General features: G+C 44.2%; 106 protein-coding genes, 1 tRNA gene and 1 pseudogene (1 of these 108 running past the window's edge). 31 read left to right on the top strand and 77 right to left on the bottom strand.

Annotated features, from left to right (window positions below; translation table 11 throughout):
* The 18 genes from ACFQ4A_RS10780 to ACFQ4A_RS10695 all read right to left on the bottom strand — a co-directional run.
* Positions 1 to 808, bottom strand: the 5' portion of a protein-coding gene (locus tag ACFQ4A_RS10780; RefSeq protein ID WP_382400429.1) for a TIGR02678 family protein. Its footprint begins 365 nt before the window's first position; 808 of the gene's 1,173 nt are visible here — the first part of the coding sequence; the start codon lies at positions 806 to 808; the stop codon falls past the left edge of the window.
* A gap of 54 nt (positions 809 to 862) precedes the next feature.
* A complete protein-coding gene (locus ACFQ4A_RS10775; protein WP_382400427.1) occupies positions 863 to 1,300 on the bottom strand; it encodes a hypothetical protein in 438 nt (145 codons plus the stop codon).
* Positions 1,301 to 1,328: 28 nt separating this feature from the next.
* Positions 1,329 to 2,813, bottom strand: a complete 1,485-nt coding sequence (locus ACFQ4A_RS10770; protein WP_382400425.1) for a TIGR02677 family protein — start codon at positions 2,811 to 2,813, stop codon at positions 1,329 to 1,331.
* A gap of 192 nt (positions 2,814 to 3,005) precedes the next feature.
* Positions 3,006 to 3,944, bottom strand: coding sequence for a DMT family transporter (locus tag ACFQ4A_RS10765; protein WP_382400423.1), 939 nt, complete (start codon positions 3,942 to 3,944; stop codon positions 3,006 to 3,008).
* Positions 3,945 to 4,197: 253 nt separating this feature from the next.
* Positions 4,198 to 5,040, bottom strand: a complete 843-nt coding sequence (locus ACFQ4A_RS10760; protein WP_382400421.1) for a carbohydrate ABC transporter permease — start codon at positions 5,038 to 5,040, stop codon at positions 4,198 to 4,200.
* 19 nt (positions 5,041 to 5,059) lie between these two features.
* On the bottom strand, positions 5,060 to 5,953 hold the full coding sequence (locus ACFQ4A_RS10755) for a carbohydrate ABC transporter permease (protein WP_382400419.1): 894 nt from the start codon (positions 5,951 to 5,953) through the stop codon (positions 5,060 to 5,062).
* A gap of 78 nt (positions 5,954 to 6,031) precedes the next feature.
* Complete coding sequence (locus ACFQ4A_RS10750; protein ID WP_382400417.1) at positions 6,032 to 7,405, bottom strand: ABC transporter substrate-binding protein; 1,374 nt, start codon at positions 7,403 to 7,405, stop codon at positions 6,032 to 6,034.
* A 194-nt stretch (positions 7,406 to 7,599) separates the two neighbouring features.
* A complete protein-coding gene (gene murQ / locus ACFQ4A_RS10745) occupies positions 7,600 to 8,508 on the bottom strand; it encodes an N-acetylmuramic acid 6-phosphate etherase (protein ID WP_382400415.1) in 909 nt (302 codons plus the stop codon).
* Between the two features lie 96 nt (positions 8,509 to 8,604).
* Positions 8,605 to 9,777: an exo-beta-N-acetylmuramidase NamZ family protein gene (locus ACFQ4A_RS10740; RefSeq protein ID WP_382400413.1), complete on the bottom strand. Its 1,173-nt coding sequence runs from the start codon at positions 9,775 to 9,777 to the stop codon at positions 8,605 to 8,607.
* A 42-nt stretch (positions 9,778 to 9,819) separates the two neighbouring features.
* A complete protein-coding gene (locus tag ACFQ4A_RS10735) occupies positions 9,820 to 11,133 on the bottom strand; it encodes a 6-phospho-beta-glucosidase (RefSeq protein ID WP_382400411.1) in 1,314 nt (437 codons plus the stop codon).
* Positions 11,130 to 12,110, bottom strand: a complete 981-nt coding sequence (locus ACFQ4A_RS10730) for an N-acetylglucosamine kinase (protein WP_382400409.1) — start codon at positions 12,108 to 12,110, stop codon at positions 11,130 to 11,132. The genes ACFQ4A_RS10735 and ACFQ4A_RS10730 overlap by 4 nt, the downstream gene beginning before the upstream one ends.
* 38 nt (positions 12,111 to 12,148) lie before the next feature.
* The gene (locus ACFQ4A_RS10725; protein ID WP_382400407.1) at positions 12,149 to 13,018 is read right to left on the bottom strand and encodes a carbohydrate ABC transporter permease; all 870 of its coding nucleotides are present in this window, start codon (positions 13,016 to 13,018) and stop codon (positions 12,149 to 12,151) included.
* A 13-nt stretch (positions 13,019 to 13,031) separates the two neighbouring features.
* Complete coding sequence (locus ACFQ4A_RS10720; RefSeq protein ID WP_382400405.1) at positions 13,032 to 13,901, bottom strand: carbohydrate ABC transporter permease; 870 nt, start codon at positions 13,899 to 13,901, stop codon at positions 13,032 to 13,034.
* A 134-nt stretch (positions 13,902 to 14,035) separates the two neighbouring features.
* The gene (locus tag ACFQ4A_RS10715; protein ID WP_382400403.1) at positions 14,036 to 15,340 is read right to left on the bottom strand and encodes an ABC transporter substrate-binding protein; all 1,305 of its coding nucleotides are present in this window, start codon (positions 15,338 to 15,340) and stop codon (positions 14,036 to 14,038) included.
* 75 nt (positions 15,341 to 15,415) lie between these two features.
* Positions 15,416 to 16,564, bottom strand: a complete 1,149-nt coding sequence (locus tag ACFQ4A_RS10710) for an exo-beta-N-acetylmuramidase NamZ family protein (RefSeq protein WP_382400401.1) — start codon at positions 16,562 to 16,564, stop codon at positions 15,416 to 15,418.
* A gap of 27 nt (positions 16,565 to 16,591) precedes the next feature.
* On the bottom strand, positions 16,592 to 17,704 hold the full coding sequence (locus ACFQ4A_RS10705) for a serine hydrolase domain-containing protein (protein WP_382400399.1): 1,113 nt from the start codon (positions 17,702 to 17,704) through the stop codon (positions 16,592 to 16,594).
* A 255-nt stretch (positions 17,705 to 17,959) separates the two neighbouring features.
* Positions 17,960 to 18,820 carry a MurR/RpiR family transcriptional regulator gene (locus ACFQ4A_RS10700; protein WP_382400397.1) on the bottom strand — a complete coding sequence of 287 codons (861 nt, stop codon included), beginning with the start codon at positions 18,818 to 18,820 and terminating at the stop codon, positions 17,960 to 17,962.
* 16 nt (positions 18,821 to 18,836) lie between these two features.
* Positions 18,837 to 19,802, bottom strand: coding sequence for an N-acetylglucosamine kinase (locus tag ACFQ4A_RS10695; protein WP_382400395.1), 966 nt, complete (start codon positions 19,800 to 19,802; stop codon positions 18,837 to 18,839).
* Between the two features lie 283 nt (positions 19,803 to 20,085).
* Here ACFQ4A_RS10695 and ACFQ4A_RS10690 point away from each other — a divergent pair, with 283 nt between their 5' ends.
* On the top strand, positions 20,086 to 20,664 hold the full coding sequence (locus ACFQ4A_RS10690) for a Uma2 family endonuclease (protein WP_382400393.1): 579 nt from the start codon (positions 20,086 to 20,088) through the stop codon (positions 20,662 to 20,664).
* Between the two features lie 188 nt (positions 20,665 to 20,852).
* Positions 20,853 to 21,092 carry a thioredoxin family protein gene (locus ACFQ4A_RS10685; protein WP_382400391.1) on the top strand — a complete coding sequence of 80 codons (240 nt, stop codon included), beginning with the start codon at positions 20,853 to 20,855 and terminating at the stop codon, positions 21,090 to 21,092.
* Between the two features lie 42 nt (positions 21,093 to 21,134).
* Here the strand turns inward: ACFQ4A_RS10685 and ACFQ4A_RS10680 are convergent, their stop codons facing one another.
* Positions 21,135 to 22,028 (bottom strand): LysR family transcriptional regulator, encoded by an 894-nt coding sequence (locus tag ACFQ4A_RS10680; protein ID WP_382400389.1) that lies wholly within the window; start codon positions 22,026 to 22,028, stop codon positions 21,135 to 21,137.
* A gap of 172 nt (positions 22,029 to 22,200) precedes the next feature.
* Here ACFQ4A_RS10680 and ACFQ4A_RS10675 point away from each other — a divergent pair, with 172 nt between their 5' ends.
* From ACFQ4A_RS10675 to ACFQ4A_RS10665, 3 genes are all read left to right on the top strand, one after another.
* Complete coding sequence (locus tag ACFQ4A_RS10675; RefSeq protein WP_382400387.1) at positions 22,201 to 24,249, top strand: thioredoxin domain-containing protein; 2,049 nt, start codon at positions 22,201 to 22,203, stop codon at positions 24,247 to 24,249.
* Between the two features lie 101 nt (positions 24,250 to 24,350).
* Positions 24,351 to 24,488 (top strand): hypothetical protein, encoded by a 138-nt coding sequence (locus ACFQ4A_RS10670; protein WP_382400385.1) that lies wholly within the window; start codon positions 24,351 to 24,353, stop codon positions 24,486 to 24,488.
* A gap of 59 nt (positions 24,489 to 24,547) precedes the next feature.
* Complete coding sequence (locus ACFQ4A_RS10665) at positions 24,548 to 25,174, top strand: hypothetical protein (protein WP_382400383.1); 627 nt, start codon at positions 24,548 to 24,550, stop codon at positions 25,172 to 25,174.
* Between the two features lie 105 nt (positions 25,175 to 25,279).
* Here the strand turns inward: ACFQ4A_RS10665 and ACFQ4A_RS10660 are convergent, their stop codons facing one another.
* The 5 genes from ACFQ4A_RS10660 to ACFQ4A_RS10640 all read right to left on the bottom strand — a co-directional run bounded on the left by ACFQ4A_RS10660 (position 25,280) and on the right by ACFQ4A_RS10640 (position 31,487).
* The gene (locus ACFQ4A_RS10660; protein WP_382400381.1) at positions 25,280 to 25,519 is read right to left on the bottom strand and encodes an indolepyruvate ferredoxin oxidoreductase subunit alpha; all 240 of its coding nucleotides are present in this window, start codon (positions 25,517 to 25,519) and stop codon (positions 25,280 to 25,282) included.
* A gap of 75 nt (positions 25,520 to 25,594) precedes the next feature.
* On the bottom strand, positions 25,595 to 25,909 hold the full coding sequence (locus ACFQ4A_RS10655) for a CHY zinc finger protein (RefSeq protein ID WP_382400379.1): 315 nt from the start codon (positions 25,907 to 25,909) through the stop codon (positions 25,595 to 25,597).
* Positions 25,910 to 26,029: 120 nt separating this feature from the next.
* A complete protein-coding gene (locus tag ACFQ4A_RS10650) occupies positions 26,030 to 27,502 on the bottom strand; it encodes a Na+/H+ antiporter NhaC family protein (RefSeq protein ID WP_382400377.1) in 1,473 nt (490 codons plus the stop codon).
* Between the two features lie 118 nt (positions 27,503 to 27,620).
* Entirely contained in the window at positions 27,621 to 29,144 is a 1,524-nt protein-coding gene (locus ACFQ4A_RS10645) for an AbgT family transporter (protein ID WP_382400375.1), read from the bottom strand.
* A 186-nt stretch (positions 29,145 to 29,330) separates the two neighbouring features.
* Complete coding sequence (locus ACFQ4A_RS10640) at positions 29,331 to 31,487, bottom strand: DNA topoisomerase III (protein WP_382400373.1); 2,157 nt, start codon at positions 31,485 to 31,487, stop codon at positions 29,331 to 29,333.
* A gap of 122 nt (positions 31,488 to 31,609) precedes the next feature.
* On the opposite strand from ACFQ4A_RS10640, the gene ytaF reads away from it, so the two are divergent.
* Entirely contained in the window at positions 31,610 to 32,239 is a 630-nt protein-coding gene (gene ytaF / locus ACFQ4A_RS10635) for a sporulation membrane protein YtaF (RefSeq protein ID WP_382400371.1), read from the top strand.
* Positions 32,240 to 32,430: 191 nt separating this feature from the next.
* Here ytaF and ACFQ4A_RS10630 read toward each other — a convergent pair whose 3' ends face one another.
* Both ACFQ4A_RS10630 and ACFQ4A_RS10625 read right to left on the bottom strand, forming a co-directional pair.
* A complete protein-coding gene (locus ACFQ4A_RS10630) occupies positions 32,431 to 33,327 on the bottom strand; it encodes an AEC family transporter (protein ID WP_382400369.1) in 897 nt (298 codons plus the stop codon).
* Positions 33,328 to 34,083: 756 nt separating this feature from the next.
* Positions 34,084 to 34,359: a hypothetical protein gene (locus ACFQ4A_RS10625; RefSeq protein WP_382400367.1), complete on the bottom strand. Its 276-nt coding sequence runs from the start codon at positions 34,357 to 34,359 to the stop codon at positions 34,084 to 34,086.
* 137 nt (positions 34,360 to 34,496) lie between these two features.
* Here ACFQ4A_RS10625 and ACFQ4A_RS10620 point away from each other — a divergent pair, with 137 nt between their 5' ends.
* Entirely contained in the window at positions 34,497 to 36,182 is a 1,686-nt protein-coding gene (locus ACFQ4A_RS10620; RefSeq protein WP_382400365.1) for a M3 family oligoendopeptidase, read from the top strand.
* 65 nt (positions 36,183 to 36,247) lie between these two features.
* Here the strand turns inward: ACFQ4A_RS10620 and ACFQ4A_RS10615 are convergent, their stop codons facing one another.
* Together ACFQ4A_RS10615 and ACFQ4A_RS10610 are read right to left on the bottom strand one after the other, a co-directional pair.
* The gene (locus ACFQ4A_RS10615) at positions 36,248 to 37,804 is read right to left on the bottom strand and encodes a Na+/H+ antiporter NhaC family protein (protein WP_382400363.1); all 1,557 of its coding nucleotides are present in this window, start codon (positions 37,802 to 37,804) and stop codon (positions 36,248 to 36,250) included.
* Between the two features lie 211 nt (positions 37,805 to 38,015).
* Positions 38,016 to 38,213, bottom strand: a complete 198-nt coding sequence (locus ACFQ4A_RS10610) for a small, acid-soluble spore protein, alpha/beta type (protein WP_382400361.1) — start codon at positions 38,211 to 38,213, stop codon at positions 38,016 to 38,018.
* Positions 38,214 to 38,422: 209 nt separating this feature from the next.
* Between ACFQ4A_RS10610 and ACFQ4A_RS10605 the strand changes: the two genes are divergently transcribed.
* Complete coding sequence (locus tag ACFQ4A_RS10605) at positions 38,423 to 39,205, top strand: HAD family hydrolase (RefSeq protein WP_382400359.1); 783 nt, start codon at positions 38,423 to 38,425, stop codon at positions 39,203 to 39,205.
* A gap of 731 nt (positions 39,206 to 39,936) precedes the next feature.
* Here the strand turns inward: ACFQ4A_RS10605 and ACFQ4A_RS10600 are convergent.
* The 11 genes from ACFQ4A_RS10600 to rpiA form a co-directional block, all read right to left on the bottom strand.
* The gene (locus ACFQ4A_RS10600) at positions 39,937 to 41,298 is read right to left on the bottom strand and encodes a GntP family permease (protein ID WP_382400357.1); all 1,362 of its coding nucleotides are present in this window, start codon (positions 41,296 to 41,298) and stop codon (positions 39,937 to 39,939) included.
* A gap of 15 nt (positions 41,299 to 41,313) precedes the next feature.
* Positions 41,314 to 42,435, bottom strand: coding sequence for a glycerate kinase (locus ACFQ4A_RS10595; protein WP_382400355.1), 1,122 nt, complete (start codon positions 42,433 to 42,435; stop codon positions 41,314 to 41,316).
* A gap of 117 nt (positions 42,436 to 42,552) precedes the next feature.
* Positions 42,553 to 43,629 (bottom strand): CdaR family transcriptional regulator, encoded by a 1,077-nt coding sequence (locus tag ACFQ4A_RS10590; RefSeq protein WP_382400353.1) that lies wholly within the window; start codon positions 43,627 to 43,629, stop codon positions 42,553 to 42,555.
* 162 nt (positions 43,630 to 43,791) lie between these two features.
* Complete coding sequence (locus ACFQ4A_RS10585; RefSeq protein ID WP_382400351.1) at positions 43,792 to 44,040, bottom strand: hypothetical protein; 249 nt, start codon at positions 44,038 to 44,040, stop codon at positions 43,792 to 43,794.
* Positions 44,041 to 44,094: 54 nt separating this feature from the next.
* Entirely contained in the window at positions 44,095 to 44,778 is a 684-nt protein-coding gene (locus ACFQ4A_RS10580; protein ID WP_382400349.1) for a Gfo/Idh/MocA family protein, read from the bottom strand.
* A gap of 192 nt (positions 44,779 to 44,970) precedes the next feature.
* Positions 44,971 to 45,300: a PTS lactose/cellobiose transporter subunit IIA gene (locus ACFQ4A_RS10575; RefSeq protein WP_382400347.1), complete on the bottom strand. Its 330-nt coding sequence runs from the start codon at positions 45,298 to 45,300 to the stop codon at positions 44,971 to 44,973.
* Between the two features lie 32 nt (positions 45,301 to 45,332).
* The gene (locus ACFQ4A_RS10570) at positions 45,333 to 46,631 is read right to left on the bottom strand and encodes a PTS sugar transporter subunit IIC (RefSeq protein WP_382400345.1); all 1,299 of its coding nucleotides are present in this window, start codon (positions 46,629 to 46,631) and stop codon (positions 45,333 to 45,335) included.
* Between the two features lie 76 nt (positions 46,632 to 46,707).
* Positions 46,708 to 47,025 (bottom strand): PTS sugar transporter subunit IIB, encoded by a 318-nt coding sequence (locus ACFQ4A_RS10565; protein ID WP_382400343.1) that lies wholly within the window; start codon positions 47,023 to 47,025, stop codon positions 46,708 to 46,710.
* A gap of 25 nt (positions 47,026 to 47,050) precedes the next feature.
* Positions 47,051 to 47,281: a hypothetical protein gene (locus tag ACFQ4A_RS10560; RefSeq protein ID WP_382400341.1), complete on the bottom strand. Its 231-nt coding sequence runs from the start codon at positions 47,279 to 47,281 to the stop codon at positions 47,051 to 47,053.
* A gap of 233 nt (positions 47,282 to 47,514) precedes the next feature.
* Positions 47,515 to 50,157: a sigma 54-interacting transcriptional regulator gene (locus ACFQ4A_RS10555; protein WP_382400339.1), complete on the bottom strand. Its 2,643-nt coding sequence runs from the start codon at positions 50,155 to 50,157 to the stop codon at positions 47,515 to 47,517.
* Between the two features lie 105 nt (positions 50,158 to 50,262).
* Positions 50,263 to 51,057, bottom strand: a complete 795-nt coding sequence (rpiA, locus tag ACFQ4A_RS10550; RefSeq protein WP_382400337.1) for a ribose-5-phosphate isomerase RpiA — start codon at positions 51,055 to 51,057, stop codon at positions 50,263 to 50,265.
* A gap of 187 nt (positions 51,058 to 51,244) precedes the next feature.
* Here rpiA and rfbA point away from each other — a divergent pair, with 187 nt between their 5' ends.
* From rfbA to ACFQ4A_RS10515, 7 genes are read left to right on the top strand one after another with little or no spacing between them, the layout of a single operon-like run.
* Positions 51,245 to 52,177 carry a glucose-1-phosphate thymidylyltransferase RfbA gene (gene rfbA / locus ACFQ4A_RS10545; protein WP_382400335.1) on the top strand — a complete coding sequence of 311 codons (933 nt, stop codon included), beginning with the start codon at positions 51,245 to 51,247 and terminating at the stop codon, positions 52,175 to 52,177.
* Entirely contained in the window at positions 52,170 to 53,183 is a 1,014-nt protein-coding gene (gene rfbB, locus ACFQ4A_RS10540; protein ID WP_382400333.1) for a dTDP-glucose 4,6-dehydratase, read from the top strand. The genes rfbA and rfbB overlap by 8 nt, the downstream gene beginning before the upstream one ends.
* Positions 53,162 to 54,112: a glycosyltransferase family 2 protein gene (locus ACFQ4A_RS10535; RefSeq protein ID WP_382400331.1), complete on the top strand. Its 951-nt coding sequence runs from the start codon at positions 53,162 to 53,164 to the stop codon at positions 54,110 to 54,112. The genes rfbB and ACFQ4A_RS10535 overlap by 22 nt, the downstream gene beginning before the upstream one ends.
* Before the next feature lie 4 nt (positions 54,113 to 54,116).
* A complete protein-coding gene (locus ACFQ4A_RS10530) occupies positions 54,117 to 54,794 on the top strand; it encodes a GNAT family N-acetyltransferase (protein WP_382400329.1) in 678 nt (225 codons plus the stop codon).
* Positions 54,794 to 55,159, top strand: coding sequence for an EamA family transporter (locus ACFQ4A_RS10525; protein ID WP_382400327.1), 366 nt, complete (start codon positions 54,794 to 54,796; stop codon positions 55,157 to 55,159). Before ACFQ4A_RS10530 ends, ACFQ4A_RS10525 begins: the two co-directional genes overlap by 1 nt.
* An 11-nt stretch (positions 55,160 to 55,170) precedes the next feature.
* Positions 55,171 to 56,283 carry a dTDP-4-amino-4,6-dideoxygalactose transaminase gene (gene rffA, locus ACFQ4A_RS10520; protein ID WP_382400325.1) on the top strand — a complete coding sequence of 371 codons (1,113 nt, stop codon included), beginning with the start codon at positions 55,171 to 55,173 and terminating at the stop codon, positions 56,281 to 56,283.
* Positions 56,246 to 57,931, top strand: a complete 1,686-nt coding sequence (locus tag ACFQ4A_RS10515; protein ID WP_382400323.1) for a DUF6044 family protein — start codon at positions 56,246 to 56,248, stop codon at positions 57,929 to 57,931. The genes rffA and ACFQ4A_RS10515 overlap by 38 nt, the downstream gene beginning before the upstream one ends.
* Before the next feature lie 60 nt (positions 57,932 to 57,991).
* Here ACFQ4A_RS10515 and ACFQ4A_RS10510 read toward each other — a convergent pair whose 3' ends face one another.
* Together ACFQ4A_RS10510 and ACFQ4A_RS10505 are read right to left on the bottom strand one after the other, a co-directional pair.
* Positions 57,992 to 58,438 (bottom strand): hypothetical protein, encoded by a 447-nt coding sequence (locus tag ACFQ4A_RS10510; protein ID WP_382400321.1) that lies wholly within the window; start codon positions 58,436 to 58,438, stop codon positions 57,992 to 57,994.
* Positions 58,439 to 58,625: 187 nt separating this feature from the next.
* Positions 58,626 to 58,817 carry a hypothetical protein gene (locus ACFQ4A_RS10505; protein WP_382400461.1) on the bottom strand — a complete coding sequence of 64 codons (192 nt, stop codon included), beginning with the start codon at positions 58,815 to 58,817 and terminating at the stop codon, positions 58,626 to 58,628.
* Positions 58,818 to 59,252: 435 nt separating this feature from the next.
* Here ACFQ4A_RS10505 and ACFQ4A_RS10500 point away from each other — a divergent pair, with 435 nt between their 5' ends.
* Positions 59,253 to 60,086: a YitT family protein gene (locus tag ACFQ4A_RS10500; RefSeq protein ID WP_382400319.1), complete on the top strand. Its 834-nt coding sequence runs from the start codon at positions 59,253 to 59,255 to the stop codon at positions 60,084 to 60,086.
* Positions 60,087 to 60,504: 418 nt separating this feature from the next.
* Here ACFQ4A_RS10500 and ACFQ4A_RS10495 read toward each other — a convergent pair whose 3' ends face one another.
* Positions 60,505 to 61,335: an aldo/keto reductase gene (locus ACFQ4A_RS10495; protein ID WP_382400317.1), complete on the bottom strand. Its 831-nt coding sequence runs from the start codon at positions 61,333 to 61,335 to the stop codon at positions 60,505 to 60,507.
* 133 nt (positions 61,336 to 61,468) lie between these two features.
* Here ACFQ4A_RS10495 and ACFQ4A_RS10490 point away from each other — a divergent pair, with 133 nt between their 5' ends.
* Entirely contained in the window at positions 61,469 to 62,857 is a 1,389-nt protein-coding gene (locus tag ACFQ4A_RS10490; protein ID WP_382400315.1) for a plasmid pRiA4b ORF-3 family protein, read from the top strand.
* Positions 62,858 to 62,901: 44 nt separating this feature from the next.
* Here ACFQ4A_RS10490 and ACFQ4A_RS10485 read toward each other — a convergent pair whose 3' ends face one another.
* From ACFQ4A_RS10485 to ACFQ4A_RS10445, 9 genes are all read right to left on the bottom strand, one after another.
* Entirely contained in the window at positions 62,902 to 63,231 is a 330-nt protein-coding gene (locus tag ACFQ4A_RS10485; RefSeq protein WP_382400313.1) for a hypothetical protein, read from the bottom strand.
* A gap of 387 nt (positions 63,232 to 63,618) precedes the next feature.
* Positions 63,619 to 64,752, bottom strand: a complete 1,134-nt coding sequence (alr, locus tag ACFQ4A_RS10480) for an alanine racemase (protein WP_382400311.1) — start codon at positions 64,750 to 64,752, stop codon at positions 63,619 to 63,621.
* Positions 64,753 to 64,816: 64 nt separating this feature from the next.
* Positions 64,817 to 65,671, bottom strand: coding sequence for a D-amino-acid transaminase (gene dat, locus ACFQ4A_RS10475; protein WP_382400309.1), 855 nt, complete (start codon positions 65,669 to 65,671; stop codon positions 64,817 to 64,819).
* A gap of 43 nt (positions 65,672 to 65,714) precedes the next feature.
* Positions 65,715 to 66,683 carry a pyridoxal-phosphate dependent enzyme gene (locus tag ACFQ4A_RS10470; RefSeq protein WP_382400307.1) on the bottom strand — a complete coding sequence of 323 codons (969 nt, stop codon included), beginning with the start codon at positions 66,681 to 66,683 and terminating at the stop codon, positions 65,715 to 65,717.
* 364 nt (positions 66,684 to 67,047) lie between these two features.
* A complete protein-coding gene (locus tag ACFQ4A_RS10465) occupies positions 67,048 to 68,256 on the bottom strand; it encodes a M20 metallopeptidase family protein (RefSeq protein ID WP_382400305.1) in 1,209 nt (402 codons plus the stop codon).
* A gap of 160 nt (positions 68,257 to 68,416) precedes the next feature.
* The gene (locus ACFQ4A_RS10460) at positions 68,417 to 68,800 is read right to left on the bottom strand and encodes a Rid family hydrolase (protein WP_382400303.1); all 384 of its coding nucleotides are present in this window, start codon (positions 68,798 to 68,800) and stop codon (positions 68,417 to 68,419) included.
* A gap of 24 nt (positions 68,801 to 68,824) precedes the next feature.
* Positions 68,825 to 70,267 carry an NAD-dependent succinate-semialdehyde dehydrogenase gene (locus ACFQ4A_RS10455; RefSeq protein ID WP_382400301.1) on the bottom strand — a complete coding sequence of 481 codons (1,443 nt, stop codon included), beginning with the start codon at positions 70,265 to 70,267 and terminating at the stop codon, positions 68,825 to 68,827.
* A gap of 32 nt (positions 70,268 to 70,299) precedes the next feature.
* Entirely contained in the window at positions 70,300 to 71,658 is a 1,359-nt protein-coding gene (gene gabT / locus ACFQ4A_RS10450; RefSeq protein ID WP_382400459.1) for a 4-aminobutyrate--2-oxoglutarate transaminase, read from the bottom strand.
* On the bottom strand, positions 71,658 to 72,341 hold the full coding sequence (locus ACFQ4A_RS10445) for a GntR family transcriptional regulator (RefSeq protein WP_382400299.1): 684 nt from the start codon (positions 72,339 to 72,341) through the stop codon (positions 71,658 to 71,660). The genes gabT and ACFQ4A_RS10445 overlap by 1 nt, the downstream gene beginning before the upstream one ends.
* 199 nt (positions 72,342 to 72,540) lie before the next feature.
* On the opposite strand from ACFQ4A_RS10445, the gene ACFQ4A_RS10440 reads away from it, so the two are divergent.
* Positions 72,541 to 73,527 (top strand): 2-hydroxyacid dehydrogenase, encoded by a 987-nt coding sequence (locus tag ACFQ4A_RS10440; RefSeq protein WP_382400297.1) that lies wholly within the window; start codon positions 72,541 to 72,543, stop codon positions 73,525 to 73,527.
* A gap of 57 nt (positions 73,528 to 73,584) precedes the next feature.
* On the opposite strand, the gene ACFQ4A_RS10435 is transcribed toward ACFQ4A_RS10440, so the two are convergent.
* Positions 73,585 to 74,772: a M24 family metallopeptidase gene (locus ACFQ4A_RS10435; protein ID WP_382400295.1), complete on the bottom strand. Its 1,188-nt coding sequence runs from the start codon at positions 74,770 to 74,772 to the stop codon at positions 73,585 to 73,587.
* A gap of 624 nt (positions 74,773 to 75,396) precedes the next feature.
* Between ACFQ4A_RS10435 and ACFQ4A_RS10430 the strand changes: the two genes are divergently transcribed.
* Entirely contained in the window at positions 75,397 to 75,843 is a 447-nt protein-coding gene (locus tag ACFQ4A_RS10430) for a flavodoxin domain-containing protein (RefSeq protein ID WP_382400293.1), read from the top strand.
* A 111-nt stretch (positions 75,844 to 75,954) separates the two neighbouring features.
* Here ACFQ4A_RS10430 and ACFQ4A_RS10425 read toward each other — a convergent pair whose 3' ends face one another.
* On the bottom strand, positions 75,955 to 76,947 hold the full coding sequence (locus ACFQ4A_RS10425) for a sodium:calcium antiporter (RefSeq protein WP_382400291.1): 993 nt from the start codon (positions 76,945 to 76,947) through the stop codon (positions 75,955 to 75,957).
* Positions 76,948 to 77,258: 311 nt separating this feature from the next.
* Here ACFQ4A_RS10425 and ACFQ4A_RS10420 point away from each other — a divergent pair, with 311 nt between their 5' ends.
* The 4 genes from ACFQ4A_RS10420 (at position 77,259) to ACFQ4A_RS10405 (ending at position 81,231) form a co-directional block, all read left to right on the top strand.
* Positions 77,259 to 78,308, top strand: coding sequence for a dipeptidase (locus ACFQ4A_RS10420; RefSeq protein ID WP_382400289.1), 1,050 nt, complete (start codon positions 77,259 to 77,261; stop codon positions 78,306 to 78,308).
* A 280-nt stretch (positions 78,309 to 78,588) separates the two neighbouring features.
* Entirely contained in the window at positions 78,589 to 79,371 is a 783-nt protein-coding gene (locus ACFQ4A_RS10415) for an ABC transporter ATP-binding protein (protein WP_382400287.1), read from the top strand.
* Positions 79,355 to 80,116, top strand: coding sequence for an ABC transporter permease (locus ACFQ4A_RS10410; RefSeq protein ID WP_382400285.1), 762 nt, complete (start codon positions 79,355 to 79,357; stop codon positions 80,114 to 80,116). The genes ACFQ4A_RS10415 and ACFQ4A_RS10410 overlap by 17 nt, the downstream gene beginning before the upstream one ends.
* A 119-nt stretch (positions 80,117 to 80,235) precedes the next feature.
* Positions 80,236 to 81,231 (top strand): aliphatic sulfonate ABC transporter substrate-binding protein, encoded by a 996-nt coding sequence (locus ACFQ4A_RS10405; RefSeq protein ID WP_382400283.1) that lies wholly within the window; start codon positions 80,236 to 80,238, stop codon positions 81,229 to 81,231.
* A gap of 50 nt (positions 81,232 to 81,281) precedes the next feature.
* Here ACFQ4A_RS10405 and gntK read toward each other — a convergent pair whose 3' ends face one another.
* The 17 genes and pseudogenes from gntK to ACFQ4A_RS10320 all read right to left on the bottom strand — a co-directional run bounded on the left by gntK (position 81,282) and on the right by ACFQ4A_RS10320 (position 98,306).
* On the bottom strand, positions 81,282 to 82,841 hold the full coding sequence (gntK, locus tag ACFQ4A_RS10400; RefSeq protein ID WP_382400281.1) for a gluconokinase: 1,560 nt from the start codon (positions 82,839 to 82,841) through the stop codon (positions 81,282 to 81,284).
* A gap of 70 nt (positions 82,842 to 82,911) precedes the next feature.
* Complete coding sequence (gnd, locus tag ACFQ4A_RS10395; RefSeq protein WP_382400279.1) at positions 82,912 to 83,802, bottom strand: phosphogluconate dehydrogenase (NAD(+)-dependent, decarboxylating); 891 nt, start codon at positions 83,800 to 83,802, stop codon at positions 82,912 to 82,914.
* Positions 83,803 to 83,867: 65 nt separating this feature from the next.
* Complete coding sequence (locus ACFQ4A_RS10390; RefSeq protein WP_382400277.1) at positions 83,868 to 84,836, bottom strand: sugar phosphate isomerase/epimerase family protein; 969 nt, start codon at positions 84,834 to 84,836, stop codon at positions 83,868 to 83,870.
* Positions 84,833 to 85,879 (bottom strand): Gfo/Idh/MocA family protein, encoded by a 1,047-nt coding sequence (locus ACFQ4A_RS10385; protein ID WP_382400275.1) that lies wholly within the window; start codon positions 85,877 to 85,879, stop codon positions 84,833 to 84,835. Before ACFQ4A_RS10385 ends, ACFQ4A_RS10390 begins: the two co-directional genes overlap by 4 nt.
* A 1-nt stretch (position 85,880) precedes the next feature.
* The gene (locus ACFQ4A_RS10380) at positions 85,881 to 86,897 is read right to left on the bottom strand and encodes a Gfo/Idh/MocA family protein (RefSeq protein ID WP_382400273.1); all 1,017 of its coding nucleotides are present in this window, start codon (positions 86,895 to 86,897) and stop codon (positions 85,881 to 85,883) included.
* 14 nt (positions 86,898 to 86,911) lie between these two features.
* Complete coding sequence (locus ACFQ4A_RS10375; RefSeq protein ID WP_382400271.1) at positions 86,912 to 87,628, bottom strand: ThuA domain-containing protein; 717 nt, start codon at positions 87,626 to 87,628, stop codon at positions 86,912 to 86,914.
* Positions 87,629 to 87,743: 115 nt separating this feature from the next.
* A complete protein-coding gene (locus ACFQ4A_RS10370) occupies positions 87,744 to 88,565 on the bottom strand; it encodes a carbohydrate ABC transporter permease (protein ID WP_382400269.1) in 822 nt (273 codons plus the stop codon).
* Positions 88,566 to 88,577: 12 nt separating this feature from the next.
* Positions 88,578 to 89,909 carry a carbohydrate ABC transporter permease gene (locus ACFQ4A_RS10365; RefSeq protein WP_382400267.1) on the bottom strand — a complete coding sequence of 444 codons (1,332 nt, stop codon included), beginning with the start codon at positions 89,907 to 89,909 and terminating at the stop codon, positions 88,578 to 88,580.
* A 97-nt stretch (positions 89,910 to 90,006) separates the two neighbouring features.
* Positions 90,007 to 91,356 carry an ABC transporter substrate-binding protein gene (locus ACFQ4A_RS10360; RefSeq protein WP_382400265.1) on the bottom strand — a complete coding sequence of 450 codons (1,350 nt, stop codon included), beginning with the start codon at positions 91,354 to 91,356 and terminating at the stop codon, positions 90,007 to 90,009.
* A gap of 544 nt (positions 91,357 to 91,900) precedes the next feature.
* Positions 91,901 to 92,647, bottom strand: a complete 747-nt coding sequence (locus ACFQ4A_RS10355; protein WP_382400263.1) for an SDR family oxidoreductase — start codon at positions 92,645 to 92,647, stop codon at positions 91,901 to 91,903.
* Between the two features lie 9 nt (positions 92,648 to 92,656).
* Positions 92,657 to 93,640 carry a LacI family DNA-binding transcriptional regulator gene (locus ACFQ4A_RS10350; RefSeq protein ID WP_382400457.1) on the bottom strand — a complete coding sequence of 328 codons (984 nt, stop codon included), beginning with the start codon at positions 93,638 to 93,640 and terminating at the stop codon, positions 92,657 to 92,659.
* 601 nt (positions 93,641 to 94,241) lie between these two features.
* Positions 94,242 to 95,248 (bottom strand): annotated as a pseudogene (locus ACFQ4A_RS10345) (pyridoxal-phosphate dependent enzyme).
* Positions 95,220 to 95,678: a M20/M25/M40 family metallo-hydrolase gene (locus ACFQ4A_RS10340; protein WP_382400261.1), complete on the bottom strand. Its 459-nt coding sequence runs from the start codon at positions 95,676 to 95,678 to the stop codon at positions 95,220 to 95,222. Before ACFQ4A_RS10340 ends, ACFQ4A_RS10345 begins: the two are co-directional and overlap by 29 nt.
* On the bottom strand, positions 95,675 to 95,974 hold the full coding sequence (locus ACFQ4A_RS10335; RefSeq protein ID WP_382400259.1) for a peptidase dimerization domain-containing protein: 300 nt from the start codon (positions 95,972 to 95,974) through the stop codon (positions 95,675 to 95,677). Before ACFQ4A_RS10335 ends, ACFQ4A_RS10340 begins: the two co-directional genes overlap by 4 nt.
* A complete protein-coding gene (locus tag ACFQ4A_RS10330) occupies positions 95,955 to 96,221 on the bottom strand; it encodes a M20/M25/M40 family metallo-hydrolase (protein ID WP_382400257.1) in 267 nt (88 codons plus the stop codon). Before ACFQ4A_RS10330 ends, ACFQ4A_RS10335 begins: the two co-directional genes overlap by 20 nt.
* 25 nt (positions 96,222 to 96,246) lie before the next feature.
* Positions 96,247 to 97,794, bottom strand: coding sequence for an L-glutamate gamma-semialdehyde dehydrogenase (gene pruA, locus ACFQ4A_RS10325; protein WP_382400255.1), 1,548 nt, complete (start codon positions 97,792 to 97,794; stop codon positions 96,247 to 96,249).
* A 197-nt stretch (positions 97,795 to 97,991) separates the two neighbouring features.
* On the bottom strand, positions 97,992 to 98,306 hold the full coding sequence (locus tag ACFQ4A_RS10320; protein WP_382400253.1) for a hypothetical protein: 315 nt from the start codon (positions 98,304 to 98,306) through the stop codon (positions 97,992 to 97,994).
* Positions 98,307 to 98,509: 203 nt separating this feature from the next.
* Here ACFQ4A_RS10320 and ACFQ4A_RS10315 point away from each other — a divergent pair, with 203 nt between their 5' ends.
* The 3 genes from ACFQ4A_RS10315 to ACFQ4A_RS10305 are packed head-to-tail and all read left to right on the top strand — an operon-like array spanning position 98,510 to position 102,148.
* A complete protein-coding gene (locus tag ACFQ4A_RS10315) occupies positions 98,510 to 99,073 on the top strand; it encodes a nucleotide exchange factor GrpE (RefSeq protein WP_382400251.1) in 564 nt (187 codons plus the stop codon).
* Positions 99,070 to 100,890 carry an Hsp70 family protein gene (locus ACFQ4A_RS10310; RefSeq protein ID WP_382400249.1) on the top strand — a complete coding sequence of 607 codons (1,821 nt, stop codon included), beginning with the start codon at positions 99,070 to 99,072 and terminating at the stop codon, positions 100,888 to 100,890. The genes ACFQ4A_RS10315 and ACFQ4A_RS10310 overlap by 4 nt, the downstream gene beginning before the upstream one ends.
* A 16-nt stretch (positions 100,891 to 100,906) precedes the next feature.
* Positions 100,907 to 102,148: a tetratricopeptide repeat protein gene (locus tag ACFQ4A_RS10305; protein ID WP_382400247.1), complete on the top strand. Its 1,242-nt coding sequence runs from the start codon at positions 100,907 to 100,909 to the stop codon at positions 102,146 to 102,148.
* 378 nt (positions 102,149 to 102,526) lie between these two features.
* Here the strand turns inward: ACFQ4A_RS10305 and ACFQ4A_RS10300 are convergent, their stop codons facing one another.
* Complete coding sequence (locus ACFQ4A_RS10300; protein ID WP_382400245.1) at positions 102,527 to 102,886, bottom strand: hypothetical protein; 360 nt, start codon at positions 102,884 to 102,886, stop codon at positions 102,527 to 102,529.
* A gap of 445 nt (positions 102,887 to 103,331) precedes the next feature.
* On the opposite strand from ACFQ4A_RS10300, the gene ACFQ4A_RS10295 reads away from it, so the two are divergent.
* The 4 genes from ACFQ4A_RS10295 to ACFQ4A_RS10280 all read left to right on the top strand — a co-directional run bounded on the left by ACFQ4A_RS10295 (position 103,332) and on the right by ACFQ4A_RS10280 (position 107,916).
* Positions 103,332 to 104,081 carry a DeoR/GlpR family DNA-binding transcription regulator gene (locus tag ACFQ4A_RS10295; RefSeq protein WP_382400243.1) on the top strand — a complete coding sequence of 250 codons (750 nt, stop codon included), beginning with the start codon at positions 103,332 to 103,334 and terminating at the stop codon, positions 104,079 to 104,081.
* Positions 104,082 to 104,101: 20 nt separating this feature from the next.
* On the top strand, positions 104,102 to 105,409 hold the full coding sequence (locus ACFQ4A_RS10290; protein ID WP_382400241.1) for a four-carbon acid sugar kinase family protein: 1,308 nt from the start codon (positions 104,102 to 104,104) through the stop codon (positions 105,407 to 105,409).
* Positions 105,406 to 106,422 carry a 4-hydroxythreonine-4-phosphate dehydrogenase PdxA gene (pdxA, locus tag ACFQ4A_RS10285; protein ID WP_382400239.1) on the top strand — a complete coding sequence of 339 codons (1,017 nt, stop codon included), beginning with the start codon at positions 105,406 to 105,408 and terminating at the stop codon, positions 106,420 to 106,422. Before ACFQ4A_RS10290 ends, pdxA begins: the two co-directional genes overlap by 4 nt.
* Positions 106,423 to 106,509: 87 nt before the next feature.
* Positions 106,510 to 107,916, top strand: a complete 1,407-nt coding sequence (locus ACFQ4A_RS10280; protein WP_382400233.1) for a GntP family permease — start codon at positions 106,510 to 106,512, stop codon at positions 107,914 to 107,916.
* A 148-nt stretch (positions 107,917 to 108,064) separates the two neighbouring features.
* Here the strand turns inward: ACFQ4A_RS10280 and rbsK are convergent, their stop codons facing one another.
* From rbsK to ACFQ4A_RS10250, 6 genes are all read right to left on the bottom strand, one after another.
* Complete coding sequence (gene rbsK / locus ACFQ4A_RS10275; protein WP_382400231.1) at positions 108,065 to 108,961, bottom strand: ribokinase; 897 nt, start codon at positions 108,959 to 108,961, stop codon at positions 108,065 to 108,067.
* Complete coding sequence (locus ACFQ4A_RS10270; RefSeq protein WP_382400229.1) at positions 108,951 to 109,952, bottom strand: LacI family DNA-binding transcriptional regulator; 1,002 nt, start codon at positions 109,950 to 109,952, stop codon at positions 108,951 to 108,953. The genes rbsK and ACFQ4A_RS10270 overlap by 11 nt, the downstream gene beginning before the upstream one ends.
* 612 nt (positions 109,953 to 110,564) lie before the next feature.
* Positions 110,565 to 111,461, bottom strand: coding sequence for a glycine betaine ABC transporter substrate-binding protein (locus ACFQ4A_RS10265; RefSeq protein ID WP_382400227.1), 897 nt, complete (start codon positions 111,459 to 111,461; stop codon positions 110,565 to 110,567).
* 620 nt (positions 111,462 to 112,081) lie between these two features.
* Positions 112,082 to 112,873: an SDR family oxidoreductase gene (locus ACFQ4A_RS10260; RefSeq protein WP_382400225.1), complete on the bottom strand. Its 792-nt coding sequence runs from the start codon at positions 112,871 to 112,873 to the stop codon at positions 112,082 to 112,084.
* Positions 112,874 to 113,014: 141 nt separating this feature from the next.
* Positions 113,015 to 113,956, bottom strand: coding sequence for an MBL fold metallo-hydrolase (locus ACFQ4A_RS10255; protein WP_382400223.1), 942 nt, complete (start codon positions 113,954 to 113,956; stop codon positions 113,015 to 113,017).
* 40 nt (positions 113,957 to 113,996) lie between these two features.
* Positions 113,997 to 114,761, bottom strand: a complete 765-nt coding sequence (locus ACFQ4A_RS10250; RefSeq protein ID WP_382400221.1) for an alpha/beta hydrolase — start codon at positions 114,759 to 114,761, stop codon at positions 113,997 to 113,999.
* 300 nt (positions 114,762 to 115,061) lie between these two features.
* Here ACFQ4A_RS10250 and ACFQ4A_RS10245 point away from each other — a divergent pair.
* Positions 115,062 to 115,134, top strand: a tRNA-Ala gene (locus ACFQ4A_RS10245).
* Positions 115,135 to 115,343: the final 209 nt, after the last annotated feature.

Below are 115,343 nucleotides of genomic sequence, written 5' to 3'. Positions count from 1 at the left end.
GCTCCTGCTTTTTTTCGTCAGCTACCAGCATGGCAGCATTTTTAAACACTTCCAGACGGAATTGGGTATGGGCTTCGATATCTTCCCGCAATCGGTTGCGGAAATTGCGGATATAGGCAAAATCAGGGTCATCCTCAGCTTCCCGGTGCACAACCGGTGAAATGAACAACTTGCGATACACCCGCTTACGCCGTTCATCTGCCTCATGCCGTTCCCATTCACTTGCCAAAATGTCATCGGTGGTATCATATTCGAACAGATCTCTAGGGTAGGAACGCATGAAATAACGCGCATAAATCGTCGTTTCATAGAGCACTTCCTGTTCGGCATCCATGGCAAACCGGTCAATTTCCCCTTCAACAGATTTGAGGATCGATAACCGTTCCAGAACCTTAATCACCCTGACAAGCGAACGGCGGTGGTTGTAATTCGTCCAGTCAAGCGGAAATTCACCGGGGTACAGATCTTTGATTTCCTCACAAACATCCGACAGCAAAAACTGTTCATCGACTGAACGGTTTTCCGTGAATGCCAGGGCACAGCAAAACATCGCATAATCCCGCGGTTCCTGGAATGACTGAATCCCCATCCAGCTTTTCGGTTCAACCGGGATTTTTTCCAACTTAATGAAGTGCTGGTGGACGATGAGTTCAAACCCGAGCTTATCATCAACATAGCGTTTCAGGACTTTCTCCCGCTCGCGGATCATTTGATACAGTTCTGGTTCTTCAAGACGCAGCACCCAGAATTTTTCCAGCAGCTGTGCCAACGCCTTCTCCGCTTTTTCATCAAACTGTTTCGTTTCCATTTATGCGGTCACCCCATTTTTGAAAAAATCTGCTGACGCCTCCTTTACAGAGGCCTACCGGAAGCCGGAATCAATTCTTCTGTTGATTCCTTTTGCTCTTCTGTTGATTCCCTTCGCTCTTCTGTCGATTCTCGCGTTCTTCTGTCGATTCTCGCGTTCTTCTGTCGATTCCCGCGTTCTTCTGTTGATTCCCTGCGTTCTTCTGTTGATTCCCTGCGCTCTTCTGTTGATTCTCGCGCTCTTCTGTTGATTCCCTGCGTTCTTCTGTTGATTCTCGCCCTCTTCTGTTGATTCCTGCGCTCTTCTGTTGATTCTCGCGCTCTTCTGTTGATTCCCGCGCTCTTCTGTCGATTCTCGCGCTCTTCTGTTGATTCTCGTGCTCTTCTGTTGATTCCCGCGCTCTTCTGTTGATTTCCTTCGCTCTTCTGTCGATTCCCGCGCTCTTCTGTTGATTCTCGTGCTCTGGAAAAACGGAGAAGGAGCCAATTTCAATTTTTAAAACCTGACCGAAAATCATTTATTAAGGAAGAAACTGAAATGTCACATTCGGCATGTCGATAGCGCCGTCTTCTGCGTGTAAAACAACCCGTTCGTTCTGCTGCATGATGATTTTTACTTGGCGGCCGTATTCCGTCTTAAATGTCCGATCCTGTTGTGCCATCGCCTTACCTACCCAGCTCAAGAGCATTTTCCTGACATACGGCTCAACCGTCGGCAATGTTTCCAGCCTGATTTCGTTTCCGGTCATATATTTTTCAAGCGTTTTCTGTTCGAGCTGTTTACGGTGCAAATGCGCAGCCCGTGCTGCTTCTTTCCGCTTTTGCTGGCTGACAATCGCACCGGGGCGCGTCTTTTCACGGTAATGCCGGATGCGCGGTTTGGTTTCATGCGTCATCGGGGCATCATCCCAAATATCGGTGTAAATATCATCGGTTGGAACGTGATCACTGAACAAGTGCCGTGTATGGAAAACACCGAAAGCAACCGATGACAATTCATGTGCGTTGGTGACATTATCCAGTGCGTCAAACCACGCCGCCAGATGCAGGTAGTCCTTTTTACGGCTGCGGAAATAATGGTGGCGTTCACCAAGGCGCTGAACGATCCGAGTGATACGTCGGATTTGCTCATTCGTGCGTGACTGCAGCATGTCAAGGTTACTTTCACCGTGTGCGTTGCCCAGGAACCATTCGCATAAACTGTGCCATTTTTCCTGTTGCTCCTCGATTAATCCCTCTTCATCCAGTCCGGCATCCTCGAAGCGCGGGACCTGCTGCTGATGGATAACGACCTGTTTGATGAGCGGCTTTAATTGCTCTATAGGCATCGAGTGCAGCAGCTGTTGAATTTTTAGGGCTGTCTGCTGAAGACCGATGATAAAATCCCGCAAATACGTCGTAAACTGATCCTTGTAGGCAAGGAATGCTTCTGCCTGCATCCGCTCTTCGGCTTCTTCACTATTGATATGTGCCATATAATCGGACGTGTTTCGGTTAATCGTGCGGAAATAGCTGAAAATATCATTCCACAATTGAGAACATTCATCAGCTGGCGGCAGTTCCTGATCATCAATCATTTTCTCCATTTTTAACAATTCCTGGTAAAGGCGCTCAAATTCTTTCCGTTCCAGCGATCCCCCGAAAACATTGCCACCCCGTTCCATTTGCTCCAGCATCCGTTCAAACTCAACTGTATACGGCGTACATTGATAGCGATAGCGTTTTTTCTTGAATTCCTCGATCGTGCTGGCACGACTCACTTCCTGCCTGGCAATCAAATTGTTCCATTTCACCAGCTGGTCAAGGTCCTGGTGCAGCTGATCTTCCGTGTAATCCTGAAAACCGTCCAAATCCTTCAGATGCGCAAAAATCTCTTCCGGAAACAGAAATTCCCGCATCCGTTCATGCTGGACGTAAAAGTAGCGGAGAACCGCCCGGTAGCTCCACGCTTTATCGGCGGTTAAATAGGAAGCTTCCTGTACTTTTTTGAACGATTGTATCTGCATGATCATCACTCGCAAAATTCGACTTTCTTTTATTGTACGTTGATGGCTATGATATGTCCATGGTTGGGGTATCGGAAATTCGTGTAAACATTAAAAATACCCCAGCGCAAACTTGGCGGAGGGGCATTTTTTACAAGCGACGTATGAACGTTAGCTTTTTCATTGTGAACGTTAGTGTTTTTGCCATTAACGTTAGTGATTTGCCGGTAATTTGGCTTCCAACCTATTCCCCAGCGCTTTCCCTTTCCCAAACACCTGCGCGATTCCGATCCCCGCAATGATCATCGCGGATCCGATCAGAATGCTATTCGTCAGCTCTTCGCCTAAAATCAGCCAGCCAAAAAACAGGCCAAACACCGGCACAAGCAATGTGGATAAGGTTGCTGAGATCATATCAATAACGCTCAACAGTAGAAACCAGACGGTAAAACATAATGCCGAAGCCAGTACACCAGTAAACAATATGTAACTAATACTCTCACTCGTTAACAGTACAGGATCGCCCCATTCTGCAAGCATCGCAGCTATGACAATACCGATTGTCCCAAATAGCATTTGATAGGCTGACACCTGCAGCTGCGTCATCCCCTCAAGTTTAAGCCGATAGTACACGTTTGCTGCGGCCCAGGACACAGCTGCGACAATAATCAACAGCTCTCCAAATATGACCCCGGGATTCTGCACAAAAAAGATATCCCAGCCAAGAATCGTTACTAGACCTAACATCCCAACCATAAGGCCAAGAGCCTTTCCCGTTGTGATTTTTTCACCCAAAAGCTTGACAGCAAAAATACTGCTCCAGAGCGGCATAGAATAAAGCAATACAGACGACTTGCCGGCATCGACAAACTGCATACCATACATCACAAACGTAAACACGATTGTTGTTTGCAACAGGCCGACGACAATCAAGTGTTTCCACATATTCCTTGGTGGTTTGGCTGCTTTCAAGAGCCAGACAGCGATAAGCAGTGTAGCAGCTCCGGTTCCAAATCGAAACGCCGAAAACGTAAACGGTCCCATAAAATTGAGTGAAGCTTTCATGAAGACCCAAGCATAGCCCCAAATGAGTGTCATGAGAAGAACGAGCGCCCATACAATCCATCTATTTTTCAGCAGTGAATGACTCATAAATGAAAACCTTCCTTGCTTTGCATAATAATACCAGTATAGTCATTTCACTTGAGACTGACAACCAATTGACAGTATGAATCGTTTTACCTGAGTCATTCGACATCGTTTGATCGACTTGCCCAATATTTTTAATGCTTATGTCGCATAGACACACGAACGCTAGCAAGCTATGATAACTATATGTAGAAATTTCCCCCTTCAAAATCGTTTGGGTGCCCCGATTCAACAATCGGGGCACCCTTTTTCAAGCTTATCCTTTGATCGCGCCCTCGGTCATACCTTTGGCAATCCGCTGCTGGAAAATCGCGTACAAAATGATGACCGGCACAATCGCGATCACGAGACTGGCAAATAGTGTTCCCCACGCATTGGTATATTGGGCTTCACTGCTGATAAAATCAATCGCCAATGCCAGCGTGTAATTTTCCTCCGACTGCAGGAAAATCAGGGCCATGAAATATTCATTCCAGAACTGAATGGCGTTCATAATCGTTACGGTAATGATGCCCGACATGGAAAGCGGCGTGATAATTTTCCACAGTACACCATAAGGGGACATCCCATCCATTGCCGCTGATTCTTCCAATGATTTCGGAATCGTACTGATGAAACTTGTCAGTACAAAAATGGAAAATGGCAGCTGGCTGATCGCATACACAATGGCAAGTCCAAAAATATTATCCAATAAATTGAATTGTGCCAGCAGGAAAAACAGTGGAATCCAGCCAAGTACCATCGGAATCATCATGGCTGAAATATATAACGTGAACAGGAAGTGGCTGCCTTTAAAGCGAATGCGTTCAAGCGCATAGGCAGTCGGGATCGCCAGAACGAGTGTCAGCAATGCACCGACAACCGTCACGATCAAACTGTTAAAAACACTCGTATCAATATTATACTCCGTCCAAGCCGTTACAAAATTGTGGAAATTCCACGTTTCTGGGAACCCCCATGGATTAGCATAAATTTCCGCGTTTGATTTAAACGAGCCAATAAACATCCATAAGATCGGATACAACACGGCAATGGACCACAAAATCAGCGGCACTCGTATTCCCATCCGGGATATCATTTCGCCGACACTTCGTTTCATGCTAGTGTCCCCCTCTCCATCAGTATTCCACCTTATCCCGCTTCAGCAATAATTGCAGGATTAATACCGTCATTAACGAAATGGCTAAAATCATGACCCCGATTGTTGCGCCGTAGCCAAAATTATACTGCTGGAAAGCCTGCTGATAGAGATAGGATCCCATCACATGTGTGGCGTTATTCGGTCCGCCTCCAGTCATAACCTGAACAATGATAAACGACCCATTCAGGGTTGTAATCACAATATACAGGATGGAAATTTTTATCTGTGGCCAGACTAGCGGCAGCGTGACTTTCCAAAATTGCTGCCATTCATTGGCCCCATCAATCCGTGCCGCTTCATAATAGCTTTTCGAGATATTGGCAATCCCGCCCATTAACAAAAGCATGAATAGGCCAATACCAGCCCATATGGACGGCAATACAAGACTGGTGAGCGCCCAATCCTCATTTCCCAGCCATGCCCGCTGCCAATCCTCCAGTCCGAGAAATGCAAAAGCCGAATTGACCAGGCCTAAATCCGGATTGTAAATGAACGCCCACAAAATGCCGATGACAACGACAGACATGATATTTGGGAAGAAAAAGATAACCCGATAAAATGGTGCTTCCTTGATTTTCAGCTGTGTCAGCGCAACGGCAATAAACATCGCCATAATCATAATACCGATCACTTTTGTCATCACAAGAAAATAATCATGCCAGATGGTGGCAGGAATGATGTCATCATTAAACAGTTTTATATAATTATCAATCCCGATAAATTCCTTTGCCTGTGAGGAGCCCGACATGTCAAAGAAAGAATAATACAATCCGCTGAATAAAGGATATAGCGTAAAAATGCTAAACATAATGAATGTCGGAACTAGGCAGAAGGCCAAAAACAGGTATCTTTGTTTTTTTGATTGTACCATTCAACCACTCTTTTCGATGAAATAAGGGTATGGAATGCTCGACACAGGTGCCGTCACATTCCATACCATCCTTATGACTTATTGACTGTTGCGATACTCAGCAGCCGCTTCTTCCGCTTCCTCGACAAACGCTTCTGCAGTGATGTTACCAAGCATAAGCGAAACAAGCGAATCACTGATTGGTGTCTCCAAATCCGCGCTCATCGGATGCGGTTTATGATAGATTTCTGCCTGTTCCGGATCATTGATCATGTCATTCGCATCAATCAAATATTGTGGCACGTTTTCGTTTGATGCCAAATCAACGCCTTCCAGGTTCATGATAGCACCTGTATGCTCAGAAAATAATTTGGCATATTCTTTCGTGAAAACAAACTCAACGAATGCTTTCGCTGCTTCAGGATTTTCGGCGTCTTCGGCAATCGCCAATGGACGCAAATCCGGAACAACGGCCATTGGTTCACCTGCATCATTCATTGGCGATGGAATGAAACCATACTGCAAGTCTTCAGGTTTGTCACCTTCCATTTCGTTCGGAAGCCAGAATCCGACTGGAATATATGCGTTGTCATGGAGTAGGAAATTCATTTGTGACTGCGTATGGTTAATGGCGGCAAATCCTTCGTCAATATAACCTTCCTGCTGCATTTCCTCGACTTTTTTCATGACCTCAAGGACAGGCTCACGCGTCCATGCACCTTCTGCACCGGTAATGACATCTTCCAACAGCTCATTTCCTCCAGCTGCCCCAAATGCCGGATACAACATACCGCGTAGGAAATAATATGGATGCTGGCCTGTTGTGACAAATGGCGCGATATCCGCCGTCTCCTGAATATCACCCATCGAACGCATGAAACTGTCAAAATCCTTCGGTACGTCATATCCCTCTTCTTCAAACCATGTAATGTCATACCATGTTCCCCAAGTGTCGAATACCAGTGGCAAACTGTGGATTTCATCATCATAGGTCGCCGGTTCAACGATGAAACTATCAAGCAGTGGTGAGCCATCTTCCAATTCGATAGCCTGTACCCAGTCAGACAGATTCATCAGCTGACCATCTTCAACCATTTGTGTTTCACTGGATCCTGCCCCATCGATATAAACAACATCAGGTGGATCGCCGGAAACCCAGCGTGATCGCATTTCTTCATTAATATTTGGACCCGCATGCTCGACAATTTCCAGGTCGGGATGTTCTTCCTGAAAATCACCAATCACGTCTTTCCACCATGAATCACCATACCCCCCGACAAAATACTGAATCTCCAGTGTACCGCTTAGTCCTTCACCATCGCTTGAACCGTCACTGGTTTCTTCCCCTGAGCTGTCACCGCTGTCGTCCGGTGACTCATCCGTGGCACTGTCATCGGAGCAGGCTGCCAGCAACACCAGTAACACAGCTGTAAACAATACTAGCCATAAACGGCCTTTGAACAGCTTGTTCATGTCTTTTCCCCCTTTAATTTTAACGATAAAAAACAACATGACAACGCTTCCCAAAAAAGACTTTTGTGTACATTAGCACATATTCTTGTCTTGTCTAAAATATATGTGCAAGATAAATGAAACATTCCTGCTGGTAACATAAAAAAGCCCTACCACTTTAAGTGATAAGGACTTTTTTTGAATGATTCATTTTGTTATCTGTCAATGTAATTAATGGCTTCTCTGACAAACCCTTTCGTACAAACGATAGCCTCTTCCGCTTTTTTATAACTAACAGCCGCTTCGATCATTACAATGGCTGGCTTTACCCGATAGTTTGTCTGTTCAAGTACATTTTCAGCTTCCTCATATGAAACGTTCGTTGCCTCTATGACCGTTCGTTTTGCCCGTTCTTTTAGTTTATAATTGCTTGCATGCACATCTACCATCAGATTCTCATGGACTTTCCCTAGTTTAACCATCGTCGTTGTACTTATCATATTTAAAATCATTTTATGTGCTGTAGCTGCTTTCATACGTGTGGATCCCGTCAAAATTTCCGGCCCAACAATCGCCTCAATTGCACAATCTGCAAAATTGCTGATCAATGAATTTTTGTTACACGCTAAAGCAATTGTATAAGCGCCTAGTTGGTTTGCATATTTTAAAGCGCCAACCGGATAAGGGGTTCTCCCGCTGGCTGTTATGCCGACAACAACGTCATGGTCGGTAACGTTTCTTGCTTTAAGATCGATTTCTCCTTGTACTTCTTGGTCCTCAGTGCCTTCAACTGCATTGAAGAAGGCATCGTTTCCACCCGCCATAACCGTTTGGACCAGATCTGACGGTGTCATAAAAGTCGGCGGACACTCTGAAGCATCGATGACCCCCAGTCTTCCACTGGTACCCGCACCTACATAAAATAGTCTACCACCATTACGCAGTGCCGCACTGATTTGTTCAACAGCCGTTTCAATTTGGGGCAACACCGTTTCAACGGCAAGCGCCACTTTTTTATCTTCATTATTTATCGTTTGCAAGATTTCCATAGGACTCATCTCATCCAGATTCATGCTGTCCGGGTTCCTTTTTTCAGTCGTCAGTTCAGACAATTCCATTTTCATGTTGGTCTCCTTGTCTATCAGTATATTAAAAACTATACTTAACTATTGACTATCACGAACCGTTGCCACGTTCAGAGATTTACGCACCATTTGACGTTAACTATATAGCAAATACTGATTCCGTACCTCTGTCACCCATTGGTTTAATTCATCTGTCCATGAATCAATAATCTTCTCAACCGGTTGATTATCCATTATCATCTCAGGCACTTTCCGGTTACCGATAATGTTCACATAGCCGTCTTCCAATTCAAATTCATCCGGACACTGATGTCTAATAGCATCTACTAAATTCAACCCCAGCGATACTAACTCGAGTTTGGATGGGTCTTTAATATGCACTTGAACACCGCCGATTAATTTACCTTCGTATCGCCCATGCATTGGTGTATAGTAAGCTGACCTGAACACAACTCCGGGGAGATCACGATCATTCATTTCTTTTTCCAACTTTTCCCCATCGGCCCAGGGGGCGCCGACCAGTTCGAAAGGCCTCGTCGTACCAATACCTGTTGATAAAGTTGTATCAGCAAGTAACTCGGTCCCTGCATATAAATAGGCACTTTCTTCCGTTGGTATGTTAGGTGAGGTCATGACCCAGGGGAGACCTGTATGTTCAAAATACATTGAGCGTTTCCACCCTTGCATTTCAGATACTTTTAATGTCACACCGAGATTATGTTCATGATTCCACATGGTGGCCAGCTCACCGATCGTTAACCCGTGACGTACAGGCAATAAAAATCTTCCCATGAAACTGACTGCATCAGCAGACCGAAGTGGTCCTTCAACCTTGGTACCACCGATCGGATTTGGGCGATCCAGGACAATGACTTCTTTATGAAATTCGGCTGCTGCTTCCATAACAAACCCGAGCGTGTAAACATAGGTGTATACATTGGATCCGATATCTTGAATATCAAATAATAATACATCGACATCCGCCAACATTTCCTTAGTTGGCTTCCAGGTCGCCCCATATAAACTGTATACAGGTAAACCGCTCCGATGATCGATATAGAATTCCACGTGTTCTCCCCCTTCCTGGTTACCTCGTATACCATGCTCAGGACCATATAAAGCAGTCAAATGGATATCGGGATGTTGGTGCAATAGATCAATAGCACTTGTTAAACAACGATCCACTCCTGTGGGATTCGTTATGAGCCCAACTTTTTTATCTTTCACCCAATCCAAATGCTCATTCAAAAAGACTTCAATACCTGGGACAACATGCTCATTACGACGCCCGCTATTTTTTTCCATCATTCCTGCTACCACCCAAAACACTCCCAGTAAATTGATGAATAACTATGCAAATTGCGGTAAAAATTCACGATTTTCACGCAGGATGTCATCAAGAAGCGGTTTTGCTGTATCAGCCGACGTCACCAGCGGATGAATCGTTAATGCTTGTAATGCTGCATCGTAATCGCCATTAACGGCAGCTTCAACTGTCAACTCTTCATATGCCTTCACAACTTGTAATAATCCGCGTATAGATGCTTTAGGCTGCGATGCAATCTGGACGGGGTGTGCACCATCCGAGTCAATGACACAGTTAACCTCAACCGAAACATCATCATTCAAACAGGTCAATACGCCATTATTCTGAACATTTACAGTCTGAATATCCTTTTTGTTATTATAAATTGAGGTGATTAAATTAACGGCCGCCAGGGAATAGTAAGCACCGCCGCGTTGTTCCAATTGCTCCGGTTTATGAGATAAATCAGCATCCTTATATAACTCAAATAGTTCCCTTTCAAGCTGTTTAACGACTTCCGCCCGAGTTCCCTTCGTTTTCAAGGAATGTCGTTCATCATCAAGCATCTTGTCGGTCATATAGTAATAACGGAGATACCCACAGGGAAGTGCCCCAAGTGAACGTAGAAAATCACGATCCCAGCCAAAATCCGGTATATTTTTAACACTTAACCCTTTCGTTCCGGGTAATTTATAAAGAATTTCATCAAGGATGTCGTGGTCATCCACTTGAATTTTTGTTGTCCAATTTAAGTGATTGATACCGACCCACTCTAAATTCACGTGCGAAATATCTGAATTGGTCATGTTAGCGATTTTCATTTTTGTTCCAATAGGAAGGTTGCATAATCCAATACTTTTAACATTTGTATGCTTGACAACAGCCTCTGTCACAATGCCGGCAGGGTTTGTAAAGTTGATTAAAAATGCATTTGGTGCCAATTCCTCAATTTCCCTGCAAATTTCCAGAATAACAGGGATTGTCCGTAAAGCTTTGGCAAATCCGCCTGCCCCCGTTGTCTCCTGACCGATACAGTTATAGTTTAAAGGTATTTTCTCATCCCGGGCGCGTGCGTCCAGCTGGCCTACTCTCATTTGGGTCGTTACAAAATCAGCATTCTGAATGGCCGCTTTCCGATCTGTTGTTAAATGAATCCGGATGGGAACGCCCGCTTTTTCAACCATACGATTTGCAAATGCACCAACAATGTCAAGTTTCGCCCATCCCGCTTCAACATCCACCAAAAAAAGATCCCCGACAGGCAGTTCATCATATTGTTGAATAAATCCTTCGATTAACTCGGGTGTATAGGACGATCCGCCACCTATTACAGCAATTTTTAGTTGTTTATTCGTCATGCATCATAACCCCCATACGAACTGAATTTATTCAGAATGTCATCATCAGGTTCTATATTGAGATTGTCCATACCCAGCAGTATTGAGCCATATACCGGTTCCATTGGCAAATTGATCATGTCACATGTTGGATTTTCATCTTTTATTGTTTCCTCGAGCATATGCAAAAGATATCGATTCTTGCCTTCCTGAAGAACTGAGCCGACAAGGATAACTGGAATTGGTTCATTATCAAAGCCACCTAACCGCTTAACAACTGAGTTAGCCGCTATTCCTAATTCCCAGCCTACCTTTTTTAAGATATCAATGGCTGCTGCATCTCCCCGTTCAGCTGCCTGATGAAGCGTAAGCGTAAATGACAGGGGAAATTCTTCATGCAAATTGTCCAGAAAATAATGGTACATATCTCCCATGTCTTCAAAGCCTACACTTTTTGGCAGCATTTCTGTCAGGCGTGTTTGAGGCCCCCGGGATTCCCAGGCACGCACTGCTGCCCGAAACGCTTCCAGGGCTATAAAGCCACCCCCTGCGCCATCACCAAACCGGTAACCAAAGCCTCCTGTTTGGATTGTATCCCCAGCATTATTTCTGCCCGCAGCATTCGTACCTGCCCCACACACCAGGACCACGCCTGTATTTGTACGGCTCCCTGCTCGGAGACCTTCTAATGTATCCGGTACGAGATCCCAATTTTTGAATGGTAATGTTTGTAAAGCTCTGCGCAAAATATGAATATCTTTCTCTCTATCAGCACCGGCCAGTCCAAATTGTGCAAAACTGATCTCGCCCGGGTGAAGTTCAGCTTGATTAAGTGCCTGGTTTACTGCAGAGTGGATATTTTCCAGAAATCCATCGACTCCGATCCCCTGATGATTGCCGTTACCAGATATTCCTTGCCCCAATCGATTCCCTTCACTGTCGACAATAACGGCGTACGTTTTACTATTGCCTCCATCTACACCAAGTATATATTCCAATAAGCCATTCTCCTTACCTGTTGTTAAATATCATTCGTTTATCCCTTGACAGCACCCCGCATAACACCCGAAATGAAGTGCCTTTGGAGAATCAAAAAGAAAATGATGATCGGTGCCATCGATATAATGGCCCCAGCTGCAATTAAACGCCAATCTGACGTGAATGTACCAGAAAGCATGTTTAATCCAAGTGGAAGTGTGAACATCTCCTGATCACTGACAATAATCAATGGCCAGAGGAAGTCACCCCATGCCGAAATAAACGTAAAGATAACCAGTGTAATGATCGAAGGCTTCACAAGCGGCATCAGTATCCTTAACCAAATTTGGAAACTGTTCGCGCCATCCATTCTTGCTGACTCATCCAATTCTTTCGGGATGACCGTAAATGCCTGTCGCATTAAAAATACACCAAACGCTGTTGTAATATGCGGCAAAATCATACCAGCATATGTATTGCTTAGTCCAAGATTCAACGACATGATATAGATTGGTATCATTAAGAGCTGGAATGGTATCATCATGGTGCTCAAGATTAATATAAAGATCACATTTTTACCCTTGAAATTCATTCGCGCCAATGGGTATGCGGCAAGTGAACAAAATAACACATTAAAAAACACAGTGAATACTGTAACAACAACACTATTAAACAAATAACGCCAAAACGGGAAGGTATCCATCACTTTAACAAAGTTCGTAAACGTCAGTTGTTCGGGTATCAATTTAGGCGGGTACTGAAATATATTTTCACCACCGGATTTAAGCGCTGTGGATACGAGCCACAAGAAAGGCCCAAGCATAAACAAAGTGAGTAGAATCAAAAGAATATAGGTTAATATTTTTTTAGTGATACCAATCAGCCTGTTACGTAATGTTTTGGGATCATTCACAGATGTTAAAGCCACTTATTTTACCTCCTCACGTAAGATTTCCACTTTTACCCATAAACTTAATGTTGATAATTGATAGGACCAAAGTCAAAAGGAACAGTATCACTCCGGATGCACTGGCATATCCCATATTCAGATTGGCGAAAGCCTCGTTATAAATGAAAAAGACCAGAGTTTCGGAGCTGTGGAGGGGGCCACCACCTGTCATCACGTATATCTCCTCGAAGACTTTCATCGCAGAGATTGATGACATTATTGAAACCAGTAATATAAATGGCATTAACATTGGGATTGTTATACGTGTTATTTGCTGCCACCAGTTTGCACCATCAATTCTCGCTGCCTCATAAAGGTCAGAAGGGATGGACTGCAAACCAGCCAGGTAAATAATCATATAGTATCCTAAACCTTTCCAAACTGTCACAACCATCACAGCCAGTAAAGCTGTGCTTGTTGATGTTAACCAGCCAACCGGTTCACTGATAATGCCTGCGAGTTCCAACGCATAATTCAACAAGCCATGTTCTTTATACACCCAGTCCCATGCGATACCTGCCACAACCAATGATGTCACAACAGGCACAAAGAAGGCAGAACGGAAAAAACCTATACCCTTTATTTTCTGGTTCACCAAAACAGCCAGAAAAATCGGTAAAATAACAAGAGCGGGCACAACACCAATTAAATATATAAACGTGTTCATCAGCGTTTGCCAAAATAAATCATCCTTAAATAAGGCTTCATAATTTTCAAAACCAATGAATTCAGCATCCTGAATCATGTTATATTCAGTAAGACTTAACCATATCGCCTGTATCATAGGATAAAAAATAAATGCTCCCAGGATGATGGAACCGGGGATTAAAAACAAGTAAGGTGTTAATTTCTGTCTGTTCATCCAATATCCTCCTATTTTCAGGAGATCCAATATATGTCGCTTCTTCTCCGGTAATCGTTTAAACGTTAAATAATGACTGTTTTTCAAATGAAAGGAAAGGGGTAAACACCCCTTATCCTTTTGCCTTACGATCACTATTCAGCTGCGATAGCGTTCCATTCTTCTTCAGCCTGTGTCAGCGCCTCTTCAGGCGTCATTTCACCCATCATTGCGCGCGAAAATGCATCGTGCATGACTGTTTGCAAATCATTGAAATTGTCCATTGGTGGAACTAACAGCTCCGCATCCGGCAATTGCTCTGCAGAGGTAATTCTGACCTGATCAATTGGATCTGCATCATCAGGCAGCTCTGTAAAGTAAGGGTCTTCCAACGCTTCTTTTGAAGAAGGCAAAATAGGCGTCAGCTTAGCAAATTCAACCTGATTTTCTGCGTTTGTAATGAATAGCGCAAAATCAACTGCAGCTTCCTGGTATTCACTCTGTTCAGGCACAACCAAATTTTGTACTGTCATGTTTTTCTTACCGGAGTCACCTGTAATCGCTGTTGAAGGCACAGTGTTTTCATAAATCTCGGGCGCATTTTCCTCAATCTCAGCTATGAAAAAGTTAACGCCAAATGCGACTTCTCCTGACTGATAAAAATTCGTACCTTCCCGCTGATCGCCTGTTAAAGACTCATCAGGAATCAAATCATTTTCATACAACTCAGTGAAATATTCCAATACTTCAACGCCATCCTCTGTATTAAAAGCGGCTGTTCCATCTTCGTTCATCAATGATACACCCATCAATTCCATATGCTGTAATGGAAGTGAAAGGTCCAACGATGGGAAGTAACCATATTTACCGGTTTCTTCTTTAATGGTTTCGGCATACTCTTTTGCTTCTTCATATGTTTCCGGCGGCTGTTCCACATCTAATCCAGCTTCATCATAAATCTCAGCATTGTTCAATGTGACGGCTGTATCCAAATACCAAGGAACACCAAACGTTTCCCCTTCCAATTGATTCGCTTCCCAGGCCCCATCGAGATAACGGCCTCTTTCCTCATCTGTAACCGCCTCATCCATGTTTACTGTCGCATCCAACTCTGCCAGACTGCCCCCAAATGCCGGATTTAAGTTCACAACATCCGGTGCGTTATCAGCACTTACATCTGCCAGGATTTTCTGCTCCAGATCAGCTGCCGGTACATCCAGCCAATTAATCGTTATGTTTGGGTTTTCTTCCTCGAAATCAGATATCATGCCTTCAATATAATCCGTGAATGTTGGCTGTAATTGCATCGTCCAGAATTCAAGTGTTATTTCTTCGTCTTCTCCACCTTCTCCGCCTTCATCTCCTTCAGCTTCTGACGTATCAGAAGAATCACTGCAAGCGGATACAACCATCATAATCATGACCAAAAAAGCCACGAAAAGCAGTTTTTTTCTGTTCATTATACTCTCCCCCAATGAATGATTTTTGTGAGCCAAAACCGGAAAAACCCTTAGTTTATACCATCACCACCCCCTTTATGGATAGAGTAAATACGGTTTTCTGCGTTCAATGAATTCTGCCGCATACGCCCCCCATTCCGCGCTGATTTCTGAAACTGGCCGGCCCCTGGTTAAATCATGACGGTATTTTGCACTCCCCCACAGCAAATCAATAAAAAGATTGCTTTCAGACTCAATCCATTCAAAGTGGTCCGGATACAAAGCCCATGTTTGATTGATGATGTGGAGGCCTGTTGTTGTGGGAATAAAACGTTTGTGATCCGTTATATGGACTTCAACGCCTTCAATCACCTCACCCTGATATTTTGAGAGCGCAGGTTTAAACATAATCGGCCGGAACATCACACCAGGGAGATCCAATTCATTCAACACATCAGCCCACTTCTCACCGTTAATCCATGGCGCACCAATCCAGCTAAAAGGCATCGTGGTCCCTCTTCCTTCCGACATATTGGTTCCTTCGATAAACGCTGTACCAGGATAAAGAAGGGACGTTTTAAAATCGGGAATATTTGGTGATGGCGGCACCCAATTAAGATCTGTATCTAAAAAAAGGCAGTCTCTGTTCCATCCCTCTAACTTAACAATGTGAATGATCACATTAAGATCCCTTTCATGTTTATATAAAACAGCAAGCTCACCGATTGTCATGCCATGCCGGATAGGCAAATCATATGCACCGACAAATGAACGATAGCGACTTTCAACGCCCGACCCTTCTACTACTGTTCCACCGAGCGGATTGGGACGATCTAATATAACAAGCGGGATACCTGCCTGTCCGGCAGCTTCCATTACACGGAACATCGTCGAAATATATGTGTAAAACCTGACACCAACGTCCTGAATTTCGAGGATTAAAACGTCGATACCTTCTAATAAACTTGGATTCATATACGTCGTTTGGCCATATAAGCTTACGATTTCGATACCAGTTTTTCGGTCCACTTCGTCTGTCATAGACTCTCCGGCTTTACCAACGCCGTAAAAACCGTGCTCGGGTGCAAACAATTTTTTCACGTTTACACCCTTTTCAATTAATCGGTCGATTGTTCTTTCAAACGATGTATTTATGCCAGTATAATTGGTCACCATTCCAACCCGGGCATTCTGTAACAATGAATGATATGGTTCAGTGAATAAGTTTTCATTTCCCAGTCTCATGATTGGTATATCTCTCCTCCCAGAGGCTTAATCGATGGCGCTTGCCATAACAGCATTATGAAACACCCTTCTTAACCTGAAAATAGAATGATCCCTCCCCAGGTGAACCCTGTTCGTCAATAAAACAACAAACAAATCTTTTTCAGGGTCTATCCATAAACTTGTTCCTGTAAATCCGGTGTGACCGTACGAGTATTGGGAAAAAAGATCCCCGGATGCATCTAATGTGTCGCCTTTTAAAACCCACCCAAGACCTCTGTTTCCGTTCAGTAATAGTGTATAATTTCTAATCGAATTCTCAACGGTTACAGGTGAGAAAATTAACGCATCTCCCAATTCACCTTGATTGAGCCACATTTGTGCGTATCGGGCTAAATCACCAACTGTGGAGAATAGACCGGCATGGCCGCTTATACCTCCAAAAGCATACGCTTTTTCATCATGAACCTCTCCCCATTGATAGCGCTTAAGATCCCTGCGATACTCTGTAGCAGCGATTCGGCTTTTCAAATGGTCAGGGGGATTAAAATAGGTATCTACCATTCCTAATGGATGCAAAATATAGGCTTCCGCAGCTTTATCCAATGGCTGGTTTAAAATACGCTCAATAATGTCGCCTAATATAATAAAACCTAGATCACTATACACGACCCATTTCCCGGGATAATGATCCAATTCCTGTGAATAAATATATGCTTTAGCTTCCTCGGGCTTCCAGTTTGTAAAATCGTTACGGATATGCGGTTTCAAACCAGATGTATGCGTTAACAAATGTCTTATTGTAACGTGCGATTTAGCTCCCTTATGAAAGGCAGGAACATAAGTAGAGACAGGTTCATCCAGTTCGATTAAGCCTTGTTCCATAAGCCGCAAAACCAATGGCAGGGTTATAACCACTTTCGTTAAGGATGCGCAATCAAAGATCGTATCTTGATTTACCGGGGTGTTCACAGTTTCATCAATCATAATGCTTCCACCTGCAAAACTGCCGGCAATCAGGTCTTTTTTGCCAACAACAGCTGCAGCTCCAGGAATCCTTTTCGCCTCTATTTCACGTGATAAAATAGTGAAAGCGTTCTTCAGTCTTTCTTCATCCATACCCGCTTTATGTGATGAGATCCGGATTTCCTGCTGCTTCATAAGAACACCCTTCTTCATAACAATACGCTTTTCCATTTCAGCTGGCTAATCGTTGACGCCTATGAAACTATTAGGGAGAGGTCCAGTTTTAATGGGTCATCAGTCGTTACCAATCCCATGCATCATTAATGCCGTATTAACGCTATATAAAAAAGCGCTTTCAATTAGTTTTATTATAGGCCGATTGAACTAATTTGTCAATCATATTTTAAAAGCTCGTAATATAATTTCAATCAAAGCAAAAAAAGTAAAACCTTATGAATCCACATTTAATAAAGCGATCGCTTTCCGGGTTTCATCCAAGTATTGAATGGTTTCATCATACTCCACCGAGGCCAGACACATGAATAAAATATCGATGACATGCAGCTGTGCAATTCTTGAAGATGTAGCTCCACTTCGAAAGGTTGCCTCTTTAGCAGCAGATGTATGCAGCTGAATATCAGAGAATTGACTCAAAAGCGCGCTTCCATATTTCGTAATACTAATTGTCGTTACTTCTTTTTGTTTGGCTATCTTTAATAACTTACTCGTTTCCTCCGTACTACCTGAAAAAGAGATCCCGACTACTACATCACCCTGCCCCTTATTCGCGATTGAAGTGGCAGCCATATGTGCATCTGAAAATGAATATGCATTCTTATTGATCCGGATGAACTTTTGCTCAGCATCACTGGCAGCAATATACGATGCACCAACCCCAAAGAAGATAATTGATTTAGCATTTGATAAAGCAGTCACTGCGTTTTCCAGCTGCTTTTCACTCATAATATCAACCGTTTCCTTTAATGTTTGAATCGTATTTGATGTCACTTTATCAATAATGTTTCGGTAACCTTCGTTCGGTTCAATATCGCGGTATTCGTTACTGGATTCTGCCTGGAGATCTCCGGTAACCCTGATTTTCAACTCCTGAAATCCGCTGAATCCCAACGATTTGCATAAACGAATGACTGCTGCGCTACTTGTTTCACTCTTTTCCCCGAGACTTAATGCTGTTAAAAGAATCGATTCTTCAGGATTGTTCAAAATATACTCGGCGATTTTCCGCTCTGAAGGTGGTAGACGATTAACCATTTCCTTTAAAATAATGAGCCCGCCTTTTGTATGTGACAAATGTATCACCTCTTCTTCAGATTGTTTTGATGATAGTGTTAATCACTGTATTATCAAAAGCTCTATCCTGCATTAAATAGGCTCCTATAATTGAACCACCCACAGGAGGCATCTTGGGTAACATAACGTTAATAGCAGTATAAGTTTGTAATTCCGTTTTTATCAGCTTCGGTAATATGCTCGTTTCATTGAATACGCCACCACATAAAACAACCTCTGTCTTTTCACCCGGTTCAAAGAGCTTTTCATATAATGTGCCAATACTTAGACACATCTCTTCTGCTGCCTGCTGTAATATCATTTTTGCGGATGGGTCCTCTCGTTTATAAGCGTCAAAGACAATTTCAGTAATTGGTGAGATTTTATTTTTTGGGACTGAGGCTGTATAAATTTTCTGTATCAGTGATTGGGCATTGGTCACTTCAAAGTGAGAATAGATCATCGGAAGCAGCACCGTTTCAGGACCACGTCCATCAACTGATTTTAGCGCGTGAATGATGCCTTGTCTGCCAATATCATAACCGCTTCCTTCATCGCCGAATAAATAACCCCATCCACCAGCCCGTTCATGTTTTAAATGACGATTAACGCCATACGTAATCGATCCTGTACCGGAAATTTGTACAATGCCGGGGTCACCATATGTGCCGGAATATAATGCATTGACTGTATCGGCTTCAATACGAATCGGTATCCCATCTGGAAGACATGATGCCATGATATCTCTTAAGGTCGTTTTATTTGTTTCATTACCTGCACCGGAAACCCCTGCGAAAACAAATTGAATATATTTCATGGGTATGTTTGAAGACTTTTCTAGCGAATTAAATAAAGCTTCCAGTGTATGTCTGAGTTTTTGTTTTGAAACAATATTCGGATTTGTTGAACCGGTCGAATTGGCAGCTATAACCTTTCCGTTCATATCCGCTATGACAGCTTTTGTTTTCGTCCCGCCCCCATCGATCCCAATGACATAACTCATATTCAAATCATCCTTTTCCCCGAAACGTTCCTTACTACTATCCACAATATAGAATTTTATGTTAATAAACAAGCGTTATTTTAAAATTGTATTTCATTTTTTGGTCAAAAGCAGCTCATATTAAAATGGGTTTTAGGAATTAATGGGGTAGTTCTCCAATGTAATAGCATTTGTCGAATAATCGCAAAGTGACAGTCTGATCCGGAAAATTAAGTTCCTGTTCTTTCATGGTAATTTTTTTCGAATAATGCGATAATAGAATAGATAGAAAGGAGTGAATGTCATGTATGAAAAAAAGCGGCCTAAAAAGCCTGTCATTAACGAACCAGGGTGGACTGTCGATGATTATTACCAACTGCCGGAAGATAACAACCAATATGAAATTGTTAATGGCATACTTGAGTTGAAACCATCACCAACGACAACACACCAGCGGATCAGTCAACGTCTGGAAAAAGCTTTAATCGATTCATGTGAAAACGAGTATATCATCATCGACTCGCCGATTGATGTCATTCTATCCGACATCGAAACACGTCAGCCGGATATTTTGATGATTCATCGCAGCCGGGAACATATTATTGAAGAACATGCCATCGTCGGTCCACCCGATTTAGTGGTTGAAATCCTCTCTCCTAACAGTGCAAACCGGGATCGGATTATGAAAAAGGAAAGCTATGCCTTGTTCGGCGTTCCTGAGTATTTGATCGTGGACTACAACAACGAGACAATCGAGCAATACGTTCTGAAATCGGGCAGTCGGCAGTATGAGCTGATTAATGTTTTTGAAGCCGACGATACCGTCAATTCAGACCGGATTCCGTGTGTTTCATTTATGGTGAAGGACGGAGTAAAGCTCTAACCTCCCAGATGTTTATCCCTGTCAATGCGAGAATAACCATTACGGCATGGTGGCTTTCTGCCTTTTAAAAATCTGCTAATCTATTTTCCATAGCTACAGCCTATCATAACGATCGAAAATCACTAATTGATAATGCTCCCTATACGCTTTATGGTAGAGATAAGTCATTATTAAAGGAGGTCATACTGTTGAGTAAAGCAACTTTTTATCATGCAGGCTGTCCGGTGTGTCAGGATGCAGAGAAAAATATGCTAGGATTTTTAGACCAATCAAAGGTGGATGTGGAAATCGTTGACTTTAACGATGATTCTTCACGTGTCAGTGAAGCGGAATCTGCCGGAGTGAAATCCGTTCCTGCATTAGTTTTAGATGGACAACCCTACCACATCAATTACGGTGCAAGTATGGAGGACGTGAAGAACGGCTAATTCACAAAATGAGAGGCATCATGATGATGCTCTCTCATTTTTTTATTTTACTAATAGGCCACTTGTTTCCGTCACCTGATCAATAAAAGCTCGTGTTGCCGTACACATAAATTTGTCTTTTCTGTAGACGAACCCAATCTTTCTTTCCATCGTCGGGTTAATCAGCTTGACGTTTGCAATTTTAGGACTCCTTAACGTGTCAAGATATGGCGCCGGCAGAATGGTGACACCGATTCCTTCAGAAACCATTTGGGTCAATGATTCCAGCGTCGTCATTTCAAGGGTCGGCCTTAGTATCATCCCGATCTCAGCACAATACGAGTCAATAAGCTGTCTCAGAAAGTAATTTTCAGGCAGCAAAACGGCCGGTACATGCTCGAGTGTTTCCATTTCAACCGCTTCTGCACCTGCAAGTGGATGATTTGCTGGAACAGCCAATGAAAGCTCTTCCGTAAATAATGGAATCGATGCCAATTCTGCATCTTCTACCGGCAAGAATGAAATTCCAAGGTCCAAGCCATTTTCAAGCAGACCCGTTTTAATATCACCTGTTCTTAACCCATATACCGATAAACCAATATTCGGGTACAGCTGCTTAAATGTTGATATGGCGGACGGCAGCAGATAGCTGACACATGTCATAAGTGAGCCAATTGTGAGTTTTCCCGTCTGCAGGCCATTTAAATCCCTTAGGGCAGCCTGGGCCTGTTCGATTTCATAAAACACACGCCTGCTGTGATGCAGCAATATTTTGCCTGCTTCTGTCAGGGCTGTTTTTTTGCCGATACGATCAAATAGCGGAATGCCCACCTCATCTTCCAAAATTCTAATTTGCTGGCTCAACGTTGGCTGGGCGATATTTAACTTTTCGGCAGCCCTTGAAAAATGCAGTTCCTTGCTGACCGCTATAAAATATTCAAGTTGTCTCAGCTCCATCTCATCCTTATCCTTTCAATTGATAGATTTTGACTATAATTATGATCTGAATCATACAATTATACAATCGTTATGCCTTATCATTGTACAAGTAGAATGGTCTTTTGTTTGTTATTTCCGTATTGCTTTGGATAAACTGTATACAAATCCCTAATAAAGAAGGTGTTACCGTATGACATCAAATATAAATGAACCGAATCGGTTAATCGATGAAAAATCCCCCTATCTTCAGCAGCATGCTTACAATCCGGTTGACTGGTATCCGTGGGGGGATGGGGCGTTTGAAAAAGCACAGCAGGAGGACAAACCGATTTTCCTTTCTATTGGCTACTCCACCTGCCATTGGTGTCATGTCTTCGCGCATGAATCATTTGAAGATGAAGACATCGCATCTTATTTAAATGACCATTATATAGCCATTAAAGTCGACCGTGAAGAACGTCCAGATATTGATTCCGTTTATATGAAAGTATGCCAGATGATGACCGGTCACGGCGGCTGGCCGCTCTCCATCTTTATGACGCCTGAAAAAGTTCCGTTTTATGCCGGTACTTATTTCCCAAGGGAAAGCAAATACGGCATGCCTGGTTTCATGGAAGTCATCACACAACTGTACCAAAAATATAAAGAAGATCCTGAGCAAATTGCGCAAGTGACCAAAAGTGTCACCGATGCACTGGAGAAGACAGTCACGGCCAAGAGCGAGAATCGGCTGACGAAAGAAATGGCCGATGAAGCCTTTCAGCAGCTCGGCAAGCGATACGATATCACAAATGGCGGGTTTGGCGACGCACCAAAATTCCCCACACCACAAAATCTGCTGTTTTTGCTTAGATACTACCATTTCACCGGTGAGACCGCTGCATTAGAAATGGCAGAAAGCACCCTGAAAAAGATGGCTAACGGTGGGATCTATGACCATGTTGGCTTCGGATTTGCCCGCTATTCGACTGATGAAGAATGGCTCGTTCCGCACTTTGAAAAAATGCTTTACGATAATGCCCTGCTGCTGATGGCCTATACCGAATGTTACCAGATCACCAAAAAGTCGTTCTATAAAACGATAAGCGAGCAAATTATCGAATTTGTCATGCGCGAAATGCGCAGTTCAGAAGGCGGATTCTACTCGGCGATTGACGCAGACTCGGAAGGCGTTGAGGGTAAGTACTATATTTGGAATTATGATGAAATAATGAATGTACTCGGCGACGAACGTGGTGATTTATATGCATCGGTTTATGACATCTCTCCTGAGGGCAACTTTGAAGGGAAAAACATCCCGAATCTGCTGACCACAAACTTGGACCAGGCTGCAAGCGACAACCATATGACACTGACTGAGCTGAAACAGGAACTGGATGCATCACGAAAGCAACTGCTTGCCGCACGTGAAGAACGGATTTATCCGCATGTGGACGATAAAATCTTAACGTCCTGGAATGCCATGATGATGGCAGCACTTGCCAAGGCCGGAAAAGTTTTTAATGAACCGGATTACACGGATGCTGCCAAGACCACAGCTACGTTTATTGAGGAAAACCTCATGCAGGACAGCCGCGTCATGGCACGCTACCGTGATGGTAATGTCAAACATAACGGATACCTGGATGATTATGCCTTTTTAATATGGGCTTACGCTGAACTATATGAAGCAACATTTTCGCTGCATTACTTGACAATGGCACGCAGCTTGACCAATGACATGATTGATTTGTTCTGGGATACGGACCAGGGTGGTTTCTTTTTCAATGGTCATGACAGTGAAGAACTCCTGTCGCGGGAAAAAGACGTTTATGATGGCGCTCTTCCGTCAGGTAATGGTGTCGCGGCTGTTATGCTCGCCAAAATGGGCTATCTCACCGGCGAAACAGCCTATCTTGATAAACTCGACGACATGTACTATACCTTTTACGATGCGATTAAACGCGTTCCTGAAGCCGGTATCCATTTTGTTCAAAGCCTGCTTCTAATGGAAAACCCGACCAAAGAAGTCGTTGTGATTGGTGGCGAAGACCCGTTTACAACTGAGCTCCAGCAGGCATTTTTGCCTGATGTGACACTCCTTGCCAGTGATCAACCGGAGGCACTAGCTGAAGCAGCCCCATTCACAGCTGATTACAAACAGATCGATACCGATACAACCATTTACGTGTGTGAAAACTTTGCCTGCCACCAGCCGACAACCGATACGGAAAAAGCATGGCAGCTGATCCGCCGCTGATGCCTTAGGCTAAGCGGCCTTTCTTTTAATAAAGGGGAAGGCTTAAAACAAGGTGATCGTATGATATAATAGGTGTGATTATCATACAAAGGAGCATTGGCATGCGCAAAATCAAAATGAATGTCCAGACGATGTACCACGGTGACCTGCTTCGCGCCGGCAAAGTCTATCAAGTGGAAGATTCAACCGCTGAACGCTGGATTAAAAGCAAGATTGCGGAAAAAGCCGAAAACGAATAGATATTCTATAGCATTCTATTAATAGAAAAGGTATACTAGGCGAAAAGGAGGTGAAACAAATGGATGAACAACGCCTAGAGCGCATGGAGGACATGCTTTCCCAGTTAATCGCAATGGTTGGGAGCATGCGGACTGAACAGACAGAAATGAAAGAGAAAATTACCCATATGGAAACAGGCCAAGCTGGTATGAAAGAGGTACAGGCCGCCATGAAAGAAGAACAAACCGTCATGAAAAATGAGCAGGCTGCCATGAAAGAAGAACAAACCGCCATGAAAAATGAGCAGTCTGCCATGAAAGAAGAACAAACCGCCATGAAAAACGAGCAGACTGCCATGAAAGAAGAACAAACCGCCATGAAAAATGAGCAGACTGCCATGAAAGAAGAACAAACCGCCATGAAAAATGAGCAGACTGCCATGAAAGAAGAACAAACCGTCATGAAAAATGAGCAGACTGCCATAAAAGAAGATCTGGCGCAAATCAAGAAAGATCAGGCTGCCACGAAAGAAGAGCAAGCTGCTATAAGGGAGCAACAAACCACCATGAGCACAGAAAGCGACAAACGTCACCGGGAAATTATGGATGAATTCAAAATACTGCGTGCAGACCAGGATCATATCTGGGAGAAAACAGTAAAAAACGAACGGAACATCAACCAATTGAAGCATCAGTTAGCAAATTAATCCCTCAGTTTATGCCCCAAGAACGACAACATGGCCTTTCCTGTAACAAAAAACCCCTGTACCATGTCCCCAAACGACACGTACAAGGGTTTTTTACCGAAAACGTCACTTGTTCGCAAAAAATTCCTCAGCCTCTTCAAGATATTTTTCCTGTTCCGGTTCCAGATCATATTCTTCCACGATAGCATCAACCGGGCATACCGATTTACACGCAGCACAGTCAATACAAACATCCGGATCTATGTAAAATTGTTCCGGTCCTTCCTCAATACAGTCTACGGGACAAACCGTCACACATTCACCTGACTTTTCACCGCGGCATGGGTCTAATATCACAAATGCCACAATTGTAACCTCCTTCCAACTATACATTTATGATACATGATTTCTGGGGAACTCGTAAACAGTTCCGATCCACTATCATTTTTTTGCGAAATAGAGGTGGCTATGTAACGCACACCCCGGATTAAAAGCTGCATCACAGGAAGGACAGCTGTAACCGCTTGCTAAATAATCGTTAATTGACAACGTTGCTTTACAATGACCACATAAAATCGCTTGATCATGAAATTTATCCCGCGGCCATACTTTTACCTGACCACACCCATATTGCGCATGACACTGATAGCAGGAAAAATACGCCCCACAGCATTTAAATTTAATGGCGATTCTGTCATTCGGGCTGTGATAGTGTTCACAGCGTGTTTCATCATCGATGGCTCCGATTATTTTCATCTTATCCTCACTCCTGACAAAGATTGTCGCTGACATGGTCCGGCATCTAATTTTTTTCCTATCCGGATTTTTACATGTGAAATGGAGACCTTCCTGAGAAGATCTCCATTCAAGAATCAATTAATCACGTGGTTTTTCTTTCAATTCCTCACCATTTTTGCCTTCATAGCGCAATCCCCAGCCGGTCAGGGCGGCAATCAGCATAATGATGAACAAAAACCACCCCTGAAAAACAAATGGGAACACGGCAGTTGGTTCAACGATCGGCAGCCAGTCATACTGTCCCTGCATCGTCTGGATCGTCGACCAGCCCAATAAGACCGGGGCTCCCCACGGAAAAATATAGCCTAATGCCGATGTTACCGCATCAAGCATGTTCGCCATCCGATAGCGGTGTATTTTATATCTGGAGCCAATCTCCTTAACAAATGGCGCGGCTGCAATTTCTGCTGCCGTATTAATGGTGATCGAACTGTTTAATAACGAAACAATAGCCCAGATTGACACTTCAGCTTTACGGACGGACTGTTTGATCCACTTGACAAGCCCGCTGGTGATGGACGCCATTGTCCCACCTAATCGCAACAAGTGGGCAGCACCTACAATCAGGAGGATCAGAATCGCCATATTAAAATACCCGGTTATCCCCTCGATCAGGGCACCTTCCACAACCATTTCCGAATCCGGATTGAAACTTAAAATATCGCCGGGCGCACCCAGTCCAAGCAGCACAATAATCGGGACAGCTGCAATGATACCCCATGTTAAAGATGTAAGCAGATGATGCCCGGATAAAGCAAGGATAAGAACGAACGCAAACGGAACGAGCATCAATAAACCGCTGGGATTGACAGATTCGATCACAGAACTGACAGCTGTCTGATCAGCCTGTGAGCTGCCGCCACCCCCGAAAACAGCGAACAAAATAAAAGCCGGTACAGCGGCCACGATTGAATATTTAAAACGGCTGCGAACGACCCCTGGCACATCAGCATCCTGGGTTGTCGCAGACACAATCGTCGTATCTGACACAGGTGCCAGGTTATCACCAAACACAGCCCCGGCCAAAATACCTGCAAACATGAATGTCGGATCAGCCCCAACTGCAATGCCCGCTGGATACATTAATGTACAAAAAGCGACCGTGGTTCCGTAGCCGGTGCCGACTGCAGTGGAAAACGTTGCCGCCAGCAGAAAGGATAATGCCACGAACATACCACCTTCAACACCTGTAACCGAACCAACCCAAACGAGCCCTTCGACAAGACCGCCTACCTGCAGGACTTGTGCAAACATTCCCGCATAAAACCATGCCACCATCGCAATGACACCGACAGGCTGGGCAAGACCATCGAACAGTCCCTGGGCGTAATCGGCCCATTTACTTTTACACAGCAGCAACCCAAGTGTCAGACCAATGATGGCCCCCATGACAAGCGCAACTTCAGATGATAAATCAAGCATACTGATGGTGATCGCCCAAACGACAAAAAATAGTAACGGTACCGCTGCCCCAAACGGTCCAAATATGAAATCTAACGTTTGAATCTTTTTATCACCTGTTGTCCTTTCCAGTGCTTCATTTTCCGACATTTGCCTCTTCCTCCCCCTTGGCTAGTCTGTTCAATTATTAGCCTCGAAACGATAATAATCTCTTTACAGTTTATCATAGGATTCAAAAACGATGAAGGACTGGATTACTTTTTATCTATTAAACATGCATGCCAACACCCGGACCAAATGGAATACCCAGTAATACGAATGCCAGGAACAAAAGGATCCAGACAACCAGAAAGACCATGCTGTACGGTAGCATAAGAGCCATTAATGTACCGATTCCCGCTTTATGATCATATTCCTTCATAAAGGCAAGCACAATAACAAAGTACGGATTCATCGGTGTTACAATATTCGTCGATGAGTCGGCTACACGATAGGCAGCCTGAATAAAAGCGGGGTGGTAGTCCAAAAAATAAAACATCTTCAGAAACACCGGCGCTTCAAGCCCCCACTGCGCTGCACCACTATACACAACCAAGTTCAAAATGGCTGTCAGTAATATAAACAGAACAACAACGCTGATGCCCGTCATATTCACAGATTCCAGGAATGAGGCACCGGTCACTGCCAGCCATGAGCCGATGTTGGTCCATTCAAAATAGGCAATGAACTGTGACACCGCAAAAATAAGTACGATGAAGCCGGACATATCTTTCATGGCTTCGCCCATATATTTGGCAATCGACCGAGAGTTCTCAATTTTATTCAATGTTACCCCATATGCAACCCCAATCGTAATGAAAAACAGCATAATGACTGGTACAATGCCCGAAATAAAAGGCGATGGAATCATGCCCCCTTCTTCATTACGCAACGGGGAATCCGGCCAGACGAGAACGAGAACCAAAAGGGCAATGTAGGAAACAGCAGCTAAAGCAGCATTCCACAGGCCTTTCTTTTCCTGTGACGTTGTCTCCGCAAATTCTTTCGTCAGCCCGCCTTCGTATTGGCCCAGTCTCGGTTCGACAATTTTTTCTGTGACTAATCCGCCGGCAACTGTTAGAAAAAGCGTCGAAACAAGCATAAAATACCAATTATCAACTGGCGTGACTGTTGCCGCCCCTTCAATGGTCTGCATCACTTCGGTTGATATACCGGATAAAACAGCATCCGTATTGGCGACAATGATATTGGCCGTAAAACCGGCTCCAACACCGGCAAAACCGGCGGCCAGTCCTGCCAGCGGATGTCTGCCAACGTTATAAAACACCATGGCTGCCAGTGGCGGAACAATCACAAACGCTGCATCTGCAGCAAGATTACCGAGTATTCCCGTAAAGATGACAGCATACGTCACCAAGGCCTTTGGTGCACGGAGGATCGTGTTTTTGATAAATGTTTCAAGCAGGCCGACTTTATTCGCAAGTCCAACACCAAGCATCATTGTCAGCACAATGCCAAGCGGCGCAAAGCCGACAAAGTTTTCAATGACAGAAGTCACCATGAACTGCAGCCCTTCAGCTGATAATAGGTTTTTAACCGATATCTGGTCAGCACTGCCAGGCTCGCTGAACGTGACATCAAATAACGAAATGAATCCGGATAGTAGTACAACCAATATGGCAAGGGTGACAAACAGCATAAATGGATCAGGCAATTTGTTCCCGATGCGTTCGATAGCATTCAAAAATCGGGTGAACCCTATATTATTATGCTGATCCGTCTTATTTGTCATGACAGGCCCTCCTTTCCTAATGCGTTTTATAAGATCAGTGATTTATATTTCAATACATTAACATAATTATTCCTATAATACTAGTATACTTAAATTGTTTTTCTCTAATTTGCAGTGAGCCACTAGCAGCTAAAACGCAAAAAACCGCTATAAAAAGGACCCCCGTGCCAGGGATCCTGAGCCAATCTATTCTTTTAACTTGGACAGCGCCTCTGCCAATGCGTTATTTTTAAAGCCGTCATCTTGATTTTTCAAGTATTGATTGACGTCTTTTTTGGAGACCTTCTGATTTTTTGCCTGTTCTTTCCGTTTATTAAAATCCGACAGTTTTTCGCGGAAACCACATTGACAGGTAAATGTTTTCCCGTCACCTTCACCACGCAGTTCCATCCGTTTGTGGCAATTCGGGCATCTTGCATTTGTCCGTTTGAAAATATTCTTCTTGTAACCGCATGATCGGTCCTGACAGACGAGCATTTTACCATTTTTATTATCGATTTCCATCATGAGTTTGCCGCAGTCCGGGCATTTGCTTCCGGTCAGATTATCATGTTTAAACGTCTCATCACTCGTTTTAATCTGCTGGACGACTTCTTTTGTATACCCTTTAATATCATTGATAAAATGCTTCTTATTCAATTTACCTTCTGCTATCTGGCTGAGTTTGGTTTCCCATTCAGCGGTAAGTGCCGGTGAACGCAGCTCCTCCGGCACCAGCTCGAGCAGCTGCCGGCCTTTCGAAGTCGTGTAAATATATTTCCCGCGCAGTTCCATCAGCTGGCTGTTGAACAGTTTTTCAATGATATCAGCCCGTGTGGCAACCGTGCCGATCCCACCGGTTTTACTGATTGTTTTAGCCAGATGCTTTTCATCCTGGCTCATGTAGCGTACCGGATTTTCCATCGCTTGCAGGAGTGCTCCCTCGGTAAAACGTTCCGGTGGCTTCGTTTCGCCGGTTGTCATGGTTATGTTGATATCAGCTAGCGTCGCACCCTGCTGGACATCTGGCAGCTGACCCCCGGCTTCACCACTATCATTATATATCGCTTTCCAGCCTTGTTTTCTGACATTGTTACCTTTTGCGGTAAAGCGTTCATTGCCAATCTGCGCTTCAATGGTTAGCTGCTCATACTCATACGGTTCGGACAGAACAGCCAAAAACCGTTTGACAACAAGATCATAGATTTTTCGTTCCTGACTGGTCAAATCAGCCAGCATAGGTGGTTCCTCTGTCGGGATGATCGCGTGGTGGTCGGACACCTTGGCATTGTCAACGACCGATTTGGGGAGTTTCCAATCCTTGTTGATCAATTGGCCCGCCACACGCTTATAGTCATCGACGTTAACGGCCTTCACCCGGTCTTTCAATGTTGGGACAATATCTGACGACAGGTAGCGTGAGTCAGTCCGTGGATACGTCAGGACTTTATGCTGTTCATACAGTTTTTGCATCAGTGACAGGGTCTGTTTACCGGAAAATCCGAAAATACGGTTCGCCACCCGCTGCAGTTCTGTCAGATCATACAGCTGCGGTGCGTGTTTTTTCTTATGCGATTTATCCACATTGACAATTTTGCCGGATTTATTTTTTAACCCGTCACGCAATTTTGCGGCTTTCTCTTTGGAAAAGAGCCGGCTGTTGTTTTGGCCGTCCTGCCAGGTGAGCGTCAGGCCGGTTTTCGTCCTCGCCTCCAAGCCGTAAAATGGCTGCGGCCGGAAGTCGTTGATTTCTTTTTCGCGTGCCCGCACCATTGCAAGCGTCGGTGTCTGCACGCGCCCGGTCGACAGTTGGGCATTGAATTTTGTCGTGAGCGCACGGGTCGCATTCAGCCCGACATACCAATCCGCTTCCGAACGCGCCACGGCCGATGCATAGAGGTTTTCGTACTGTTTGCCTGGCTTCAGATGTTTAAAACCATCACGGATCGCCTTATCCGTGACCGAGGAAATCCACAGTCGCTTCACAGGCTTGTTAACACGTGCCTTGTCAATAATCCAGCGGGCAACCAATTCCCCTTCACGTCCGGCGTCGGTTGCGATCACGATATCACCGGCGTCCTGGCGGTTCAGCTGTGTTTTAACCGTGTTAAACTGTTTGCCGGATTTTTTAATGACCACCAATTTTAACTGGTTTGGTAGCATTGGCAGATCATCCAAGCGCCATGTTTTCCATTTATCCTCATACATCTCAGGGTCGGCAAGGGTAACGAGATGCCCCAGCGCCCATGTCACAATATATTTTGATCCTTCCATATAGCCATTGCCTTTTTTGTTGCAGTTCAGCACGCGGGCAATATCCCGGCCGACAGAAGGCTTTTCAGCTAATACAACTGTTTTGCTCATGTCATAAATCCTCTCTTTAAAAACGGTTTGATGCTACTTTAACACAAATTTTGTGCTGTGTGCGTTTTTCACACACCGGTTTCTTTTTCAATACACTATGGTATACCAATGCAGAAAGGAAAATGATACCGATGCTTTACTATACCGGTTTAATCCTCTTAATTACCGGCGTCAGTATCGATGGATTCGGTGTCGGCATGTCATATGGAATGCGGCGTGTCCACGTGCCGCTTGCAGCATTGGGCATTATTATGTTCTGTTCCGGCTTGATCGTTTATCTATCGATGACAATCGGGAATGTGATTAAAACGTTTATCACCCCTGGTCTGACCGACAATATCGGCGGCATTATCCTGCTGCTGATCGGTTTGTATTGCTTATATAATGTCGTCCGTTCCAAACAGGACGCCCCTTTTAAAAAGCTTTCGGATGAGGAAAAATGGCATCATTTCAAAACGGTAATCAAAGAACCTCAACGAGCCGATTTGGACCAATCTGGCAGTATTTCGGCGATGGAAGCGGTGTTTCTGGGATTCGCATTGGCCATTGACGCATTTGGTGCGGGATTGGGCGCTGCTATGCTCGGTTATTCACCCTTTTTAACCGCCTTTGCCATCGCATTGATGAGCGGATTGTTTGTCTGGTGTGGTGTCCGGCTGGGGATTTTTCTGTCAGCAAAAAAATGGCTGCAGCAACTGACATTACTGCCCCCATTTTTACTCATGATTCTTGGCGTTTTAAATATGATTTAGGGCTTCAAGTACACGTTTTTCGTTAAAATAGCACCTACATTTAAGCGCATTAAAGCATCGAAACAATCCAACCAACGACGACGATCGCACCAATGATCATTAAAATAGTCCGAAGCATTTGCTTCGCCCTTTCGGAAATACTGTATATCAATCAAGTACCCCAATAGGTAAACTGAGAAACATCATTCCTATTACGTGATAACATTCAATAGAACCGTCACAGTAATAATGCTGGCAAGGGTCGTGACAAGCGTGATACTGGAAACAAGATCAGGTTCGGAATCAAATTCGATCGCATACATGGTCGTCGTAGCCGCGCTCGGCATGGCCGCTACAATGACAAGAACAGCGCTGATGACCGGATCAACCGGTACTAACCAAATAAATAAAAAGGCAAGCAAAGGCGACAGAATCATCCGGGTTCCCGCTGCTGACAAAATAACCTGCCAGTTGAATGACAGAGATGTAATTGATGCCAGCTGCATCCCTAATATAACCATCATCAGTGGAATAGCTGCATCACTTAACATCGTCAGGGTCGAATAAACCGATTCAGGGATGTTAAGTGATAAAGCCTGAAATCCGACCCCCAGAACAGCCGCATATGTTGCCGGCATTTTAAACACGCTTTTGCATGCCCGCAAAAAACCGCTCGCGCTGCGTGAAGCATAATAAACGCCAAACACGTTCATGATCAGTGTTTGAAGGACCATTAGAAAAATAGCGTACGGCATGGCCGCTTCACCAATACTGAACAAAATAACCGGCACGCCATAATTGCCACCATTCATGAACGCGGTCGTCAAAATCGCCCCGCTTTCCACTGAACCCGGCCATTTGAAAATACGTGCAAACAGTTTAACCATCACGATCATGGCTAATAAGAGCGAGAAGGCAAATATAACAATGATGGTGTATCCCTGGTTAAAGCTAGCTTCATATAATGTTGTGAAAATGAGTGCAGGCAGGAAGATATAAATCGATGCCGCTGCGAGTGACTTCACATCAAGAATTCGGATCCGCTGCAATAAAAATCCTGCCCCAAATACAGCCATAATCGGCAACACAACTTGAAAAAGCACATTCATCCTAACATCCCCTATTCAGCCAATCTTGTATTAGTCTATCATCCGAATTTTCAGCTTGCCAGTCTTCAGCGTGTTGGCTTCCCGAATTCATTTATTGGCCCCCGTTAGCCACATCGGTCCCCGCTCAAGTGGGTATTTTTGTTTTTTTCACAAAAAGTATTGACATTAATCAAATTCTATGAGATTATTAATTGATTGACAAATGAAGTAGCAAGTAAGTTGTCATTTTCTGGCATTCTACTTGTTCGTTTTTGAGGACACTTATTCACACTGGCGCGGCTTCGGGGTCGCAAGGATGTCAGAGCAGGAAGGGCTGACATTGCTTAAGTTTAGAAAACACCAGTGGAACATAGACCGCGGTAAAAGAACCCCTGTAAATGACGACTTTCCATCGAAAAGTTCGGGATCATGAAAAAATGAAAGCTTATGCGTTACTTTGAAATCAAAGGGGTACCCTGCGCTTAATCGTAAGGGTGCCCCTTTTCCAATACATATTAGGATACCATTCATTTTCCAGATGGCGTTTCCAGTTAAAGTCCAAATCTCCCGGGCCTCTGCTGAAATTTCATCCCTTCTGCTGAAAGAAAAAACGCTGATGCGTCTTTACAGATGCCAGAAGTTAGAAGTCGGATTGGAAGAAATCGGCGAATGAGCTGATTTCGGTATTGAAAACGTCATCCAAAATGTTATACGTTTCTTACAAAAAAATATCTGCCTTTTCCCATCAGGCAGATATTTGTTCAAACAACCCTTCACTTACGCATGTCTGTACGTTTCAACAAGTGATGTCACGATGAACCCGATTGCAGAAGCAAACAGACTGGCACCGCCCCATCCGCCAAAGCCGAGTCCAATCATTTCAATTTTGGCAAAGGATGAAATGGTCACCATGAGGATCCCGGCAACAAATGCGACAGCTGCAGGTATATAAATGCCATAGCCACTGTCAGAAGATGCCAAGGTGACAATCATATTAATAATCATAATGACAACCAGTAACGAAATGCCCATAACTAAGGCCAAATTAAACACGCAATCACCTCATCATATCTTGAATTTAACTATATACCAGTTTATCGATACGCTAAGCTAAAGTCAATTTAATACTTAGCTAAACAGGATTTTACCAAAAAATGTCGAATACTTCACGATGAAGGAGGCATAAACCAATGCAAACGTTCGACGATTATACTTACACACGGCCGGACATTCAGCAGGAAAAAGAACGATTCAACATATTATTGCAGGCATTTACGAATGCTGCCACAGTCGAACAGCAAAATGAAGCCATCGCCGACATTAATGCCTTTCGCAGTCGGTTGTCAACACTGGAAAATCTGGTTTACATCCGTGCGTCGATTGATACAAACGATACGTACTATCAAACCGAACGGGAATACTTTGACGACATCGGACCGGAAATCCAGGCAATGAACATAACCTTTTACAAAGCATTGATCGCATCCCCCTTTCGTGATGAACTGGAAAACAAATGGGGCAGGCAATTATTCCAAATTGCCGAGCATGAAATCAAAACGTTTTCACCAGAAGTCATGCCGTTATTGCAAAAAGAAAATAAGCTGGCAACTGCGTATTCCAAGCTTGTCGCATCGGCTCAGGTGGCCTTCGAGGGTGAAACATATACACTGGCACAGCTCGGGCCGTTCACCCAGCATAAGGACCGTACGACACGAAAAGCAGCCGTGGAAGCAAGTACTGGATTTTTTGCCGCGAATGCAGAGAAGTTCGATGATATTTATGATCAGCTTGTCAAAACCCGCCATGAAATCGCCACAACATTAGGCTATGACAATTTTGTCGAGCTCGGCTATTTGCGGATGCAGCGTGTTGACTACGATGCTGATATGGTCGCCAATTTCCGGAAACAGGTGCGCGAATCCATTGTCCCGATTGTTACGGATCTTTATGAAAAACAGGCAGAGCGCATTGGTGTAGACAAACTTAAATACCATGATGAAAACGTTGAATTCCCGGACGGTAATGCCACACCAAAAGGGCCACCTGAGTGGATCATCGAAAACGGCCAAAAAATGTATGCGGAACTGTCACTTGAAACGAACGAATTTTTTCAGTTTATGCTCGACCGCAACCTGATGGATCTGGAAGCCAAGAAAGGGAAAGAAGCCGGCGGGTACTGTACATTTATTGAGGATTACGCGTCACCATTCATTTTTTCCAATTTCAATGGCACATCCGGTGACATTGATGTGCTGACACACGAAGCAGGACATGCGTTCCAGTTTTATTCCAGCCGTAATATTGGTATTCCGGAATATGTCATTCCAACAAGTGAAGCAGCGGAAATTCACTCGATGAGCATGGAGTTTTTCACCTGGCCATGGATGGAACAATTTTTTAAAGAAGAAACGGCTAAATATAAATATGCCCATTTGGCAGATGGCCTGCAATTCCTCCCATATGGCGTTGCGGTTGATGCGTTTCAGCATCTCGTCTATGAACATCCGGACTGGACACCGGATGAACGAAAAGCAGCATGGAGGCAGCTTGAGGAAACGTATCTGCCGCATCGGGATTACGATGGGAATGCGTATCTCGAAGCTGGCGGATTCTGGCAGCGTCAGGGGCATATTTATGAAGTCCCATTTTATTATATCGATTACACACTAGCCCAAATTTGTGCCTTCCAATTCTGGAAACGATCACGGGAAGAGCCTGAAGCGGCATGGGAAGACTATTTGCATTTGTGCCAGCTCGGCGGATCGAAATCATTTCTCGGACTGGTTGAAGCGGCCAATCTAAAATCACCATTCGACGAAGGCACCGTGGAATCAGTTGTTGCGCCTATCAGAGTATGGCTGAAAAACAACGGCTAATCAAAAACGGACTGCTCACGATGGCAGTCCGTTTTTCTGTGTGCAGGCGTTCAACTAACTCATGTCTATCGAACGCTTACCTCATATTCTTTCGGGGTTGGTTTGCCCCATACCTTATTCAGGATATATGTCAGGATAATCAGAACAACGGCACCAATGATGATAGCCACTACGGCGGAATCCGTCAAACCGGCCGTGAAAAAAGCGGCAACCCCGCTGATACCAGCCGTGACGGCATACGGTATCTGCGTATTGACATGGTCAACATGGTCACATGACGACCCCGCTGAAGATAGAATCGTCGTGTCGGAAATCGGTGAACAATGGTCGCCAAAAATGCCACCACTGAAAACAGCTGCAATGGCTAAATACATGGATATATCCATTGAAACAGCAAGCGGCATAGCTATTGGAATCATAATGGCAAACGTTCCATAAGAAGAGCCCGTCGTGAACGCCACGATCGCACCGATAAAGAACAGCAGTACCGGAATAGCTGCCGGTGACGTCGTCTGTTCAGCAAAATGAACAATATATTCAGCCGTCCCGAGTTCGGTGGTTACACTGCCAATCGACCATGCCAGTGCCAAAATAATGTATACAAGCACCATACTTCGGAAGCCGCTGACAATGAGGGACATGGCTTCTTTGAAGGAATATAGATTCTGTTGCATCCCCATCAGCATTGCGACAACACCGGCCACGAAAGCTGCGATCAGGATTGAGGTTGCACCATCGGCTTCCCCAAACGCCGTCACAAAATCCTGTTCCGGATAACCGCCGGTCCACAGGAATAATGGCGGAATCATGACAATGAGCACAACCAGCGGGACAATCATATTCCGCATCTTAGGCGTATAGCCCTCCGCGATTTCTACGTCCAGCATTTCGTCGTCGGATGGCGGCTCTGCATCATCACGCAGTAATTTGCCTGTCTTTCTCGCACGGTATTCGGCTTCTGCCATTGGCCCAAAGTCCCATCTCGTGAAAATGATAATGGCGACAAGAATAAGGGCCAAAATGGAATAAAAATTAAATGGAATCGTAAAGATATATGTCATGTATTCGGACTCAGTTATGCCTAACTCTGTATATTGTGCCCCAATTAATCCCATCACAAAGACAACCCAAGTGGAAACCGGTCCCAACAGACTGATCGGTGCAGAGGTTGAATCAATAACATACGCTAGTTTCTCACGGGAAACACGCATCTTATCCGTCACCGAGCGCATGACACTTCCAACCGTGAGTGCATTAAAATAATCATCGAAAAAAATAATAAGCCCGAATAGCATCGTTGAACCTTGCGTCCCTCTTGCTGTTTTAACCCTGTTGGAAATGGCATTGGCAATCGCATGTGCACCGCCCGTTTTTTGCAGAAACGCAATCAGCACACCGAAAAGCCCACAATAAATCAGCACCGTGGCACTCCATGGATCGCCTACACTCGGAATAATAAAATCACTGAAACTGGCATACAGCCCCATAAACGGGTTCCAACCATACATCATCGTCGCACCCAGCCAGACGCCGGCAAACAATGCAGGTATCACATTACGTGTGATGAGCGCCAGCACAATGGCGATGACCGGAGGAAGAAGTGATAATAGACCAAACTCCATTTGTGTATCTCCTCTCAATAAATAGATAATTCCCACTATTATTATATTTCAATTAAGAACTGAAAATTCCTGCTACATTATAGCCGTTTTTCAGGATGTTTACAAATACAAAAATCCCTCCATTATTTGCCGGAAGACTGAAAGGAAATGGTCAATTAGAAAGGCAGACCCGGACTTATCCGAGTCTGCCTTGTTGCATGTCCGCTAACAATTATTTGTTGTTCCGGTGCATGCTTTGTTCGGCGCTTTTGATCATACGTTTGACCATTTCGCCTCCCACCGAGCCGTTTTCACGTGCAGTTGTATCCGCTCCGGGCTGGACTCCAAATTCCTGAGCAATTTCCTGTTTCATGTTTTCCATTGCATCCTCTGCGCCAGGTATCAGCAAATCATTTTTATTGCCTGCCACAACTGATCACTCCTCGTGGGAATTCGAACAGACATTAATGTTGCCTGTTCGGGATTAGTGTTTGTTGGCGGTGGTGATTTTAGCCCTGTTAAAAAATGCATATGTAAACGACTGACTCATTGATTCGTTTGCGCTGAATGATTCTTTCGCAAAAAATATAAGCCTATGCTAAAATCCCATGTAGACATAATATAAACAAGGAGACGCACATGACATACAAGATTCTGTTTCTCGATATCGACGGAACCATTTTAAAACCCGATCATACTTATACCGAAACAACTATACAAGCTATTAACGCTGCAAGACAGCAAGGAGTGGAGGTCTTTTTGGCGACAGGCAGACCACTCCATGAAATCAGCGCTTTGGCTGAGGCCTTTGATATCCATTCATTTATCGCGTATAACGGTGCATTTGCCCTTCATCAGGACGAAGTTATTGTCAATGAGCCGATTCCACAGGCGACTATGGAGCAGTTTATCGACAAAGCGACACAACACGGTCATGAACTGATTATGTATACACGTGATAAAAACTATTTTACAAATCTCGATCAGCCATTTATCAAGCAATTCATCAATATATTCGGACTGAAGGAAAACGCAGCATTCACACCGGCGATAACAGATAAAGTTCTGGGGGCAACCATTCTAAATGTGTCGCCTGACGAAATCCCGCTGTATGACGTCACGTCCAATTTCCGCTTTTCACCAGTCCATGTCAATGGAACAGAAAACTGCTACGATATTTTGCGGAAAAATGTTAACAAAGGCTATTCCGTCGAACAAATTTTACAATTGCTGAACATCACCCGTGAACAGGCCATTGCGTTCGGGGATGGGATGAACGACAAAGAAATGCTGGAAGCGGTCGGAGAAGGTTTTGCGATGGGTAACTCACACGAAGATCTTTTTTCATTTGCCAAACACAGAACTACTTCTGTAACCGAAGATGGGATTGCGGAGGGCTTGAAACAGCTGGGCTTGCTTTAGTGCTCACAGGTCCGGGATTTACCCGGACCTTATTCGTATAAGAATATATATTGCTTTCTCAATTCCTTTTTCGCTTCCCGTCCCCAGAGCATAACCGCGTTTTCGGAAACACACCCCTGAAAAGCCATTTCCTTTATCGACATGTCTTCAAGAGTATAATATTTCATCCATTTCAACTGATTCACCGTCAGTTACTTGCACATCAGATCAAATAGCGGGAATTCCATCAGTGTTTCATCGTTATTACTTATTCTGTGTGTATTGTACTCCCGATTCAACGTTTCCCATTTGCCAGGTTATTTAACACCCCTTTTCTGAAACTGCCATCTTCTATAATTACAATCGAGCCGAAAATCAAAATGGGGGCATCACAAGAAAAATTTTTTCAAGAAACGCGCTAGTCACTGATAGGATCATAATGACAGAATACCGAAATACGCTGGTAGAGTCCAAAAACACGTTGATAAGCAGTACCAATCCTGATAAAACGAACGTGAATCGATTTTTATAGATGAAGTCGGTATAGGCCGTGTCACCAGAAAAGTTATAAAATGCTGAGCTTTCACAGTTTTAAAGTTGATAAACTGAAAATAGTTCGTGACCTTGAAACGCTGTGCTATATGAAGTGAATCGGCTGTCAGCTGCAGGAACTGGTGACCATTGTTTTGATTCAGGACCATATCCAGGAATGGAAAAAACGCCCAAGAGGTTTAGGCTCTTGGACGGTTTTTTTAAACCAGCAGTAACCACAATATAAACGTTACAATAATAGCCACAATTCCCTGAAGCAATGTTCCGGCAGTTTGCGCTTTGTACGCTTGTGTGACGGACATGCCGCTAAATTCCTTCACAACCCAGAAATAACTGTCATTAACGTGAGAAACAACCATCGCACCAGCACCAACTGACATAACAACTAAAGCAAGCGGAATTGCGCCGGTTACCCCAACTTCCGGAAGCAACGGCGCCACTAATGTTGACGTAATGACAAGGGCTGCGGTTGAAGAACCTTGAGCTGACTTCAACGCTGCAGCAATCAGGAATGGGATAAAGATAAACATTGCTCCTGTGAAAAATGCACTTTCACCAAATCCTTGTATGAAATCAGCTACGGGCGTTGCAGTGATTACTGTTCCAAATGCTCCGCCTGCACCAGTAATTAACAATATTGGAGCAGCTTCCTTAATACCAATACCTATCCAATCGGTAAGTGTTTCTTCGTTATAGTCAGGCAATAATAGAAATGCGAATAACACCCCAATTAATAATGCAACCACTGGCGATCCAAGAAAGAGGAAGATATCAAAAAATGTCCCAGACCAGCCGGCAAATGTTATCACAGAACTAAAACCAATGAACAAAATTGGGACCACGATTGGAGCAAATGATTTTAATGTTGAAGGCATTTCACCAAATTCTTTTATAATCGTGTCATAATCATAGGCAGAAGCGCCGTCGTATTCGCCATCTACTTTAATTTTTGTTCCCACTTTTACTGCCCAAATATAACCAGCAATAATCGCCGGAATTGCAACGATAACACCAATCAAAATAATGGTTCCCAAGTATGCTTCAGCTCCAATGTTACCAGCTGCAGCAATAGGCCCTGGTGTCGGTGGCACTAATGTATGTGTTGCAAACAACCCGGTCGATAAGGCAATGGCCATTGATGCCACTGTGACTTTAGCCCTTTTCGCAAGCGCTTTTTTTAATGAAGACAGAATAACATAACCGGAATCACAAAATACCGGAATACTGACAATTGATCCAATAATACTCATGGCCATTTGCGGGCGTTTTTCACCTACAATACGCAGTACAACTTCTGCCATTCTTAGTGCAGCTCCGGATTTTTCCAATATAACGCCAATAATCGTACCGAAGACAATCACAAGCCCAATACTTCCCATCAATCCGCCAAAACCATCATTTACCGAGCTAACGACATCTGTTAATGGCAGTCCAGCTACGATTCCGATACCGAATGCAGCAATGATTAAGGATAAGAATGGATGCAGCTTTAATTTAGCTGTTGCAAAGATGACAAATAATACCCCGATAACAATTAACACAATAAGTCCAAAACCTTCCACTTTCTCCACCCCTTTTTAAAAGTGACGTAATAAATGCACCACTTGCTTCGTTTGTTCAAATAGCAACTTATCTGCTTGTTCCATACACTCATTAAGTGACAATGGCTTATTGACAATTGAAAAACAGCCGGAAAACCTTTCCCTTAAAGTATTTAAATCCCCATCCAGGCTACCTGAGATCAAAACAACCGGAACCTGATGTGTTTGAGCCAGGGATGCAACAAACCCGGGTGCTTTTCCATAAAGGGTCTGTTCATCACTCTGTCCTTCGCCTGTCAGAACAAGATCGGCACCATGAATGGCTTCTTCTGCATTCATAGCATCGGCTAATAGTTCTGCTCCCGAAACGAGGTTTCCGCCAATGGCCAATAAAGCAAAACCAAGTCCGCCAGCAGCTCCTGCCCCGGGTATATTTTTAAATTGTTGCTTCAATACGGATTCGACTGCGTCCGCATATTGTTCCAATGCCATATCATATCGCTTGATTTGAGCCGCTTCCAAACCTTTTTGCGGTCCGTAAACGGAAGTTGCCCCCCGTTCTCCCCCTAATGGATTATCGACATCGCAGGCAACTTTTATATCTGTCCCGGCAAGTCTTGGATCAATTTTTTCAAAGCACACATCACTTACACACTGTACGTCTTTACCAAACATACCCACTTCATTACCCTGTTGATCCCATGCCTGCATGCCCAAAGCCTGAAGCATGCCAAGACCACCATCATTTGTTGCACTGCCCCCTAGACCAAGAATAAACCTGGTGCAATCCCGGTCAAGCGCATCCAGCATTACCTCACCAATCCCCCAAGTTGTGGTTAAATCTGGATCCCGTTTATCTTCTGGAACTTGAACCAGCCCTGCAATGCTGGCACATTCAATGATTGCCGTATTTGAATCGACGATAGCATACGATGTTTCAACTTTTTCACCCAACGGCCCTGTACATGTTATGGGGATACGCATTCCTTCAGTTGCAGCAAGCAATGATTCCAATGTACCTTCACCACCATCTGCCATTGGTATTAAGGTAACCTGGGCACTTTTATCAATTTCCATGATGGCTTTTTGCATGATTTCCGAAGCTTGAATCGATGTTAGACTTCCTTTAAAAGAATCTGGTGCAACGGTGATGTTCATAATGTACTCCTTTTCATAGTATATAAGTTTATTTAACATGAATTTGTAAGCGTTAACAATTGGGTAATTGGATAAAATATTACAAATATTACAGTCAAAAATTGTGCAATTGTACAGTCATATTTTTGGTCTGGACCGGACTACTTTTAGTAAGAAAGCATCCTGAAAGTTCCTTGGATCTAAACCAACTTTGTCTTTTATCTGCTCCAAACGGTACAAGAGCGTGTTCCGGTGAATATGTAAAATCGATGCGGTTTCTTTTATAGAAAAATTCATTTCAAAATAGACATCGACCGTTTTGAGATAATCTCCTCCTAATGTTTCGAGCCGGTGTTGATGTTCTAGGCAAATATGATTGAACACGTCATCAGATATTGATGCGGACAACCTCTCTATTTCCCAGTCCTCAGAATAGATTATTTTATTTCTCCCACCATCAAACTGCAATGCTTGTTTCGCTTGCTGATATGACTGTCGAATTCCATCTATTCCGAACATGATATCACCCACACCGATGAGAAAGCCTAGTTTTGACAGCCGTTCAGCCAAGCGTTGTATGACATCGAAATCCAAATCAAGCGCTGTGATTAATTCATCTTGCAAAAACGGCAGAGTAAATAACGTTTTTATGTTGGATGCTGCTATTTCCCTGCGAATATCATTCAGGTAAGTCTGCACATCCATGCCTTTTAACAAAATAACCCGCCAATGGAATTCTGTATTGACTTTTAATGAATAAGCTGCTTCTTCCCGAAGTTTTTCATCATCATATCCACTTGGGTGAAGTAACTGATGCAGCCAGTTATTCCATTGTCGTTCTTTGTAGTATGCCTGCTGTTGGATATAAATCTGATCTATAACGATTTCAACTGATACACGAATCAGTCCGGTTATTCGCAAAATATCATTCGGATTTCCGCTCACCCCTACGACTCCCGTTATTTTATGCTGATGCATGATTGGAAGGTTTACACCTGGTTTCGTTCCGGGATACGCCTGTACATTTTCATGATTTAATATTAAATCGTCATTCGATTTAATCACTTCAAGGGCTCCGGTGTGACGTTCACTTATTCTGGTTTTATCGGTACTTGCAACGATTTTTCCATTAAGATCCATAATATTAATGTCAACATCGATATACTCTGCAAGTCTGCTAATGATTTTTTGTCCAAGTTCAGTTGTTATTTGCAATCAAAAGCCCCCCTTTCGTACCATCTGATATCCATCATCTTAATGCAGGCATTTGTGAGATTCAACCAACTTGGACTCGGTTTCGATGTCAGTACCGCTATAGACTGTGAAAAAGGCTTCGAGCTAGTCATTATACAAAAAGAGGCCCGTTGTGGACCTCCATCACGCTTTCTCACTGTCAAATAGAATGCCATTTTCATACCGTACTTTTTTAGTAACGCCCAATACTTCATAACTAAGCTCTTTCAGCTGTTCATAGGCCTGGATGTCATCCTCGTCTATAATCCGGGCGAACTCTCTGGCTTCATATACCATATTGTTCGGGTGATCATCGGCTGGTAGAGGCGTCTCTTCCTTGTTATCGTTCATAACGATCCGTGGCTTATACATATCGCCGGGATTTTCAAACACTAGCGTCCCTTTTTCCCCGTGGATTTCGCATGTATTGGGTGATTGTGCTATTTTCTAACAAAGAATGGTTCCCGTAAACCCGGGATATTCCAGCACCAGCGTGCCACTGCCATCAACACCACTTTCCAGCTTCACCGGAAAATAGGAAGCATTCTCCGGTACACCAAACAGACCAACGGCCAGTGACAGCGGATAAACACCGAGATCCACAAGTGCACCACCCGAAAATGCCGGTGTGAAAACATTTGGCACGTCACCTGCCAAGTACTTATCATATCTGGATGAATATTGAATAAATGGTAAAATCATACTTCGAACCGAGCCGGTGTGTTTCAGTCCTTCCTTCAACCGTCCAAAATTGGGTGCGTGCAGATTCCGCATTGCCTCAAACAGATAAACGCCATTTTCAGCAGCTATACGATAAGCTTCTTTCCATTCGCTTAAATTGGAAAAAATCGGTTTTTCGCAAATGACATGTTTTTTCGCTTTCAGAAACGTGATGACTTGCTCAAAATGTAATGAATTGGGTGATGCAATGTATACAGCCTGAAATGCATCACTTGCTGCCATTTCATTCAAATCTGTAAAAACAAGCCGGACGCCATGTTTCGCCGCAAAAATCTCAGCTTTAGACACAGTCCTGGAGTATACGGCTGTATGCTTAAAGCCTTCAGCTTCCTTCGAGGCCTCGATAAACGCATCCGTAATCCACCCTGTGCTGACTGTGCCAAATTTCATGTTCATCTCCTCCAATCCCAAAAATGATAAATACTGCTTAACACGCTTCGGTGCCAAGCAGTATCCTTAATTACCGGGGCGTTCACGGTTGATTCGGTCATTTTTCTATTTATCCGGGCGCTTCCTGCTTTATTTCGAACGGAATCTCATTAATCCGGCACTTTTGTTAGAAATGCGCCATTTAGAGCCTTACTATTCCAGCTTTTCAATCCGCTTTTCCAGCTTTTTTGTTTGCTTCAGTTGCTCAATCATGCGCTTGATCAGCTGAAGTTCAGCTTGGGCTGTCATGACATGGTCCTGAGCGTGGATCATGAAAAAGCTTGGGGAAGCCTCGTCATCCTGGCTTTGAATCAGTTCAGTCTGGTATTTATGCCCTTTAAGAAATTCATCATTTGCTTCTTCCATTAATTTCTCAGCTTCATCAAATTTATATTCTTCCGCCTCATCGAGTGCTTCATAGGCAGCACCGCGGGCATTTCCACCGTGCAGAATCAATTGTGTCATGATCTCTTCATAATTCATTCGTTCAACACTCCTCTTAACGCAAAGCTGTCTTACGCTTCTTCAGTTGCTTTTTCTTCCTGTACTAGCTGTTTATCGTATTGCTTGAAGAATGGCCAGTAAATGAGTGCGGCAATAACAGCGTTCATAATTTGGACCAATCCGGCAACAACGGAACCGCCTGTTGCTATAAAACCACCGAAGAAGATTGGCACCGTAAATGGCGGCTGTACAACAACCGGAGGCATGACGCCTGTTGCAAACAAAATATAGTTAATCGTTACAACCACAACCGGTCCCAATACGAACGGGATGATTAAGATCGGATTCAAGACAATGGGCACCCCGAAAATCAATGGTTCATTAATATTGAAAAGTGATGGAATGATTGCTGTTTTCCCGACCTGTTTCAATTGAACGGAAGTCGCAAACAGTAAAAATACAGCAAGACCAAGCGTCACACCGGAACCACCAATATGTGTGAACATGTGGAAAAACGGCTCAGTCACAATGCCATTGGCTTCAGCCGAATTACCGGCACTGATCGCATCAGCGTTGTTAGCCATCTGCGTCATCCAGAACGGGTAGGCCACAGATGATACAACGTTCATCCCGTGAATACCGATTGACCAGAGTACAAGCATCAAAAGAATCATACCAAGCGCAGCCCAATATGAGTTCGATGCCGATACCAACGGACTGAATAAATCAAGCACTGCCTGTGGAATCGTCACGTCAAAATTAGCCCAGACAATCCATTCCAATGCCCATACAACTGGCAAAATGATCATGAAGGGTATTAGTGCACGGAAGGTTCGCATCACGTACGGCGGCACTCCCGCAGGCATTTCAAAGGCAACACCTTTATTAAGCAGAAAACGCATCGCTTCTGTGGTTAAAATACCTAAAATAATGGCTACGAATAACCCTTGACCACCAAGATAATCGAGAATATCGCCAAAAGGTACTTGTGTAATATCGGTAACCGGAAATGCTGTCATGAAAAAGGCCAGCATCGACAATATACCAGCCATAGCGGCATCCATGTCATGCCGAGTAGCCAGACTGTAACCAACACCAAACGCCACAGTCACTGCCATGATCCCGAACGTCAGGTTATACGGAAACAGAATTTGTCCCTGAATTGGTGCAATGGCATCTTCCCATGCATTAATAATCCCCCAATCAAGGGAGGTCGGCGGGTTGGCAATAATCAAGAAAATCGCACCCGTTATAATCACCGGTAACGCAAAAATAACAAATGCATCCCGAATTGACTGTAAATATTTATTTTGGGCGATCTTGCCCAAAGGTTCCATTAATTTATCTTCCATCCATTCGACCATGTTCATATTAATTTCCCCCTTTTAAAGGTGTTCAATAACCCCAGGTTGTTCAAAAAGTCTTTTTGAAACACACATTACCCCGTTATTGATTCTTTAAATTCAATGCCTGATCCAGCACTTTCTCGCCATCCATCAAGGCAAATGCCCGTTGATCGACCAGTTCCACCGGGATATCGTGTTGCTCCGCCACTTTGGTTACTTCTTTTTTCAGGTGGCGCACTTGCGGTTCAAGTAGTGCCACGTCATACTGGCTTGCTTTCTCCTTAAATTCGCCAGTACCACCGGCATATGCCTCAACTTCCAAACCGCGCTTTTCCGCAGCTTCCTGTACTTTCTTGGCCAATTGACTGGATGTCGCACCCCAGCTGCACAGTATGATGACTTTCATTTGTTCTGCCATAAAAAATCCGCTCCTTTATGAATCATTATTTTTTCGTTAAAACCTCTTTGGCCATTTTATCGACCTTTTTGTAATGGCCCATCAACCAGTACGAAAACCATGATGCCGCAAAAATAACAATGGAAAATGCCATACCATACCCGAGGATAAGATTGGCTGACGGCTCACCTGTTATCACGGCAAAAAGCCCATAGCCTGTCCAAATCAATGCGAAAACCGATGCATATGTGATAAAGAATCGTTTCAACTTGTTCATCCTATCCCTCCCATCTATTTGTATAGGTTCCACATTTGGCAAACTTTCATGCATTAGATGGCAGCACATCGCCTTCAATAGCAATATAGCAAAATTCATGCCAACATTTGTATTTGAACGCCCCCGAATAACCGTAAGTCCGCATATATCAAGGAATAAGCAGCTTTAATGAAAACGGATTTCTTCATAAAATCGGCCCATATAAAAATGTGTGCAATCATTTTTGCACACATTCAGCGGGAAAGTTTCACAAGTTCGCGTTTTATGTTATCTGTCCATTCAATCGAAAAGGTCTGCTGCAGCCGATCAAAAAGTGGTTGCCAAATCTGTTGCTCCTGAACGGAAATAACCGTTTGATGATCCAATGGAAATGATGACAGGAAGTGATCATTGTTTTGCTGCAACAATGTCGCCATCATCCGGTCAATCAGGCTTCCGATATGCATCCACATACCAAGTTCACGATTGCTGTCCCAATCATAGTGATCACGGATACGCGGGATATGTTCCTGCAGCAAATCAGCAAGGACTTTCGGGTTAATGTATATGGCAATTTCCTGCAGGCCCTGAATAACCAGCCCATAAATTTCGTCTTTTGTCACGTGTTCATTAAGCTGTGGTACCGCCGTTCTCCGGGTGATTTCCAGCAATTTATGCATGCGTGAGATGCCTTCGGTTTGCAGGAGTTCCCATGCCGGAATATAAGGTACCCCCTCAATCGAGACCGGGACGGTTCCAATGATGGCAATCACATCATAATAATCTTTCAACCCGGTTAAAACGGAGGTATCCTTTGTCGCAGGGTCGATTCTTACCGAGCGGATCAGAACATCCTCATCTGCTGCCGATAGCTGATTTTCCAGCCAGGATTCCAGAAGTTGGGCGGCTCCTTCACCGGTAAAACAGACCGTGGCAATAAGCCGCTTTTTTTGTGGGCCTGTTTGCCGCTGGTCTTCCTCCATAAACGTCACCATGGCATTTCTCGCCTGGTGATACATGCCGTCCAGTGTTTGTTCCGAGGTGAGTGATTGTCGTCCGGCTTCCAGTACCATGGGCAGATTAACACTTGACAGCGTCTTGATTGGGACATTCAATTCATGCTGGATGGTGTCACCCATTGTAATTAATGAGCCGATATCCACCAGGAGAAGGACGCCGTGAACACCGATCATGCGGTTTATCGTCTGCTTCACCCGTTCGTACGTCTCTTCTGCTGACTGGTTAAGCGGCATATCGACGGCGTGGATAACGTTATTCCCCAGTAAATAATTGGTCACTTCTGCCATGGACGAAGCCGTTGACTCACCATGCGTCACAAGGATGACCGCCAGCTCCTGTTCAACCGGCAACCCCGATGTCGTCGGCTGTTCCGGTGTCAGAAAATGAGCCAGGAGCTCAATTTCCTCCTGTGGCAAATGCAGACCAATCTCCTGTTGTAACTGAGAAGCAAGATGATTCACCGCCTGTCGATACACGGCATTCGGATGAACGACCACCGGGATCGGTTCTTTTTTAACATTGGCACGCAGATGGTTCCGGTAATTCTGCAGGTGCAGACCAATCACATACAGCTGGCTTTTACTTATCTTGAAAGGGAGGATGGTATTCAAGTTCCCGGCTGAATCCTGAAGCACCTCAACCAGATCGTCATCTATCAATTGCTGCCAGCTATCCCGGGATAAGGCCGGCTGTTTATACCGTTCGGCCAACTCCCGGATATAATCCAGCACAACTTTTTGTAATTGCCCTTCATCTTTGTTTTGGGTATGGTCAAGCCGTTGATAAATATTAGGAAATAAACGGATTGGCTCCGTCGTTAAATCACGCGTTTCAATGGCCCGGGATGACTTGTTCCGGGATCCGGACATCGTTTGAGCAAGGTTATTTTCCGGAAAGTCCTCCAGTTTAACAAGGACCTGATCCACTTCCTTGTTCAAGTAACGTAAATAGGCATGGGCACAGGCAATTTGAATATCACTTTTAAGCTGGCCGATATTGCCGGGGCAGTCATAAGTCAAAAATGCTTCACGGCAGTCATCCTCAATTGAAAGACGGGCATTCATTTTCGCCGCTTCTTCGGTCAGAAAGTGATCCATGAGTTCCTGGCGCTCAGCAGCCGTTCGATCACGCAATGGCGGAACAGCCAATTTTACGGAGAAACGACGCAGTAGTGTTGACAAAAGATACGTTTCTGAGTCCTCGGTCGTTGCCCCAATGAGTGCGATATCGGCATGCCGTTCACGGGTTGCTTCGCCCAGGCGGTGGTAAACACCTTTATCCATCAGGTAAAACAGCATTTCCTGACCGGATGGCGGCAGCCGGTGAATCTCATCCAGAAATAAAATGCCGCCATCCGCCTGTTCCACCAGCCCGGTTTTATCCTCATTCGCGCCAGTGAAAGCTCCTTCTTTAATCCCAAAAATCTGACCAACAAGCAGCTCCGGATTTTGCGCATAGTCGGCGCAGTTGAAGGCAACAAAAGGCCTGTCACCGGAACCGCCGGCGTTTTCAATGGCCATGTTTGATAATTTTTCCGCTAAATAGGATTTGCCTGTCCCTGTCTCACCCGTCAGCAGAATCGGAAGCGGTCTTGACGGATATAGAAATGCGGCCATGCCCGTTTCCAATAAAGGCTGGAGGCTCTCCCCCGCCCCGATGACATGTCGATCGACCAATTCCGTTTGCTCGGGCTGTTGAATGGTATATTTAACCGGTTTACCGGAAATTTTGACGACACGGTTCGCTTTTACCAAGTCGTTTAAATAGCGGCTTGCAGTTGAGCGATCAATTTGCAGGGCCTCGCCAATTTCCCCTGCAGTTGCTCCGGTACTGCCTGCTTGCTGCAATTGCTGATAGATATCCATGATTCGACTCATCTGTTCATGTAACCTCATTTATTGATAATGACTCTTTTCTTTATTGTAGCAGGAACCCGTCCATAATTCATGCGGCAACCATTATTCAGGGCTTCCAGTCGGGCTTTATTCAGACAACGTTTCCGTCCGATCGGGATGACCGATAATCACCTTATCACTCATATCAACGAACAGCCCTGTATCCACAACGCCTGTCAGCTGTTTTAATTGCTGATGTAATGTCTTTGGATCGGTAATGCTCCCAAAACGGCAGTCCACAATATAATTGCTGTTATCCGATACAAATATGTCATTTGCGTCATTCCGACGAATAACAGGCGTCACGCCCAATTCAACAATACGCGCTGTTGTCATTTCCCAACCAAACGGCAGAATTTCCACCGGTAGCGGAAAGGCACCCAGCTGTGTCACTGTTTTGGAGTCATCAACAATGACGACAAATTTCCTGGCAGCCGCTGCGATGATTTTTTCACGGACGAGTGCACCGCCGCCCCCTTTAATAAGTTGCCACTGTTGATCAACTTCATCTGCCCCGTCAATCGCCAAATCCAATTCCTTAACTTGAGAAAAATCGGTCAGCGGAACACCGAATTCATTGGCCCACGCTTCTGTCTGCCTTGATGACGGAATACCCTGGACTTCAAGCCCGTTCGCTACACGTTCTCCCAGTTTCCGCATCATCCAATAAACGGTTGATCCCGTTCCCAAGCCAACTGTCATCCCATTTTCAATCAAGCTTACAGAGGCTTCTCCTGCATTTTTCTTGGCATTATCCTGATCTTTCATGTTGAATCGCTCCTTTGCATATAAGTCATTTGTCAGCTGTGTCAATTCTATTCCACCACGTTCATCCAGCTTTGTCACGTGATATGTGCTAACAACCTGGTCTTGCAACAACACCTACACAACGTTTGCCTCTTTTATTCACGGAAGTAGTTTGAAGGTCCTGATTTTTGTAAAAATCTGTCATTAAAACGAAACGGAATTGTAAGATTATTTTCTGGAAAAACGGTAATAAGAATCTGTAGAAGAGCGTCTAATATGATACCATTTATATTAGATGGCATCATTACCAGGAGGGGTCTGTATGAAAGGGATTATACTGGCGGGCGGCAGTGGCACAAGGCTTGCTCCCAGCACGCATGGTGTCAACAAACATTTATTGGCTGTCTATGATAAACCGATGATTTACTATCCACTGTCTGTGCTAATGCTGGGCGGCATCCGGGATATTCTAATTATCAGCACAGCGGATGATATACCACGTTTTCAAAAAGTGCTCGGCGATGGCTCGGCATTTGGCATCAGGCTGCATTACATGGAACAGGCCGACCCAAATGGCATTCCGGAAGCCTTTATTTTAGCTGAAGATTTTATCGGGTACGACGATGTCACGTTGATTCTTGGTGACAACATTTTTTACGGGCAAGGGTTCACGTCACTGTTTCGCAAGGCCTTGAAAAACCACCAGCATGCCACGATTTTTGGCAGTCGTGTAAAAGACCCGGAACGGTTTGGCGTGATCGCGTTTGATGACAACCAAAAAGTCATATCACTTGAAGAAAAACCGGAAGACCCCAAATCCGACTTTGCCGCGGCAGGCCTGTATATCTATGATTATCGCGCCGTTCAGATAGCGAAACAGTTGCCTTATTCCGGGCGAGGTGAAACAGAAATTACCGATCTCAACCGAGAATATTTAAAATGGCATCAGCTGGAGGTCCAACTACTGGGAAGGGGTTTTGCCTGGATGGACGCCGGCACACATGAGGCCCTGTTTGAAGCAGCCGAATTCGTCAAAATCACCCAGCAGCGGCAAGGGTTCAAGATTGCCTGTCTTGAGGAAATCGCTTATTACATGGGGTATATCAGTCGAGAAACGCTTCGCCAAAAAGGTGAAAGCATGAAAAAGACCGATTATGGGCAATACTTAATAGAAATTGCCAATCGAAAACATACAGAGCAATATTGGGAAACCATCGACAAAAATCCAATACTGGAGTTGGTACAAAATGAGTAAAACCCTTCTGGTAACAGGCGGTGCGGGGTTTATCGCTTCAAATTTCATCCATCATCTCAAGCAGAAACATCCTGACTATCACATTATTAATATTGATAAACGGACCTATGCCGGATCGGAAACGAACCTAAAGTCTATTTCATTCCAGGAAAACTATGACTTTATAGAAGGCGATATCGCTGATGCACAACTCATCAATCGTATTTTTGCAGATTACGCTATTGACGGTGTCATCCATTTTGCTGCTGAGTCACACGTTGATCGTTCCATCAAAGATGTCAAAACATTTATTGAATCAAACGTGCTTGGAACCGCCGTCCTGCTACAGGCAGCCCGTGAAGCGTGGTCTCAAGCGGGAGAACTGGACACCCGCCGGTTTCACCATATTTCCACGGATGAAGTGTATGGATCACTTAGCCTGAGTGATAATGAAACATTCAATGAACAAACACCGTACGACCCGCGCAACCCGTACAGTGCCTCGAAAGCCGGTGCCGACATGCTGGTGAAAAGCTTTGGTCACACATATGGCATGAATGTCGTAACTTCCAGCAGTTCCAATAATTATGGACCGGGCCAGCATACGGAGAAGCTGATCCCAACAGTTATTTCAACGGCACTCGAGGGCAAGCCGGTTCCGATTTACGGCGACGGCAAAAATGTCCGTGACTGGCTGTATGTCACAGATCATTGCCAGGCCCTTGATTTGATTTTTCATCACGGTAACGCATTGGAAAAGTACAATGTCGGCGGGCGCAACGAACGGACAAATATCGAATTGGCCATGATGATTTGTGATATTCTTGATCACTTAAAACCCGGGCAGCATAGCCATAAAGAACTGATTACCTTTATCGGAGACCGAAAAGGCCATGACCGGCGCTATGCAGTCGATGATCGGAAAATTAGGGCGGAATTGGGCTGGGGACCTTTTACATCGTTTGAAACAGGGCTTTACAATACAGTGGAATGGTATGTTGACCAATGGGAAAAAGTAATCCTTTAATATCGATCGTTGTCCCGGTATACGGCTGCAAAACCTGCTTAAAGGAATTATGCAGCCGGATTACTGAGACTATTGAATCCCTCCCTGCCGAGCCGGAAATAATTTTAGTCAACGATTCAAGCCCTGATCAAGCCTGGGAAACTATTAAAGAATTGCACAAACAGGACAGCCGGATTAAAGGGATTGATTTTGCCCGCAATTTCGGCCAGCATCATGCCATAACAGCCGGGCTTGATGCTGCGGCCGGTGATTGGGTTGTCGTGATGGACTGTGACCTGCAGGACCGTCCGGAAGAAATCCAGACATTATACGAAAAAGCACAAACCGGTTATGACGTTGTGTTCGGCAAACGGACCCAACGGCAGGACAACTGGTTTAAGCGCAAAGCATCGCGGGCCTTCTACCGGGTTTACGATTATTTCAGCGGGAAAACGACCGACCATACGATAGCTAATTTCAGCATTAGCCGAAAGAATGTCATCACGGCATTCCGGCAGATGCGTGAGCAAAACCGTTTCTTTCCGTTATTCATCCAATGGATGGGCTATCAGATCGGCACTGTTGCCGTTGAACACAATGCCAGACAAGTTGGCAAAACAACCTATAATTTAAAAAAATTGATCACCCTGGCGACAGATGCGATTATATCCCAGTCCAATAAACCGCTCAGGCTTTCCATTCAGTTTGGTTTTTTATTGGCTTTGGGATCATTGGTGTATGGCATGTATTTATTCATACGCTACTTCTTTCTTGACCAGCCGGTACAAGGCTGGACAAGCGTCATGGTCTCGATTTACTTTATCGGCGGGCTCACCTTTTTTAACTTCGGTGTGCTTGGCCTTTATATCGGAAAAATATTTAATGAAACAAAAAACAGACCCCTGTATCTGATCCGTGAAACGACAGAAGATGAGGATAATAAGAGGTGATGGTATGAAGCATTTACGCGAAACGCCGTGGGACAGGCGGAATTTTAACATTAATACATATGAACTGACGAGCGCGAGCGACGAGGCACTCCGGGAAACGGCGCAATACAAAGGCCATTTCACCATTAAGGTCAACCCGCTCGACAGCCATGAGCCCCTTCTAAGGCATGGCTTTTACTATGTCGATACATTAATTAAGCCGGGTTGCAAAAAGGACCATTTGCAGGTGTTTCCGGACAACCATGTCCATATTACCAAATCCTATGACCCGGATGAGATATTAATTATTGCGGAGGAAGCGTTCACACATGGGCGTTTTCATCGTGATTTTAACATACCGGATGCCATGGCTGATAAACGCTACATGAACTGGGTCGGTGATTTGCAGGCCAACGGCGGGATTTTCGCCCTGAAATATAACGATGATACGGCCGGATTTTACGGATTTGCCGATGATAAAGTGCTGCTTTTGGGTTTACGAGACGAGTTCCGCAGCAGAGGGCTTGCCAAGGCCTTTACCAGCATGGCCTGCTGGGAACAGTTTGAATCTGCCGGGTATGATGAATTGACGACATCGATATCCGCCGCCAACGTTGCCTCCCTGAATTTATTTTACGCCCTCGGCTTCCGGCTGCGCAACACGGTGGATGTTTACCATAAATTGAACGTTGAGGTTACATGATGGGCTATCTTTATATTTTTGGAACGATCCTGTTTACCGTCTATGGCCAGATTGTTTTAAAATGGCAAATGGATCAGGCGGGGACACTGCCGGAATCGTTATGGGATAAGATGACGTTTTTGTTGCAGCTTTTACTAAATCCGTGGATTTTATCCGGTTTTGCCGCGGCGTTTCTGGCTGCATTATGCTGGATGGCCGCGATGACGAAATTTAATATCAGTTATGCGTATCCGTTTATGAGTCTTTCGTTTGTGCTCGTCTTTCTGCTGTCCGTTGTTCTATTCGGTGACCCGGTAACCGTCCAGAAGATCGTTGGACTAACACTTATTATTGCCGGAATCGTTGTCACAAGCCAATCATTGTGAGGTGTTGGAGATTGATAGACTTTAACAAACCGTGTCAAATCGGAACGGAAGAAACTGCCACCCAGGAAGCGATCGCCGGTCAAAAACTTTCCGGCAATGGGCCATTCGGTCAAACATGTACGAATTGGTTGGAGGACTACCTTGGTTGTGAGAAAGCCATTCTCACGCCTTCCTGCACGGCGGCTTTGGAAATGACGGCCCTCCTGACCGAAGCAGGTCCCGGGGATGACATGATTATGCCGTCCTACACGTTCGTGTCAACGGCGAATGCGTTTGCCCTGAGAGGAGCGGCTATCCGGTTTGTGGATGTTGAACCGGCGACCATGAACATTTCACCAGAAGCCATCGAAGCAGCGATCACCGACCAGACAAAAGCGGTTGTCGTCGTCCATTATGCGGGTGTCAGCTGTGATATGGATGCCATCATGGAAATGGCCGAACGTCATGGCTTATGGGTGATTGAAGATGCCGCTCAGGCGCTCACCAGTACATATAAAGGGAAACCGCTCGGTACGATTGGCCACCTTGGCACATTCAGCTTTCATGAAACGAAAAACATCACATGCGGTGAAGGCGGTGCTTTGATTGTCAATGATCCCAGTTTGGTTGAACGAGCGGAGATCCTCCAGGAAAAAGGGACAGACCGGAAACAATTTGTGAAAGGAATGGTTGATAAATATACGTGGCGCGATGTCGGATCATCCTATTTATTAAGTGAATTGAATGCCGCTTATCTGTCGGTCCAGCTGACACATGCCGAGCAGATTATGACCGACAGAATGCGGACATGGCGGACATATTACGATGCGCTACAGGGTGTACAGGAATTGACACTGCCTACTGTCCCGGACGGTTGCACACATAATGCCCATATGTTTTATCTGAAGACGAATCGTCGTACCGAGTTGATGACGTACTTAAAAGAAAACGGGATTATGGCTGTCACCCATTACGTCCCGCTGCATTCCGCCCATGCCGGTCAACGTTTCGGTCAATTTGTGGGAGACGATCTTTATACGACAGTTGAAAGTGACAAATTGCTCCGGCTGCCGTTGTACTATGGAATGAACGAAAAGGATGTGGATCATGTCATCAGCCATGTTAAAGGTTTTTTCGCGGTATAAACATATCCTGATTGCCTGCCTCGTGATCGCCGTGTATCTGTCACCCTATTATATTCTGGGAGAAGATACCCATATCCGGGTGCATGACAATCTTGATTCCAATATCGTCTGGTACAAATTACTGGCTGAAAGCGGCCAGTTTTTTTCCATGTCGGAGCTGCCGAACGTTATCAATGGTCTGCCGCGCAGCACGCTTGCCACACCATTTGATATCATGGTCTGGTTGTATGTTCTATTTGAACCAATGACAGCCTATACAATTGGGCAGACGATCATACGGTTTGGTGCATTCTTCGGGATATACATGTTGCTGCGGCGGTTCATTGGCCCAACGTGGATCGTGACAGGTGTTGCCCTGGCTTTTGCCATGCTACCGTTTTGGCCATCAGGTCTGCTTTCGATCGCGGGGCTGCCGCTTGCACTTTATCTTTTCCTGTCCATCCGGGAAAACAGGTGGCAGACCCCTTGGTACCATTGGCTTGCTTTAATGCTGCTGCCGTTTTTCTCAAATTTCATTTTAACGTTTGTATTTTTCCTAGGCTTGATGGGCGTCTTGTGGCTGGTTGATTGGCTTCGTTTCAAACAGAGCAACTGGGCCTTTTTTGTGAGCATTGCCGGCATGACATCAATTTATTTGGTCAAAAATTACATGCTGATTTTTTCCATGTTCCTTGATGAAGGGTTTACGTCCCATCGTGAAACGCTTGATTTGGGTCATAAAGATTTGCCGGGGGCGATCCGGCTGTTTTTCGATAATTTCCTTACCGGGCACACGCATGATATGGCCGTCCATACATCGATTATTCTGCCGGCCATCGTTGTCGCATTAACGGTGGCAGTATATAGGCGAATTATTCCCAAATGGCTCCTTGGGCTTGTCCTGTTTAACGCAGCCTTATCCTTATGGTATGCCTTCTGGTATTGGGAAGGCTGGCGTGTGGTGAAAGACAACGTGATGATAGCCAACACGTTCAACTTCAGCCGGATTCATTTTTTAGACCCGATGATCTGGTACATCGCTTTTGCCCTGGCTCTGTGGCTGTTATGGAAGCATATGCGATTTGGGAAAACAGTGGTTGTCCTCCTGATTATGGCGCAATGTCTGAATGTGTTTTGGTTGAATGAAGAACTGAAGTACAACCAGACCGGCACCCCAACATTTGCAGAATTTTATTCGGAAGACCTGTTCAATTCAATTGAATCCTATATCGGCGAGGACCAGTCTGACTACCGGGTTGTCAGTGTCGGAATGCATCCGACGATTGCACAGTATAACGGCTTTTATACGCTCGATACGTACAATAACAGTTTTCCGCTTGAGTATAAGCAGCAATTCAGGGAAATTATCGCGCCGGAACTGGCGAAAAATCCATCGTTGGCAAATTACTTCGATACCTGGGGCGGCCGGTTGTATATGTATGTGGCCGAACTGGGGGAAAATTACATGTTCAGCAAACATCGTGACATTGTGCTTGATGACCTGGACATTAATACTGAAGCATTAGCAGATTTAGGCGGCGATTATGTGTTTTCGGCGCTTCCGATTGAAAATCATCGAGCCAATCAGCTGTCATTTGAGCGCAGTTTTGAAAACAGCCAGTCTCCGTGGAAAATTTATGTGTACCGTGTAGATAATGAAACAGGATAAATGTCCAAAAGTGGCCATCATTTGTTACAAATGGCGGCCACTTTTCATGTTTCAACAGCTTTAGTGCTGTTTATAATCCCATAAAATGGTCCATTCGCCGTCCACCTCTGTGGCAAACACATTTTGGACCAGCGTGAAATTGCCGTATTTTCCCTCATAGTGCATTTCGACCGGCACCTTGTAGACAACCTCAATTAGTTCTTCTTCGTCATCCGGCTGCCAGTCTTCCATTTCAGCAGCGCTTCCAACTGTGAAACCGAACGTCTCGACGTCGAAGTGATCCATGAACACATGGGCGCGGTCCTGTAAATAATGCGTTTTGGCAAACCGTTCTTTCATATAAGGATGAAACATCTCCCAGGAATCTGTGAAGTCAGCATTTTGTTCATACGTATAAAATGTTTCCACCGCATCACCCGCCTGTTCCTCGGGTGATTTATGAAAAAGTATGAATAGAAGAATGCCAGTCAGTATAACGCCAACAGTCAGCACGATGATTTTCCACATAAGATCCCTCCCCCACATGCCAGTACTATTTTATTCCCGTGACAAGCAAATAAGTACAGGACATTAAGCGTCCCTCAGCTGTCTAAACATCGCTTATCACTTTATAGAAATATTTAGTGATTGAACCGGAAACTATTAAAGCGATCCGGCTCGATATGTTTGATGTCGCTTATCACACTTGGTCAAATCACCATTGAGGGGGAATATGATGCAAACTAAACGAGCTTTTCAAAATATACGAATGAACAGCCGTCGGGAAAAACCGCGCACAAAAGGCGTGACAGAAATCCGCGGCCCTTACTACACCGATTTCCGGTTTGGCAAGCAGCCCGGCTTTTTGGACTTTTTCCACAAGACGGACACTGTCATCGGTCGGTATGGTGATAAAGCCCGTAGAGATTTCAATGATGTCAAACGTATTCGTTAACCATGCCCAAATCGGTCAGCTGGAAGCCCTACGCCGCGGCATCTGGGGCACGAAAGACTTGTGGGGACGCGTCATGACGTTTAATGGAGATAGATAATCACACAGAATCCTTGAAACACCTGGGCTGGATAGATTGCCCGGGTGTTTTTTTAGATATCAGTGTATGATATAAGCAGGCAAATAAGATTGCGCGTCTCCTGCCACTCAGTCGATGCGGCGCGCAACTTTAGAATTTTTACCGATAGCTGTGCGCGTTAACCCATCAGTCATAGGTTTTTAAGTCACTTTGCCCAATTCCAAAACCATCTTCATTTCTCAAACAATCAAGCTTTCGTTATAATAGACAGCAACTGTCACGATAGATTACTTGCATAAGGAGGGCTGTCTATGCAGAAAACGCTACGTGATCTGCTTTTGATTGTATTGGGATCGTTCATTTTTTCCATCGGTGTCAATTATTTCGTCATCCCCAATCGTTTATCGGAAGGCGGTGTTATCGGGGTTACGATCGTGACATATTATTTGTTCGACTGGTCCCCAGGTGTCGTCAACTTTGTGCTGAACACCTCACTTGTGGCAATTGGCTATAAATTTTTCGATAAACGCGTCACCATTTATACGATTATCGCTATTATTTTTTCATCCCTTTTTTTACACGTAACAGTCGGCTGGGGCCGTGACATTAATGATGACACACTTCTCGCAGCATTATTTGCCGGTCTAAGTGTTGGTCTGGGTCTTGGCCTCATCTTCCGGGCCGGCGGAACATCAGGCGGCTCAGCCATCCTCGCCCGGCTTGCCAACCAGTTGTTCGGCTGGACGATTGGTAAAGGTATGCTGATCATCGATATTGCCGTTATTGCCGGATCAGCCATTATCATTGGCCAGGAACGCGCGATGTACACCCTTGTATCCGTTTATGTCGGCGCCAAAATCATCGATGTCGTGGTAGAGGGCGCCAACGAACGGACAGCGGTGATCATTATTTCCAGTTCGCCTGGGGAGGTGCTGGATGCGGTGACGACCAGAATGGCACGCGGCATCACAGTGCTGGACGGAAAAGGCGGCTATACGCAGTCACAACGGGAAGTTCTCTACCTTGTCATCAGCCGGTACGAAATTGTACCATTCCGAGAAATTATCAATGACATCGATCCAAATGCATATGTGACGGTTCACCCAGTCCAGGAAATTTTCCGGAAAGGTTATAAAGGAAGATAAATCGGTGACAACACGCTATAAGCTGATTTTTCTCTTGTCAAGGACACATTCAAGCTGATGTTGCTGCGCTCGGGATGAAGTTGTTGTACTCGGGCCGGAGCTGCCGCATTCGGGACGAAGTTGACGCGCTCGAGCTGAAGGTGCCGTGCTCGGGCTGAAGTTGACGCGCTCGAGCTGAAGTTGCCGTGCTCGGGCTGAAGTTCCTGCGCTCGAGCTGAAGTTTCCACGCTCGAGCCGAATCTACAGCACCCGTCCATAAGTTTATCTAAAGACCATTGACAGTCAAAAGGTCCTTCCACGCCAACCGTGAAAGATCTTTTTATTAGCCGCCATACTCGATCGGTGAAAATCGCCCGTCCTTGGTACTTTTGACCAAAATAAAAAGGAAGCTGTCACACTTCCTTTTTACGAACATCAGCTATTCATCAAAACTGTCCGGATTCGTACCTGTACGCTCATCTTTATTTAAACTACTGATTTGTTCCATTTCATCATCCGTCAGTGCAAAATCAAATATATCCGCGTTTTCCTGTATCCGGTGTTCATGTGTTGATTTAGGAATGGTCACGACATGATTTTGCACATCCCAGCGCAATATGATTTGTGCGGATGTTTTGCCATATTTTTCAGCAAGCCCTGCAATCACTGGGTCATCCAGCAGTCTGCCTTTTTTCAGCGGTGACCAAGCTTCAAGCAAAATATTTTCCTGCTCACAAAACGCTCGCAATTTTTCCTGCGTCAAGTGCGGGTGATATTCCACCTGATTGATAACGGGTTTAACATTGCTGCCAGCCATCAAATCCTGTAAATGGTGAATATGAAAATTGCTCACACCAATCGCCCGAACTTTTCCTTCTTCATACAGTTTTTCCATTGCCTTCCATGTTTCTTTATACTTTCCTTTGACAGGCCAGTGGATCAAATACAAATCAAGATAATCCGTTCCCAGTTTTTCCAGGCTTGCTTCAAACGCCTGCAACGTATTTTCATAGCCTTGCTCATCATTCCAGACTTTTGACGTCACGAAAATCTCATCCCTGGGAACACCGGATTCTTTAATGCCCTGTCCGACACCTCTTTCGTTGTCATAAAAAGAAGCCGTATCAATGCTGCGGTAACCGTTTTTCAAGGCCGCTTTCACGGATTCAACGGTGACATCACCATCTTCTACTTTGTAAACACCCAATCCAAAGCCGGGCATTTTGACGCCGTTGTTTAATGTGACTGTGTCCTGAAGATGTGTAATCATATTACTCCCTCCATTTATCTATATGATGCTATTATATAATATTTCACAACGAAGATACAAAGCGATCAAAAAAATCATAGCATTCACACCTGGTCTATTATATAATCGAACCAAAGTTCCAAGGGGTGATCATTTGCGGGTTCCAGGTCACAAAAATCATATGGAGCAATTGTCATTTGATAGTTTACTAGCGGAAACCTCTGATCAGAAAACGTCCAACAACAAGGTTACCGAGGTAATAACCAAAACCAATCGTAAAACCTTTCCTATTCATCTCATAACCGATTTCGAACGATTTATGGAATACGTCGAACAACATACCATTAAACTGACCGATACAAATGGATATATTTCCAGAAAACATCTGCCTGTTATGAATGACCGGATGTCGGTCAAAGCGGAAAATGCGACTAGCTACTATTCACAACAGCAATTCTATCCGTATATCCATCTCTTCTTTCATATTGCTTTAAGTGGAAAGTTGACAATGAAGACTGGAAAAGGGGAACAGCAGCGCTTGGACCATACTGATAGATGGTATACATTTAAACATTTAACGGACACGGAGAAATATTTCTTTTTACTGGAAACATTCTGGGTTGATGTGAATTGGCCCAAGCTTTTGAACATCAAGCATAGTAGAATTCATGATATGTTACCGATTGTTGCGGAAAAATTACTGGCTAAAACATCAGGTCCAAGCCTTGACTTACGTAAAGAAACATTGCTTGCCAACCTTATAGTTGATTGGCATAACTTACTCTTGTATTTTGAATGGTTCGGTCTATGGCTATCAGAAAAGGATCAGGAAGCCATCGATAATGACAAAACGAAAAACAGTTATTTTGCAAAAACCATCACATTAACCGATTTCGGCAAAAAAGTACTTCCTATTTTAATGAATGCCAGAAATCTGCTTACTTGGAATATTCCCTTGCGTCAAGAGTATGGGGAGGTCAACCCGATTCCGGGATCTGTACTGCCCGAAGCGGATGACAATCAAAAAAAGGCAACGAAACAGAATCCAAAAGCCTTTCATCAGGCCTTCACATCGTTATTTCCAAAAAGGGATTTGTATCAATCATTACCCCGAATGGAGCGACCATTTCAAGAAGGCACACATACGTTTACAGTCGCTTTCAATAACCGTACATGGCGGAAAGTCGTTTTATCCGCGAATCATACAATGGACGATCTGCACCAAATCATTATTAGAGCTTTTGATTTTGATGATGATCATCTGTATTCTTTTTTCATGGATGGTGTCAAATGGTCTAATGCATGTATTGCTTCACCCGATGATACGTCAGGAAGCGCCGATGCTGCTGAGACAACGATCGGATCCGTCGGGCTACATCGCAGGCAGCGCTTTTTGTACTTATATGATTATGGTGATGCGTGGCAGTTCACTGTTAGTGTGGAAGACATCCAGGAAGGAGCCGAAGAACCGGTTAGTCCGTCTATTCAGGAAGCTGTCGGCGCTGGTCCGGAGCAGTACTTTTTCATGGATGATGATATTTAAAACCCGTACCTTTATCGAGGGTGCGGGTTTTTTAACACAGGATATTATTGATTTGTAATCCGCTCCACTTCGCCTTCTACCTGAAAAATCCGCTTGTTAAGAGCTTTCAGACCAAAGTTTAAGTCGTCCACTTTCCGGTCAAGACCATCAAGCCTATCCGACATCACATGCATCTGTTCATTATTTTTGCCCACCATGTCAATAAGTTGCTGCATCATTTTTTCTTGTCGTTCAAGCATCTTTTCGTGATTCAGTAGCCTTTCCTCATGTCTCTGCAGTAATTCCTCATGTCTCTCCAGGGTTTGACCATTTTTCTCAACCATTTTTTCCAGATTCCCCATTCGCTTATCCAAGCTTTTAAGCACTTCCTCCATATGTTTCACCCTCCCCTCTGGAACGATTTGATGTATTCATATTTTATCCTATTTCACGGATGGGCACAAAAGTCAAAAAATGGTTTTAACCTTTATAAAATTCAATTTTCAAACCGTTACATCTGCAAAAAAGAAAGTATCCAAAAGAAAATAATAAACATAACAATGATGACTTAACATTTTTCGTTTTTATACCTTTTTCTTAAAAACTTTATGTATTCTTCGGTTATTCTATAAAAATTCATTTTTTCTGTATCCATATTTTATTTTCCCCCAATAAAAAAAGCAGCGAATGATCACTGCCCTCTTTGTAACTCACTCTTAGTGGGATTAAACGCCAATTGTGGTTAATTGATCAGTTTAATTTTCAGATATTTATCATCACACCTATTCGTATATTCTTTCAACCCTCTCCTTCAATCCTGCCAGTACCTCGTCTACAATACTTCCCATCCATCCGGCTATTTCCCGTGCAGAAATCGTATCCGCTCCCTGACTGCCCATTAAAACAACCGCGTCACCCTCTTGAACATCGGGAACCGCTGTGACATCAATCAATGTTTGATCAAGTGAGACCTCACCGACTATTGGCACACGTCTACCTCGGACAAGCATTTCGCCATTGTTGGAGAGGGCCCGGTGGTAGCCATCACCATGCCCGATCGGTATGACGGCAATTTTTTCATAGTCTTTTGTCACATAATTGTTCCCATATCCGACAGATGTGTTCGGGGGAAGCTCACGTACATGTAAAAGACGGGACTTCAGCCCCATGACCGGTTTTAATGAAATCATTTCGCTTTGGCGTTCTTCGGGGGTATACCCGAATAATGCAATCCCGGGCCTGATCATTTCCAGATGCATATCTTTCCGTTCAATGGCAATGGTTGAAGCCCCGGCGTGGCGAATCGGAAAATGATAGCCGTGTTCCTTCAATTTTTCAATCGTCTCCAAAAATAAGGCAAATTGTTCTTCAGTCGTTTTCCAATCCCCTTCATCAGCACTGGAAAAATGGGTGTAGATGCCTTCCCATTCAAGTCCTGTCAAATCATACACTGATCGGCAAAATGCAATCGCCTCCTCCGGCTGAATGCCAAATCGGTGGAGGCCGGTATCTATTTTCAAATGGACTTGATGCTTTTTTTTCTGTCTTATCGCTTCTCTGCTCAGAGTGTGTGCCAGTTCCAGCGACGATACAGAGGAAGTTAGATCGTATCGAACGGCATCCCGTGCCTGCCAGCTCATGATCGAACTCAAAATGTGGATCGGGACATCGATACCGCCCGCCCGAAGCTGTGCACCCTCATCAACCATGGTCACACCAAGACGGGCTGCACCGGCCCGTACGGCTGCACGACCGATAGGCACAACACCATGACCATAGGCATTTGTTTTAATAACGGCCATGAGCCTGCTGTTTTCTGTAAAGTCCTTTATCGTCCTCACATTTTCCTGAAGAGCATTCAGATCCACTTCCGCTATAGTCGGACCATGGGACGTTAATGTTGACGGATGTGACAAAAAACAGCCCCCCCTTTTAAGCATCATACGATTTGAATGGACGGGTAATACAGATTACTCCCTATCACGCCTTATTTTTGACACTTTTTTGATAGAGTGACCGGAACGCCTGTAAAACTTGGTTTGTGATCTCGCCGGGCTTTCCATCGGCAATGACATGATCATCAACTTTTAAAATCGGAATGATGTCCAGTTTCGTGGCTGAAATGAAAACTTCATCTGCATTTAGCAAGTCATTAACAGTATACGTTTGTTCATTCACCTTCAAATTCAATTCATCGCACAACTGAATGATTTTTCGTCTCGTGATGCCGTTTAAAATATAATTGTTAGCCGGATGTGTATAAAGTTCACCATCTTTGATCATAAACACATTCGATGCACTTGCTTCCGTGACAATATCACCACGATGCAAAATCGCTTCAACGGCATTGTTTTCGACAGCTTTCTGTTTTGCCATTACGTTTGGTAGCAGATTGAGGGTTTTGATGTCACAGCGCAACCAGCGGATATCGTCTGTCAACACCGCTTTTCCGCCCTGATTCTCAAGTGATGTCTCGCGCTTTTCCTCCCGTGTATAAGCGACGGTAACGGCTGATGTGTCAGGGTGCGGAAAACCATGCTCCCGTGAAGCAATGCCACGTGACACTTGCATATAAATGATACCTTCTACAAGTCCATTTGCTTCCACCAGCTTTTCCAGTTTATTTTTTATGTCACTGACTAAAGTGGGCAAAGTCAGCCGCAATTCTCGGGCACTTCTTTCCAGGCGCTGCATGTGTTCATCCATCATGAGCGGCTCCCCATCATAGACACCAATCACTTCGTAGATCCCATCGCCGAATTGGTAGCCACGGTCTTCTATATCAATCACGTTATCCCGTTCCATGATCTGGTCGTTATATAACATCTTACTCATATGGAACCTCCTTATATATGAACTATTCTAGGATTACATATGACTATTTTTCCATAACATTCAAAATCGTTTCCGTATCAACACTGCATCCGCTGATGACAACAACTGCATGGGAGCCAAGCTTGATGCGGTTATTTAAAATGGCACCGATACCCGAAGCTGCTGCACCTTCAACCATCATGCGGTGATTATCCAGCATGAACGCCATCCCCTGGGCTACTAGGTCATCATCAAGCATTAGGATATCATCAACATATTCTTGAACCATCTTAAAGGTGTAGCGATTGTTCAGCCCAATGCCACCTAGTAAACTATCAGCGAGCGTATCCTGCTCTTCCACCATGACCGGCTTTCCATGTTGAATGCTTTCATACATTGCCGGACCTCTTATGGTTGATACGCCGACTACCTGAATATTCGGATCGGCAGACTTCAATGCCACTCCAAGTCCCGAATGTAGACCGCCGCCGGATAAGCCGCCAACAACCGTATCAACTGAAGGCAAATCTTCCAACAATTCAAGTCCAATCGTCCCCTGACCGGCGATAATATGGGGATCATCAAATGGATGGACAACCGTTAGTCCTTGCTCTTTTTCCAGCTGATAACTGCGCTTTTCGGCATCGTCCTGTGTATCACCATAAACTTCAATCTGTGCTCCTGAGTTTTTTAATGCGTCTACTTTTGCTTTCGGGACACGATTGGAAATGCATATAATCGCGTTAATTCCGAGCTTTTTAGCGATATAGGCCACACTCATGCCGAAATTCCCCGTTGAAAATGTCGCCACACCTCGTTCTCTTTCGGCCGGTGATAAACTAAGAATCTTGCTTGCGGCGCCTCTTATTTTAAATGAGTTGCTGACATTGAGATTTTCTAGCTTTAAGTGAACAGATGTACTAGTGAGTTCCGATAGTTTGTCAGAAAAAATTAACGGCGATTTAGCGACAATAGGCGAAATACGTTTCTTTGCCTTCCAAACATCATGCTGGGTAACGGCTTGTGTCGTCATGCTATCCCCCCTTGGCTTTGACTAGGGTGATTAAAATAGATTTGCTTGTTTCCATTGAGTCTTCATCGCACGCATTATGCTGGTTGTTGCACGAGTTGATACTGTTATCGTACGAGTTGACGCTATTCTCATGCGAGTTAGTACTGTTATTGCGCGCCCTGAATCGTTTATCGCGCGAATTCATGATAGTACCGCGCGATTTCGACCGGGTGCTGCGCGATTTCGGCCGGGTGCTGCGCGATTTCGACCGGGTGCCGCGCGATTTCGACCGGTTGCTGCGCGATTTCGGCCGGGTGCTGCGCGATTTGAGCCGGGTGCTGCGCGATTTCGGCCGGGTGCCGCGCGATTCCACGATGTCAGGAAATCAAGCGGATGGTTCAGTTAAAAGCCGCCTTGCCGTTTCTGCTAATATCGATACCCCGATTGGCAATACCTGTTCATCAATATCAAAATACGGTGTGTGCAAATCACGGGTCTTGTCATCACCCACCGCACAACCTAAAAAGAACATCGCTCCAGGTACGGCTCGGGTCATATGGGCAAAATCTTCGCCACCCAGTCCAAATGGTTCATCAATCAATCTAAAATCAGGATAAAGATCTTTTATGGCACGCTGAATCACCCGATTGGTGGCCGGATCATTTGATAAGGCAGGATCCTCAGGGGTAATCGATAATTCATAATCGCCATCAAGCGCCTTGACTAAGGAAAAGGCTTTATCCAATTCATGATGCAGCAGTTCACGAACATCCGGTTGATAGCTGCGGATGGTTCCAGTTACATGAACCTCAGACGGAATGACATTGCTGGCAGATCCGCTTTGAATACTGCCAATACTAATGACTGCCGAATCAAGCGGCGAAACACGGCGTGCGACAATCCCATGAAGTGCCTGTAATACCGGTCCGAGCATCCAGATAGGATCTGTTCCAAGCTGCGGGTATGCCCCATGTCCGCCGCTTCCATAGACAGTCGCTCTAAACACATCAACATTCGCCATGCTGTAGCCGTCATGAACTTTGACGTCACCAACCTGATCTTCGGGGCTCATATGAAGTGCAAGCACACAATCGACATCATCCAGAGCCCCTGCCTTAATCATATAAGGGGCACCGGTTGATCCTTGTGCATCCGCTGTTTCTTCAGCCGGCTGAAACAAACATTTTATCGTCCCTTCCAACTGACCGTTTTGGAAAAGTTTGCCCAAGACACTTGCTGTACCCAACCCGATTGCTGTATGTGCATCGTGACCGCAAGCATGCATGATACCTTCCCGTTCAGATGTGTAATCACGATCGTTTTCCTCTTGGATGGGCAATGCATCCATATCAGCTCGAATCCCAATCGTCGGTCCTGTACCTGAAGAAAGCGTGCCCACAATGGCCGTCGGATAGCCAACACCCGTCGCCACTTGCATACCAGGGATTTTTTTCAATGTTTCAGCGACGAATCGTGACGTCTCCACCTCCTGAAAACTTAATTCAGGAATTCTATGAAAGTGCTGTCGCCATCCGATTAAACGTTCCGACATCGCTTGTGCTGTTGTTTTTATATCTCTCGATTCCGCAGCCAACTGGACCCCCCCTTACCGGCAAGATACCGAACATCAGATTAGTTGGAATCGGCTGCTTCGCCGATTCCATTCCCTTCACAATCATATACATGTCAATTTAAATCTGACTTGGAATACAAATCTTTTTCTTAAATAAGGTGGAGCCCCCCTTGCCCAGCCATCAATCAACAGATGCAATAGCCGTTATTTCCACATCTGTTTCCAGCAGCTGGCTACCAACTGTAATGCGTGCTGGTTTCACCTCTACATCCGCAAAATAAGATTCATAGGTTTGGTTGAATTCCTTGACCGTTTCTTCATTCAAATCGGACAGATGACAGGTGACATATACGAGATCCGCCAAACTAGCATTCTTTTCTGCCAGTATATTTTTTATATTATCCAGGCTGGCAGCGGTTTGGACAGCGATCGAAACCCCAACTGCTTCATCATTTACCTTCACCCCATCCTGGCCGGACACAAAGATAAACGAATCTTTTTTAACCCCTTGCGAATATGGACCGCTCGGTTTCGGAGCGTTTACCGTTTGGATGATTTCTTTCACCTGGGAATCATCCTTTCTCAGGATTTATTTCATACCAATCGATACATATTGCGATTCAACAAATTCTTCAATACCTTCTTGACCGCCTTCACGTCCTATACCACTTTCTTTCATACCACCGAATGGTACTTGAGCCGCAGATGGTCCGCCATCATTCCAGCCGACAATGCCAAAGTCGAGTTTTTCAATCAGCTGAGTGCCTCTTGAGACGTTTTCTGTAAAGACATAGGCTGCTAGACCGTATGGCGTGTCATTAGCCATTTTCGCCGCTTCTTCGTCGGATGCGATTTTTTCAACCGGTGTCACCGGGCCGAATGTTTCTTCCTGCATGACGACCATTGATTGATTGACGTCTTTGACAACAGTTGGCTGATAAAACACACCACCATATTCCGTGATCGCTTCGCCGCCGGTCACAACTGTCGCGCCTTTGGAAGTTGCATCTTCTACGTGGTGCTTCACTTTATCTAAGCCGTCCTGGTTGATCAGCGGGCCGATATCAACCGATTCATCAGTACCATCGCCGACTTTCAATTCCTGAACCTTTTTGGAAAGCTTATCAACAAATTCATCATAGATCCCTTCCTGAACGTAAACCCGGTTGGCGCAGATACATGTCTGGCCGGCGTTGCGAAACTTGGATGCGACGGTACCTTTAACAGCCAGATCGACATCCGCATCATCAAGTACAACAAGTGGCGCATGACCGCCGAGCTCCAGTGAAAGCTTTTTCACCTGGTCGGCACTCTGGCGGATGAGTGTTTTCCCAACCTCCGTTGATCCGGTAAATGTTACTTTGCGAACCTTGCTGTTTTCCATAACCACTTTGGCGATTTTGGACGATGAACCTGTCACAAGGTTGACAACACCTTTCGGAAAACCGGCCTGCTCACAGAGTTCCATCAGTTTTACTGCCGTTAACGGGCTTTCACTCGATGGTTTCATGATAACCGTACAGCCTGATGCCAGTGCCGGCCCCATTTTACGGGTCAACATCGCGGCCGGAAAATTCCATGGCGTAATGGCAGCCACCACACCGACCGGTTTTTTCCAAACTTGCAGGCGTTTGCCGGTTGCGTGTGTCGGAATCGTCTCACCGTAGACGCGCTTGCCTTCTTCGGCAAACCACTCGATAAAGGTAGCAGCGTATTTAACCTCACCTCTCGATTCATTAATCGGTTTACCCATTTCCGCCGTCATGAGCTGGGCAAGTTCTTCCTGGTGATCGAGCATGAGCTGATTCAATTTTTTTAAGTAGCCTACCCGGTCATGGGCTGTCAGAGCCGACCACGACTGAAAAGCATCATAGGCGGCGTCAACCGCCTGCTCTGCTTCTTTCTCACCACCGTATGGAACCGTTCCGACTGTTTCACCGTTTGCCGGATTCACAACGTCTAATGTCTCGCGTTCTTGACCAACCCATTCGCCGTTAATGTTCATTAAATAGTTGTCTGTTTTAACTGCCATGTATGATCACTCCTAATCTTGAAATCTATGTTCTAGGTAACTTTCTCGCCGACAGCGGCTGCTTCGATGGCCTCTTCAAGGATAGCAAGCCCTTCATCCAGCTGGTCATCCGTAATCACAAGCGGCATCAAGAGGCGGACGACATTATCATATACACCGGCATTCAAAGCGATCAGCCCCCGCTCGCGTGCTTTTTTTAAAACCCGGCCGGTCATGTCTTTATCCGGTTCCTTGCTGTCGCGATCTTTGACAAACTCAAGCGCACACATGGCACCAAGTCCACGGTAATCCCCAATTGCGTCAAACCGGTCATACATTTTCCTGAATTTTTCCATGACCTTTTCACCGATTTTAACCGCACGATCATTCAGGTTTTCCTTTTCCATAACCTCCAGCACAGCCAGACCGGCGCGACAGCCAAGCGGCGTGCCGCAATACGTTCCACCCAATTCACCACCTTTAGCTTTATCCATGATTTCTGTCCGTCCAATAATCCCGCTGATCGGTAAACCGGCTCCCATTGACTTGGAAACCGTGGTCAAATCCGGTTCCACATCGAAATGGTCCATTGCAAAATAGTTGCCGGTTCGACCAAATCCGGTCTGGATTTCGTCGGCGATAAACAGAATACCATGCTGCTTACACAAGTCATATACCCCTTTAACGAATGTTTTATTCGGGATAATAAAGCCGCTTTCACCTTGCACCGGTTCCATAATGAACGCCGCTACCTGACTTGGATCAACTTCCGTGATGAAAAAGTCTTCCACGCGTTTCAATAGCTCATCCGTGTATGCTTCTTCACTCATTGCCTCCGGACGCCGGTAATTGTACGGAAATGGCGCATGATAGACTTCGGGAGCAAACGGCCCGTACTCGTATTTGTACGGTTTAATCTTCCCGGTCATCGACATCGCCAGCAAGGTGCGTCCGTGAAAGCCACCGGTCAAGGAAACAACGGCCTGCCGTCCCGTATACTTGCGGGCTATTTTGACAGCATTTTCATTCGCCTCCGCCCCGCTGTTCAAAAACATCACTTTTTTAGCAAAACGGCCCGGAGCCAGTTCGGCCAGTTTTTCCGCAAGCTCAATATACGGATCATACATCATGACGTTGAATCCGGTATGAATGTATTTGGCCGCCTGATCCTGCACAGCGTTGACAACGGTATCATGACTGTGACCGACGTTGTTAACCCCAATTGCGCCGGCAAAGTCAATAAATTGGTTTCCGTCAATATCCTTGAGCAGGGCGCCCTTTGCCGACGCCACAAATGTCGGTGTGCCGTAACTGACACCATGCGGCACCACATCATGCCTGCGCTCAAGCAATTCCTTAGCCTTCGGACCCGGCAGTGACGTTTTCACATTGGCAAACTGTTTACGCATTATTATACCTCCTTGAGTTCTTTATCACTCTGTTGGCCGAGCAATTTTGTCTCGACATACGCGATATGTTCCTTCACTCTCCTATTCACTGTATGCGCATTTTTTGAGACTAATGCCTCAAGCAATTGTTTATGTTCTGCATAGAAGGATTGCGGACTTGAATAGTACTTGTCGAGATGCATGAGAAATGTTCTGATCTGCACTTGCAGGGAATCGTAAATTTTAATGATTCTGGAATTGCCACACAGACCCACCACATAACTATGAAATTGCATGTCAAGATCAAACAGGGCGTTCCAATCTTCTTCCTCAGCTTTCACTTTCATTTCCGCCACAATATCTTCCAGTTTTTTTACATCCTTATGGTCAAGATGCCGGATTGACTGTGAAAACGCATGGGCCTCGATCAGTGCGCGCAATTCAATCATTTCATCGGCATCCTGATCGGTGAAATCAGCCACATAGGTACCTTTTCGAGCCTGACTCACCACCAGTTCCTCACTTTCCAATATCTTCAGTGCTTCCCTGATCGTACTGCGGCTGACATCAAAACTTTCCGCCAGGTCTGTTTCCAGTAGCCGCTCACCAAATTGAATCGATTCATGCCAGATTTTCCATTTCAGCTGATCGGCTATCAGCTCACTTAACGGTTTTTGGATAATCGAATTGTTCTGGTTTTGCTGCAAAACCGTATACTCCTTTCTTTTTTCTCCCGCGTTAGCTATGTCGATTGTCGACAATGTACATCTTACCTTCAGCATAATTCAGATAATTCCAATTGTCAATCGGTATTTTAATTTTTTCAAAAATATTGACTTCACTTTAGTTTGCATCTATTTTTGAAGTAGATGGATCGCTTCATAATCAGGAAACGGAGGGACAGCAATGGCGAAAAAGATTATCGCTTATAACCGTGTTGAAAAGCCGGTAATAGAGCATTTACAGCAAAACTATGATGTTCGCTTTTTTAAGAATGTTGATACAAAACGCGACCAAGATTTTCTGTCGCATTTAAGCGAATCGGAAGGCATCATCGGGCTTGAATTACCGGTTGATGCCGATCTGTTGGATAACGCGCCAAACCTGAAAATCATCAGTAATGTCTCCGTCGGGTACAATAACCTGGATCTGGCGGAAATGACAAAGCGGGGAATTGTCGGCACAAACACACCAGGTGTCCTAACTGATACCGTGGCGGATGCCGTGTTCGGAATTCTCGTTGCCACGGCGCGGCGGATACCGGAGCTCAATCAATTTGTAAAAAACGGCGAATGGCAGGCAGAAGCCATCGAAAATGAGCACTTCGGATCTAACGTGCACCATAAGACGCTGGGAATCATTGGCATGGGCCGGATCGGAAAGGCGATTGCACAAAGGGCGCACTTTGGCTTTGACATGAACATTTTATACCACACCCGGAGCCGGAAGCCTGATGCTGAGGAAGCTTTCAACGCTGACTATCGTACACTTGATGAATTGCTGGTGGCGTCTGATTTCGTCTGCATGATAACACCATTGACACCGGAAACAGAGGGGCTGATTGGAAAACGGGAATTTCAACTGATGAAAGACTCAGCCATTTTTATTAACGGTTCCCGCGGAAAAACGGTGGTGGAACAGGAACTGATTGATGCCCTTCATAAGGGAGAAATCAAAGCAGCCGGTCTGGATGTGTTTGAACAGGAACCGATTGAGGGCGACAATCCACTTCTAAGCATGAACAATGTCGTGACCACACCACATATCGGCTCGTCCACCCACGAAACCGAGCTGAAAATGTCAGAATTAGCAGCAGAAAACCTGGAGGCTGGTTTGAGCGGGGAAAAGCCGGCGAATTTAGTAAACCCGGAAGCCTGGACATCCCGACGTTGAACAGTTAAAGCCGTTCCCACAGGTTGGGGGACGGCTTTTTTGCCATAAAGGGATGCACTACGCCAGCCGGATATTCGGCTTAATCATCAGATCACGCGGGAATTCAGCGAGTATTTCACAGCCTTCATCCGTCACCCGGAATGACTCGCTGATTTCAACCCCCATCGTATCCATCCAGATACCCGGTATCAGATGAAACGTCATGTTTGGTTCCAAAACCGTCCGGTCATCCGGTCTGAGGCTTGCTGTATGCTCACCCCAGTCAGGTGGATAATTCAATCCCACCGAATACCCCATCCGCGACTCCTTTTTAATACCACTCCGTTCAATGACCCGGCGCCAGACGCTTTCCAATTCCTCACACGTGATCCCCGGTTTAACCGCATCCAATGTCGTATTGATCCCTTCAAGTACAACCTGGGAAACATATTGCATCTGTTCTGACGGCCGCCCGATGACAGCCGTCCGGGCAAGTGGCGAATGATAACGCCGGTAGCAGCCAGCCAATTCAATGATCACCGGGTCACCATCTTTAAAACGATCCTCCGTCCAAGTCAAATGGGATGCGGATGTTTTTTCACCCGTCGGCAAGAGCGGCACGATCGACGGATAATCACCGCCAAAGTCCTCCGTCCCAGTTATTTGCGCATGTGATATTTCAGCAACAACATCACATTCCCGCACCCCTTCGTTAATTGTATCAAATGCCACCTGCATCGCCTTCTCCGAAATTCTGGCTGCTTGCTTGAGGTAGGCTATTTCCCGCTCCGATTTTATAATACGAACCCAGTTGACCATGTTCGTACCATCTTTAAAGGTTGCATCCGGTAATCCTTTCGTTAATTGCATATAACTTTTTGCCGTAAAATAGTAAGCATCCATTTCCACGGCTACTGTCTGTTTATCATAGTGTTTTTCTTTCAGCAAATCGCAAACAAAGTCCATCGGATGTCTGATGTCTGACTGGACATAATGATCAGCATATGGGATGATATGGTCTTCTTCCAGCCAGGTTGTATGCAGCGCCGCATTGGCATCCTGACTGCGCCCGACCCAAATCGGCTGTTCCTCATTCATTATAACGATCAGCATCTGATGAACGTAAAAAGACCACGCATCATATCCAGTCAAATAATTCATGTTCGCCGGATCAGTTATCAGGAGCAGATCCACTTCAGCCTTTGCCATCCGCTGTTTCGTTTTGGTCAAACGCTCCTGAAACTCTGAAATTGGAAATGTCAACATCATTATCCCTCCCCATCATGTCTCCGGATCGGATTTATGAAAACGCTTACTTGCTTTCGGTAAGCTGAACGGCTGAAACATCATTCCCCCGATACATCATAGCCATTGCCGTCAATCCGTTGCGCTCATTCCTTATTGGCATGCTAAATGGACATCCTGTCGATTGTCGACAATTGCTTAATTATATTATATTCACGAAATTTTTCAGTGTCAATTATTATGCGATAATTATAAATATTTATTTATCAACACCAAACTGCATCAACAATGTCCCTATAAAATTGATCAGCGCCAAAGAAAAAAACACAATAAGAGGTGATCCCTCTGAATTGTCAATGGGCGGGAGCATGATTTACCTGTACGAAGACGATCAGGCAGATTTCATGGTTCTGTTTGAGGAGAAGGTGCTGATCAACCATTAATTTTACAAGGTAAAGGATAAACCGATCGACATGGATTTTATCAAAGATATTTATCATGCCGCCGAATAGCCTTCTGTTAAACTGTCATAAAGATGTCATGATCTCCCATGTTTTTCATGATTCACCGATCTGTTAATTGAAAACATTTCTCATTAAACGGTATAATAAAAGAAGGTCAAGCAATTAAAGGAGTTGGTTTCCAATGGCAAACGTTCTGGTATTATACGCCAGCCTAACAGGCAGTACTGAAATTATGGCAGAAACGATGACAGAACATCTGCAAGAACAAGGCCATGAGGTGGCACATAAATCATTTGACCTTGATCCGATTGAGGTCAGTCGCTTGGAAGAATTTGACGGCATATTATTCGGATCTTATTCCTGGGATGATGATATTCCATTTGAAGTGGAAGATTTTTATGAGGATATGGAAGAAATCGATCTGACTGGAAAAGTCGTCGGGGTCTTCGGCTCATGTGACGCCTATTATGATATATACGGTCCGGCGCTTGACACATTGGCTGCTAGGGCTACTGAACAGAATGCAACGGTTTATGAGAAAAAATTCAAATTTGAACTGGAACCGGATGATAAAGATATTGAACATGGCAAGACATTTGCTGACGCGGTTCTGAATCTAAAAGAATAAAGACGCCACGAAAAAAAACGCGTACCCAAATCAGGTTTCGCGTTTTTTCGTTTATCTATTGATCCCGATCAACCAGCTCTCGCAACGGAAAGCCGCAAAAGAAACAGTTTTTCAGCTGTAAAAAATCAGATACTGAACGACAAAATAGCCAATCACCGTTATGATCGAAGGAATGCTGTAACGCCATACAGACTCCGAACGTTTCCGCATGAATGACCAAATGATAACAGCAACCAAAAGCGAACCGCCAATCGCTGACAGCAGATGGGATCCGCTGGCATCTGCCAAAATCGATCCTTCCCGGTAAATAACATCTGACAAAGCGAGAATCACCATATTTAACATATTACTTCCGAGTATAGCTCCAATGGCTAGGTTAACATTTTTGAGACGTAATGCCGAAAAAACAGAAACCCCTTCCGGAAGCGATGTGGTCGCTGCAATCAGAAAACTGCCGATAAAACTAGAACCCATGCCAGTCACAGCTGCAATCTTGTCACCTGTAATCGAAAGCAATGATCCTGCTCCCAATATGAAAATGGCCGCAATGATAAAACCGATAACTGCGCGCTTAACCGGGATAGATCTCGATTTAGCTGGTGCAGCATCCAATTCTTTCGTTTCCGTTTCGCTGACAGGAGGGGACGGCATTTTGCTGATCACGGCCATCCCAACAATATAAACAGCTAACACCAGCCATGCACCCACCCCAATACCCAAGATGGTGCCATTCATTCTAAGTATCAGCGCAAGCGAAACAAGTACCATCAGAAAAAGTCCTAAAAATGCCGTATACTTATGATTGCTGCTGGCAAGGTGCAGCAGCCTGTTTCTTCTATAATATAAATCGAACGCGGCTAATATAAATACATTAAACAGATTGGAACCTAGCATATTGCCAACTGCAATATCAATATTATCGATAATGACAGCAGAAAAACTAGTCGTCACTTCCGGCAACGATGTCGCACCCGCCAGCAGAATCGTCCCGACAAGCATCCCGCCCATCGCCGTTTTTTCACTAATCACATCCGCATATTGCGATAATTTTCGGGCTGTATACACAGTTACCGCTGCTGCTAGTAAAAACCAGACAAATACCAACGTAACAACTCCTTACCAAGGGAAACCTGACCATACCTAATACTATACCCTAACAAAAGTATTTTAAAGATAAGGGGAATTCATACGTTACGATGTTTCATTAGTACCAGCCGATATGGTTCTTACTATTATAATCGAAAACGGATCGAAAAAAGGGGCGTATCCGAAAAAAATATTTTTTTGATGGACATGCCCCTGTTTTGAGTCTTGGAACGATTATAGAGAAAAGAAGGTGCTTAGCAGATCACCAAAACCAAGCCCCATTATGATAGACTAAAACAACCAATCAAATCATAAGGAGCGACCAAACCATGACCAACTTTCCGATATTCGACGGACACAACGATACACTGCTCAGGCTGCACAAGTCTGACGATCCGCCATCATTTTTCGAGGAAAGTTCTGCAGGACACATTGATTTTCCCCGTGCTAAGAAAGGCGGATTTGGCGGTGGATTTTTTGCGGTTTACACACCAAATGAGAACTATGAAGTTGAGCCAGAAAAATATTTAACAGAAGACGGCTATGACATGCCGCTCCCCCCGCCAATCAATCATGAACGCGCTTTAACATGTACCAACGCATTGGCTTCACGATTATTTCAGCTTGAAGCATCTTCACAAGGCCGGTTTAAAGTCGTCCGTACAGCGGATGAACTAGAATATTGCCTAAAACATGACGTCATGGCGGCGATTTTCCATATTGAAGGGGCTGAAGCAATCGATACTAATTTTGATGCGCTTCACGTGCTTTATCAGGCTGGTCTGCGGTCACTCGGGATTGTCTGGAGCCGGCCGAATCAATATGGAGAAGGTGTTCCATTCCGGTACCCATCGTCACCTGATACCGGCGCGGGACTGACGGACGCCGGAAAAGCACTCGTCCGGGAATGCAACAAACTCGGCATCATGATCGATACCACGCACCTTAATGAGAAAGGTTTTTGGGATGTGGCCAGACTGACGGGCGCCCCGCTCGTTGCGACTCATTCAAATGCGCATGCGCTCAGCCCAATTGCGCGCAATCTGACCGACCAGCAGCTATCAGCCATTACTGAATCAAATGGGGTCGCCGGCATCAATTATGCGGTCAACATGTTGCGTGAAGACGGCGGCCTCGGCACAGATATATCGCTGGATAAAATCGTCCGGCACGTGGCATACATAGCCGAGAAATTCGGTGTCGATCACGTGGCGTTGGGCTCCGATTTTGACGGCACGACCGTTCCCGATTCACTGAAAGATGTCACCGAACTGCCAAAGCTCGTCGACCGCCTGAAAGCACACGGATTTCGTGATAATGAATTACAGAAAATCACCCATGGGAACTGGTTACGTGTGTTGGGCGAGACTTGGAAATAAAGTGAATAGCACCGGAGCCGATATCTTGTCAAAGGGATATCGGCTTTTTAGTTAGACGTCGTAATTTCCCATCCCTGTTGTCCCGCTTTTTAAGTTTAACCACCATCTCATCTGTTTCATAGACTAGTGACATATGCCCACTCAATCCAATGACGCCCATTTTTTATTTTTCACACAAACCCCCTATTGGAAAATATACAAATCCATGGTAAAATGCTAAATAATATAATTCATATAAAAATAATTGGTTTTATTTATTTTTAAGTAGGAGTGAAAGCAAATGTACGTGAATATCCATAACGTCGCCAAATCATTTCAGCGGCAGGATGAACAACCGCTAACGGCACTTGAAAATATTAATCTCGACATCAAGCAGGGTGAATTCGTCTCATTACTTGGTCCATCCGGATGCGGCAAATCAACATTACTCTCCATCATTGCCGGATTATCAAAGCCGTCTTCCGGTTCAATCAGTCTCGAAAATGAATTGATAACCGAACCAGGTCCGGATAAAAGCATGGTATTTCAGGAACCAGCTCTGTTTCCTTGGATGTCAGTCAAGGAAAATGTTACGTTTCCGCTGCGCAAAAAGTTGAGCAAACAAGATCAGGTGGAAGCGACTGCCCATTATCTGAAAATGGTGCATCTTAGTCAATTTGCCGAAAACTATCCACATGAACTTTCCGGCGGGATGCAGCAGCGTGTTGCCATTGCACGAGCGCTGGCAATGGATTCCGGACTACTCCTGATGGATGAACCATTCGGGGCATTGGATGAACAAACCCGCCATGTGTTGCAAGAAGAAGTGGAAACCATCTGGCAGGAGACGAAAAAGACCATCGTATTTGTCACGCATAGCATTCGGGAAGCAATTAAACTATCAGACCGCATCATCATTATGAGTGCACGGCCGGGCACGATCATCTCCGACTTTAACGTGGATCTGGAACGACCCCGGCAGCAAAAAGATATGGCCGTCATGGAAGAAGAAGTTATGGCCATTTTGAAAACCGAAATTGAGAGTGTCATGAAAGAGGAGTTGCAACATGCCGGTAGTCATTAAACGTATTATTTTTTTCGCTATTCTTATTTTAATCTGGCAGGGGATTTTCCTCCTTGGCATTTGGCCGGAATCCATGATACCAAGTCCATTTACTGTGGCCGAAACAATCGTCGCCGGTTTTGCCGACATGACGCTCGTTTATGATATCTTAGCCAGTTTCCGTCATCTCTTAATCGGCCTCGCCGTTTCACTCGTAATCGGGACACTTCTCGGCGTGCTGCTTGCCAAGGTGAAATTAGCTGATGAGACACTTGGCACGATGATTTTGGCTCTGCAAAGTGTCCCGAGTATTGTCTGGGTACCGCTTGCCATTATTTGGTTCGGGTTCACCGAAGCGTCGATTATTTTTGTCGTGATTATCGGCGGCACATTTGTGATGACGATGAACATGCGCATTGGGATTAAGAATGTCGCACCCATTTATTTGAAAGCCGCCCGCACCATGGGATCAAAAGGTATGGATCTATTTTTCAAAGTAGTGATCCCGGCGTCCATCCCGCACGCTGTTACTGGCGTCCGGCTGGCATGGGCATTCAGCTGGCGTGCACTGATGGCCGGTGAAATGCTGAGCACAGGACCGGGGCTTGGCTATACCCTCAGTTATGCATCCGACTTTAACAACATGAGTCTCGTTATTGGGATTATTATCATGATTGGCGTGATTGGTTCCATCGTCGACCAACTCGTATTCCAACGGATTGAAAATAAAGTACTCAAACGCTGGGGGATGGAAGAAGCTGCTTAATAGAAAGACCTCGGCACTCGCCTCGTCTTCCGGAAGTCAGAGGGCAGAAGCCGGATTAGAATAAATCGGCAAGCTAGCCGACTTCTACATCATTCATATTAAGAAAGGGGATATTCAAATTGAAAAAATTTTTGGGGCTTTTCATCATCAGCACATTTCTAATTTTAGGTGCTTGCGGAGGGGGAAACAGTGCAGCGTCAGGCAGTAGTGAAAGTGAAACCGTGACGATTGGCTATTTTCCCAACCTGAACCATGCGCCGGCGATGGTTGCCAAACAAAAAGCCATGTATGAAGATCATCTTGGCGAGAATGTCAATGTCGAATACCAGACATTTCCGGATGGTGCCACATTTATGAAAGCATTGGCAGCTGGCGAAATCCATGGCGGACTCGTCGGGCCAGGGCCTGCCATGAACAGTTTCATTTCCGGTGTGGACGCTCAGATTATTGGTGCATCATCAACCGGTGGCACTGTTATCGTCTCCCGTGACGGAAGCGACATTGAATCGTGGGAAGACGTTGAAGGATCAACGTTTATCTCACCACGTGTCGGCTGCACACACAACGTTCAATTTGAGACCTATATGAAAGAAAGAGGCGTCACCTCTGAACGTACCGGTGGCTCCATGGTCCATGTAACCGGTGAGCCTGCAAGGTATCAGTCCATGTTTGAAAATGGTGATGTCGATGTTGCCACAGCACCTGAACCATGGGCCTCCGTCATGGAAGCAGAAGTGGATGCCAACGTGGTTATCCCGACAAGTGACGTATCGTTTGGTGAGACATTGCCGGCAGCTGTTTTTGTTACATCAGATGATATGATCGAAAACAACAGTGAACAAGTTCAAACGTTAATCGATGCCCATAAGGAAGCTGTCGCCTATATTAACGACAATCCTGATGAAGCTATCGACATAACCATCGAAGGGATCGCTGACATTACGGATCAACAGCTGGAAAAAAGCGTCATGGAAAGTGCCTGGGAACGCACGAACTTCACCTATGAAGTCGATGCAGACGTCATCCAGGAATTTGGCAACTCATCCTATGACCTGCAATTCTTGAAAGAGAAACCGGATTTTGAAGGGTTTGTGAATAAAACATTTATTCAGTAATGAACGAAACGCAAGGGGCAGCCGCTTTACCCCTTGCGTTTTTATTGCATTTATTCCTCATTACTCAACAAATGTTTGTGCTGAAATGCAGCGATACTGTCATGTTCTTTCTCCAGTACCCATGATAATCGAATATAAATCGGTAGGAGTTCACGATAAATGTTTGCTGATTTTTCATCCGGGTAATGTGTATTTGTTTCACCAACCATTTGTGAAACAACACTGAAGTCATCTATTTCTCCAGTTGCATACATACCAAGAACGACAGCACCCAGACTGGAGCTCTCAAAACTTTCCGGAACGGTCACTTGGTTATCAAAGATATTAGCCATCATCTGCCGCCACATTTCCGAACGTGCAAACCCGCCGGTAGCCTGTATGCGTCTTGGCTCTCCAGTTAATTCCTCCAATGCGAGCAAAACAGTGTATAAATTGTAAATAATACCTTCCAGAACCGCTCGTACCAAATGCTGTTTCTGATGATGAATACCCAATCCAAAAAACGAGCCACGTGCATTTGCATTCCACAGCGGCGCGCGTTCACCTTTGATATAGGGATGAAAAATTAATCCGTCAGCACCCGGGTTCACACTTGCAGCAATTTCCGTCAGTACGTCATACGGATCGATAGACAAACGTTTGGCTGCTTCCACTTCTGCCGCTGCAAATTCATCACGCAGCCACCGCAGGACGATACCACCATTATTAACAGGGCCGCCAATCACCCAGTGCTGATCAGTTAGAGCGTAACAAAAAACTCGGCCTTTCGGATCAGTTTTTGGTTCATTATAAATAGTCCGAATAGCACCGCTTGTTCCGATTGTCACTGCCACTGAACCGGGGTCAACTGCATTTACCCCCAAGTTGGACAACACACCGTCACTTGCACCAATCACAAATGGTGTGGCTTGATCGATTCCCATGTACTCACGATACGCTTGCCGGACATTGTTTAGCGTGCAAGTGGTTGGGACAATTTCTGACAGACGGCTTCTGTCTATTCCCGCAAGTTCCAGTGCACCCTCATCCCAGTCGAGTGAATTTAGATTGAACAAGCCGGTGGCAGAAGCAATGGAGTAGTCAACAACATATCTGTCAAACAATTGATGAAATACAAATTCTTTAATGGATATGAACTTATCTGCCTTTAAAAATATATTGGGTTTTTCTTTTTTAAGCCAAACCAATTTGGCCAAGGGAGACATCGCATGAATCGGCGTTCCTGTACGACGGTAGATTTCATGACCATTATGCTCGTCTTTGATCTTTTCGGCGTACTCAGCGCTTCTGGTATCTGCCCATGTAATACTGTTCGTCAGTAACTTCCCCTCTTCATCAACAGCAATTAGACTATGCATGGCTGAACTGAAGGAAATGAAACGCAGTGCTTGCGCTGCATTACCACTGGTCCGAATCACATCACGTATGACATTCAGTACAGCTTCAAATATTTCTGCCGGATCCTGTTCAGCTATTAATAGGTTTGGTGTATAAAGCGGATATCCAATCGTTTGTGATCCTTTGACATACCCGTTTTCTGTATATAAAACAGCTTTCGTACTCGTTGTTCCGATATCAACGCCCACATAATATTTTCCTTGCGCCGTCATCCATGTTTCCTCCTAGTATTCCATTGTCTAAACAGAAGGAAAAGTTGTCATTTACCACAAAGCTATCGGTTTATCGCTTTATGATAGCATGCCCGCCAAACTCATTTCGTAATGCTGAGACCACTTTGCCCGTAAACGTATCATCTTCCTGTGACCGGTAACGCATCATGAGCGACAATGCTATGACAGGCGCTGCCGTTTGGAGATCGAGTGCTGTTTCCACAGACCACTTTCCTTCACCAGATGAATTCATGACACCACGAATATCCTCCAGGTTCGCATCTTTAGAAAAAGCACTTTCAACAAGTTCCATGAGCCATGACCGGATAACTGAGCCGTTATTCCATACTTTGGCTACTTTCTCATAATCATAATTGAAATCACTTTTATGCAGGATATCAAAACCTTCACCTATCGCCTGCATCATCCCATATTCAATTCCATTATGAACCATCTTAAGAAAATGCCCGCTCCCGCTCTTACCGGTATAAAGATAGCCTTTTTCCACACAAACATCACGAATGGCATTTTCAATTTCGTTGAATTTGTCCGGGTCACCTCCAATCATCATGCAGGCACCTTCCCTTGCGCCGCTTATACCGCCACTGGTTCCACAATCGAAAAAGTAAATTCCTTTTTCATTTAACGTATTAGAACGTCTTAACGTATCTTTATAGTTTGAATTGCCACCATCGATCAGCATATCACCAGGCTCTAATAACAGTGTCACTTCATTTATGACTGATTCCGTAACTTCACCGGAAGGTACCATAAGCCATATTTTTTTTGGCGATGGCAACTGTTCAACAAGGTTTGAGATAGATGAAGCTTTGTAAAAGTTCTGACTATCAGTGGAAACGGCTGTATTATGGTCATAACCAACCACTTCATGGTCATTATCAATTAAATTTCTTGTTAAATTAAGACCCATTTTCCCAAGCCCAATCATACCTAATTTCATAATATCCTCCCCCCTATTCTGACGAAAAAAAGACTAGATACTTAGCAAATACCTAGTCTTTCATGTTAAACCCACCACATATCTCCTGCACTTTCAGCAATATTTACCCATTTTAAATTCCGTACAGCCTGATTAAACCCTTCATCTACTGACATGATTGGATCTTCATGTTCGATACTGACTACATTATCGTATCCATAGGTCCGGAGTGCACTGATGATGTTAGACCATTCTTTGGCATTGTGGCCATATCCAACTGAGCGGAACGTCCAAGCGCGGGTTTGAACATTCGCATATGGCTGCATATCGGTTAAACCGTACATATTTGCATTGTCTTGGTCGATATACGTGTCTTTGGCATGGAAATGATTTATAGCATTTTCCCTACCAAGAATCTTTATAGCTGCGACCGGATCAATTCCCTGCCACCACAAATGGCTCGGATCGAGGTTTGCGCCAACAGCATCACTCGTTGCTTCCCTTAGTTTCAACATCGTGTAAGGTGTATGGACGAGAAAACCCGCATGTGGCTCGATACCAATTTTCACACCATGATACTTCGCAAATTGACCAGCTTCTCTCCAGTAAGGTATAAGCTTATTCTCCCATTGCCATTTGAGAATATCAGAATAAACGTTTGGCCATGGCGTAACCGGCCAATTGGGATAGTTTGATTCCTCTTCTGCACCTGGTACACCAGAAAATGTATTAACGATCGATACATTCATCATTTCTGCAAGACGTACCGTTTTCACAAATATGTCCTGGGACTTTTGGGCATGTTCCCGATTTGGAGAAAGCGGGTTGTCATGGCAACTGAATGCGCTGATTGTGAGTCCTCGGGATTCGACTTTTTCCATGTACTTTTTACGCTCATCTTCACTCTTCAAAAGTTCGTCCAAGTTACAGTGCGCACTGCCGGGATTACCCCCAGTTCCGATTTCAACTGCATCAAGACTTGCATTTTTTACGTAATCAAGCATTTCTTCAAATGGTTTATCTGAAAACAACACAGTGAATACGCCTAGTTTCATTTCAACTCACTCCTTACTTTCACGCTTGTTCCTATTTCACTGCTCTGGTAAATGGCATCCATGATTCTCGTCACTTTTAAAGCCTGCTCCGGTTTTACAACCAGTTCCGTTTTCCCCAGGCAACTTTCAACAAAGTTCTCAGCCTGTCTGAACCCTGCATTAACTTCACTGTAATCGACCTCTGTCGTTTGTGTCATCATTTTACCGTGTTTGGGCTGGTAAAATTCAAAAGGATAGACACTTAAACCACCTTCTGATCCGGAAATACTTAAACTGCGTGTATCTTCTTTGATATTCGCAGACCAGGAACACTCAAACAACAGGGAAAGGCTATTTTCAAATTTAATATAAGCGGAGACATGATCATCCACTTCAAAAGTTTCATGATTGAAAGTCCCCCAGTCATTGACTTGATTCGGGGATTTACTTAACTGGTTATATGTTGTACCGAACACTTCCACAGGTTCGGGATCGTCAAGCAGACACAAGGATAAATCGAGCAAATGACATCCATAATCAATTAAACTGCCCCCACCCTGGAGTTCCTTATTTGTAAATACACCCCAGCCAGGGACTTTACGACGGCGAAGTGCCTGTGCTCTTGTCACTAGCGGATCCCCAATATCCTCCACTGCTTTCCTAGCTATCTGACTTGCTTCCATAAAACGATAATGATAAGCCACGGATAACAGTTTATTTGCTTTTCGGGAGGCTTCTATCATTTCCTCGCATTCTTCAGTATGGATGGCCATCGGTTTCTCACATAAAACATGGACCCCTGCATCCAGTGCTTGAATGGCAATTTCAGCATGGAATTTATTTGGCGTACAAATCGTAACTGCATCCACCTCAGAAAACATATCATTGTAATTCCTGTATACGTTAGGAATCTTGAAATGCTTAGCAACCTCTTTTGCACGGACTTCATTCAAATCATGGGCTGCAGTAATTTCCACTTTATCCTTAATATTTTGATAGGCGGGTATATGCCGCTCTTGCGCTATTCCGCCTACACCGATGAGGCCCATTTTCAATTTACCCATGTTACCCCTCGACTTTCGATGATTCCATTGCATTTAAAATGACTTCCAATGATTTTTTACCTTCTTCTCCATTGATAATTGGTTCTTTGTCGTCCAAAATAGACTCAACGAAATGATCGATCACATGGGTTGTTGTCTGTCCGCCTTGTTTATTGGATTGAATGCCGTCGAGTTCGTAGTTGACCACTTCGTCATTTTTATATTGGACAACAAGAGAAAATTCTGGGTCATCTTCCATGCGAAGGGTCGCATTATCTCCGTATATAACCGTCGAGTTATCTTCCTGTGCCGTATATGCCCAGCTTGCTGCAAGTGTTCCTATAATTCCGCTTTCTGAACGCAAAATAAGTACTGCGTTATCATCGACATCGGTATTTGGTTTTGCAGATGTTTCGATGAAGCCGGTAACATTGATAAATTCCTCATTTAACAGATAACGCATTAAGTCCGCTTTGTGAACTCCAAGGTCTCCCATCGCACCGATAAATGCCTTATCTTTCTTAAAAAACCAACTCCTGGCCCCGTCGGCACTCCAACTTTCCGGGCCTCCATGGCCAAAGGTTGTCCGGAAACTGTAGATTTTGCCGGCTTCTCCTCTGTCGATCAATTCCTTTGCCCTTTGGTGGGAGGAGACAAATCGCTGATTATGTCCGATCATGAGTTTCTTTTTTTTCTTGTTAGCCGCCTCGATCATCTGATCTGCTTCCTCACGTGACGTTGCCATTGGCTTTTCACAAAGGACGTGACACCCGGCATTAAGTGCAGCGACTGATACAGGCGAATGCAAATAATTCGGCAAACAAATACTGACGGCATCCAGCTCTTCTACTGCCAACAACTTTTCATAATCGGTGTAAGCCTTAACCTGATAGAGAGATGCTGTCTCCTGTACCCGTTCTTCTCGATGATCACATACGGCAACAATTTCAACATGCGGATTGTTATGGTGTTCCGGAAGATGCCGATTCTTGGCGATACTCCCACATCCGATAACTGCAATACGTAATTGATTTTCCAAAGTGATCCTCCCCCTTATTTTGATAAGTATTCAATCAGTTGATGATTTCCACGTGTAGGCTGTGGTGTATTGTTATTCGCTGCCCACTTTATACCATTTTTAATTACTTTCTGGATATCTTTATGGTGGTAAGTTGGATATGTTTCATGACCCGGACGGAAATAGAAAATCTTTCCGCGACCACGTTTAAATGTAGCCCCACTGCGAAACACCTCTCCACCTTCAAACCAGCTGATGAAAATTAATTCGTCTGGTGTAGGTATATCAAAATGCTCCCCATACATTTCTTCTTTTTCCAATTCAATATATTGTTGAAGTCCTTCTGTAATGGGGTGTGTCGGATCCACCACCCAAAGCCTTTCCTTCTCATCAGCTTCCCGCCATTTTAGATTACAGCCTGTTCCCATTAGTTTGGTAAATGGCTTGGAGAAATGGCCGGAGTGAAGGACAACAAGCCCCATGCCATCCAATACACACTGTTTTACTTTTTCCGCTATTTCGTCTTTTACTTCATCATGTGCCTTGTGCCCCCACCATACTAGGACATCGGTTTCTGCCAACATCTCATCAGTGAGGCCATGTTCCGGTTCATCCAAGGTTACTGTTCTCACATCATGTCCGTCCTCTTTAAGAAAGGCTGAAATTGCCCTGTGGATGCCTTCCGGGTAAATATCAGCTACCACTGGATTGGTTTGTTCGTGTCGATTTTCGTTCCAAACTGTTATCTTCATGAATGATACCCCTTTCTTATTTATTCTAAGAAACGATTCTCAAGCGGTTGCCAAACACTGGCAGACGTATTTAGATCGCTCTGCCATTTATCGATCGTCCCAAGTTGACTTCACGCTATTCTTTTACTGATCCTGACGTCAAACCGGATACAATTCTTCGTTGGAAGAACAGTACGAGGAGCACGATCGGAATGGTAACAATAACGGTTGCCGCAGAAATGTCCCCCCACGGAATGGAATACTGGCTTTGGTACATGGAAATCCCGACCGGTACGGTGCGCCATATGTCATCACTGTTGATGGTCAAAGCGAATAAGTATTCATTCCAGGCTGCGATAAATACTATTATCCCCGTTGTAAATACACCTGGTGCCGCCAATGGAAAAATAACTTTTCGAAACGTTTGAAATGGGCTGGCCCCATCGAGCTTGGCTGATTCCTCGAGCTCAAACGGAATTTTTTTGAAAAAAGTTGCCAAAATCCAGATAGCCAATGGCAGACTAATGGTAATATACGGAATAACTAGTCCTATATAGCTATTGCGCAACCCAAGATCTGTCACTAAATTAAAAATAGGCGAGATAATCGCAATTTGAGGGAACATGGATGCAGCAAGAACCAGTCCCAGGACTAGCCCCTTTCCTCTGATCGGCAGCCTAGTTACGGCATAAGCGGTGAATGAGGCAAAAGTTAACGCTAGTATGGTCGTTAAACCAGAGACAATAAAACTATTTAGCATATAGCGAAGCAACGGTCGATTTGTTAATGCCGCTTCGTATGAGTCGATACCCGGGTTTGGTGTAAACCATCGGAAAGAAGAAAATATTTCTCCGACGGGTTTAATTGAAGTTAAAAAAACCCAGATAAACGGGAACATGACAATGAATACAAATACTGCCAAAAAGATATAGAAACCGATTCCTGCTCGTTTATTCATCTAGATCCCCCCTCATTTTGTCCGACCTTCAAACAGATCTGAACCAATTAATTTCACGAACGTAAAGCTGATCAGTGCCACACATAGGAAAACGATAACTGAAAGAACGGAGCCTTCCCCGAAATTCTGCTGGGCAAATAACGTCTTATAGGCATATACCGAAATAGATTCAGTCGCATTTGCCGGTCCACCCCCAGTTAATACGTAAATCAGGTCAAATACTCTGAAGGCATCCAGTGTACGGAACAATAACGCAACTAAAATAGATGATTTTAAAAGTGGCAGGGTTATTCGCCAAAACTGTTGCCATTTATTAGCCCCATCCACACCAGAAGCTTCATACATGGATTCCGGTATGGTTTGTAAACCAGCTAACAATAAAAGCGCCATGTAGGGTGTTGTTTTCCATACGTCCGCTAAGATAATGGAGAACTTTCCACCATCAGATGTGGACAAAAGCCAGGATGAATCAGGAATCAGGTTTAATTGTTCCAGATAATGAGCAACAATTCCGAACTGACCGTCAAGGAGGAACCCCCACATCATCGCAGCCACTGCAGTTGGAATGGCCCATGGAATGAGGACAGATGCCCGGATCAATCCACGTACTTTGAAGGATCGGTTAATTAATAAAGCCACCCCAAGTCCTATCGCCAGCTCCAATGCGACCGATATGACTGTAAAGAAAGTTGTATTCCACAGCGATTGCCACATACGTGCATCCTTCAGGTATTTCACATAATTATCAATGCCTATAAAATTGGATTCCAAAATATTATCAGCAGTTGATCCTAATAAATCTGCTGTTTGCTGATATTGGTCTGAATTTGCTTCATCGGCACTCTTCTCCGCTAATACGGTAAGTTCTTGGTGATAGGAATTTAGTGCTTCCCGATAATCTGCAGCAAAATCATTATCAAGTTCAGCATATTTTAAATCCTCATCTGTAACAGGTGTAAAACTAGCGAGCATTTCATCGATTTGCTCCACCTTAGTGTTGATTTTCTCATCACTAATCAGTTCTAAATGATATTGCTCCATTTCTTTACGAATGGATGTAATCGTACTGACTGCTTCATCATTCCCCGCAGTATTCTCCAGGCTTTCCAATTGATCGTTGATATAAAAATGGTCATCGACATAGTTTTCCAAATCAATAGTCGCACCTAGCATAAGCTGGGAACGAGCTGGGTCATTTAAGCGATAATCGAATAAACTGTTATAAAAAGATTGTGCAACAGGCCAAAGAACCACTGCGAAAACTAGAATCAGCGATGGGATTACCATAGCATATCCAAGTTGTTTTTCATTCAATTTAAATGGAGACCTTTTTTTCTTATTCATCGTGCTCCCCCTATGAAAGGCCTATAGTTACTGATAAATTGAAAGACAGAATGAGAGTTTATGCCCATCCTGCCCCCACTATCATCTGTCGCATTTATTATTCTGCCAGTGCTGCTTCGATTTTCTCCTGCATGTTCGCGGCAGTCTCTTCTGCTGTCTGATCTCCGGTCAGAGCTGTCGATAATTCAATTTGCATAATATCAGTAATTTCCGGGTAAATTGGTGATACTGGACGAGGCACCGCAGTCTGCAATACCTCCCGGAATTCAGGATTAGCAAATAATTCACTGACTTCTTGTATTTCTGGATCATCATATAATGCTTCCAGTGTTGGCGGACGTCCACCTTTCACCGCTTGGATTTTTTGTCCTTCTGGACCAGAGATAAATTTAACGAATTTCCAGGCTTCCTCCGGATGTTCTGAATAACGATTGATCATGGTCATCCAGCCTCCAAGTGCTGAAGCACTTCCTTCGTCCCCCGATGGGAGCATAGCCATTTCTACATTGCCCACGATTTCAGACCGTTCTTCATCATTCGAAGAAGACATCATATATGGCCAGTTACGGGCAAACACAGCATTCCCTTCAATCCAAGCATTTTCAGTTTCAATCTCCATAAAATTAAGAATATTCTCCGGAACAAAATCAGATCCGACAATTTCCTGCATCTTTTCAATGGCTTTTATGGTTTCCGGGCTGTCGACAACTACATTATTATCTTCATCAACAACTTCCCCTCCAAAAGAAGTGATATATTCAATAGCATTCGTAATTAATCCCTCATATTGTGCACCCTGCATCAGATAGCCAAATTCTGTTCCTGCTTCCCCTTGCAATTCACTAGCTTTTGTGATTAATTCATCCCATGTTTCCGGTGGTTCCTCTACAATATCAGACCGATAGTATAAAACACCGGCATCAGTATATTGCGGCATCGCCCATTGTTTCCCATTAAAATTTCCTGCAGCAACCGTTCCAGGGAAATAGGTATCCATATCAATTCCATCCCGTTCGATAAAACGATCCAGTTCAAGGGCGTAATTGGCTTGTGCAAATTCTGCCGGCCAAATGACATCGGCATTGAACACATCAATTTCTGAACTTTGCGAACTGAATGCGGTTACATATTGGTCATGTGATTCTCCAGTATCTGCTGGCATCTCCCGTTGTTCTACGTTGATATTCGGATGTGCTTCTTCAAACGCTTCAATGACTGATTCGGTCCCAGGAGTTGTGTCCGTACCACGTGCATAGACAATCGTAACTTCCTCTTCCCCCCCGCTTGTTTCTGAGCTTTCACTTCCTGAAGCTTCATCTGAAGAGTCTTCCTCACTTGTGGAATCGCTGTCATTACAGGCAGCAAGAAAGACAATGAGTGCGATAAGCAAAAAAACCCAAAGCGCTTTTTTCAACTGAATTCCTCCTTTAATTTGCAATGGTTTCATTTGTCACATAAAATGAAATCGATTACATTTTGATTCATATTATACATTACAAATTTAGCTTGTCAATGAGTATTTTAAATTTTTTTACTAGGGGAAATATTAAATTTTCTTAGGTTATGACAATATTCTCTTGATGAAACCCCTACCATGAAAATAAACTACTTTAAAATGAGAAAAGACCATACTTAAGTAGACGCAGCCCATTCAGTTTTTAAAAAAGGTCAGCGCCTTAATTGTTGGGTTCATCATGTGAGAATACTCTTTTAGTCGAAAATGTTTCAATCTCCTTTCTTCTCATCTTTTGGCAGATAATTAGAGGCTGGTGCAACAACCGGAATAGGGTTAATCTACCATGAGTGCTTCCCAAAGAGGGAGCGACAATCGGTGGTGCACCGTGGTCGTTGGAGTCAGACTATAATAACGGGCTCTAAGGCACCATAGGGGTACGACCTTCCTCGCCAGCCGTAGAACCAGTATCGGCAATCCGAACCATTTTCATCCTCTGTGGTGCAGCGGCGAATTTTCGCTGCATGTGTGACTATAATCAACTTCTGTAGAAAGCTCCTTCCGAATGAATAACCTGGCCGGTAACCCAGCCCGCCTCTTCTTTCGTTAGAAAGGTAATCAAATTGGCAGCATCTTCAGGTTTTCCTGCACGTCCCATTAAAAATTTGGATTCCAGCCTTTTCTTAAGTTCGTACGTCATCCAACCTGTATCCGTTGGACCGGGATTGACGGCATTAACCGTGATTCCGAGTGGCGCCAACTCTGCTGAAAGTGAAAGCGTAAATGCAGATATCGCCCCCTTTGTTGCTCCGTACGCCAATTCTTCAATCATTGGTCCTTGATCCTGGCCAGATGTCATGTTAATAATCCTGCCAGCCGAGTACCTTCCTGTTTTAAAACGACGAGCGAACTCTACACTTAACATGAATGTTGCTCGCATATTAACTTTGTAATGATCGTCCAAAGTTTTAGTATCCAGCTTTTCATACCCATCTCTCGCAGAGTGGGCAGCATTGTTCACAAGAATAGTTGGAAAGCCCAAGCTTTCTTGCACCGTATCCAACAGTTGTAAATAAGCGCCTTCTTCAGCCAAATCTACAGCCAAACTGTTACAGCGGACCCCGAATTTTTCTATTTCTTTTTGAAAAAGGATTGCCCATGATTGTTCCGTTTTCCAATATGTAAAAAAAATGTCTGTACCTGCTTCTGCCAGCTTGCAGCATACAGCAGCACCAATCCCATTTGAATGACTCACCCCTGTTACAACCGCAATTTTACTTTTCATACGTTCCCCCTAGGTCGATTCCCGGATAACTAATTCATGATCCAATATGATACTTTCCACTTCTTTACCACAAATTTTATTAATAATCATATCCGCCGCTGTGCAACCCATCCTGTACATCGGCTGTGCAACAGTCGTGAGCGTCGGATAGGTCATGTTGGAAAAGCTGATTTTATCAAAACCGACTAGTGCAATATCATCCGGTACACGTAGTCCTTTTGCATTAATTTCCTTTAATGCTCCAATCGCATAAATATCAGATACTGCAAAAAAAGCAGTGGGTTTATCATCTTGTTGAAACAATTTCCGTACAGCCTGCTGTCCTCGCTGAAACTCCAGTTTATCTGCATGATAAATCCATTCTTTCCGAATGGGAAGCCCAAATTCCAGCAATGCCTTTTCATACCCTCTCCTTCGTTCACGGGCATATAGAAACGTTTCATCCGTATTAATCAAAGCAATATTTTTCTGCCCCAACTTGATAAGATGTCTTACCGCCTGATAGGCCGCTAGCTCATTATTTATGGTTACATGTGCAACTGTGCCGTCCTCATCATATTCACTGCAATGAACAATTGGATAATTTGCTGCAAGTTCAATCAATTTATCCTTATTCACAGTTGGATCCATAGAAATAATCCCATCGGCCAGACGGTTCCGAAGCATATTGAAATAAATGGCTTCCCGCTCCGGATTTGAGTCCGTTTCGCAAAGCAAAATATTATATCCTTGAGATATCACCGTATCCTGAATCCCATTAATGATTTCTGAGTAAAAAGGATTCGAAATACTGGGAAGCAACACCAACAACAGCCTGCTCTCTGAAGTTCTGAGATTGCGTCCCAGCGCACTCGGCTCATAGTTTAATTCTTCAATTATCTTCTCTACACGAAGTCTGGTTTTTTCTGTAACTGTATCACTTTTGTTTATTACCCTTGACACAGTTGCTACAGAAACACCAGCATACTTCGCAACCTCCTGTATTGTGGACAATTCATCACCTTCTGTAATGTAATCGATTACAACTACCATAATGATAGATTCACTTTGTTAGTTTGTCAATGGGATGTTTAAAATCGCCAAACTCAGATAAGTGCTCATATAATAATTCCACTGACTTTTGACTTCACGGTATTACGCTTTTCATTAAACGAAAAAACCATGTTCAGCGAATGTTCGTGTATTTAATTTTACTAGGTCACCTTATCTCTCATTTCTTCCAAGATGAGTTCACATGCTTCCCCTATAACCCACTTTATTTACTCTGTATCCCTAGTGTTTTAATAGCCTCTCCCAAGTATAGCCTTCTATTAAGTTCGTTCCTTGAAAGGCGATTTGATCTTGACTTCCTTCATATTTTGATCCCCTAAACACCTTTTGTAGAGGCTCTTCGTGGTTAGGGGCTGACCCCCATGTGCACAACAATAAGGAACACGGTGTTGCTTAATCAAGCACCGTGTTCCTTTATATTTATAGTGTATATTTATTGTAATTTTCATCGGATATATATTTAATCAAAACAAGAGTACATCGACCATGTCGTCCATCACTCCGTAAACAACGAATTAAAAATACTGATGAGATACTATTTACACTAGCAGTCTCTTCTAAAATAGGGTTCAGTATTCATCAATTTCCTAAACACCTGATGAACGTACTTATCACCCTGTCCAGACAGATTGACAACAGTCACATATTCTTCAAGCAGTTTTTTGGCTAGTTTCATAGCTTGAGCAATTGAATGCGAACTCTCCAGATTCCTTCCGTCCGGCGCATTTCCCGCAATGTTTCCAGCACCACTTCAGCGGATACAGTCACATACTCAGCGCAGCCATTCGTTTTCAGATGACTGTGTTCTGGTCCGACACCTGGATAATCCAGTCGCAATCAGGTACGTTGGCTACGATTCGCCATTCTCATCGATTAACTCATTTATATCTGTGAATGACAGCACGCTTGCCTTCTGTACGTAGGGGCTTCTGCCTGCACCGAACATCTTCTTCGTAGATATAGTGTGCAAAAGCACCGATGGATATGGATGCGGTCCAACCGTAGATCTCAGCAGATAAAATCTATTCTCAAAGTTTTTAACGAGATCGCCCAACGCCTGATCAACAGCATCCTTTAGATATCCCTGACCTTTTTTACCGCAATAACTTCCGCTCCTAGCAGCTCCATCCGGAAAACATTCAATGCCTGCCGCTCGGTATCCGGCTTGCCTATAAAGATCCTGCACGGCATTCCGAACATGGCGCACGCAGTAGCCGTCACCAGACCATGCTGTCCGGCACCAGTTTCATCAGTAATCAGGCTGACACCCATCCGTTTTGCTAGTGAAATTTGTCCAATCACGTTGTTGATTTTATGCGCACCAGCATGATTTAAATCTTCACGTTCCAGGTAAATTTTTGCCCCACCAATTTTTTCCGTCAGATTGTCCGCACAGGTTAGCGGATTATCATGGCCGACATACTCATTCAAATAATACCGGAACTCCGCTTCAAAATCCGGATCATCCAATACCTTCAAACCCATCAGTTGATTCCTCTTCACCACAAGAATCCTCACGCTACTACTCCCCAGCCGGCTCAACCTCCCCATCCGAAAAATAATTCAATACCGAACTGATAAACACTTTCCCGATGTTCAGCATCGCCCGTTCATCGGCATTAAACATCGGATGGTGATGCGGATAAACTGCCCTGCCATCCGGATTTTCACCGCCCACAATAAAATAAACCCCCGGGATTTTTTCCTGATAAAAGGCGTAATCTTCACTGCCCATCATTGGTTCCATCTCATGGACATTTTCCGTGCCAACAACGTGCTGTGCCATCTGCTCGATGCGTTTCGTTTCTTCCGGATCGTTGTACATGGACGGACAATCCCGGACATAATCTATGTTCACACCTGCACCGGCTGCTTCACATGTTGATTTCGCAATTTGCTTCAAAGCTTCCTCGATCATGTTCCGCACTTCAGCATCATACGTACAAACGGTTCCCTTAATAACCACTTTATCAGCAATCACGTTATTGGCACCACGCTGTGGAATGAGCCAACCGTGACGGCCGCTGCCTGCTGGGGGCTGACACGGCGGCTGACAATTTGCTGCAGGTTAACGACCAACTGGCTCGCGGTGACAAGCGGATCGACGGTCGTGTGCGGTGCAGATCCGTGACCGCCTTTGCCCAATACTTCAATTTCAAAATCATCCTGTGCTGAGGACGTGTAGCCTGGGCGAACACCAACCGTACCAAACGGCTCGCCCGCCATCACGTGCGCACCGTAAATCATATCCACACCATCAAGGCAGCCATCCCTCAATCATAGGTTTGGCTCCGCCTGGTGTTGCCTCCTCAGCAAATTGATGCACGAACACGATCGTTCCCGGAATGTCATCACGAACCCTGCTCAATACGTTGGCCACACCAAGCAGTGCTGACGTGTGAATATCATGGCCACACGCATGCATCACACCAAGCACCTGTGATTTATAGTCAACGTCTTTTTCATCCGTTTTATATGAGTCAATTAATTCACACAAAAAAACAAGCGGCAGTATAAAAACCACCGCTCATTTCATCATTACGATTCACTTACCAAGCTTCCGTCACCGTTTTCGGCGCCAGGAAGTTCAAGAGATAATCCGGTCCGCCTGCTTTGGCGTCTGTTCCGGACATTTTGAATCCACCAAATGGCTGATAACCAACAATGGAGCCGGTGCATCCGCGATTGAAGTACAAGTTACCGACTTCAAATTCATGACGGGCACGGTTCAGGTGGTCACGATTGTTAGAAATGACCGCACCAGTCAGCGCATAATCTGTGTTGTTGGCGATATCCAGTAGCTCATCATAGTCTTTTGCTTTAGCGAATCCAACAACCGGACCAAAGATCTCTTCCTGCATAATACGCCCTTCCGGATCCATATCCTTAAAGATGGTTGGGTGGACATGATAACCTTTGGAATCATCCGTTTCCCCGCCGTATGCGAGTTCACCTTCCTGCTTACCGATTTCAATATAATCTTTAATTTTATCAAACTGTTTCTGGTTGACGACAGCCCCCATCGGCACATCTTCTTCACCAGGGTTACCTACTGTATAAGCTTTGGCCTTTTCAATAGCTTTATTCAGCACATCATCATAGACATCTTGATGAACGACAGCACGTGAGCATGCTGAACACTTCTGTCCTTGGAAGCCAAACGCGGAATCAACAATTGATTTGGCAGCCAAATCCAGTTCGGCATCTTGATCAACAATAATCGTATCTTTACCGCCCATTTCAGCAACAACACGCTTCAAGTGTGTCTGGCCTTCGTGGACTTCAGATGCGCGCTTGTAAATACGCGTACCTGTTGCGCGTGAGCCGGTGAAATTAATGAAATGGGTATCTTTATGATCGACAAGATAGTCACCAATTTCTGCTGGTTCACCCGGCAGGAAGTTCACAACCCCTTCAGGCAGGCCTGCTTCTTCCAAAATTTCCACCAATTTATAAGCAATCACCGGCGTATTTTCCGATGGTTTCATCAGCACCGGGTTTCCGGCAACGACCGGGCCGACTGTTGTGCCGCATACGATGGCAAATGCAAAGTTCCAAGGCGGAATCGTCACACCAGGGCCAAGCGGCTGATAGAAGAATGTATTGTTTTCACCTGGACGGTCATTAATCTCACGGCCTTGCCCCAGGCGGATCATTTGACGGCCATAATACTCAAGAAAATCAATCCCTTCCGCCGTATCCGCATCTGATTGACCCCATGGCTTGTTCGCCTCATAAGACATCCAAGCGGAGATTTCATGCTTGCGTCGGCGCGCAATAGCTGCTGCCTTAAACAGAACTTCAGCACGCTCTTCAGCCGTCCATTTTTTCCATGTTTTAAACGCTTTTTTAGCTGCTTCCATTGCCTGGTCAACATGTTCCTTAGTTGCCATGGAAGCCTTTCCGATAACCTGTTCTTTATTCGCAGGGTTAACCGACGTCAGCTTATCATCGGTATAAACCTTTTCACCACCAATGACTAATGGGTAGTCTTTACCTAATTCACTTTCAACTTTTCGGAGGGCTGCTTCATAGTCAGCACGATTTTGTTTATCATTAAAATCTGTAAATGGTTCGTGTTTATACGGTAATACCAAACGATAACCTCCTTATGATTGGTCTAAACCCATCGTCTAGTTTACTATAAATCTATATGAAAACGCAACCAAACAAAAATCTATCATGACGGTGATCGGTGCATATTTTCCTCGGTAACTAGTCACATCAAAAAAGTGCCATGAATCGCATGACACCTTTCTTCCAGGGATGATTTTTGTAACGTAACGTTTCTGATTTATTCATGCTCCTCACTATGAATGATTTCCTCCAGAAAAATTTCGGTATCGGTATGATCATGCACATCACAATAGTATACGACCGACTTTATTTTATGGGAAATATCACATGTGCGCGTTCGTTCAATGAAATTTTTCCAGTATGTATACTCGTGTGACCTAGCATCAATTGTCTCATAGTGAGTACTGTACTCGCCCCAGTTATGCTGCTCACCGTCGGGTTGCTCATTCTCAGTAGGTTGAGCCGCTGTTTCTGTCAGGCTGGAGACAAAGACAATCATAGCCGCGAAAGTCATTAATATTGAATGTTTCATTCCAATCACCGCTTTACATGTTTTAAAAAAGTCATTTATCACATATAAATTTCCCTCCATTCCCCAAGCCTATACATATTTTTCGACGATGATTATTGACAATGTTGGTCGTATCCTGACAAAAAACCGACAATTCTGGTATGATGAACGAAGATATAATACAACGTTCCCATCATTTTTTTTGAAAGGAGAAAACGACATTCATGGGATGGTTTTTCAGGAAAAAGCAGGAGGAAACTGATCCTGTCTCACAGGAAATAAGTCAGATAAAACAACAAACAACAGCAACGGAAGAAAAGCTTAGAGACATCGAGCAGCAACTGCAAAAATTAACCAGACTGCAATATAAAACAGGCAAAAGCACGGAAGATAAGCTTGATCACTTGACAACAATGCTCGATACGGAACGAACCAATATGGCTACTGACAACGATTCGCAAAAACGCGTTATCGAAAGCTTAATCAGCCAAATCGATGACATGGACATTGTCTACAACCGTTTAGCCGATGATACACAATGGTCTGGATTAGTCAGAAAGTGGCTTCAATCTTTATTACAGACACTCGAAGATCTTGGCATAACCGAGATCATCCATGAAGGCGACATGTTTGACCCGACACGTGCCGAAGCCGTTGAATCAATCCCGTTGGACAGCAATCATCAGCTATATGAAATCACCACGGTTCATAAACGCGGGTTTGCCTTTACCAATGGCCGCATCATCCGAAAAGCACATGTTACAACCGTAAAGGGGGAGACACAATGACAGAAGCTAAAGTATCCGATCAGTCATTTCGTCCCATTATCGGGATTGACCTGGGCACGACCAACTCGGGCGCCGCTTATATTTACAAGCAAAAGCCACAAATCATTCCAATGAAAAACGAACGGGCAATGGTCCCATCTGTTGTATTGCATGACCCGGATGGGAATGTCATTGTCGGTGAAGATGCCAGAAGCGCCCTGATCGCGATGCCTGATCGGACGAAAACAGCTGTTAAAAGGGATATGGGAGAGGACAAAACGATTTCACTCGGCGACAGATCCTATACACCGGAAGAAATTTCGGCCATGATTCTGAAGGAAATAAAAAAGAAAGCCGACAAACACCTTGGTGAAGGCGAAAAAGAAGCCGTCATCACCGTACCCGCCTATTTCACAAACCAACAGCGACAGGCAACGAAACGCGCCGGTGAACTTGCCGGTTTTACCGTTGAACGCATTATCAACGAACCGACAGCTGCCGCGTTAGCGTACGGGATGCAGCATATGCAGGACAACAGTCATATTCTCGTTTACGACCTCGGCGGCGGTACATTTGACGTCTCGATCGTTGAGCTGATGGATGGCATTCTTGAAGTCAAAGCATCCGCTGGCAACCACCAGTTAGGCGGCGAAGATTTTGACTGGATCCTCGTTGACTGGTTTGCGGAAAAGATCATTGATCAGCATAAAATCGACCCCCGGGAAGACATCCGGGCCAAAGCACGATTAAAAGATGAAGCCGAAAAGGTAAAAAAACAACTATCATTCGATGAAACAGCCGACGTTTCCATCCCTGTCGCAACTGTGAGTGGTAATAAACCAATTGGCCTTGATATCACATTAAGCCGTGATACATTTGATAGCCTGATTGAACCTTTACTGCTTGAGACGGTGGAAAAATTAAAACAAGTCCTTGACGATGCCAACCTTAAGGCCAATGATATCGATGACGTCATCCTTGTCGGTGGCTCAACCAGAATCCCACAGGTACATCAGCTCATTACAGATTATTTCGGAAACACACCAAAATCCGCTATCAATCCAGATGAAGCCGTGGCATTAGGCGCAGCGGTACAGGCTGGGATAAAATCAGGTGCACTTGAAAATAATCGTTTCATTGTGACGGATGTAGCACCTTTCTCCATGGGGCTTGCGGTATTGGATCATACAGGACGGCGCATGAAGCCCGGGGCGTTTCATAAACTGATCCCACGAAATACCACTATCCCGGTAACACGAACCGAGACATATTATACATCCGTGGACAATCAGACCGCTGTCAATATCGAAATCTATCAAGGTGAACATGATTGGGTCAAAGATAATTATTTTCTCAATGAATTTTTACTAGAAGGACTTCCACCAAGGCCTGCGGGAACAGAAGCCGTTGAGGTAACGTTCCGCTATAACTTGAACGGCCTTTTAGAAGTCACCGCCAAAAATGCGTCATCCGGAAATGAAATGACCGTTACGATCGAGGACGCCATTGACCGGAGTTCTGAGGATGTCTTTCAGGACAGCCTTACCAAAATCGAAGCGGCCTATGAACCGGATGAAAAAGAAATCGATCAACAACTCGACTTATTTGAATGGGATGAAGGTGACATGCCCGCTGAAACGGAATCCTATGATGATTTGCTGAAAGAAGCCGGTGAGTGGAAAGAACGTTTTCAGAAAGCACTTAAAGCAAGCAATGAACAAACAGCATTAAAGGATGCCATAGAAGATTTGGAGACTGCTATTCAATCAAACGATCCGATGACGTTAAACGAAACAATTGAAAGTGCCATTGATTTAGCGATTGAATTAGAGCTATAGGGAGGGAAGACGTCGTATGGCCAACAAAGAACAAAGCTATTATAAAATGTTGGGAACCACAGCTAACATCAGTCAACGGCGGATTAAGGAAAAATATATTGAAGCTGTCAAGAAACATCCGCCCGAAACGGATCCCGAACAGTTTGAAAAAATCCGGGAAGCTTATGAGACGCTAAAAGATCCCATCAAGCGAAAACAATACGACATATCGCGAAAATATGGCGGCAAAATCGAAAAAATGCTGGAAGAGGCTGCCCATTATATCTTTAGGGAAAACTATCAAAAGGCAGCAGAAATTTACGATGATGTTTTACAAGTGGATCCGGATAACTTTGCCGGCCAGACCGGTCTAATGTTCTGTGCAGTCCATCTTGGCAACCTTGATAAGGCTTATCAAATGTTGGAAAAGTCACTGACATCATCGGTTTTTGAAGAAGATGAGATGTTAACACCGGCGATGATTTATGGAACGTTCGGCAAACTGCTCATTGAGAAGAACTATTTAAACGAAGCGGTGGAAATTCTTGAACAGGGGCTTGGCCGAATTTCCGAAGATGTGCATAAAGTAACAGAAACGTTAGCAGCCGCCTATATGTTAACGGGAGATGATGAACGGGCCCTCCAAACGGCTGAACAAAATCTACCAACAGAAAATGATCAGTCTATCGATGACCTGGATGCTTATGTAGCATGGATTTATATCATCTTACAAACGGATAGTTGGTCGAAACTGTCAAAAGTACAATCCCGTTTCCGCAAATATTTGAAAAACCTGCAAGACGAGGAAGAACAAGAAGAAGCGTTTTATGAACTTATAGCAGAGTATGAGGAAATGTACGACCAGCAACGTTATCGTCCTGCAGAAGTATTTATAGACTTTGCAAAAGCCGTCAAGCCGGAACATGAAGACATAAAAGATGAATTGAAAGAAATTAAACGGTTAGCCCGTGTGGAAAAAGAGTTCCAGCGACTATTAAAGGATGACTCAATCTTCCCAATGGTCCTTTATTATACCGTTCAGTGGTATTTTGATGACCGAACCCACCCATTTGTTATGGAAATGGAAGAAGGGTTCACGAAAGACATCATCGATGAATTAGAAGAGGAAACGGAGTATTTCGCAGCAGGAATCTTAAAATTACAAAAAACATACCCGGCTTTATATGCCCGGTTCAAACCTGAATGGAACGAACTATATACCACTTTAACGAAAGATTTCAACCGTGAAACGAAAAGAGGGTTGAAAAAATTGATGTGAGTGGCGTCGTTTTCATTTCTTTGTAAAGAGTAAATAATAACGCTGTCTGTGCAATTAAGCAGGTGCTGAGAAAGTACCTGCTTCATCCACAACAGAGTCCTAGAAGAGAAGACGGGGGGAATCCCTAAGCCTAAATTCGTTTTGGCATATAACTTGCTTCAAATCTTTCTTTAGCCCATTTACGGGTGAAATGTTTGGCAGTCCCGTAGCATCACATTCCGGCGTATTGTCTCTTCTGGTTTTCCTGCTTCGTTGTGCAACTTACTTTTGAAGTATTTTTCGCCATTCTACTACTTCTTCCAATGAAGTAAAATAATGCAGATAAATACATGCGGGTGTCTTCTTGTTGAGTTGTAAACATTTGGAAAATTTGAATCATCAGTTTTCGTTTGAAAGCATAACGTGCGTCTGAGTCGTTTTTGATCTTGCTGGCGTAGATCCCTGCGATAACCGCGCAGGCAGATTGGATGACTGTTCCAATTTAGCTATGTTCTGATCTTGAAAATTATATACATTATATGTGTAATCAACCTTGGTACCATGAAACGAATAGTGAAAACCATTGGCGTGTTCTGCTTCATGATCGGTAATGAGTGCCAGAGCGTACACGTCTCGGTCGAATCGGTCATAAATTCTGTAAAAATACCGGAACATCCGTTTACCAAAATCCTCTTCAGCCGTGCCCTGTACCTCAATCTGAATTAAAATCCATTTTTCGTCGCCATTCTTCAGGAACACTTTGGCAATTTCGTCGGCAACAAGTTTCCCTTTCTTTTCCTCAATGATTTCTTAAATAACTCTTCAATCAGTCTTTCCATAATGCTTTGTAGTCCAGTGTTTTTACGTCATAATTGGTTGTCTTTTCAAGTACAGTACCTATTTTCACCATTTTAGCACATCCTAGATTATTTTATAACTTTGAACATAAACACATAAGTTACTCTAGATTAAGAAGAACAAACATTCCTTCAATACAATTCTTTTATTATCTTTCTACGATAAACCTTTTTAGTTTTTAAATCCCTTGTAAATATTAAGGAGTGCGTTTTTAAACAGTTATCAAGTTCATTCTTTCATACAAGTAGTCTGATTATTTTTTGATCAAATCTAACATTTATTCTTGACATATTTGTAAAAATCAAACATAATAATGTTATAAAATAACAAGATAAATGGTGATTGCATGCATCCAAACAAACGTAGAGACCTTGTTATGAAAGCGATTCAAGAGGATGGAAAAGTAGAAATCAATAAACTATCGGATGAATTAAATGTTTCACCGATGACCATTCGAAGAGATTTAGTACAACTCGAGGAAGATGGTAAACTGATCCGTACTCATGGAGGGGCCGTTTTACCAAAACCACTTATAACCGAAACACCTTTCTCTACAAAAGAAAGCAGACATACTGAACAAAAAAAACTGATTGCCAAAAAGACATTGCCATTCATAAAAGATGGGCAAACGATCATTTTGGACTCCGGAACAACTACGCTGGAGCTGGCCAGATTGTTGTCAGCACGCAAAGATATCACAGTCATAACCAATGATATAAAAATTGCTGCTGAATTGCTTGACAGCCAATTGAAAGTGTTTATTACAGGTGGCGAATTGCAAACCAATGTAGGTGCATTGTACGGGCCGCAAACACACCAGTTTTTAAAAAGCATTCACGTTGACATGTTTTTTCTTGGTGCCCATGCAATTGAAATGGAAGCCGGGATCACTTCCCCAACTTTTGAGAAATCATTGATTAAACAGCTTATGATTGAAGCTGCTGAAACAACCTGGCTTGTCGCTGACTCCAGTAAGTTTGATCAAAAAGCTTTTTCCAAAGTCTGTGATTTTGACCAAATATCCGGATTTATAACGGATGAAGGTATTTCTGATGATCAAAAGGAACAGCTTTCCCATTATATAAAAATAATTTGAAGAAACAGGTGAAGGGCACGATGAAAATAGGTGTTGTGGCAGACGATTTAACGGGGGCAAATGCGACCGGTGTAAGGCTGAGTAAACAGGGGTTCTCCGCAGCAACTGTTGTATACCGTGATCAAATCCCCGATTCCCAGGAATTGGATGCAGTCAGTATTGATACAGATACCAGGTATGCCAACCAGCAATCAGTAGTGAAAAGAATCCGAAAAACCATGCAAAGTTTTCGGGAATGGAATGCGAAAGTTATTTGTAAACGAATCGACAGTACTATTCGCGGAAATATCGGTCTTGAAATCGATACAATGCTTGAAGAAGTTGAAGAAAATAGTTTAGCTGTTGTCGTGGCGTCTTTTCCTGATTCAGGCCGTATATCCTCCGGTGGTTATCTGCTGGTGGACGGTATACCCGTTCAAGCGACCGATGTTGCAAAAGATCCGGTCATGCCCATCACGCAATCATTCATACCTGATATCATTCAGAATCAAAGCGAACAACCCGTGGGGCATATTGGATTAGATAAAGTCCTCGCCGGAAATAGCCGGCTAAGGGAAGCATTTGATGAGCAAATCAATCAACAGAACCGGATTGTCGTAGTGGACGCGGTAACAGATGAAGAAATTGATACCATTGCTGAAACAATCGCTGGAATTGAAACAGTAAAGATTATCCCGGTTGATCCCGGGCCATTAACAGCTGCTTATTCCAGGTCATTCTTAAATCAATTTAATGATTCAGGCAAGATGATTGTCACGGTTGGCAGCGTTACAACATTAACAGGACAGCAACTGAGATATCTTATTGATAAAACGGCTTCAAACCCGGTCTATGTTTCTGCAGAAAAACTTGCAACGTTAACGACATCATGGGAAGAAGAAGTTCAAAGAGCCACTGCTGAAGCATTGGAGCGAATCAATGAAAATGATGTATTAATTATCACCACTTATCAGGAAGGTTCAGGACTGATTGACTTTCATTCGATTGCCGAAAAAGAAAAAGCCCCCCAGGATGCCCTGGCAAAACGAATAACTGACGGGCTTGCCAAAATCACCAGGCTGGTATTGGAAAGAACACAACATTCTATACAAGGATGTTTCACAAGTGGAGGTGACGTAACTGCATCATTATGTGCTATATGTATGGCATCAGGTATAAAGCTGATGGATGAGGTATTACCTCTTGCGGCATACGGCAAAATGATCGGAGGCCACTTCCCAGGTCTGCCTATTGTAACTAAAGGTGGTATGGTAGGTGATAAAAAAGCAATTTTCACAAGCGTCAAACATTTAAAAACAACTTACACGAAAAGGAGCGCTCAACGATGAGAAATGAAAAAGCGATTATTGCGATTCCGATGGGAGATCCTGCCGGTATTGGACCTGAAATCACTGCAAATTCACTGGCCAATGAAGAAATATATGATAGATGTAAACCGGTCGTTGTTGGAGATGCAGAAGTTTTCATAAAAGCCATTCAAATTGCGGAAAAAAACGTAACCGTAAATATCATCCGTTCACCTGAAGAAGGTAAATTTGAATTTGGCACGGTCGATCTAATCGATTTAGACAATATTAATATGAATGAATTGCGTTACGGTGAGGTACAGGAACAATGCGGAAAAGCCGCTTATGAGTATATTAAAACTTCCGTAGACCTTGCAAAAGAAGGATCCGTAAAAGCATTAGCAACCACACCGATTAATAAAGAATCTTTAAAAGCTGCGAATGTTCCATATATTGGACATACGGAAATGCTGGAGAAATTGACAGACACCAAAGATCCCCTGACGATGTTCGAAGTCCGTAACATGCGAATCTTTTTCCTGACACGACATGTTTCTTTAAAGGATGCTATTGCCCAAATGACTGAAGAAAGAGTGCATGACTATCTGATTCGCTGTGACAAAGCAATGCAGCGGCTCGGGATTGAAAACCGCAAGTTAGCAGTTGCAGGCCTGAATCCACATAGTGGTGAAGGCGGATTGTTTGGCCGGGAAGAGGTTGATGAAATTTCCCCAGGTATTGAAGCAGCTAAAGCAGACGGTATTAATGCTGTTGGACCAGTACCTGCAGATTCCGTATTTCATCAAGCCTTAAACGGAAAATATGATGCTGTGCTGTCACTTTACCATGACCAGGGACATATCGCTGCGAAAATGACTGATTTTCACAGAACGATTTCAATCACAAACGGTCTGCCATTTTTAAGAACATCCGTTGATCACGGTACAGCATTTGATATTGCCGGACAAAATATTGCTTCAAGTGTCAGTATGGAAGAATGTATTAAGTTAGCTGCTCAATATGCACCTAAATTTACCAAAGAAACGCTGGATTAAATAATATTTAAACTGGGGATAGTTTTTCTTCTGTCCTCAGTTTTTAAAATAAATGTAAGCCATTTCAAATTTTAAGGGGGAGAATTCATGGAGGTATCAGGTTCACAAATGATTCTAGGACTAGTTATCGGGGTCATTTTATTGATTTTACTTGTACTGAAAACAAAGATTCATGCTTTTATCGCACTTATTATTGCAGCATCAGTTACAGGTATTATTGGAGGAATGAATCCTTCAAATGTTGTAACCGAAATAACAAATGGATTTGGCAGTACACTTGGTTCAATCGGTATTGTTATCGGATTTGGGGTCATGATGGGAAGGTTGTTAGAGGTATCAGGCGCTGCTGAAAAAATGGCCTATACGTTAATTAAGAAACTCGGACAAAAGAAAGAAGAATGGGCAATGGCTGCAGCAGGCTATATTGTTTCCATCCCAATTTTTGTGGACTCGGCATTTGTCATATTAAATCCATTAGTAAAAGCTCTTTCCAGAAAAACAGGTAAATCTGTTATTGCCTTAGGTGTCGCTCTCGGTATAGGTCTCGCTGCCACTCACCACGCAGTACCACCTACTCCAGGCCCGTTGGGAGTTGCAGGTATCTTTGGAGCAGATATCGGACTAATGATTTTAGTTGGTCTCATTTTTTCATTCCCAATTATTCTTGCTGGTGTTTGGTATGCTAAATGGATTGGAAACAAAATCTATCAGATCCCGGAAGAAGATGGAGATGGCGATGAATTTGTAAGGCCTGATAAGAAACAAGTTTATCAGAATTTCCTTGAAGCATCGGAAGAACGGGAAAAATCACTACCATCTTTTACAATATCAATAATGCCGATACTGCTGCCAATTATCCTTATTTTCCTGAATACTACAATTGGTGCATTAGATGAATCTGGAGCACTTGCCGTTAATGAAACACTATTATCTTATATCCAGTTTTTTGGTAATCCAATTATTGCGGTCGGAATTGGATTAATTGCAGCAATCTATACACTTTCAACCAATGAAAATCGGGAAAATACATTGGAACGTATGGAAGAAGGCATTAAAACTGCGGGGATTATTTTACTCGTAACAGGTGCAGGTGGAGCTTTAGGTAATGTGCTCCGTGCAAGCGGAACAGGTGATTATATCGCTGAACAAATTGCCGGGTGGCCACTGCCTGCAATTCTTGTACCATTTTTCATAGCAACGCTTGTTCGCCTTGTTCAAGGCAGTGGTACGACTGCCATGATTACAGCTGCTTCCATCTCAGCACCAATCTTAGGCAGTCTGGATGTTAGTCTTGTACTGGCTGCACAAGCTTCCGCATTAGGTGCCATGGTATTCTCTTACTTTAATGATAGTTTATTCTGGGTAGTCAATAGAATGCTGGGAATCAAAAATGTAAAAGAACAAATCATGGTTTGGTCAGTACCGACGACAATCGGCTGGGGCGTCGCATTAGTTATGCTGCTGATAGCTGATTCTGTTGTAAGGATGTTTTAATAGCAGTTAAATTCCAGCAATCTTATAATTCACTAATCAAAAGCACCTCACTACAACATTATAATGAGGTGCTTTTGAATATTAACCAGTTCATATTTACACTATTAATTATTCCGTTACCAATTCCAATTCTACTGGAAAAGACTCTTTATTCAGAGTTGTTCCTTTCCTGTAAAAATGTCTTTACCTCTTGTTTGGTGGGCATGCCACCTTGTGCACCAATTTTTTCGACTGACAAAGCTGCTGCTGCATTGGCCATGTTGACCGCATCCTCTAATGTGGCACCGCGAGCAATTTCTGCCGCCAAGGCACCGTTAAAGGTGTCGCCAGCCCCGGTCGTGTCTTGCACCTGAACACGATAGCCGCCGACTTCCCGTTCAGTACCATTGTCAACAAATGATACGCCTTGATCACCACGCGTTACGATCGATTTTTGTTTAATCGATGCAAATAACGGATCGTTTTGCAGAGATGCCAATTCAATTTCATTGGGCGTCAGATAGGCGACGGTTTCGAGAATGTCTTCCGGGAGCGGCTGAAACGGCGCGGGATTCAAGATAACTGGTACACCAGCCGCATGAGCTGTTTTAACCGTTGACACAATCGTTTCCATCGGTACTTCCAGTTGCAGCAGGACGATATCACTGTTTTTAATTAAGTCACGATGTTTGGCAACGGCACCCGGTGTCACGTCATTATTAGATCCCGGTGCCACGATAATACGGTTATCGTTTTCCGATAAAATGATCGTTGCCGTTCCGGTAGCCGACTCGGGAATCATCTCAATGCCCTCTGTCCGGATTCCTTCACTGCTTAAATTATCTAAAAGCGTTTTGCCGAACGGGTCATTTCCGACTGCACCGATAAATGACACATCGGCTCCCATTCGGGCTGCTGCCACCGCCTGATTTGCTCCCTTGCCACCGGGATTTGTGAAAAATTCATCACCGAGAACTGTCTCACCCTGCATCGGCATTTTCCCGGTAGTCACCGTCAAATCCATATTAATGCTGCCAACAATGCAAACATTTGGTTTAGCGCTCATCCTTATCCTCCTTCCGTAACGTTGATTGCCGTTCAATTAACTGAACGTTGAATTCTTCTGTCAGCACAGTTGAATCATGTGTCTCAATCTGTTTGATCAACATGTCTGCTGCTTTTGCTCCAATGTCGTAGATGGGCTGAGCCACCGTCGTTAAGGTCGGTGTTACGGTTTCAGCCATGGCCACCCCGTCAAAACCAACAACCGCCAGCTCATCCGGTATATTTTTTCCCAACGAAGCAGCGGCATTCAATACACCGGCACCCATCAAATCATTTCCGGCAAAAATGCCGTCAATTTCCGGATAATCGGTTAATAATTTTATAGCAGCTTCCCGGGCCTCGTCAAAATGATAGGCACCCGACACCACATAACTGCTGTTAAACCAAGCTTCATGCTTGACACCGTCCAAATAACCCCGCATCCGCTCCACCGCATTGTTCGTATGCTCCGGACCGGCAATATGGGCAATCCGTTGACAACCAATCGCTTTCAGATGCTCAACTGCTTGTCTGCCACCAAGCCGGTTATTCACGGTAACGGACGATATACAATTGCTAATCATCCGGTCAAGTGCCACGACGGGTACCCGAATTTGCTGCAAATATTCTTCCGTCAGTGAGCTTGAGACAAGAATAAACCCATCAACTGACTTTTGCTGCAGGGCATTTAAATAATCGATTTGTTTGTCGATATCATTATCCGTATTGCAAAGCACAAACGTATAATGATACCGGTTTGCTATATCCTCAACAGCACGGGCGAGTTCCGGGAAAAACGGGTTGGTGATATCTGGAACGAACAGCGCAATCATTTCAGAACGCCCTGTAAACAGATTGCGTGCCACTTCATTTGGCACATAATTTAATTGGTCAATCGCTTCCTTGACCCGTTTTTTCGTGTCCTCGTTCACATAGCCATTCTGGTTAATGACTCTGGAAACCGTCGCCGTTGAAACGTCGGCACGTTTCGCCACATCCCGGATGGTCGCCATATGATGAATCCTTTCCATTTTAATATTGGTTTTAGTCACGATGTGTAACGGGTTACAGTTTCGAGCAAAAAAACACGGCGTTGTGTAACCCGTTACATATTATAATAAAGCGATTACAATCCGATGTCAATATAGAATTTAAATAAGACAATTTTTTTGTTCGTTCAAAATAAAGTTCAACCTAAATAGGTCTATAAAGCCTAATTCAATAAAAGTTCGCAACGTCCTCGAAAAAGAAAAGCACTTTTTCTTCGTGCGATGTATCGCTGTCGATGTTTTCCTTGTCCTGTTGCAACGCCTTTGTGACCTGCATCCTGTAGGCCCGAACAGAATCGGACATTTATGGACTGTTTATCCCCCGTAATTTGGGGGATTAGTGTCCATTACATGCGGGATAAAAAGATGAGAGCCTGTTTTTGAAAATGATGGATCAAAACAGGCTCTCATATTTCGTTCCAGAATACTTTTGTAAAAAGGTTTGATCATTTTCTGCGATCTGTTCTTATTAATACAAATTTATTTTTGTATTATTTATGTGGGTCATATCTTTGTACATGCCATAAAGGCGACTTGTTAAAATGGTTGGTGTTCCGCTGTATACAATATTATTCATTATTCATCTTTTAAGTCTTCAATGGAATCAATATCCATGTATTCAGGAACAACAAGACCATTCCGTGTACCCGTCAGGTTGACACCTAAATCTTCAAAATCGCCTTCGTACTTTTCATAGTAATCATTGTGTGTTGAAGGCAGCCACGCACCTACCATTGCATCTGCACTGCCATCCGCAACACTGGCGAACATTGGACCCGGTTCCACTTGAAGTAATTCAACTTGGTAATCTAATTCATTTTCCATGACGTATTTGACAACATTCGAACTGGCAATCACATCGGCCCAGGCAACATATGGTACTTTTACTGTCGCTCCGTTTCCAGGCTCTGCTCCTTCAACCCAGGTATTAACCAAGTCTTCATTATTCTCAGCCCATTCTTTTGCTGCTTCCTGTTCTGATTGACCATTTTCAATTTTTAACATGACGTTTTGCAGGTGATCCGGTTCCCATTGGAATTGATCAAAGAACGTATATGCACCAGGCATATCCTCCTTTAATCCTTTACGCACTAGCGTGTTTATTTCTTCTTCACCACCATAAACCTCTTTAGGATCGTCCAGCATTTTTAGATCAAACTCAAAAAATTTCCAGTGTGGAATCCAGCCTGTTACAATAATCGGCTCTTCATCATCAATGGCACTGCCTAACTCCGCTGTCATGGCAGCACCAGAGCTTTCCTGAACCTCCCATTTTTCCAGACCATACGCAGGTAATACGTCACTTGTTTGCTCCATAATGCCCGCTCCCGGATCAATGCCAATAATCTCATATTCAAGCTCTTCTCCTATAGAAGCACTTTCACTATTTTTCTCCTCGTCCTCACTTCCGCCACATGCTGTTAAGCCTATGGATAAAGCTAAAGCCGATGTTATGCCTAAAAATTTTTTCAAAATGAAATGTCTCCCCCTTGTATGACTTCTTATACAATTGCGTTTCCAAATTGATTATTTTAGCTAAATATAAGTTTCACATATAAAAGCAATCATCTCAAAGTTCAAAATCTGTCACATTTTATACTAAATCGCTAATGATCATTCTCATGAAATATAATATGCTCTACCCTTAGAATCACACTGTTTTTCTCTATTTTCCTTCTATCATTTTCGCTTTTTATAGTTATAGAATACAAAAGAGCTTAGTCATTAAGTACCTTACCACTTAATTGTAGTGGTTCCAGTCGCTTAAAAACGGGGATTTTTTACGTTCATGATTCTTCTACCGAGAAGCCAGATGATACAATATCATCATAATCGCCAGACCCAACTGCGCAATGTTTTTTTCAACAATATGACCTGATTTAAAGATTATTATGTTATTTCAACCATAAAAACACCCTTTGAACAATGCCAATCTAAAGAGGTGAAAATTCGCAACTATTTATAAACGTTGCGACTTTACTTTAAACATCGCATCTTTAATACATATAGCCCTACTTAATGTCAAAGCCACATTTTAATAAAGCATAAAAAGAGCTGAGATTTACCCTCAACTCTTTTAACCAGAATCAGTCTTATAATGCTTTTACCATCCCGCCATCCACGAGCAGTGATTGGCCGGTGACATACGTATTCGCTTCTGAACAGAGGAACACGGCTATTTTGGCAAACTCCTCTGGTTCCCCATACCGTCCGATCGGAATTTGACTTTCTGCCTCCTGTCGTATAGCCGCAAGCGGCCTATCCAGCTTTTCCGCTTTAACCGAATCAAGATGGTCAACCCGATCCGTGCCTATGCGTCCCGGCCCGATTGTGTTGATTAAAATATTGTCACTTGCCAGCTCCTGCGACAAACTTTTCGAAAGACCGGTAATTCCAGCTCTGAACGTGTTCGACAAGATCAAGTTATCGATTGGTTGCTTGATCGATGAGGAAGCGAAGTTCAGAATATGGCCGCTTCCCTGCTTTCTCATATCAGGCAGCACTTCCCGGATCGCTCTAACAAAACTCAGCAAATTTAATTCAAATGCATCCTGCCAGTTATCGTCATCCACATCATCAAACGTGCCTGCCGGCGGACCGCCTGCGTTATTGATCAAAACATCAATCGGTCCATGCGCTGCTTTAGCGTCTGTCACCAATTGTTTAATTGATTCATCATTTGTAATATCACAAACACCATAAGCGACATTGGGATTTCCGGTCCCCTCACGTATTTCTTCTGCCGCCTTGTCTAACGCTTCTTTACTTCGGCTGGCCAAAAACACACGAGCCCCCTCTGCCGCAAATTGGCGGGCAGTTGCTTTTCCCAGTCCCTTACTCGATGCCAATACGAGTACGGATTTATCGTTCAGTCCTAGATCCATTTGGATACCTCCCAACTAAAATCATTACGATTTCACTGCTGCAGCCACGACCCTTTTTTTAGACTTTTTCTTAATAAATTAGTTTCTATTATAATGGCAAACTACAAGAGGCCATCGATTAATCGATCATGACGCGATGGCTTAGTCTGCATAATACCTATACACCCCGTCACTAAGCTCTCGCCTGCATTCACCCTTGTATCGCAAATATTCTAGATGGGCCAGGGTTTCACCGACTGCAAACCGCATTTCATGAACGGTCAGCTGTTTACGAAAGAGCTGCTGACACGCTTGATAGACAGTGCTGCCGCCGTCAACCGATGCTAACGTTTGGTCCAGTCGTTTATCATGATGTGATTTGATCTCTTCAATTCGCTCATTCGCCCCGTGAAACGGTTCCCCATGGGACGGCACAACAAAATCTGCATCAAGTTTTTTGATTTTATCCAACGATTCCAGATACCGCGCCAACGGATTGGGATCGCCGTGAAACCAGTACGAAATATTCGGCGTGATTTTCGGCAGGATATGGTCTGTCGATAAGAGCACATTCTTTTCACGGTTGTAAAATGTAACAAGTCCATCCGAATGGCCTGGCGTTGTGATGATCTCATAGTTATACGCACCAATCGTTATGACGTCACCATCTTGCAGAAAACGCCCCACTTTCGGGTATGGTGTCACAATCGGGATAAATGCCTTCGTATTATTCAGCATTTTATTGGCTGCATCATCCGGAATCCCTGCCAGTGAATAGTTTTCCGAAAGTTGATTCAAAAAACGCTGATTCCAGGCATGTTTGGCAGCGTTAACGTCTATTTCGGACATGAATACGCGAGCATTGTGTTTTGCCTGAAGCCCGCCCGCGTATCCGAAATGATCTGGATGATAATGCGTGATGATCAGATCAGTCACAGGTTTCCCGCTTAATTCCGTTTCCCATCGTTTAACAGTTTGTTCATTATGCAAGCCTGTGTCAATGACAGTCCAGCCATGCTTACCTTCTGCCAGAAAGCAGTTGACATGATCAAGCCGGAATGGCAGGTCAAGCGTGACACGTTTCAGGCCTAATTGTTCGAGCATTCTCGATCCCCCATTACCTATAAGCTATATGTCTATGATTTCATCCGTTCTCCTTAAGCCTCTCCTTGATGAAAACCACGCACTTCTCCGCAAGCTGTTCTTTATCATGATCCAATGTTGCAACATGATAACTGTCCTCCAGCAAGACAAATTCTCGAGTGTCCGATGAGATGGATTCATAGATTTCCCGCGCGTTTTCCGGTGGTACAACATGGTCTTCAGCCGAGGAGACAATCATGGCAGGTGCATTCACGTTTGCCAGATTATTTCGCACAAGCTCAGACAAGACGATAAGTTCCCGCATCGATTTAACCGGTGTCTCTTCATAGGCCAGTTCCGCGACGCCTTCTTGTTTAATATCCGATCCAATCCCTTCCACGAAGCGTGTTTCCGTGGTTTTCAATGTCTTGTAGTTTTCGATTAAATCGGGCATATGAATGGCGGCATTAATCGGTATAATACCTTTGATCCCGGCGTATTCTTCTGCCAGATAAAGTGTTAACGTTCCACCCATCGACAATCCGGCAATAAATATATGGTCACAGGTTGTCTGTAATTTTCCCAAGCCCTTCTCCACCGTATGAATCCAATCCTCATATGTCGCTTTCTCCATATCCTTGGGATCAGTTCCATGGCCGGCCAGCCGCGGTCCAAATACAGTAAATCCCACTTCGGCCAATTGTTTCCCAAAATAATGCATACTCTGCGTTGTTCCGGTAAACCCGTGAATAACCAGTACGCCTGTGTCATTACCCGGATAGTAAAATTCCGCTGCCTCTGACATTACTGGAAACGTGTCTGTCATATGATCAATCCCTTCATGCATTTGTTATTATGATTCTATCACAATGAAACCATATCTGTCTGAAAATTAAGGTCGACCTATTAAATATGTTGCCCCCCATTGTATCAGGTATAAACGTTTCTCTAGTTTTGATACGTTTTGGCGCCTCTAAGGTCATTCGACTTTTATTGACAGCATATTTCCCGGGGAATAATCCATTAATAACTCATTTGGATGACTGAAAATTTTAATTAGATTGTTTATTTATTTAGCCCTTGAAACATACCTTAAAAGTGGCTATAATGAATATCGTAATCAATTGGGGCATTAGCTCAGTTGGGAGAGCGCATCGCTGGCAGCGATGAGGTCATCGGTTCGAGCCCGATATGCTCCATCATTATGATACAGCAAAAGGCCGGGCAATTCCGGTCTTTTTTTTATTTCTTGCGTGTGTTTACCTATCGACAGTGCACTGGCAGGGTCCACGCTTAAGAGATGATTAGACATGAAGCGAGACTTAACATGGCAGGAAGAACGGGGATCTATGGTTTTCGGCTAAAAAATTCAATTTTCACTGGAAATTGGCAGGATTTAATCACAAAA

Origin of the sequence: Lentibacillus salinarum (assembly GCF_042679865.1) — a bacterium.
In the GTDB taxonomy this organism is placed as follows: domain Bacteria; phylum Bacillota; class Bacilli; order Bacillales; family Amphibacillaceae; genus Lentibacillus; species Lentibacillus salinarum.
The sequence above is the reverse complement of the archived record's forward strand: the minus strand, read 5'-3'. Positions and strand labels throughout refer to the sequence as shown.

Excerpts from the sequence above, each read along its gene's own strand:
- ACFQ4A_RS10770 (WP_382400425.1), bottom strand. The coding sequence starts at position 2,813 with ATGCAGATACAATCGTTCAAAAAAGTACAGGAAGCTTCCTATTTAACC.
- ACFQ4A_RS10765 (WP_382400423.1), bottom strand. The coding sequence starts at position 3,944 with ATGAGTCATTCACTGCTGAAAAATAGATGGATTGTATGGGCGCTCGTT.
- ACFQ4A_RS10760 (WP_382400421.1), bottom strand. The coding sequence starts at position 5,040 with ATGAAACGAAGTGTCGGCGAAATGATATCCCGGATGGGAATACGAGTG.
- ACFQ4A_RS10755 (WP_382400419.1), bottom strand. The coding sequence starts at position 5,953 with ATGGTACAATCAAAAAAACAAAGATACCTGTTTTTGGCCTTCTGCCTA.
- ACFQ4A_RS10750 (WP_382400417.1), bottom strand. The coding sequence starts at position 7,405 with ATGAACAAGCTGTTCAAAGGCCGTTTATGGCTAGTATTGTTTACAGCT.
- murQ (WP_382400415.1), bottom strand. The coding sequence starts at position 8,508 with ATGAAAATGGAATTGTCTGAACTGACGACTGAAAAAAGGAACCCGGAC.
- ACFQ4A_RS10740 (WP_382400413.1), bottom strand. The coding sequence starts at position 9,777 with ATGATGGAAAAAAATAGCGGGCGTCGTAATGAGCATGTTGTCCCAGGT.
- ACFQ4A_RS10735 (WP_382400411.1), bottom strand. The coding sequence starts at position 11,133 with ATGACGAATAAACAACTAAAAATTGCTGTAATAGGTGGCGGATCGTCC.
- ACFQ4A_RS10720 (WP_382400405.1), bottom strand. The coding sequence starts at position 13,901 with ATGAACAGACAGAAATTAACACCTTACTTGTTTTTAATCCCCGGTTCC.
- ACFQ4A_RS10715 (WP_382400403.1), bottom strand. The coding sequence starts at position 15,340 with ATGAACAGAAAAAAACTGCTTTTCGTGGCTTTTTTGGTCATGATTATG.
- ACFQ4A_RS10710 (WP_382400401.1), bottom strand. The coding sequence starts at position 16,564 with ATGAGACTGGGAAATGAAAACTTATTCACTGAACCATATCATTCATTG.
- ACFQ4A_RS10705 (WP_382400399.1), bottom strand. The coding sequence starts at position 17,704 with ATGAAGCAGCAGGAAATCCGGATCTCATCACATAAAGCGGGTATGGAT.
- ACFQ4A_RS10695 (WP_382400395.1), bottom strand. The coding sequence starts at position 19,802 with ATGAGTTATGTCATTGGGATCGATGGGGGCGGGACGAAAACAAAAGCT.
- ACFQ4A_RS10690 (WP_382400393.1), top strand. The coding sequence starts at position 20,086 with ATGTATGAAAAAAAGCGGCCTAAAAAGCCTGTCATTAACGAACCAGGG.
- ACFQ4A_RS10680 (WP_382400389.1), bottom strand. The coding sequence starts at position 22,028 with ATGGAGCTGAGACAACTTGAATATTTTATAGCGGTCAGCAAGGAACTG.
- ACFQ4A_RS10675 (WP_382400387.1), top strand. The coding sequence starts at position 22,201 with ATGACATCAAATATAAATGAACCGAATCGGTTAATCGATGAAAAATCC.
- ACFQ4A_RS10670 (WP_382400385.1), top strand. The coding sequence starts at position 24,351 with ATGCGCAAAATCAAAATGAATGTCCAGACGATGTACCACGGTGACCTG.
- ACFQ4A_RS10665 (WP_382400383.1), top strand. The coding sequence starts at position 24,548 with ATGGATGAACAACGCCTAGAGCGCATGGAGGACATGCTTTCCCAGTTA.
- ACFQ4A_RS10655 (WP_382400379.1), bottom strand. The coding sequence starts at position 25,909 with ATGAAAATAATCGGAGCCATCGATGATGAAACACGCTGTGAACACTAT.
- ACFQ4A_RS10650 (WP_382400377.1), bottom strand. The coding sequence starts at position 27,502 with ATGTCGGAAAATGAAGCACTGGAAAGGACAACAGGTGATAAAAAGATT.
- ACFQ4A_RS10645 (WP_382400375.1), bottom strand. The coding sequence starts at position 29,144 with ATGACAAATAAGACGGATCAGCATAATAATATAGGGTTCACCCGATTT.
- ACFQ4A_RS10640 (WP_382400373.1), bottom strand. The coding sequence starts at position 31,487 with ATGAGCAAAACAGTTGTATTAGCTGAAAAGCCTTCTGTCGGCCGGGAT.
- ytaF (WP_382400371.1), top strand. The coding sequence starts at position 31,610 with ATGATACCGATGCTTTACTATACCGGTTTAATCCTCTTAATTACCGGC.
- ACFQ4A_RS10630 (WP_382400369.1), bottom strand. The coding sequence starts at position 33,327 with ATGAATGTGCTTTTTCAAGTTGTGTTGCCGATTATGGCTGTATTTGGG.
- ACFQ4A_RS10620 (WP_382400365.1), top strand. The coding sequence starts at position 34,497 with ATGCAAACGTTCGACGATTATACTTACACACGGCCGGACATTCAGCAG.
- ACFQ4A_RS10615 (WP_382400363.1), bottom strand. The coding sequence starts at position 37,804 with ATGGAGTTTGGTCTATTATCACTTCTTCCTCCGGTCATCGCCATTGTG.
- ACFQ4A_RS10605 (WP_382400359.1), top strand. The coding sequence starts at position 38,423 with ATGACATACAAGATTCTGTTTCTCGATATCGACGGAACCATTTTAAAA.
- ACFQ4A_RS10595 (WP_382400355.1), bottom strand. The coding sequence starts at position 42,435 with ATGAACATCACCGTTGCACCAGATTCTTTTAAAGGAAGTCTAACATCG.
- ACFQ4A_RS10580 (WP_382400349.1), bottom strand. The coding sequence starts at position 44,778 with ATGAAATTTGGCACAGTCAGCACAGGGTGGATTACGGATGCGTTTATC.
- ACFQ4A_RS10575 (WP_382400347.1), bottom strand. The coding sequence starts at position 45,300 with ATGAATTATGAAGAGATCATGACACAATTGATTCTGCACGGTGGAAAT.
- ACFQ4A_RS10570 (WP_382400345.1), bottom strand. The coding sequence starts at position 46,631 with ATGAACATGGTCGAATGGATGGAAGATAAATTAATGGAACCTTTGGGC.
- ACFQ4A_RS10565 (WP_382400343.1), bottom strand. The coding sequence starts at position 47,025 with ATGGCAGAACAAATGAAAGTCATCATACTGTGCAGCTGGGGTGCGACA.
- ACFQ4A_RS10560 (WP_382400341.1), bottom strand. The coding sequence starts at position 47,281 with ATGAACAAGTTGAAACGATTCTTTATCACATATGCATCGGTTTTCGCA.
- ACFQ4A_RS10555 (WP_382400339.1), bottom strand. The coding sequence starts at position 50,157 with ATGAGTCGAATCATGGATATCTATCAGCAATTGCAGCAAGCAGGCAGT.
- rfbA (WP_382400335.1), top strand. The coding sequence starts at position 51,245 with ATGAAAGGGATTATACTGGCGGGCGGCAGTGGCACAAGGCTTGCTCCC.
- rfbB (WP_382400333.1), top strand. The coding sequence starts at position 52,170 with ATGAGTAAAACCCTTCTGGTAACAGGCGGTGCGGGGTTTATCGCTTCA.
- ACFQ4A_RS10535 (WP_382400331.1), top strand. The coding sequence starts at position 53,162 with ATGGGAAAAAGTAATCCTTTAATATCGATCGTTGTCCCGGTATACGGC.
- ACFQ4A_RS10530 (WP_382400329.1), top strand. The coding sequence starts at position 54,117 with ATGAAGCATTTACGCGAAACGCCGTGGGACAGGCGGAATTTTAACATT.
- ACFQ4A_RS10525 (WP_382400327.1), top strand. The coding sequence starts at position 54,794 with ATGGGCTATCTTTATATTTTTGGAACGATCCTGTTTACCGTCTATGGC.
- ACFQ4A_RS10515 (WP_382400323.1), top strand. The coding sequence starts at position 56,246 with ATGTCATCAGCCATGTTAAAGGTTTTTTCGCGGTATAAACATATCCTG.
- ACFQ4A_RS10510 (WP_382400321.1), bottom strand. The coding sequence starts at position 58,438 with ATGTGGAAAATCATCGTGCTGACTGTTGGCGTTATACTGACTGGCATT.
- ACFQ4A_RS10500 (WP_382400319.1), top strand. The coding sequence starts at position 59,253 with ATGCAGAAAACGCTACGTGATCTGCTTTTGATTGTATTGGGATCGTTC.
- ACFQ4A_RS10495 (WP_382400317.1), bottom strand. The coding sequence starts at position 61,335 with ATGATTACACATCTTCAGGACACAGTCACATTAAACAACGGCGTCAAA.
- ACFQ4A_RS10485 (WP_382400313.1), bottom strand. The coding sequence starts at position 63,231 with ATGGAGGAAGTGCTTAAAAGCTTGGATAAGCGAATGGGGAATCTGGAA.
- dat (WP_382400309.1), bottom strand. The coding sequence starts at position 65,671 with ATGAGTAAGATGTTATATAACGACCAGATCATGGAACGGGATAACGTG.
- ACFQ4A_RS10470 (WP_382400307.1), bottom strand. The coding sequence starts at position 66,683 with ATGACGACACAAGCCGTTACCCAGCATGATGTTTGGAAGGCAAAGAAA.
- ACFQ4A_RS10455 (WP_382400301.1), bottom strand. The coding sequence starts at position 70,267 with ATGGCAGTTAAAACAGACAACTATTTAATGAACATTAACGGCGAATGG.
- ACFQ4A_RS10440 (WP_382400297.1), top strand. The coding sequence starts at position 72,541 with ATGGCGAAAAAGATTATCGCTTATAACCGTGTTGAAAAGCCGGTAATA.
- ACFQ4A_RS10435 (WP_382400295.1), bottom strand. The coding sequence starts at position 74,772 with ATGTTGACATTTCCAATTTCAGAGTTTCAGGAGCGTTTGACCAAAACG.
- ACFQ4A_RS10430 (WP_382400293.1), top strand. The coding sequence starts at position 75,397 with ATGGCAAACGTTCTGGTATTATACGCCAGCCTAACAGGCAGTACTGAA.
- ACFQ4A_RS10420 (WP_382400289.1), top strand. The coding sequence starts at position 77,259 with ATGACCAACTTTCCGATATTCGACGGACACAACGATACACTGCTCAGG.
- ACFQ4A_RS10415 (WP_382400287.1), top strand. The coding sequence starts at position 78,589 with ATGTACGTGAATATCCATAACGTCGCCAAATCATTTCAGCGGCAGGAT.
- ACFQ4A_RS10410 (WP_382400285.1), top strand. The coding sequence starts at position 79,355 with ATGCCGGTAGTCATTAAACGTATTATTTTTTTCGCTATTCTTATTTTA.
- gntK (WP_382400281.1), bottom strand. The coding sequence starts at position 82,841 with ATGACGGCGCAAGGAAAATATTATGTGGGCGTTGATATCGGAACAACG.
- gnd (WP_382400279.1), bottom strand. The coding sequence starts at position 83,802 with ATGAAATTAGGTATGATTGGGCTTGGGAAAATGGGTCTTAATTTAACA.
- ACFQ4A_RS10390 (WP_382400277.1), bottom strand. The coding sequence starts at position 84,836 with ATGAAACTAGGCGTATTCACTGTGTTGTTTTCAGATAAACCATTTGAA.
- ACFQ4A_RS10385 (WP_382400275.1), bottom strand. The coding sequence starts at position 85,879 with ATGGGTAAATTGAAAATGGGCCTCATCGGTGTAGGCGGAATAGCGCAA.
- ACFQ4A_RS10375 (WP_382400271.1), bottom strand. The coding sequence starts at position 87,628 with ATGAAGATAACAGTTTGGAACGAAAATCGACACGAACAAACCAATCCA.
- ACFQ4A_RS10370 (WP_382400269.1), bottom strand. The coding sequence starts at position 88,565 with ATGAATAAACGAGCAGGAATCGGTTTCTATATCTTTTTGGCAGTATTT.
- ACFQ4A_RS10365 (WP_382400267.1), bottom strand. The coding sequence starts at position 89,909 with ATGAATAAGAAAAAAAGGTCTCCATTTAAATTGAATGAAAAACAACTT.
- ACFQ4A_RS10360 (WP_382400265.1), bottom strand. The coding sequence starts at position 91,356 with ATGAAACCATTGCAAATTAAAGGAGGAATTCAGTTGAAAAAAGCGCTT.
- ACFQ4A_RS10355 (WP_382400263.1), bottom strand. The coding sequence starts at position 92,647 with ATGAAAAGTAAAATTGCGGTTGTAACAGGGGTGAGTCATTCAAATGGG.
- ACFQ4A_RS10320 (WP_382400253.1), bottom strand. The coding sequence starts at position 98,306 with ATGAAACATTCAATATTAATGACTTTCGCGGCTATGATTGTCTTTGTC.
- ACFQ4A_RS10315 (WP_382400251.1), top strand. The coding sequence starts at position 98,510 with ATGGGATGGTTTTTCAGGAAAAAGCAGGAGGAAACTGATCCTGTCTCA.
- ACFQ4A_RS10310 (WP_382400249.1), top strand. The coding sequence starts at position 99,070 with ATGACAGAAGCTAAAGTATCCGATCAGTCATTTCGTCCCATTATCGGG.
- ACFQ4A_RS10305 (WP_382400247.1), top strand. The coding sequence starts at position 100,907 with ATGGCCAACAAAGAACAAAGCTATTATAAAATGTTGGGAACCACAGCT.
- ACFQ4A_RS10295 (WP_382400243.1), top strand. The coding sequence starts at position 103,332 with ATGCATCCAAACAAACGTAGAGACCTTGTTATGAAAGCGATTCAAGAG.
- ACFQ4A_RS10290 (WP_382400241.1), top strand. The coding sequence starts at position 104,102 with ATGAAAATAGGTGTTGTGGCAGACGATTTAACGGGGGCAAATGCGACC.
- pdxA (WP_382400239.1), top strand. The coding sequence starts at position 105,406 with ATGAGAAATGAAAAAGCGATTATTGCGATTCCGATGGGAGATCCTGCC.
- ACFQ4A_RS10280 (WP_382400233.1), top strand. The coding sequence starts at position 106,510 with ATGGAGGTATCAGGTTCACAAATGATTCTAGGACTAGTTATCGGGGTC.
- rbsK (WP_382400231.1), bottom strand. The coding sequence starts at position 108,961 with ATGAGCGCTAAACCAAATGTTTGCATTGTTGGCAGCATTAATATGGAT.
- ACFQ4A_RS10270 (WP_382400229.1), bottom strand. The coding sequence starts at position 109,952 with ATGGCGACCATCCGGGATGTGGCGAAACGTGCCGACGTTTCAACGGCG.
- ACFQ4A_RS10260 (WP_382400225.1), bottom strand. The coding sequence starts at position 112,873 with ATGGATCTAGGACTGAACGATAAATCCGTACTCGTATTGGCATCGAGT.
- ACFQ4A_RS10255 (WP_382400223.1), bottom strand. The coding sequence starts at position 113,956 with ATGCTCGAACAATTAGGCCTGAAACGTGTCACGCTTGACCTGCCATTC.
- ACFQ4A_RS10250 (WP_382400221.1), bottom strand. The coding sequence starts at position 114,761 with ATGACAGACACGTTTCCAGTAATGTCAGAGGCAGCGGAATTTTACTAT.